The sequence below is a fragment of the Pseudomonas koreensis genome (assembly GCF_012986595.1).
In the GTDB taxonomy this organism is placed as follows: Bacteria; Pseudomonadota; Gammaproteobacteria; order Pseudomonadales; family Pseudomonadaceae; genus Aquipseudomonas; species Aquipseudomonas koreensis.
This window is the reverse complement of the sequence record NZ_JAAQYM010000002.1, coordinates 340768-452923: the sequence shown is the minus strand read 5'-3', so window position 1 is coordinate 452923 and position 112156 is coordinate 340768. Positions and strand designations below refer to the sequence as shown.

The 112156-nt window shown below is 58.8% G+C and carries 109 protein-coding genes, 5 tRNA genes, 3 pseudogenes and 1 riboswitch (2 of these 118 running past the window's edge); of the genes and pseudogenes, 63 read left to right on the top strand and 54 right to left on the bottom strand.

Annotation, left to right across the window (positions count from 1 at the left end):
* Positions 1-113: the start of an alanine transaminase gene (gene alaC / locus HBN98_RS07245; RefSeq protein ID WP_064588850.1), read on the bottom strand. 1105 nt of this gene lie to the left of the window's left edge; only the first 113 of its 1218 coding nucleotides appear in the window; the start codon lies at positions 111-113; the stop codon falls past the left edge of the window.
* Between the two features lie 139 nt (positions 114-252).
* On the opposite strand from alaC, the gene HBN98_RS07240 reads away from it, so the two are divergent.
* The 3 genes from HBN98_RS07240 (at position 253) to HBN98_RS07230 (ending at position 2291) form a co-directional block, all read left to right on the top strand.
* Complete coding sequence (locus tag HBN98_RS07240; RefSeq protein ID WP_083368126.1) at positions 253-915, top strand: LysE family translocator; 663 nt, start codon at positions 253-255, stop codon at positions 913-915.
* Between the two features lie 68 nt (positions 916-983).
* A complete protein-coding gene (locus HBN98_RS07235; RefSeq protein WP_064588846.1) occupies positions 984-1478 on the top strand; it encodes a GyrI-like domain-containing protein in 495 nt (164 codons plus the stop codon).
* A gap of 324 nt (positions 1479-1802) precedes the next feature.
* Complete coding sequence (locus HBN98_RS07230) at positions 1803-2291, top strand: GNAT family N-acetyltransferase (protein WP_064588844.1); 489 nt, start codon at positions 1803-1805, stop codon at positions 2289-2291.
* A 121-nt stretch (positions 2292-2412) separates the two neighbouring features.
* Here the strand turns inward: HBN98_RS07230 and HBN98_RS07225 are convergent, their stop codons facing one another.
* Both HBN98_RS07225 and HBN98_RS07220 read right to left on the bottom strand, forming a co-directional pair.
* On the bottom strand, positions 2413-3018 hold the full coding sequence (locus tag HBN98_RS07225) for a pyridoxamine 5'-phosphate oxidase family protein (protein WP_083368127.1): 606 nt from the start codon (positions 3016-3018) through the stop codon (positions 2413-2415).
* A 19-nt stretch (positions 3019-3037) separates the two neighbouring features.
* Entirely contained in the window at positions 3038-3523 is a 486-nt protein-coding gene (locus HBN98_RS07220) for a GNAT family N-acetyltransferase (protein ID WP_064588840.1), read from the bottom strand.
* A 141-nt stretch (positions 3524-3664) separates the two neighbouring features.
* Here HBN98_RS07220 and HBN98_RS07215 point away from each other — a divergent pair, with 141 nt between their 5' ends.
* Genes HBN98_RS07215 through HBN98_RS07205 form a run of 3 tightly spaced genes read left to right on the top strand, consistent with a single transcriptional unit; the run spans position 3665 to position 5697 of the window.
* Complete coding sequence (locus HBN98_RS07215) at positions 3665-4090, top strand: YybH family protein (RefSeq protein WP_083368128.1); 426 nt, start codon at positions 3665-3667, stop codon at positions 4088-4090.
* Positions 4091-4130: 40 nt separating this feature from the next.
* The gene (locus tag HBN98_RS07210; protein ID WP_064588836.1) at positions 4131-4475 is read left to right on the top strand and encodes a YciI family protein; all 345 of its coding nucleotides are present in this window, start codon (positions 4131-4133) and stop codon (positions 4473-4475) included.
* On the top strand, positions 4468-5697 hold the full coding sequence (locus HBN98_RS07205; RefSeq protein WP_083368129.1) for an RNA polymerase sigma factor: 1230 nt from the start codon (positions 4468-4470) through the stop codon (positions 5695-5697). The genes HBN98_RS07210 and HBN98_RS07205 overlap by 8 nt, the downstream gene beginning before the upstream one ends.
* A gap of 153 nt (positions 5698-5850) precedes the next feature.
* Here the strand turns inward: HBN98_RS07205 and HBN98_RS07200 are convergent, their stop codons facing one another.
* Positions 5851-6705 carry a LysR family transcriptional regulator gene (locus HBN98_RS07200; RefSeq protein ID WP_064588833.1) on the bottom strand — a complete coding sequence of 285 codons (855 nt, stop codon included), beginning with the start codon at positions 6703-6705 and terminating at the stop codon, positions 5851-5853.
* Between the two features lie 89 nt (positions 6706-6794).
* On the opposite strand from HBN98_RS07200, the gene HBN98_RS07195 reads away from it, so the two are divergent.
* Positions 6795-7232, top strand: a complete 438-nt coding sequence (locus HBN98_RS07195; protein ID WP_083368130.1) for a multidrug/biocide efflux PACE transporter — start codon at positions 6795-6797, stop codon at positions 7230-7232.
* 170 nt (positions 7233-7402) lie between these two features.
* On the opposite strand, the gene HBN98_RS07190 is transcribed toward HBN98_RS07195, so the two are convergent.
* Positions 7403-8158: an SDR family NAD(P)-dependent oxidoreductase gene (locus tag HBN98_RS07190; RefSeq protein ID WP_083368131.1), complete on the bottom strand. Its 756-nt coding sequence runs from the start codon at positions 8156-8158 to the stop codon at positions 7403-7405.
* Between the two features lie 120 nt (positions 8159-8278).
* Here HBN98_RS07190 and HBN98_RS07185 point away from each other — a divergent pair, with 120 nt between their 5' ends.
* A complete protein-coding gene (locus HBN98_RS07185; protein WP_083368132.1) occupies positions 8279-9175 on the top strand; it encodes a LysR family transcriptional regulator in 897 nt (298 codons plus the stop codon).
* A 116-nt stretch (positions 9176-9291) separates the two neighbouring features.
* Here HBN98_RS07185 and HBN98_RS07180 read toward each other — a convergent pair whose 3' ends face one another.
* Both HBN98_RS07180 and HBN98_RS07175 read right to left on the bottom strand, forming a co-directional pair.
* Complete coding sequence (locus HBN98_RS07180) at positions 9292-10905, bottom strand: inorganic phosphate transporter (protein ID WP_083368133.1); 1614 nt, start codon at positions 10903-10905, stop codon at positions 9292-9294.
* Positions 10906-11208: 303 nt separating this feature from the next.
* Positions 11209-12231, bottom strand: coding sequence for a transporter (locus tag HBN98_RS07175; protein WP_064588823.1), 1023 nt, complete (start codon positions 12229-12231; stop codon positions 11209-11211).
* A gap of 275 nt (positions 12232-12506) precedes the next feature.
* Here HBN98_RS07175 and HBN98_RS07170 point away from each other — a divergent pair, with 275 nt between their 5' ends.
* Both HBN98_RS07170 and HBN98_RS07165 read left to right on the top strand, forming a co-directional pair.
* Positions 12507-14129 (top strand): methyl-accepting chemotaxis protein, encoded by a 1623-nt coding sequence (locus HBN98_RS07170; RefSeq protein ID WP_083368134.1) that lies wholly within the window; start codon positions 12507-12509, stop codon positions 14127-14129.
* Between the two features lie 109 nt (positions 14130-14238).
* Positions 14239-14685, top strand: coding sequence for a hypothetical protein (locus HBN98_RS07165; protein ID WP_083368135.1), 447 nt, complete (start codon positions 14239-14241; stop codon positions 14683-14685).
* 123 nt (positions 14686-14808) lie between these two features.
* Here HBN98_RS07165 and HBN98_RS07160 read toward each other — a convergent pair whose 3' ends face one another.
* The 3 genes from HBN98_RS07160 to HBN98_RS07150 form a co-directional block, all read right to left on the bottom strand.
* The gene (locus HBN98_RS07160; protein ID WP_083368136.1) at positions 14809-15984 is read right to left on the bottom strand and encodes a GAF domain-containing sensor histidine kinase; all 1176 of its coding nucleotides are present in this window, start codon (positions 15982-15984) and stop codon (positions 14809-14811) included.
* 160 nt (positions 15985-16144) lie between these two features.
* Positions 16145-16450 (bottom strand): PepSY domain-containing protein, encoded by a 306-nt coding sequence (locus tag HBN98_RS07155; protein WP_064588817.1) that lies wholly within the window; start codon positions 16448-16450, stop codon positions 16145-16147.
* 177 nt (positions 16451-16627) lie between these two features.
* Positions 16628-17752 (bottom strand): glycerophosphodiester phosphodiesterase, encoded by a 1125-nt coding sequence (locus HBN98_RS07150; protein ID WP_083368137.1) that lies wholly within the window; start codon positions 17750-17752, stop codon positions 16628-16630.
* A gap of 222 nt (positions 17753-17974) precedes the next feature.
* On the opposite strand from HBN98_RS07150, the gene HBN98_RS07145 reads away from it, so the two are divergent.
* Positions 17975-18301 carry a DUF2025 family protein gene (locus HBN98_RS07145; protein ID WP_064588813.1) on the top strand — a complete coding sequence of 109 codons (327 nt, stop codon included), beginning with the start codon at positions 17975-17977 and terminating at the stop codon, positions 18299-18301.
* A 116-nt stretch (positions 18302-18417) separates the two neighbouring features.
* Here HBN98_RS07145 and HBN98_RS07140 read toward each other — a convergent pair whose 3' ends face one another.
* Both HBN98_RS07140 and HBN98_RS07135 read right to left on the bottom strand, forming a co-directional pair.
* Complete coding sequence (locus tag HBN98_RS07140) at positions 18418-18732, bottom strand: antibiotic biosynthesis monooxygenase family protein (RefSeq protein WP_083368138.1); 315 nt, start codon at positions 18730-18732, stop codon at positions 18418-18420.
* Positions 18729-19436: a CTP synthase C-terminal region-related (seleno)protein gene (locus HBN98_RS07135; protein WP_083368139.1), complete on the bottom strand. Its 708-nt coding sequence runs from the start codon at positions 19434-19436 to the stop codon at positions 18729-18731. The genes HBN98_RS07140 and HBN98_RS07135 overlap by 4 nt, the downstream gene beginning before the upstream one ends.
* A 16-nt stretch (positions 19437-19452) precedes the next feature.
* On the opposite strand from HBN98_RS07135, the gene HBN98_RS07130 reads away from it, so the two are divergent.
* Positions 19453-20394 carry a LysR family transcriptional regulator gene (locus HBN98_RS07130; protein WP_064588807.1) on the top strand — a complete coding sequence of 314 codons (942 nt, stop codon included), beginning with the start codon at positions 19453-19455 and terminating at the stop codon, positions 20392-20394.
* Here the strand turns inward: HBN98_RS07130 and HBN98_RS07125 are convergent, their stop codons facing one another.
* From HBN98_RS07125 to HBN98_RS07110, 5 genes and pseudogenes are all read right to left on the bottom strand, one after another.
* Positions 20395-20928, bottom strand: a complete 534-nt coding sequence (locus tag HBN98_RS07125) for a DUF1003 domain-containing protein (RefSeq protein WP_083368140.1) — start codon at positions 20926-20928, stop codon at positions 20395-20397.
* A 160-nt stretch (positions 20929-21088) separates the two neighbouring features.
* Positions 21089-21526: pseudogene (locus HBN98_RS28195) on the bottom strand (methyl-accepting chemotaxis protein); the annotation flags it as partial.
* Between the two features lie 114 nt (positions 21527-21640).
* Positions 21641-22318: pseudogene (locus HBN98_RS28190) on the bottom strand (PAS domain-containing protein); the annotation flags it as partial.
* Positions 22319-22581: 263 nt separating this feature from the next.
* The gene (locus HBN98_RS07115; RefSeq protein WP_229754997.1) at positions 22582-23691 is read right to left on the bottom strand and encodes a diguanylate cyclase; all 1110 of its coding nucleotides are present in this window, start codon (positions 23689-23691) and stop codon (positions 22582-22584) included.
* A 135-nt stretch (positions 23692-23826) separates the two neighbouring features.
* Positions 23827-24435 (bottom strand): TetR/AcrR family transcriptional regulator, encoded by a 609-nt coding sequence (locus tag HBN98_RS07110; RefSeq protein WP_083368141.1) that lies wholly within the window; start codon positions 24433-24435, stop codon positions 23827-23829.
* A gap of 216 nt (positions 24436-24651) precedes the next feature.
* Here HBN98_RS07110 and HBN98_RS07105 point away from each other — a divergent pair, with 216 nt between their 5' ends.
* Positions 24652-25707 (top strand): MBL fold metallo-hydrolase, encoded by a 1056-nt coding sequence (locus tag HBN98_RS07105; protein WP_083368142.1) that lies wholly within the window; start codon positions 24652-24654, stop codon positions 25705-25707.
* An 11-nt stretch (positions 25708-25718) separates the two neighbouring features.
* Here HBN98_RS07105 and HBN98_RS07100 read toward each other — a convergent pair whose 3' ends face one another.
* The 4 genes from HBN98_RS07100 to HBN98_RS07085 form a co-directional block, all read right to left on the bottom strand.
* Positions 25719-26039, bottom strand: a complete 321-nt coding sequence (locus tag HBN98_RS07100) for a helix-turn-helix domain-containing protein (protein WP_047295878.1) — start codon at positions 26037-26039, stop codon at positions 25719-25721.
* Positions 26026-26394, bottom strand: coding sequence for a type II toxin-antitoxin system RelE/ParE family toxin (locus HBN98_RS07095; protein WP_083368143.1), 369 nt, complete (start codon positions 26392-26394; stop codon positions 26026-26028). The genes HBN98_RS07100 and HBN98_RS07095 overlap by 14 nt, the downstream gene beginning before the upstream one ends.
* Positions 26395-26436: 42 nt before the next feature.
* Positions 26437-26754: a hypothetical protein gene (locus HBN98_RS07090; RefSeq protein WP_083368144.1), complete on the bottom strand. Its 318-nt coding sequence runs from the start codon at positions 26752-26754 to the stop codon at positions 26437-26439.
* 93 nt (positions 26755-26847) lie between these two features.
* Positions 26848-27615, bottom strand: coding sequence for an AraC family transcriptional regulator (locus HBN98_RS07085; protein WP_083368145.1), 768 nt, complete (start codon positions 27613-27615; stop codon positions 26848-26850).
* A gap of 112 nt (positions 27616-27727) precedes the next feature.
* Between HBN98_RS07085 and HBN98_RS07080 the strand changes: the two genes are divergently transcribed.
* Together HBN98_RS07080 and HBN98_RS07075 are read left to right on the top strand one after the other, a co-directional pair.
* Positions 27728-28543, top strand: coding sequence for a sulfite exporter TauE/SafE family protein (locus HBN98_RS07080; protein WP_083368146.1), 816 nt, complete (start codon positions 27728-27730; stop codon positions 28541-28543).
* Positions 28544-28606: 63 nt separating this feature from the next.
* Positions 28607-29743: a hypothetical protein gene (locus HBN98_RS07075; protein WP_083368147.1), complete on the top strand. Its 1137-nt coding sequence runs from the start codon at positions 28607-28609 to the stop codon at positions 29741-29743.
* A gap of 3 nt (positions 29744-29746) precedes the next feature.
* On the opposite strand, the gene HBN98_RS07070 is transcribed toward HBN98_RS07075, so the two are convergent.
* From HBN98_RS07070 to HBN98_RS07050, 5 genes are all read right to left on the bottom strand, one after another.
* Entirely contained in the window at positions 29747-30730 is a 984-nt protein-coding gene (locus HBN98_RS07070; RefSeq protein ID WP_083368148.1) for a hypothetical protein, read from the bottom strand.
* Positions 30731-30982: 252 nt separating this feature from the next.
* Positions 30983-31696 carry an HNH endonuclease gene (locus HBN98_RS07065; protein WP_083368149.1) on the bottom strand — a complete coding sequence of 238 codons (714 nt, stop codon included), beginning with the start codon at positions 31694-31696 and terminating at the stop codon, positions 30983-30985.
* A gap of 113 nt (positions 31697-31809) precedes the next feature.
* The gene (locus HBN98_RS07060) at positions 31810-32343 is read right to left on the bottom strand and encodes a BRO-N domain-containing protein (RefSeq protein ID WP_083368150.1); all 534 of its coding nucleotides are present in this window, start codon (positions 32341-32343) and stop codon (positions 31810-31812) included.
* Between the two features lie 347 nt (positions 32344-32690).
* The gene (locus HBN98_RS07055) at positions 32691-33941 is read right to left on the bottom strand and encodes a ribonucleotide-diphosphate reductase subunit beta (protein ID WP_003227292.1); all 1251 of its coding nucleotides are present in this window, start codon (positions 33939-33941) and stop codon (positions 32691-32693) included.
* 554 nt (positions 33942-34495) lie between these two features.
* Positions 34496-34756 (bottom strand): DUF2790 domain-containing protein, encoded by a 261-nt coding sequence (locus HBN98_RS07050; protein WP_027612631.1) that lies wholly within the window; start codon positions 34754-34756, stop codon positions 34496-34498.
* A gap of 418 nt (positions 34757-35174) precedes the next feature.
* Here HBN98_RS07050 and acs point away from each other — a divergent pair, with 418 nt between their 5' ends.
* The 7 genes from acs (at position 35175) to argR (ending at position 43249) form a co-directional block, all read left to right on the top strand.
* Positions 35175-37130 carry an acetate--CoA ligase gene (gene acs / locus HBN98_RS07045; protein ID WP_047599664.1) on the top strand — a complete coding sequence of 652 codons (1956 nt, stop codon included), beginning with the start codon at positions 35175-35177 and terminating at the stop codon, positions 37128-37130.
* Between the two features lie 724 nt (positions 37131-37854).
* Positions 37855-38631: an ABC transporter substrate-binding protein gene (locus tag HBN98_RS07040; RefSeq protein WP_064588786.1), complete on the top strand. Its 777-nt coding sequence runs from the start codon at positions 37855-37857 to the stop codon at positions 38629-38631.
* 91 nt (positions 38632-38722) lie between these two features.
* Positions 38723-39412, top strand: a complete 690-nt coding sequence (locus HBN98_RS07035) for an ABC transporter permease (RefSeq protein WP_003227287.1) — start codon at positions 38723-38725, stop codon at positions 39410-39412.
* Entirely contained in the window at positions 39409-40107 is a 699-nt protein-coding gene (locus tag HBN98_RS07030) for an ABC transporter permease (protein ID WP_064588785.1), read from the top strand. The genes HBN98_RS07035 and HBN98_RS07030 overlap by 4 nt, the downstream gene beginning before the upstream one ends.
* Position 40108: 1 nt before the next feature.
* Entirely contained in the window at positions 40109-41221 is a 1113-nt protein-coding gene (locus tag HBN98_RS07025) for a M14 family metallopeptidase (RefSeq protein WP_064588784.1), read from the top strand.
* Between the two features lie 27 nt (positions 41222-41248).
* Positions 41249-42013: an ABC transporter ATP-binding protein gene (locus tag HBN98_RS07020; RefSeq protein ID WP_003227281.1), complete on the top strand. Its 765-nt coding sequence runs from the start codon at positions 41249-41251 to the stop codon at positions 42011-42013.
* 243 nt (positions 42014-42256) lie between these two features.
* Positions 42257-43249 carry a transcriptional regulator ArgR gene (gene argR, locus HBN98_RS07015; protein ID WP_083368151.1) on the top strand — a complete coding sequence of 331 codons (993 nt, stop codon included), beginning with the start codon at positions 42257-42259 and terminating at the stop codon, positions 43247-43249.
* Positions 43250-43255: 6 nt separating this feature from the next.
* On the opposite strand, the gene HBN98_RS07010 is transcribed toward argR, so the two are convergent.
* On the bottom strand, positions 43256-48268 hold the full coding sequence (locus tag HBN98_RS07010; protein WP_083368152.1) for a dermonecrotic toxin domain-containing protein: 5013 nt from the start codon (positions 48266-48268) through the stop codon (positions 43256-43258).
* Between the two features lie 309 nt (positions 48269-48577).
* On the opposite strand from HBN98_RS07010, the gene HBN98_RS07005 reads away from it, so the two are divergent.
* From HBN98_RS07005 to astE, 7 genes are all read left to right on the top strand, one after another.
* Positions 48578-49798: an aspartate aminotransferase family protein gene (locus HBN98_RS07005; RefSeq protein ID WP_083368153.1), complete on the top strand. Its 1221-nt coding sequence runs from the start codon at positions 48578-48580 to the stop codon at positions 49796-49798.
* Positions 49799-50003: 205 nt separating this feature from the next.
* The gene (aruF, locus tag HBN98_RS07000; protein ID WP_007951057.1) at positions 50004-51023 is read left to right on the top strand and encodes an arginine/ornithine succinyltransferase subunit alpha; all 1020 of its coding nucleotides are present in this window, start codon (positions 50004-50006) and stop codon (positions 51021-51023) included.
* 51 nt (positions 51024-51074) lie between these two features.
* Positions 51075-52100: an arginine N-succinyltransferase gene (astA, locus tag HBN98_RS06995; RefSeq protein ID WP_027612638.1), complete on the top strand. Its 1026-nt coding sequence runs from the start codon at positions 51075-51077 to the stop codon at positions 52098-52100.
* Positions 52097-53566 carry a succinylglutamate-semialdehyde dehydrogenase gene (astD, locus tag HBN98_RS06990; protein WP_169844046.1) on the top strand — a complete coding sequence of 490 codons (1470 nt, stop codon included), beginning with the start codon at positions 52097-52099 and terminating at the stop codon, positions 53564-53566. The genes astA and astD overlap by 4 nt, the downstream gene beginning before the upstream one ends.
* A 163-nt stretch (positions 53567-53729) precedes the next feature.
* Positions 53730-55076: an N-succinylarginine dihydrolase gene (gene astB / locus HBN98_RS06985; protein ID WP_083368155.1), complete on the top strand. Its 1347-nt coding sequence runs from the start codon at positions 53730-53732 to the stop codon at positions 55074-55076.
* A gap of 57 nt (positions 55077-55133) precedes the next feature.
* On the top strand, positions 55134-55424 hold the full coding sequence (locus HBN98_RS06980; RefSeq protein ID WP_027612641.1) for a hypothetical protein: 291 nt from the start codon (positions 55134-55136) through the stop codon (positions 55422-55424).
* Positions 55425-55436: 12 nt separating this feature from the next.
* Complete coding sequence (astE, locus tag HBN98_RS06975) at positions 55437-56447, top strand: succinylglutamate desuccinylase (RefSeq protein WP_083368156.1); 1011 nt, start codon at positions 55437-55439, stop codon at positions 56445-56447.
* Positions 56448-56568: 121 nt separating this feature from the next.
* Here astE and HBN98_RS06970 read toward each other — a convergent pair whose 3' ends face one another.
* Positions 56569-57078 carry a 6,7-dimethyl-8-ribityllumazine synthase gene (locus HBN98_RS06970; RefSeq protein ID WP_083368157.1) on the bottom strand — a complete coding sequence of 170 codons (510 nt, stop codon included), beginning with the start codon at positions 57076-57078 and terminating at the stop codon, positions 56569-56571.
* 101 nt (positions 57079-57179) lie between these two features.
* Positions 57180-57351: riboswitch (FMN riboswitch) on the bottom strand.
* Positions 57352-57539: 188 nt separating this feature from the next.
* Between HBN98_RS06970 and ltaE the strand changes: the two genes are divergently transcribed.
* The 8 genes from ltaE to HBN98_RS06930 all read left to right on the top strand — a co-directional run bounded on the left by ltaE (position 57540) and on the right by HBN98_RS06930 (position 63651).
* Positions 57540-58544, top strand: coding sequence for a low-specificity L-threonine aldolase (ltaE, locus tag HBN98_RS06965; RefSeq protein ID WP_083368158.1), 1005 nt, complete (start codon positions 57540-57542; stop codon positions 58542-58544).
* A 146-nt stretch (positions 58545-58690) separates the two neighbouring features.
* A complete protein-coding gene (gene alaS, locus HBN98_RS06960) occupies positions 58691-61309 on the top strand; it encodes an alanine--tRNA ligase (protein WP_064588775.1) in 2619 nt (872 codons plus the stop codon).
* A 90-nt stretch (positions 61310-61399) separates the two neighbouring features.
* Complete coding sequence (locus tag HBN98_RS06955) at positions 61400-62641, top strand: aspartate kinase (protein WP_003227260.1); 1242 nt, start codon at positions 61400-61402, stop codon at positions 62639-62641.
* Positions 62642-62828: 187 nt separating this feature from the next.
* A complete protein-coding gene (csrA, locus tag HBN98_RS06950) occupies positions 62829-63017 on the top strand; it encodes a carbon storage regulator CsrA (protein ID WP_002554426.1) in 189 nt (62 codons plus the stop codon).
* Between the two features lie 62 nt (positions 63018-63079).
* Positions 63080-63170 (top strand) — tRNA-Ser (locus HBN98_RS06945).
* 107 nt (positions 63171-63277) lie between these two features.
* Positions 63278-63354: transfer RNA gene (locus HBN98_RS06940), tRNA-Arg, on the top strand.
* Between the two features lie 71 nt (positions 63355-63425).
* Positions 63426-63502: transfer RNA gene (locus tag HBN98_RS06935), tRNA-Arg, on the top strand.
* Positions 63503-63574: 72 nt separating this feature from the next.
* A tRNA-Arg gene (locus tag HBN98_RS06930) sits at positions 63575-63651 on the top strand.
* Positions 63652-63670: 19 nt separating this feature from the next.
* Here the strand turns inward: HBN98_RS06930 and HBN98_RS06925 are convergent.
* A complete protein-coding gene (locus HBN98_RS06925; RefSeq protein ID WP_083368159.1) occupies positions 63671-64189 on the bottom strand; it encodes a cell envelope protein SmpA in 519 nt (172 codons plus the stop codon).
* Positions 64190-64510: 321 nt separating this feature from the next.
* Between HBN98_RS06925 and mgtE the strand changes: the two genes are divergently transcribed.
* The gene (gene mgtE, locus HBN98_RS06920) at positions 64511-65953 is read left to right on the top strand and encodes a magnesium transporter (protein WP_064588773.1); all 1443 of its coding nucleotides are present in this window, start codon (positions 64511-64513) and stop codon (positions 65951-65953) included.
* Between the two features lie 244 nt (positions 65954-66197).
* On the opposite strand, the gene HBN98_RS06915 is transcribed toward mgtE, so the two are convergent.
* On the bottom strand, positions 66198-66524 hold the full coding sequence (locus HBN98_RS06915; RefSeq protein ID WP_003178899.1) for an Arc family DNA-binding protein: 327 nt from the start codon (positions 66522-66524) through the stop codon (positions 66198-66200).
* Between the two features lie 389 nt (positions 66525-66913).
* On the opposite strand from HBN98_RS06915, the gene phnN reads away from it, so the two are divergent.
* Entirely contained in the window at positions 66914-67483 is a 570-nt protein-coding gene (gene phnN, locus HBN98_RS06910) for a phosphonate metabolism protein/1,5-bisphosphokinase (PRPP-forming) PhnN (RefSeq protein ID WP_083368160.1), read from the top strand.
* On the opposite strand, the gene HBN98_RS06905 is transcribed toward phnN, so the two are convergent.
* On the bottom strand, positions 67458-67637 hold the full coding sequence (locus HBN98_RS06905; protein WP_064588771.1) for a PA3371 family protein: 180 nt from the start codon (positions 67635-67637) through the stop codon (positions 67458-67460). The two genes, phnN and HBN98_RS06905, sit on opposite strands and share 26 nt — an antisense overlap.
* A 20-nt stretch (positions 67638-67657) precedes the next feature.
* Positions 67658-67888 (bottom strand): hypothetical protein, encoded by a 231-nt coding sequence (locus HBN98_RS06900; protein ID WP_083368161.1) that lies wholly within the window; start codon positions 67886-67888, stop codon positions 67658-67660.
* Positions 67889-68182: 294 nt separating this feature from the next.
* Between HBN98_RS06900 and HBN98_RS06895 the strand changes: the two genes are divergently transcribed.
* Together HBN98_RS06895 and HBN98_RS06890 are read left to right on the top strand one after the other, a co-directional pair.
* Positions 68183-68259 (top strand) — tRNA-Arg (locus HBN98_RS06895).
* A 166-nt stretch (positions 68260-68425) separates the two neighbouring features.
* Entirely contained in the window at positions 68426-69211 is a 786-nt protein-coding gene (locus HBN98_RS06890) for a hypothetical protein (RefSeq protein WP_083368163.1), read from the top strand.
* On the opposite strand, the gene HBN98_RS06885 is transcribed toward HBN98_RS06890, so the two are convergent.
* Positions 69208-69819, bottom strand: a complete 612-nt coding sequence (locus HBN98_RS06885; RefSeq protein WP_083368164.1) for a recombinase family protein — start codon at positions 69817-69819, stop codon at positions 69208-69210. The two genes, HBN98_RS06890 and HBN98_RS06885, sit on opposite strands and share 4 nt — an antisense overlap.
* Before the next feature lie 177 nt (positions 69820-69996).
* Between HBN98_RS06885 and HBN98_RS06880 the strand changes: the two genes are divergently transcribed.
* Entirely contained in the window at positions 69997-70641 is a 645-nt protein-coding gene (locus HBN98_RS06880) for a hypothetical protein (protein WP_151101522.1), read from the top strand.
* A gap of 131 nt (positions 70642-70772) precedes the next feature.
* On the opposite strand, the gene HBN98_RS06875 is transcribed toward HBN98_RS06880, so the two are convergent.
* The 7 genes from HBN98_RS06875 to HBN98_RS06845 form a co-directional block, all read right to left on the bottom strand.
* Positions 70773-71357 carry a tail assembly protein gene (locus HBN98_RS06875; protein WP_083368166.1) on the bottom strand — a complete coding sequence of 195 codons (585 nt, stop codon included), beginning with the start codon at positions 71355-71357 and terminating at the stop codon, positions 70773-70775.
* Between the two features lie 3 nt (positions 71358-71360).
* Complete coding sequence (locus tag HBN98_RS06870; protein ID WP_083368167.1) at positions 71361-71723, bottom strand: hypothetical protein; 363 nt, start codon at positions 71721-71723, stop codon at positions 71361-71363.
* Positions 71724-71775: 52 nt separating this feature from the next.
* Positions 71776-72609, bottom strand: coding sequence for a hypothetical protein (locus HBN98_RS06865; RefSeq protein ID WP_083368168.1), 834 nt, complete (start codon positions 72607-72609; stop codon positions 71776-71778).
* The gene (locus tag HBN98_RS06860) at positions 72606-72827 is read right to left on the bottom strand and encodes a hypothetical protein (protein WP_083368169.1); all 222 of its coding nucleotides are present in this window, start codon (positions 72825-72827) and stop codon (positions 72606-72608) included. The genes HBN98_RS06865 and HBN98_RS06860 overlap by 4 nt, the downstream gene beginning before the upstream one ends.
* Positions 72814-73245: a hypothetical protein gene (locus HBN98_RS06855; protein WP_083368170.1), complete on the bottom strand. Its 432-nt coding sequence runs from the start codon at positions 73243-73245 to the stop codon at positions 72814-72816. Before HBN98_RS06855 ends, HBN98_RS06860 begins: the two co-directional genes overlap by 14 nt.
* Positions 73242-73658, bottom strand: a complete 417-nt coding sequence (locus HBN98_RS06850; protein ID WP_083368171.1) for a DUF5681 domain-containing protein — start codon at positions 73656-73658, stop codon at positions 73242-73244. The genes HBN98_RS06855 and HBN98_RS06850 overlap by 4 nt, the downstream gene beginning before the upstream one ends.
* A gap of 765 nt (positions 73659-74423) precedes the next feature.
* Positions 74424-74756: a DUF7957 family protein gene (locus HBN98_RS06845; protein ID WP_083368172.1), complete on the bottom strand. Its 333-nt coding sequence runs from the start codon at positions 74754-74756 to the stop codon at positions 74424-74426.
* Between the two features lie 217 nt (positions 74757-74973).
* Here HBN98_RS06845 and HBN98_RS06840 point away from each other — a divergent pair, with 217 nt between their 5' ends.
* On the top strand, positions 74974-76761 hold the full coding sequence (locus HBN98_RS06840) for a hypothetical protein (RefSeq protein WP_151101519.1): 1788 nt from the start codon (positions 74974-74976) through the stop codon (positions 76759-76761).
* Between the two features lie 121 nt (positions 76762-76882).
* Here HBN98_RS06840 and HBN98_RS06835 read toward each other — a convergent pair whose 3' ends face one another.
* Entirely contained in the window at positions 76883-78319 is a 1437-nt protein-coding gene (locus HBN98_RS06835; RefSeq protein ID WP_083368173.1) for a hypothetical protein, read from the bottom strand.
* A 698-nt stretch (positions 78320-79017) separates the two neighbouring features.
* Between HBN98_RS06835 and HBN98_RS06830 the strand changes: the two genes are divergently transcribed.
* The 4 genes from HBN98_RS06830 to HBN98_RS06815 all read left to right on the top strand — a co-directional run bounded on the left by HBN98_RS06830 (position 79018) and on the right by HBN98_RS06815 (position 80100).
* Positions 79018-79245, top strand: a complete 228-nt coding sequence (locus tag HBN98_RS06830) for a hypothetical protein (protein ID WP_083368174.1) — start codon at positions 79018-79020, stop codon at positions 79243-79245.
* Positions 79246-79349: 104 nt separating this feature from the next.
* On the top strand, positions 79350-79535 hold the full coding sequence (locus tag HBN98_RS06825) for a hypothetical protein (protein ID WP_083368175.1): 186 nt from the start codon (positions 79350-79352) through the stop codon (positions 79533-79535).
* Positions 79532-79777: a hypothetical protein gene (locus HBN98_RS06820; protein WP_083368176.1), complete on the top strand. Its 246-nt coding sequence runs from the start codon at positions 79532-79534 to the stop codon at positions 79775-79777. The genes HBN98_RS06825 and HBN98_RS06820 overlap by 4 nt, the downstream gene beginning before the upstream one ends.
* Entirely contained in the window at positions 79774-80100 is a 327-nt protein-coding gene (locus HBN98_RS06815) for a hypothetical protein (protein ID WP_083368177.1), read from the top strand. Before HBN98_RS06820 ends, HBN98_RS06815 begins: the two co-directional genes overlap by 4 nt.
* 58 nt (positions 80101-80158) lie before the next feature.
* Here the strand turns inward: HBN98_RS06815 and HBN98_RS06810 are convergent, their stop codons facing one another.
* The 4 genes from HBN98_RS06810 to HBN98_RS06795 form a co-directional block, all read right to left on the bottom strand.
* Positions 80159-80449 (bottom strand): hypothetical protein, encoded by a 291-nt coding sequence (locus HBN98_RS06810; RefSeq protein WP_162276296.1) that lies wholly within the window; start codon positions 80447-80449, stop codon positions 80159-80161.
* A 200-nt stretch (positions 80450-80649) separates the two neighbouring features.
* Positions 80650-81105 (bottom strand): helix-turn-helix domain-containing protein, encoded by a 456-nt coding sequence (locus tag HBN98_RS06805; RefSeq protein ID WP_229754996.1) that lies wholly within the window; start codon positions 81103-81105, stop codon positions 80650-80652.
* 60 nt (positions 81106-81165) lie between these two features.
* Positions 81166-81402 carry a helix-turn-helix domain-containing protein gene (locus HBN98_RS06800; protein WP_102688154.1) on the bottom strand — a complete coding sequence of 79 codons (237 nt, stop codon included), beginning with the start codon at positions 81400-81402 and terminating at the stop codon, positions 81166-81168.
* A 118-nt stretch (positions 81403-81520) separates the two neighbouring features.
* Positions 81521-81724 carry a helix-turn-helix domain-containing protein gene (locus tag HBN98_RS06795; protein ID WP_083368181.1) on the bottom strand — a complete coding sequence of 68 codons (204 nt, stop codon included), beginning with the start codon at positions 81722-81724 and terminating at the stop codon, positions 81521-81523.
* A gap of 187 nt (positions 81725-81911) precedes the next feature.
* Between HBN98_RS06795 and HBN98_RS06790 the strand changes: the two genes are divergently transcribed.
* A complete protein-coding gene (locus tag HBN98_RS06790; protein WP_083368182.1) occupies positions 81912-82397 on the top strand; it encodes a hypothetical protein in 486 nt (161 codons plus the stop codon).
* On the opposite strand, the pseudogene HBN98_RS06785 reads toward HBN98_RS06790, so the two are convergent.
* Positions 82394-83605, bottom strand: a pseudogene (locus tag HBN98_RS06785) (phage integrase). The gene HBN98_RS06790 and the pseudogene HBN98_RS06785 sit on opposite strands and share 4 nt — an antisense overlap.
* 252 nt (positions 83606-83857) lie before the next feature.
* Positions 83858-85198: a lysozyme inhibitor LprI family protein gene (locus tag HBN98_RS06780; protein WP_229754995.1), complete on the bottom strand. Its 1341-nt coding sequence runs from the start codon at positions 85196-85198 to the stop codon at positions 83858-83860.
* A 234-nt stretch (positions 85199-85432) separates the two neighbouring features.
* Between HBN98_RS06780 and HBN98_RS06775 the strand changes: the two genes are divergently transcribed.
* From HBN98_RS06775 to HBN98_RS06760, 4 genes are all read left to right on the top strand, one after another.
* Positions 85433-87037, top strand: coding sequence for a tetratricopeptide repeat-containing response regulator (locus HBN98_RS06775; protein ID WP_007963067.1), 1605 nt, complete (start codon positions 85433-85435; stop codon positions 87035-87037).
* Positions 87034-87726, top strand: a complete 693-nt coding sequence (locus HBN98_RS06770; RefSeq protein ID WP_083368184.1) for a sensor histidine kinase — start codon at positions 87034-87036, stop codon at positions 87724-87726. Before HBN98_RS06775 ends, HBN98_RS06770 begins: the two co-directional genes overlap by 4 nt.
* A 200-nt stretch (positions 87727-87926) precedes the next feature.
* A complete protein-coding gene (locus tag HBN98_RS06765; protein ID WP_169844045.1) occupies positions 87927-89168 on the top strand; it encodes a glutamine synthetase family protein in 1242 nt (413 codons plus the stop codon).
* Between the two features lie 69 nt (positions 89169-89237).
* Complete coding sequence (locus HBN98_RS06760; RefSeq protein WP_083368186.1) at positions 89238-90620, top strand: MFS transporter; 1383 nt, start codon at positions 89238-89240, stop codon at positions 90618-90620.
* A 192-nt stretch (positions 90621-90812) separates the two neighbouring features.
* On the opposite strand, the gene HBN98_RS06755 is transcribed toward HBN98_RS06760, so the two are convergent.
* The 4 genes from HBN98_RS06755 to flgA form a co-directional block, all read right to left on the bottom strand.
* Complete coding sequence (locus HBN98_RS06755) at positions 90813-91559, bottom strand: flagellar brake protein (protein WP_064588765.1); 747 nt, start codon at positions 91557-91559, stop codon at positions 90813-90815.
* 92 nt (positions 91560-91651) lie between these two features.
* Complete coding sequence (locus HBN98_RS06750) at positions 91652-92119, bottom strand: flagella synthesis protein FlgN (RefSeq protein WP_064588764.1); 468 nt, start codon at positions 92117-92119, stop codon at positions 91652-91654.
* Between the two features lie 48 nt (positions 92120-92167).
* A complete protein-coding gene (flgM, locus tag HBN98_RS06745; RefSeq protein WP_083368187.1) occupies positions 92168-92494 on the bottom strand; it encodes a flagellar biosynthesis anti-sigma factor FlgM in 327 nt (108 codons plus the stop codon).
* Positions 92495-92654: 160 nt separating this feature from the next.
* Complete coding sequence (gene flgA, locus HBN98_RS06740) at positions 92655-93416, bottom strand: flagellar basal body P-ring formation chaperone FlgA (RefSeq protein WP_082920349.1); 762 nt, start codon at positions 93414-93416, stop codon at positions 92655-92657.
* A gap of 82 nt (positions 93417-93498) precedes the next feature.
* Between flgA and HBN98_RS06735 the strand changes: the two genes are divergently transcribed.
* The 7 genes from HBN98_RS06735 (at position 93499) to HBN98_RS06705 (ending at position 102566) form a co-directional block, all read left to right on the top strand.
* A complete protein-coding gene (locus HBN98_RS06735; protein WP_064588761.1) occupies positions 93499-94431 on the top strand; it encodes a chemotaxis protein CheV in 933 nt (310 codons plus the stop codon).
* A gap of 46 nt (positions 94432-94477) precedes the next feature.
* Positions 94478-95305, top strand: a complete 828-nt coding sequence (cheR, locus tag HBN98_RS06730) for a protein-glutamate O-methyltransferase CheR (protein WP_064588760.1) — start codon at positions 94478-94480, stop codon at positions 95303-95305.
* A gap of 349 nt (positions 95306-95654) precedes the next feature.
* Entirely contained in the window at positions 95655-96062 is a 408-nt protein-coding gene (gene flgB, locus HBN98_RS06725) for a flagellar basal body rod protein FlgB (RefSeq protein ID WP_007917581.1), read from the top strand.
* A 3-nt stretch (positions 96063-96065) separates the two neighbouring features.
* Complete coding sequence (gene flgC, locus HBN98_RS06720) at positions 96066-96509, top strand: flagellar basal body rod protein FlgC (protein ID WP_003227217.1); 444 nt, start codon at positions 96066-96068, stop codon at positions 96507-96509.
* 15 nt (positions 96510-96524) lie between these two features.
* The gene (gene flgD / locus HBN98_RS06715; RefSeq protein ID WP_064588759.1) at positions 96525-97250 is read left to right on the top strand and encodes a flagellar hook assembly protein FlgD; all 726 of its coding nucleotides are present in this window, start codon (positions 96525-96527) and stop codon (positions 97248-97250) included.
* A gap of 30 nt (positions 97251-97280) precedes the next feature.
* Positions 97281-98621: a flagellar hook protein FlgE gene (gene flgE / locus HBN98_RS06710; protein ID WP_083368188.1), complete on the top strand. Its 1341-nt coding sequence runs from the start codon at positions 97281-97283 to the stop codon at positions 98619-98621.
* Positions 98622-98915: 294 nt separating this feature from the next.
* Positions 98916-102566, top strand: a complete 3651-nt coding sequence (locus HBN98_RS06705; protein WP_169844039.1) for a beta strand repeat-containing protein — start codon at positions 98916-98918, stop codon at positions 102564-102566.
* A gap of 167 nt (positions 102567-102733) precedes the next feature.
* Here the strand turns inward: HBN98_RS06705 and HBN98_RS06700 are convergent, their stop codons facing one another.
* Positions 102734-105628 (bottom strand): ribonucleoside-diphosphate reductase subunit alpha, encoded by a 2895-nt coding sequence (locus HBN98_RS06700; RefSeq protein ID WP_064588757.1) that lies wholly within the window; start codon positions 105626-105628, stop codon positions 102734-102736.
* Between the two features lie 854 nt (positions 105629-106482).
* Here HBN98_RS06700 and HBN98_RS06695 point away from each other — a divergent pair.
* Together HBN98_RS06695 and HBN98_RS06690 are read left to right on the top strand one after the other, a co-directional pair.
* Entirely contained in the window at positions 106483-107205 is a 723-nt protein-coding gene (locus HBN98_RS06695) for a response regulator (protein WP_064588756.1), read from the top strand.
* Positions 107202-108812, top strand: a complete 1611-nt coding sequence (locus tag HBN98_RS06690) for an ATP-binding protein (protein WP_064588755.1) — start codon at positions 107202-107204, stop codon at positions 108810-108812. Before HBN98_RS06695 ends, HBN98_RS06690 begins: the two co-directional genes overlap by 4 nt.
* A 142-nt stretch (positions 108813-108954) precedes the next feature.
* Here HBN98_RS06690 and HBN98_RS06685 read toward each other — a convergent pair whose 3' ends face one another.
* Entirely contained in the window at positions 108955-109680 is a 726-nt protein-coding gene (locus HBN98_RS06685) for a 4'-phosphopantetheinyl transferase family protein (protein ID WP_083368189.1), read from the bottom strand.
* Between the two features lie 195 nt (positions 109681-109875).
* Positions 109876-110667 carry a dienelactone hydrolase family protein gene (locus HBN98_RS06680; RefSeq protein WP_083368190.1) on the bottom strand — a complete coding sequence of 264 codons (792 nt, stop codon included), beginning with the start codon at positions 110665-110667 and terminating at the stop codon, positions 109876-109878.
* A gap of 221 nt (positions 110668-110888) precedes the next feature.
* Between HBN98_RS06680 and HBN98_RS06675 the strand changes: the two genes are divergently transcribed.
* Together HBN98_RS06675 and HBN98_RS06670 are read left to right on the top strand one after the other, a co-directional pair.
* Positions 110889-111566, top strand: coding sequence for a response regulator transcription factor (locus HBN98_RS06675; protein ID WP_064588752.1), 678 nt, complete (start codon positions 110889-110891; stop codon positions 111564-111566).
* Positions 111563-112156, top strand: the 5' portion of a protein-coding gene (locus HBN98_RS06670) for an ATP-binding protein (RefSeq protein ID WP_064588751.1). 753 nt of this gene lie beyond the right edge of the window; the window shows 594 of its 1347 coding nt (coding positions 1-594); its start codon is at positions 111563-111565; its stop codon lies beyond the right edge, outside the window. The genes HBN98_RS06675 and HBN98_RS06670 overlap by 4 nt, the downstream gene beginning before the upstream one ends.

Sequence of the window (112156 nt, the reverse complement as noted above, 5' to 3'; positions counted from 1 at the left end):
ATGTCTTCACCACGACGCCGTGCGGCCATCTTCAGCTCGGCGGTGATGTTGAAAACGTAAGGGGGGAGTCGATCTATGCGCGCAAAGCGGCGCGGCGAACCTTGTTCGGCCATTGTTGCCTCGGATAACGTAAGCGCCCGGAACCGTCCGAGCGACGCTGGTCACTGCGGTGACCTGTTGGCGAAGATAAGGGCTGTGATGGCAGACTGTCCAGCCTGTGCGTAAACAAATTTTTCCCAAGGAAATCGGTAGATGGAATTCACCAGCGGCTTCTTGCTGAGCCTTTCGCTGTGCCTGGACATCGGCGTGGCCAACATCGCGATGATCACCCTGGCGATGCAGCGCGGTTACTTTCAGGGCTTCGCACTGGGCCTCGGTACCTGCGTCGGTGACCTGATCTACGCGGTGCTGGCGCTGGCCGGGATGACCGTGCTGCTGCAGTACGAAAGCGTGCGCTGGGTGCTGTGGATCGGCGGTTCGGCGCTGTTGATCTATTTCGCGGCAAAGATGATCTATTCGGCGATTCACCACGAGGCGCAACTGGCGGCGACGGCGGAAGTGGGGCAGAACTCGCATCGCAAGGAATTCTTTCGCGGGATCTTCCTCGCCATGTCCTCGCCGAGCGCGATTCTGTGGTTCGCCGCCGTCGGTGGCACCTTGATCGCGCGGTCTGGCGGCGGTGGCCCGGTGAGTTCGGCGCTGTTCCTTGGTGGTTTTCTTTGCGCCGGGCTGCTGTGGTCGGCCGGTCTGTGCTTCGCCGCGAGCCACGGTGGCAAGCTACTGGGGGACAAGCTGCTGCGTTACTCGTACATGGCATCTGCAGCGATCTTCTGCTATTTCGCGGTTTACGTGATCGTATCCGGTTATAACGAGTTCATCGGTTCCGGGGCCGCCGACCAGTTGCACGCGTTGTAACATTGCGAATCGGGTTAGGCTTCTATACTCACCTGCCGAACCCCTTTTTTTGTTCCAGGAGTCGCGTCATGGATGAGCAAAAACGCGTCGAAGTGGCTGAACCTCGCTTCGAACATGGACACTTCCTGCTGATTGCAGGATTTCGTGGTCGATTTACCCAGGACACCGCCAAGGACATTCCCCTGCTGTGGGAACGGTTCTTGCCGCACCTTGGAAAGATACAGGGGCAAAAAAACGAAGTGACCTACGGCGTATGCAGCAATTTCGACGGCCAGGGCGGCTTCGATTACATCGCCGGGGTGGAGATCAGCAAGCTCGATGATCTCGACCAGAAGGTCTATCAGTGGGTCGAAGTGCTGCCTCGCCAGTACGCGGTGTTCGAGCACGAGGGGCCGCTCGATCAATTGCCGCAGACCCTGCAATACATCTACAAGACCTGGCTGCCGAGCTCCCACTATGTCGAGCTCAATGCCCCGGAGCTGGAGCGCTACAGCGCCGATTTCAATCCGCGGCTGCACACCGGCAAACTGGAAATCTGCGTGCCGGTCGATACCAAGGTCTGAGCCGGCAACCATGAGGCGGATCACTGATCCGCCTCACGGTGTTCAACCCCGCTTGCCTTTGCCCAACCGTCGCGCCCGCAACAGGTCGATGCCCAAGGTGATAAAGCCGAACGTACTGATGCCCAACACCATCAACAGGCCGATTTCAACGCTGCTCATAAGCGGTTTCCCCCAAGGGTGATCAGAGACACCCCTCAGAAATAGCCCGCCGCCCGCACGAAGAACAGCGCTTATACGCAGGCTTTACGCCCCTTGCGCTGATCGATATGAACACCTTATTCCTTTATGCTTTGCGCACTTTTCTCCGCTGATTTTCGAGCTGCCATGAACACCGTCATCCGCAATGTCACCGCCGCCGACCTAGATCGCTGCTACACCATCGAAACCGTTGCCTACGAAGGCGACGAAGCCGCCACCCGCGAGAAGATCGCCACGCGCATTGCGACATGGCCTGAGGGCTTCATCGTCGCCGAAGTGGATGGCGTGGTCGCCGGTTTCATCAACTCGGGCGCGGCGTTTGATGTGCAGATGTCGGACGAGGCGTTCAAGGAACTGATCGGCCATGATCCGCAAGGGCCGAACGTGGTGATCATGTCGGTGGTGGTGCACCCGGACTATCAGGGCCAGGGCCTGGCGAAGCGTTTGATGGCCGAGTTCATCGAGCGCATGCGCGGGATGGATAAAGCGACGATTCACCTGATGTGCAAGGAGAAGCACATCCCGCTGTACGCCGGGTTCGGTTTTGCCTACATCAAACCGTCGGAGTCCGACCACGGCGGCATGGCGTGGCACGAGATGATCCTCACGCTCTGAACCTCATTCAATCACCCCTGTAGGAGCTGCCGCAGGCTGCGATCTTTTGATCTTGCTGTTGAGAAGATCAAAATCAAAAGATCGCAGCCTGCGGCAGCTCCTACAAGGGGATTGTGGTGGGTCAGTAGAGGGTATCGCGCACGCGCTTCGGTGCTTCGCGATCGTAGGTCTCGGCATCGAATTGCCCGTCATTCAAGCGCTTGTGAAAGGCACCGGCACTGGGCAGGGCAGAGCGGGGTAAATGCGTTTCCGGGTTCCACGCGTCCGAACGCACAAACGCTTTCGAACAATGGAAAAACGCCGCCTCCACCGCCACCAGCAACACCGTTTTCGCCGGTTTGCCATTCACCGCAAAGCTTTCCAACAGCTCAGGCTCAGCACTGATCTGCGCGGTGCCATTGACCCGCAACGTTTCGCCAATTCCCGGAATGATGAACAACAGCGACACCCGTGGATCGTGCAGCACATTGCGCAGGGTATCGATGCGGTTGTTGCCCGGGCGGTCCGGCAGGGCCAGCGTGTTTTGATCAATGATTCGCACAAACCCCGGCGCATCGCCACGCGGCGAATTGTCGAGGCCGTCGGCGCCCACCGAGCTGACGACCACCAGCGGCGAGACTCGCACCATCGCCTGATAGTCTTCGTTGAGAAAAGTGATCTGCTTGCGTACCGCGCGTTCGTGAGGCAGTCCGTAAATAGCTTCCAGTGCTTCGATTGAATCGATCATCGTGCAATCCCTTGATGACTTAGAAAAACAGGCCCATGCGCCGCTCGTAACCGATCCGCCCCTTGTACGCTTCGCCGCTGTCGACGAAGCCGTATCTGGCGTACAGCGCGATGGCGGCGTCGTTATCCGCGTCCACCGACAGCTCCAGGCCCTTGATTTCCGGCCAGGCTTCACGCGCCACTTCGGGCAGCGCTTGCAGGCAGGCCTTGCCGTAACCCTTGCCCTGCGCCCGGTGATCGACCTGCAACGCGTGCAGGGTGGCGCTGTGTTCATCGGCCCAGGCCGGCAACACCGGCGGGCGCTTGAGCAGCAGGAAGGCCACCGGCACTTGATCGGCCAGCAGCGCGAAACCCTTCACGCCGGGGCCGGGTTTGGACAGCAGCGTGTGCAGCGCGCCGTGTATGTCGCCCGAAAACTTGATCTGCTCGGGATGGATTTCAATCGCCTCGACTTGCTGACGCTGCAAGGCGTTCAGGCTGTCGTACGGCACGAGTTGGGCTGACACGGGAATTTCCTTTTTCCTACAAAGATGAGCCTCGGATTCTAGCGACTTTGTCTTCTGCGGAAATTTTTTGTTTCGTCTGTCGATCCGCAGATTTGCCGAACGACTAAGGGTGTCTTCACAACAACAAGCACGGAGAACACCATGAGCGCACAGACTGATATTCAAACCCTGATCGACACTTATCGTCAGGCCGTCATGACCAAGGACGTCGAGAAAGTCATGGCGCTATACGCCGACGACATCGTCTCGTTCGACGCGATCAAGGCCCTGCAATTCAAGGGCAAAGCGGCCTACCGCGCGCACTGGGTGGAATGCATGCAAATGTGCCCCGGCCCGCACATCTTTGAATTTCACGAAGTCGCCATTGAGAGTGCCGACAACATTGCCTTCGCCCATTGGGTGGCCAATTGCGGCGGTACCAACGAAAAAGGCGAGACGCAGAGCTGCTGGATGCGCGTCACCGCGTGCTACCGGCAGGTTGGTGGCGCGTGGCGGATCGCCCACGAACACTGGTCGGCACCGTTCGATCCGATGAGCGGCGCGACCCTGTTCGATGTGACCCCCTGATCTTCAGCCATAGTTGATCCGTTCGATTCAGGAGAACGCCATGAAGTATTTATGCCTGGTCTACAGCGATGAACGCCTGTTGCACACGCTGCCCGACAGCCCGGAAGACGCCGAATGCTGGGCCTACGCCGAGTCGATTCAGGGCAGCGGGCGGATGGTCGCGGCCGAAGCGCTGGAGTCGGTGCAGACCGCCACCACCGTCCGGATGCGCAACGGCAAGCTGTCGATCACCGACGGCCCGTTCGCCGAAACCAAGGAGCAACTGGCCGGTTTCTACCTGATCGATGCCAAGGATCTCAACGAAGCCATTCAGGTTGCCGGCAACATTCCGGCGGCCCGGGTCGGCTGCGTCGAAGTGCGCCCGGTGCGGCAGTTGAATGTCTGACGTTCGGGCGCGGGTCGAGCAGGTCTATCGCGAAGACTCGCGGCGGATTCTGGCGACGCTGATTCGCCTGCTGGGGGATTTCGATCTCGCCGAAGAAGCCTTGCACGAGGCGTTCTTCGTCGCAGTCGAGCGCTGGCAGCGCGATGGCGTGCCAGATAATCCGCGCGCCTGGCTGGTGTCCACCGGGCGTTTCAAGGCCATCGATGTGTTGCACCGCCGCGCCCGCTTCAAAGCCTCGCAGCCGCTGTTGCTGGCGCAGCTCGAAGAACTGGAACAGACCGACTGGAGTGGTGAAGATGTGGAAGACGACCGCCTGCGGCTGATCTTCACCTGTTGTCACCCGGCGCTGGCGGCGGATGCGCAAGTGCCGCTGACCCTGCGTGAAGTCTGCGACCTCACCACCGAGGAGATCGCCCGCGCGTTTCTCTCGGCACCGGCGGCGATTGCCCAGCGCATCGTGCGCGCCAAGGCCAAGATTCGTGACGCCAAAATCCCTTATCAAGTCCCCAGCCTGAGCGAATTGCCCGAGCGCCTCGACAGCGTGTTGCGGGTGATTTATCTGGTGTTCAACGAAGGCTATTCGGCGTCGATGGGCGCTGAGCTGACGCGCGAAGACCTGACCCGCGAAGCGATTCGGCTGGGTCGGTTGCTGATGGAGCTGCTGCCGGAGCCGGAGGTCATGGGCCTGCTGGCGTTGATGCTGTTGCACGAGTCGCGGCGGTCGGCGCGGAGCTCGCCGAGCGGGGAATTGATTCTGCTGGACGACCAGGATCGGTCGCGCTGGGATGCCGCATTGATCGCCGAAGGGGGGGCGCTGGTAGAGCGAGCGCTGACCACGCGGCGATTCGGGCCGTACTGCCTGCAAGCGGCGATTGCCGCGGTGCATGCCGAAGCACCGTCAGCGGCGCAAACGGATTGGCAGCAGATCGTCGGGCTTTATGACGTGCTGTTGCGCGCCGTGCCCTCGCCGGTGATCGAGCTGAACCGCGCAGTGGCGGTGGCCAAGCGCGATGGGGCGCTGGCCGGGTTGACGCTGATCGAGGAGATACTGGACCGCGGCGAGTTGCAGGATTACCACTTGGCGCATTCGGCGCGGGCGGAGTTTTGTCGGCAGTTGGGAAGGGCGGAGGAGGCGCGGGCGGCGTACCTTCGAGCACTGGAGTTGACCCGGCAAGAGCCGGAGCGGCGCTTTATCCAGGGGCGGCTGAGTGAACTGGATTGATCCGCGATCTTTATTGGCAGCGCCAGCCTCAAATCATCAGGCTTGCTGCTGGTGATCGAAGCGGCTTGAAGATCAAAAGATCGCAGCCTTCGGCAGCTCCTACAGAAGAATGCATTCCTATGCAGGCGCTGCCGAAGCCTGCGATCTTTTGATCTATTCCAGCATCTTGCTCAATAGCCAGCTCCCCGCCGGCCCCGGCGGATAAATCCGCGACCACAACGCATCGACATACACCGGCCGCGGCCAGCCGCGCACCGTCAGTTCCACCAGCGAGCCATTCCCGAAGCGCCCGACCAGCCAGCGCGGCAGCGCCGCCCAGCCGAAACCCATTTCCGCCATTTCCATCAGCATCAGGTAGCTCGGCGCCGACCACACGCGGCCTTTCGCCCGGCTGTCATAGGGATTGACGATGGTCGCCAGACGCAACTCGCGATGCTGCTCCAGTACTGGCGAGTCGACACGTTCGACACCGGCCAGCACGTGATCACGTTTGACGAACAACGCGATGTCGGTGTGCTCGGCAACCGTCGAGGTCACCAGATCCGGCGGGTAGCTGTCCTGCATTTCGGCAAATGCCAGATGTGCACGACCACGCTGAACCAGTTCGATCAGGTCGTCGCACTCGGCGATCAGGCATTCCAGCTCCAGGTCGGGATAACGCTGCTCGAAGTCGACCAGTGCCGCTTCGAAGCGCGCCGACTGGTAAGTGTCGGAAATCGCCACGGTTAGCTTCGGTTCGACGCCTTGGGTCAGTTGCCGGGCGGTCATTTCCAGACGGTTGGTGGCCGCCAGGATCGCCTCGGCCCGTTGCAGCATCACATGGCCGGCCGGGGTCAGCGTGGGCTTGCGGCTGCTGCGGTCGAACAGGATCAGGTCCAGGTCGATTTCCAGACTCGCCACCGCGGCGCTGATGGTTGACTGACTACGCCCTAACTTGCGCGCTGCCGCCGAGAACGAACCTTGCGTGGCCGCTTGGACAAACGCCAGCAGCACTTCCTGCGAAGCCATGAACTATCGCCTTGATCGATGGTTATTGGTTATGAAGTATCGGTATCCGGGTGGATCATGGCAACTCTCTTCACTCAAGGAGTCAGGCCATGACGGCTAACAAATCCATTGTTGAACGCATTTGCCAGGCCATCGGTTTCGAACTGCTGGCGATTCTGATCTGCACCCCGTTGCTGGCGTGGATCATGGACAAACCGCTGTTGGACATGGGCGCCGTGACCGTGCTGATCGCTGTGTTGGCGCTGGCGTGGAACGTGCTGTTCAACGGCTTTTTCGATCGCACGCTCAAGCGCCTGAACGTCGCGCACAACGCCTGGACGCGGGTGGTCCACGCGCTGCTGTTTGAAGGCGGGTTGATCGTGATGGGCGTGCCGCTGATTGCCTGGTGGCTGTCGGTCAGCCTGTGGCAGGCGTTCTTGCTGGACATCGGCGTGCTGCTGTTCTTCCTGCCGTACACCTATGTGTATCACTGGGGGTATGACGTGGTGCGGGAGCGCCTCGTGACCCGCCGGGTCTGCGCGGGATAAGTGCAAACTGTGGCGAATGTAAAACCTGTGGCGAGGGGATTTATCCCCGATGGGGCGCGTAGCGGCCCTTCTTTTGATCCAGAAAAGAGGGGCCTGCTGCGCAGTCCATCGGGGATAAATCCCCTCGCCACAGAGGCTCTCACCAAGAAAGTTTTTAGTGAGTCGGGGATTTAAAGAAACATCCCACCCGACGCCTCGATCCGCTGGCCGTTGATCCACTGCGCCCCCGGCGCCAGCAACATCGACAGTGCACCGCCAATGTCATCCGGCTGACCGGCCCGGCCCAGTGCGGTGTTGCTGGCGACCATCGCGTTCAGTGCCGCGTTGTCGCGCACCGCACCGCCGCCAAAATCGGTCTCGATGGCGCCCGGCGCGAGGATGTTCACGCCGATCTGCCGCGCGCCCAGCTCCTTGGCCTGATACCGGGTCAGCACTTCCATTGCACCTTTCATCGCGGCATAGGCGGCATAACCCGGCAGGCTGAAGCGGGTCAGGCCGCTGGAAATGTTGATGATGCGCCCGCCATCGTTGATCAGCGGCAGCAGTTGCTGGGTCAGGAAGAACGGCCCTTTGAGCTGGATGTTCATCAGCAGGTCGAACTGCTCTGGCGTGGTCTCGGCAAACAGTGCGTGCAGACCGATCCCGGCGTTGTTGATCAGGAAGTCGAAGCGCGGACGCTCAAGTTGCTGCAGTGCCTGTTCAACCCGCGTGGCGAAATCGGCGAAGCTGTCGCTACGGCCCACGTCCAGTTGCAGCATCAGCGCTTTGGCACCGCGTTGTTCCAGTTCAGCCACCAGTGCCTGCGCTTCATCGGCGCGGCTGTTGTAGGTGCCGATGATGTCCACGCCCTCGGCGGCGAGGTGCAGGGCGGCGTTCTTGCCCAGGCCACGGCTGGCGCCGGTGATCAATGCGATTTTGTGGCTCATGTGAAGTCCTCGATTGCGGTGAGTGGGTGATGCGCCAAGTTTATTTATCCGCCATGGGGTGATAAACAGAGTGAAACCGGAATCACTGGTCGGCCGGTTCGAACAATCGAGGGTGAGGTCATGAACAAACTGGAACTGCTGCGCACTTTCGTCCGGGTCAGCGAACTGTCGAGTTTCACCCTCGCCGGCGAGAGCCTGGGACTGCCGCGCTCGACGGTGTCCGAGCATGTGCAGGCGCTGGAAACCCTGCTCGGCACGCGTCTGCTGCAACGCACCACGCGCAAGGTGCAGGCGACCCAGGACGGCCTGGTGCTGTACGAGCGCAGCAAGGACCTGCTGTCGCACATGGACGAGATCGAGGGCTTGTTCCGCCAGGATCCGGCGTCGCTGACCGGGCGGATTCGCGTCGACATGCCGAACATTCTCTCGCGGCGCCTGATCATGCCGCTGCTGCCGGAGTTCATGGCGCGCCATCCGAATCTTGAGCTGGAGATCAGCAGCACCGACCGCCGCGTCGATCTGCTCAGCGAGGGCTTCGATTGCGTGGTGCGCGTTGGCGCGCAGCCGGACCAGTCGGTGGTGGCGCGGCACCTCGGTGACTTCCCGATGATCAACTGCGCCAGCCCCGCGTACCTTGAACGCTATGGCGTGCCGCAGACCCTGGAGGATCTGGCGCAGCACCGGCTTGTGCATTACGTCGGCGTGCTGGGCTCGCGCTCGGAAGGGTTTGTGTATGAACAGGACGGACAGGTGCGGCGCCTGCCGATGGCCGGCAGCGTCACGGTCAACAGCACCGATGCTTACGAGTCGGCGTGCCTGGGGGGCTTCGGTCTGATTCAGGTGCCGCGCACCGGCATGCAGCCGCACCTGGCTAATGGTGAGCTGGTGACAGTGCTGCCGCAATTCACCGCGCCAGCGATGGGGATTTCGATTCTGTATGCCCGGCAACGGCACTTGCCGCTGCGGGTACGGGTGTTCATGGAGTGGTTGGGGGAGGTGATTCGCTCGACGCTCTAGCCAACACCACTTCCCCCTGTAGGAGCTGCGGCACGCAGCGATCTTTTGATTTTGCTTTTAAAAAACAAGATCAAAAGATCGCTGCGTGCCGCAACTCCTACAGGGGATTTGTGGGGTCAGAAGATCTGGGTGAACAGCCAGTACAGGCTACCCGACAGCAGAATCGCCGCCGGCAAGGTCAGCACCCACGCCATCAGCAGATTGCGGATGGTCTTCATCTGCAAGCCGCCGCCATTGGCGACCATGGTCCCGGCCACGCCCGAGGACAACACGTGAGTGGTCGACACCGGCAAACCGAACATGTCCGCCGCGCCGATGGTCAGCATCGCCACGGTTTCCGCCGAGGCGCCCTGGGCGTAGGTCAGGTGGGTCTTGCCGATCTTCTCGCCGACCGTCACCACGATTCGTTTCCAGCCGACCATGGTCCCCAGCCCCAGCGCGATGGCCACGGCGATCTTCACCCACAGTGGAATGAAGCGCGTGGCGTTGTCGATCTGCTGCTTGAACAGTTGCAGTTTGTCAGTGGTGTCGGCGTCGAAATTGCCGACCTTGTTCTTGTCCATCAAGCGAATGCTTTCGCTGGCCAGGTACATGTCGTTACGCACGTTGCCCATCGCTTCGGCCGGGACTTTCGACAGCGAGCCATAGCCCTTGACCTCTTGGCCAATGTGCCCGGTGAGGGCGGCGAGGGCGGGGATCAGTTGCGGCGTGGCTTGTTTGCTGCGCACGTAATCCGACAGCACGGGACGCGGATCGGCCGGGGCCGGCAGCGGGGTATTTTTCACCAGCGCTTGCTGGGTGACCTCGGCCACGGCGGCAAACTGCAACGCCTGATCGGCGGGCATGGTGCGGTTCAACGCGTAGGCCATGGGCAAGGTGCCGACCAGAATCAGCATGATCAGGCCCATGCCTTTCTGTCCGTCGTTGGAGCCGTGGGCGAAGGACACGCCGGTGCAGGTGGCGATCAACAGACCGCGAATCCACCACGGTGGCGGGTTGTTGCCTTCCGGCGCCTTGTACAGCGCGCGATTTTTCACGAAGGCGCGCATGGCCAGCAGCAACAGCGCCGCGCAGCCAAAACCCACCAGCGGCGACAGCAGCAGGGCGTAACCGATCTTGGTTGCCTGCGCCCAATCCACGCCACTGGTGCCGTCGCGCCCGTGCATCAAGGCATTGGCTACGCCGACGCCGATGATCGAACCGATCAAGGTGTGCGACGACGAAGCCGGCAGGCCCAGCCACCAGGTGCCGAGGTTCCACAGGATCGCCGCGATCAGCAGGGCAAAGATCATCGCGAACCCGGCGGTCGAACCGACCTGCAGAATCAGCTCCACCGGCAGCAAGGCGATAATGCCGAACGCCACCGCACCGCTGGACAGCAGCACCCCGAGGAAATTGAAGAAACCCGACCAGACCACCGCCACATTCGGCGGCAGCGAGTGGGTGTAGATCACCGTCGCGACCGCGTTGGCGGTGTCGTGGAAACCGTTGACGAACTCAAAGCCCAGCGCAATCAGCAGCGCCACGCCGAGCAGCAGAAACGGCGTCCAGGTGGTGACGGTGGTGTCCAGCTCATGCATGTCGTGCATCAGGCTGTAGGCAGTGAACAGCATGCCCATCGCGAGCACCGCGAAAAAGATCACGTAGGTGAACGGGCCGGTTTTCTTGTCGAGGGCTGGCCTGCCACTGGGGGCGGACGCCTGGCGGGCGGTCAGGGAGGGAGTAGCCATGTGCGGACAATCCTGAGCGAGGGAAGGAGTGTCGGTCATGATCGTTGCTAAATATTACAGAGAGACTGCGGCAGGTCAGTGTTTGCGGTATTAGTCTGACCATTGATTTAAAGCCGAGAGATTCCCCCTGTGGCGAGGGAGCTTGCTCCCGCTGGGGGGCGAAGCGCCCCCGAAACCCCATTCACATGAATGTATCAGTGAGACCGCGTTGGCTGATTTACGACTGCTGCGCAGCCGAGCGGGAGCAAGCTCCCTCGCCACAGGGGACGGTGTCACCCCGCCGCAGGCTGCGATCTTTTGCTCTTAATAATCGCCGCGTTTGCGAAACGCCCAGCGCCCGGCAATCACGGTAAACGTCGCCACCAGCGCCACCAATATCCAGAACCCCTCCGGATCCGTCGCCAGCGGCACGCCGCCGACGTTCATGCCGAAGAAACCGGCGATGATGTTGATCGGCAGCGCCAGCACCGTGACCACGGTCAAAGTGAACAGCGTGCGGTTGCTTTGTTCGTTGAGGTTGGCGGCGATCTCTTCCTGAAGCAGTTTGATTCGTTCGCCGAGGGCGGTGAGGTCGTTGATGATCAGCGCGAACTCCTCGGTGGACTTGCGCAGCTCCTTGACGTCCTCCTTCTGCAGCCACGGCGGCGGACGGTTGAGCAGGCGCAGCAGCGAACCCGGCTCCAGCGCCAACAGCCGTTGCAGGCGCACCAGCACCCGGCGGTTGGCGCCGAGTTCGGCGCGGTTGGTCGACAGGCGCGAGGAGAGCAATTCATCTTCGACCTGGTCGACGCTCATGCTGGTCTTGCGCACGATCTGCGTCAGCACTTCGCCCTGATCGCGCAGCAGGTGCACCAGCAGTTCCGACGGCGAGCGAAAGCATTCGCCGGCCTTTACCGACGAGCGCAGTTTGTCCACCGAGTGCAGCGGTTGCAGGCGCGCGCTGACGATCAGTTTGCTGCGCACGCAGACCCACAGCGTCGACACGTCCGAGGAGACCATGCTGCTGAGGTTGAACACCACGTCGTTGACCACCGCCAGCAAGGCCGAGTCGACGTGTTCGATGCGCGTCGAGCGCGAACCTTCGTGCAGCGCTTCGAAAAATTCTTCCGGCAATTGCAGATGGCTTTTCATCCAGCGCTCGCACGCGGCGTGCGCCAGGTTCAGGTGCAGCCAGAGGAATTCATCACTGTCGCTGTCGTCTTGCAGGCAGCGCAGGGCGGTTGCCGAATCGATTTCCCGGCCACGCTCACCCGGGCGGAAACGGAAGCCGTAAAGCAAACCGAACAAGTCTGGGTCGCGATGACTGATATCGAGGCTGTGGTTCATGGAGGCTCGCTGCGAGGAGGGCGTCTGGCGCGGAGTTTCAGATTCACCTGAGCCGCATCATCGCAATGTCACATGACGTTTGCGTGACAGCAAAATGACGTCAAATCAGCGACTTACCGGCGGTCGGATTTTCTTCAAGAAGCGCTCTGGTACGCCGATCACGCTTAGGTTACGTTGCGCGCGCTTGGCCATGAGCCAAGGCTCGCCGACACGGATGTCCGGCAAAATCCCACGCCTTATCGGGCGTGCCTCATCCCTGTCCTGAGTATCTTGCGATGCTGCAAAAATCCCTGAGAGCGCAAATTCTCGCCCTGCTGAGCGGCAGCCTGCTGGCGATGCTGTTGATCGCGCTGGCCTGCTTTCATTTCCTGTCCAACGGCGTGCAGAACTACAGCCAGTTGATCGCCGGCCCGTTGCACACCTCGCAACTGATCGACGAGGCCAACCTGCAATTCAAGGTGCAGGTGCAGGAATGGAAAAACGTCCTGCTGCGCGGCAAGCAACCGGCGGACCTGGCCAAGTACTGGAGCCAGTTCGAAGACCGTCAGCGCGATGTACAGAATATTCTCGGCGAACTGGCCGGCCAGAAAGGCCTGGAGCCGGCGCTGAAATCCCGCATCGAACGCCTGCGAGATGAGCACCGACAGCTCGGCGCTGCGTACCAGAAAGGTCGCGACGCCTACGTCGCGGCGGGTGCCGATCCAGCGGCTGGCGACAGCGCCGTCAAAGGCGTGGACCGCGCCACCAGCGATCAGATGAGCGAACTGGTGGCCGAGCTGCGCAAGCAGGGCACCGAACAGTCGGCGCAGATCAGCGCCAGTGCCGACAGCACCGTGTTGCTGGGGATTCTGGTGATGCTCGGTTCCGGTCTTTTGATCGGCCTGTTGAGCCTGTGGCTGGTCAACCGCAACCTGATCGATCCGATCCGCAAGCTGATCGATTACGTCACCCAGTTGAGCCGCGGGCGCCTCGCCGAACGCGTCGCCAACGAGCGTCAGGACGAGCTGGGCAACCTTGCCGCGGCCGCCAATACCCTGCGTGATTTCCTCGCCGAAACCTTCACCCACCTGCAACGCAGTGCCAGTGATCTGGACAATGCCAGCGGTGAGTTGAACGCGATCGCCACGACCATGGCCGGTGGCACCAACGAACAGTTCAACCGCACCGACCAGGTGGCGACGGCGATGAACGAAATGTCCGCCACCGCCCAGGAAGTCGCCCGGCATGCGGCGGACGCGGCGCGTGCGGCCGACGATGCCGACCAGTCCGCCCAGCAGGGTGAAAAGGTCATGCAGGGCACCATCCACACCATCACCCAGATGCGCGGTGAAATCGCCAACACCGCCACGGTCATCCGTCGTCTGGAAGCCGACAGCGGACGGATCGGCAAGGTGCTGGAAGTGATTCGTAGCATCGCCGAGCAGACCAACCTGCTGGCGCTCAACGCGGCGATTGAAGCGGCGCGGGCCGGTGAGGCCGGGCGCGGTTTTGCCGTGGTGGCCGACGAGGTGCGTAACCTCGCGCAGCGCACGGCGGAGTCGATCATCGAGATCAACCAGATCATTCAGAACGTGCAGACCGGTGCCGTGGACGCCGCGCAAGCGATCGAAAGCGGTCAGGCGCGCAGCGATGAAAGCGTTGAGCAAGTGACCCAGGCCGGCGCCATGCTCGAGCGCATCACCCATGCCGTGGAAGCGATTCGCGACATGAACCGCCAGATTGCCACCGCCGCTGAAGAGCAGACCTCGGTGGCCGAAGACATCTCGCGCAACCTGACCGAGATCACCTCGATCGCCAGCACCAACCTCAACAGCGTGCAGCGCACCGAAAGCGCGAGCCAGAACCTGCATGGCCTGTCCGGGCAGCTCAACGAAGTCACCGCGCGCCTGAGCGCCTGATCGAGCCGGGGTGTACCGATTCGGATACCGAGTCGGTACACAGTCGATCTCAAATCGCCGCAACTGCCGCCGATGGCCGGTTATCCATAACCGGCATTGGAGCCATCCCATGGTCAGCATCACCTCTGTTTCGATCAATCAGACCGTCACCACCGCCACCAGCAAGACCAAGATCAGCGACGCGAGTGACGACACCTCAACCACTGCAACCAGCAGCACTGGCGTCAGCGCCGACACCAGTAAAGTCGCCGCTGGCAGCGCCGCCGCAGCGTCGGGCGACAGCAGCTCCGACAGCAGCAGTGAATCGGATTCGGTGAAAGAACTGCGCAAGCAGATTGCCGAACTGCAAAAGCAACTGCAGGAACAGCAACAGGCGCTGCAGGCGGCTCAGGCCAAGCAGGAAGACGCCGACGCCAAGGCTGCCGACGTGGCGTCCGCCGAGTCGCAAATCTCCAGCACCTCGGCTTCGTTGCAGACGGCCACGGCGGCGTTGTTGCAGGCGTTGCAGGATTCCGGGTCGAGCAGCTCGGGCTCGCTGGTCAGCACGTCGGCCTGAACATCAGGTCATTCCCCTGTAGGAGCGAGCCTGCTCGCGAAGGCACACTGTCAGTCGCCTCAGATGTGGCAGACAGACCGCTTTCGCAAGCAGGCTCACTCCTACAGGGAACTGCGCTATGTCTCAGGTGGTGGGCAGGCTGAAGGTAAACAGCGTGCCGCTTTGTGCAGTGGACGCCACATGCAGGCGGCCGCCGTGGGACTGGGCGATCTGGCTGGCAATGTACAGGCCCAGTCCGAGCCCGGCCTGAGGTGCGCTGCCGGTCGGGCGCGAGTAGGGCTGGAACAGATGCGGCAGGACCGCCTCGGGAATGTGCCCCTGATTTTTCACCGCGAGCATCAACGCACCGTGCTCGACCTGCGCGATGACCTCGATGTCCCCTGCCGGGTCGCCGTGGGTCACGGCATTGGCCAGCAGGTTCGACAGCAGCTGGGCAATCCGTCCACGGTCGCAGTGCACACCCTGCAAGTCGCCAATGGACGCACTGATCGTACGTCCGGGATGCACGTTGCGGATCTCCGTCACCACCTGCTGCACCGCTTCGGTCAGGTCTGTGCAGTGCTGAATATCCACCGGGATACCCTTGCCCAAGCGTCCGCGAGCGAAGTCGAGCACATCATCCACCAGCCGTGTCGCCCGTTGCGCGCTGCCGAGGATATGGCGCACACGCGTTTCGATGGCCGGGTCCGGGTGTTTGCGCAGGAGCATTTCGGCGCCGGCGCTGATGGCGAACAACGGGTTGCGCAGATCGTGGCCGAGCACGGCGATGAATTGTTCACGCAGCTCGCTGTTCTCGCGCTCGGTCTGCAGCGCGGTTTCGGTGCGTTGCAGGTCTTCTTCGGTCTCGATTTGCAGCGCGAGCATTCGCGCGAACGATTCCATGGTGCTTTGAATGGTGCTGGTCTTGAGCTGAGCAGGGTTCGGATCGAGCGCGCAGATCGTGCCGAAAAAGCGCCCGTCGGTGCGAAACACCGGGACCGAAATGTAGCTCTCGAATTTGTACAGGCGCGGGGTGTGATGTTCGCGGTAGAGCGGATCTTCGCTGGCCTTGTCGATCACCACCGAGAGGTGCGACTGGCGGATTTCATGGCACAGCGTGGTGACGACATCCAGTTCGCCACCGACCTCCAGGCCGAAATCCAGTTGATCGAGCACTGCGCAGGTGGTCCAAGAGTCCTCGGTCACCCGCGCCACGGCGGCAAAGCGCATGCCGGTCAACTCGCGAATCACCTGAAGAATCGCCGGAACCGCGCTGATCCGTCCGATTGTCGCGATGTCTGCTGCCGCTGTATGCCCCATGTCCATCGCTCTCGGCTGCATCGTTTATCTGATGGACGTCATACTAGCGGTCTGATGGTGGTTTTGGCATCCCTGCAGGCGATATACGCGTGATGGGCCGGCCAACGGACGCAAAAAAGCCGCAGGATCGGTGATCGTGCGGCTTTGCGATGGCGGTGTATCAGGTGTCTTGCTTGTTGCTCAGGACCTTGCCGGTGGTGGCATCGAAGTCCACGTCGAACTCTTTGCCATCGGCGGTCTTCAGCTCGACTTCGTATTCGTAACCGTTGAAGTGGTTGTCCAGGTCGGTGTCGGTGATGGTCGCCCCCGGGTGCAGTTTCAGCGCTTCGGCGTTCATCGACTCCAGCGACTTGATCTTGCCGTCCTTCACCAGTTGCGGGATCTGGTCGACGCGCACGTCAGCCTGGGCCAGGCCAGCGGTCAGGGTCAGAGCAGCGGCGGTAAACAGGGCAGTCAAAGTTTTCATGGGTTCGGTCCTTGGTTTGCTTAAGTGTGTGTTCTGTTGAAGTGGGCTCAGGTTAACCACCACAACTTAATTCACCCTTAAAACCCCTCGGCCCCCAAAACAAAGCGGGCAAGCCGCGCCCTGCACAGATTCTGTGGGAGCGTGGCTTGCCCGCGATCAAGGCGCCGCGGTGAGCGATCAGAAGCCGTTGTTCTTCAACACCTGATCAACACTGGCAGCTGCCGGGCGCTTGTAGAACTTCAACAGTTCGCTGGCGCGGTTGGTGAAGATGCCGTCGACACCGGCCGCCATGACTTTCTCGAAGTCCACCGGCTCATCGACGGTGTAGACGTGCACGAGCATGCCTTGATCGTGGGTGTATTGGTTCATCCACGGTTGCACCAGATCCGAATAGCTCTGGTCGCCGCCCTTGGTCAGCTTGGCCGAAGGGCCGGTACCGATGGCGCCCTGCGCCTTGGCGAAATCAACCCATTGCTTGAATTCGGCTTCGGACTTCGGCTCCTGTTTGCCGTAGAACACGTTCTTGTCCTTCTCGCCGGACTCGGCAAAGGTCACTTTCGATTTCGGCTCGATGCTGCCTTCGCCGACCCACAGCAATAGGATCTTCGGCACTTGCGGCATTTCCTTTTGCAGCAGGACGAGGCTGTTTTTCTCGAAGGTCTGCAGGATCACCTTGCCTTTGCCTTGGCCGACGCCCAGCTCGCTCTTCGCCAGTTTCGAACCGGCCGGGCTCAGCCAGCCGCGATCCTGCAGCTTTTCTTTCAGGTCATGCTCGATCCCGGGGAACAGTTGCGGCTCCTTGGTTTCGATGTACAGGCCTGGCTTGTGTTTCGGGTTGGCTTGGGCGATGTCGATGATTTCGTCCAGGGTCAGGATCTTCAGCCCGGCGTAGGTCGGGCGCGCGCGATCCGGGTAAGCCTTGTTGTACCAGCTGCCGGCGTCGAGGGTTTTCAGTTCGGCCATGGTGAAGGCCGTGGCCGGGCTGTCCTTGCGCTCCGGGAACTTGGTGGCGACGTCGGTGGTGCGTTGCAGGTTGTTGTCGTGCAGGGCGAACAGCACGCCGTCCTTGCTGCGCTGCAAGTCCATTTCCAGGTAATCGGCGCCGAGGTCGCGGGCCAGTTTGTAGGAGGCGGCGGTGGATTCCGGTGCATCGAAGGACGCGCCACGGTGGGCGATCACCGCCGGGTGCGGGATGCCATGGGCCGCGGCCAGTGCGTTGACGTCAGTCGCGGCGGCGTGGGCCTGGCCGAGACCGAGCATCAGGCTCAGCATGAGGGCGCTTTTGGTGAAAGTGGCGGACATGTTCGAGTTCCTTTCGCAGGGCATTTTCAAAGACGTACCTTTTAACAAGTGAATCGATTGCGTGCTATCGCCAGACCGACATAAACGTATTAAAAGCGATTTTTCCTGCACTTTTGTGGCACGGTTTGCAGTACGCTTGCCCGTGGCAGACGCCCCGGCAGAGGGCGCGCCGTATCCTGTGCCCTGCGTGTAAACCATCGATGATTTTTCGTGAGGTTTACCATGCGCATCACTTCCCAACTCATCTGCCAGGCCGCCGACGACCTCAAGGGCTTTGTCGGCCTCAACCGCAAGACCAACCAGTACATCGTGCGTTTCAGCGAGGATTCGTTCGGCATGGACGTGGCCGATGACGGCATCATTCCCACCAGCGAATTTGTCTGGGCGGCGGCCTCTGAGACGACCATGACCTTGAAGCGCGAGCTGATTCAGTTGTTGCTGGATCAGAACATCGATGACCGGATCAACATCACCGAGCCGTTGCGGGTGTACATGAGCAAGGTTGAGGTGCCGGAGATTGTGGCGGTGCGCAGTCTGGTGAAGGGCTGAGGTTTTGTAGTGGCTGTGCCGGCCTCTTCGCGAGCAGGCTCGCTCCCACAGTTGATCGCATTCTCCCTGTGGGAGCGAGCCTGCTCGCGAAAGGGGCAGTTCATGTGCCGCAGGGGTCACTGCCCAAACCGATACTCCCGCTCCACCCGACACACCCGCGTCTGAAATGTCGAATACCACTGCGTCCGCCCACGCGCCTGAATCACCCGGTGCTCGGGATGCTCGCGCCAGGCCAGAATCGCCGCCTCGCTCTCCCAGTAGGAAATTGTGATCCCGACCCCGTCTTCCCCGCGAATCGAATCCACGCCGAGAAACCCCGGCTGCTGCACCACCAGCTCCATCATCCGTTCGGAGGCCGCCGCGTAACCGTTGTCACCCTCGGTGCGGGTCGAGGTGAAAATCACCGCGAAGCAGGTCCCGTTCGGCGTCATGGGGTTTGCTCCGCGCATGCTTCAACGAACGCCCGCACCAGCGGCGCCACCTGACCCTTGAGTGCCGCACGTTCTGGTTGAAACAGCGTTGCGACAAAAAACACGTGGTTGTTCAACTCGATCGCCCGCAAATCACCCGCCGAATCATGACCCACGGCATGGAGCTGATGGCCCAGCAATGCCCGTTCGAACTGCGGATTGACACCGAAACGGCAGCGATAGCCTTCACGAATTTCGGACGTTTCGTACGCCTTGGCGATCAACGAGCCGGCGACCAGATGAATGCTGTCGACGGCTTCCACCAATGAACAGGTCAGCGGCGTAAGCACCGCTCGCGGCGAATCCGGCGACGTCTCGCCGTGCTCAGCATCGGCCCAGCCCAGCACGTTGCGGGAAAATTCCAGCACCGCATGCTGAAAACCACCGCAAGTGCCGAGGAAAGGGCGCTGTTGTTCGCGGGCAAAACGGATTGCTCGCAGTGCGCCGTCTTCGCTTTTATAAGGACTGGCGGGTACGCACCAGAAACCGTCGAACTCGCTGAGTGGGGTGTCGGCGTGAATCTGATCGGTGGGCAGCCATTGGAATTGCACGTCCCGGTTGAGGTGTTCGGCAACCAGACCGAGGGCGACAGGAATGGCTTGGTGAGCGGTGACTTGCGGGTCGTAATCGCCAATCAGGGCGATACGGATGGCGCTGTTTTCCATGGGGGGTTCCCTGCGCTTGTTGATTGATCGCAGCCACTATAGATTGGCGTTCACGCACTCAATATTGGCGTTTCCCCAAGTGATCAATGCAGCGGCGCACTATCGACTCGACTACCCGGATCTGGCGCTGATTCTCGCGCTGGTGCGCGGCGGCTCTCTGGCGCGGGCTTCGCAGTTGCTCAGGGTAGACGTGTCGACGGTGTTTCGCGCCGTACGTCGTCTGGAGTCGGCGCTGGGTCAGCAACTGTTCGAAAAGAGCCGCGCCGGTTACTTGCCGACCACGCTCGCGCAATCCCTGGCCGAGCAGGCCGAGCGCGCCGAACAGGCGCTGGAGGCGGCGCGCATTGGTGTCGAGCAGGGCGGGGAAGTGGTCAGCGGCACGGTGCGTCTGACCTGTACCGATTCGGTGTTGCAAGGCCTGCTGTTGCCGGCGCTGGCGCAGTTCATGCCCAACTACCCGGCGCTGACCCTCGAACTGAGCACTTCCAATGATTTCGCCAACCTCAGCCGGCGCGATGCCGACATCGCCTTGCGCCTGACGCGCACACCGCCGGAGCATCTGGTCGGACGGCAACTGGCGAAGATTTCCTACCGGGTCTGTGCCAGTGCGCGGTATCTGCAAAACGTTGATGCGAGCGATCTGGCGGCATTGACCTGGATCGCCCCGGACGAGTTTCTGCCAGATCACCCGACTGTCGCCTGGCGCCGCCAGCACTGGCCTGGCGTAACCCCGGCCTATCGCTGCAACAGCATGCTGTCGGTGACTGAACTGGTGCGTGGCGGACTCGGCGTGGCGGCGCTGCCGGACTTTCTGATCACCGAAGGTTTGCAGGCCCTCAGCGAACCGCTGCACGGCTACGACACCGCCCTGTGGCTACTGACCCGCCCGGACTGCCGAGCCTTGCGCTCGGTGGTCACGCTGTTCGATGAGCTGGGGCGGGCGCTGCGTCTGCCGTGATCAGGGCTGCCGGGTCTGGCATATGTGTTGATGCAGCTCGCGAGTCAGCCCCTCAATACGTTCGGTCAGGCTCTTGGTCATTTCGGTGAGGCGGGTGTTCTGCTCCAGCAGCTCAAGCAATTGCGCGGTGGTCTGCGCCGCTTGTGCCTGGCGCTCGGTGTTGGCCACCGCCAGCGCTTCACGGTGTTGCGCGTCGGCATCCGACAGCGCCTTGTCCCGCGCGGCCTGACGGGTTTGTGCCAGCAGGATCAACGGTGCGGCGTACGCGGCTTGCAGACTGAACGCGAGGTTGAGCAGGATGAACGGGTAGACGTCGAACTGCGTCACGCCCAACACGTTGAGGCCGATCCACACCGCGACGATCACGGTTTGCGCGCCAAGGAACAGCGGCGTGCCGAAGAACCGCGCGAAGGCCTCGGCACGCAAAGCGAAGGTGTCGTTGCCGAACGTGGTGTTGAGATGGGCGTGGGGGCGGTGGAAGCGCAGGTGATCGACAGGGGCGGCAGCGGGGGCGTCGGTTTTTTCGGTGGTCATGATGGGCTCGGCAGGACTCGGGACTGAAGGTCACTATAGTCCTGCATTGCGGCTCATGGCCCTTTCGCGAGCCGGCTCGCTCCCGCATTGGAATGCGTTTCCCGGTGGGAGCGAACCTGCTCGCGAAGGCCGCAACGCGGTCTTTCGACCTGCAAATCCGTCAGCCCGGCGCCCGCTCATTGGCAAACATGCTCACCGCCTGCACTGCTTCACTGGCGCCATCGCGAATCTGCAGAATCACGCTGCCGGCTTGGTCCGCCAATTCAACGCCTTGCGCCGCTCGGCCGCGGGTGCCTTCCATGCTCTTGATTGCCTGGCGGGTTTCGCTCTGGATCAGGCCGATCATGTTGGAAATCTCCGCCGTCGAGCCGCTGGTGCGCGCCGCCAGTTGCCGCACTTCGTCCGCCACCACGGCAAACCCGCGCCCCTGATCGCCGGCGCGTGCCGCTTCAATCGCCGCATTGAGCGCCAACAGATTGGTCTGGTCGGCAATCGCACGGATGGTGTTGACGATGGCGGTGATCTGCTCCGAGCGTTCGCCGAGTTGCGCGATCAAGGTTGACGACTGCGCGATGTCCTCAGCAATTTCGCGCATTTCGCTGGCCGCTTGCTGGATCACCTGAGTGCCTTGTTCGGCGACTTTCCGGGTTTCCACGGAGATGTGGTAAGCGGCGCTGGCGCTGCGCGCATCGTGCTCGTACTGCTCGACGCGGGCGGTGACGTCCGTGGCGAATTTCACCACTTTGCACAAACGCCCGGCGGCGTCGTACACCGGGTTGTAGTTGGCTTCCAGCCACACACTCTGGCCGCGCTTGTCGACACGTTCGAACTGGCCCTGAAACAGCTCACCCTGATTCAGCCGCCGCCAGAAATCCTCGTAAGCGCTGCTGTTGACCAGCTCCGCACGGCAGAACATGCGGTGATGTTTACCCTTCAGTTCGGCGAGCGTGTAACCCATGCGTGTCAGAAAATTCTGGTTGGCCGTGAGAATACCGCCGTCGAGGTCGAATTCGATCACCGCCATCGCCCGGTCAATCGCCTGCAGCTTTGCGTTGGCTTCGCTTTCCTGCTGGACCTTGCTCGTTACGTCCATGGCAAACTTGACCACTTTCACTACGCGCCCCGACGCATCCTTGATCGGGTTGTAGTTGGCTTCCAGCCAGATCGGCTGGCCCTGGCTGTTAAGCCGCTCGAAGGTGCCGGATTGGAACTGGCCGTTTTTCAGGCGCGTCCAGAGATCGCTGTATTGCGCACTGCGGCCAAACTCCGGGGTGCAGAACAAGCGATGAGGCTGGCCGATCACCTGTTCGGCGCGGTAACCCATGGTTTTGAGGAAGTTGTCATTGGCGGTCAACACCACACCGTTGAGGTCGAACTCGATCACCGCCATGGAGCGGTTGATCGCTTCGAGCAGGCCATTCTGTTCGGTAATGGTGTGTTGAAGGTCGTTGAGGGCGGACTGGTGGCGTTTGAAAAACATAGTGGCAGTACCTGGAAGTAGGGCAAGACGAAGTTTGTGTCCCTGTTTCCGCGCTGGCAGAGCAAATGCCGGGTCGGCATTTGTCTTTGACTGCAAAGTGCCAGCATCCAGGCTGGTAGGCTGATCTTATACAAACTGCTAGGAGTTGTACAAGAAAATGAAGATCGATATGTTTATTGGTTTTTCAAAGACTGACGGGGGTTGGCGTCGTTGGAGCTCGGACGGCTCAGCGCCACGCTGATCGTGTTGCGTCCCGTGTGTTTGGCGGTATACAGCGCTTTGTCAGCATCATCCAGCCAGGCCAGCGCGTCGCTGTAAGAAGGCTGAAACCGGGCCAGTCCGATACTCAGGCTGACCCGCAGTTCTGGCACTTCCGGGTGGCGATATTGATCCAGCGCCTGACGCAATCGTTCCATTTGCAGTTCGGCTTTTTTCAGCGGCTGGTCGGGCAGGATCAGGCAGAACTCATCGCCACCATAGCGCCCGGCTCGTTCGCCTTTGACAAGCATGCCTTTGAGCGTGTGGCTCAGTTGGCTCAGCACGGCGTCGCCAATGATGTGGCCGTAGTTGTCGTTGATGGCCTTGAAGTGATCGATATCGATCAGCGCCAGAATGTCCTGGGTGTGGTTTTGCCGGCACAGTTCGAATCTGGCGTGCAGCAGATCCTTCCAGGCGCCGTGGTTGAGCAGCCCGGTGAGGCTGTCGGTGCGGCTCAGGTCGCGCAGCGTGCGTTTGTGCTGGGCGAGTTTGATCGCCAGTTGATAGCAGACCATGCCCAAGGCCAATGGATACAGGGTCAGCATCGGCAGGCAAGCCCAGATTTCGATCTGGGTCATGGTCAGGCTGAACTTGAAACCGAAGAGCGCCCAGCCCAGCAGCACGCCGGCGAGCTGGGCGAGGACGCCGAGCAGGAACAGGCGTCGGCCACCGGCGGCGACGTTGTTCATGGTCATCATCGACAGGATGGTCACGGTGGTCAGCGGATTGAACTGCAAACACGCGGCCCAGAAGCCGCCGCACAGCGAGTCGTACACCAGGTTGCGACGTTCGGCGTGGTAGGGGAAGGTCGCGTGTGTTGATACCTGATAAGCCAGATGCGGCCAGACAAACCCGTTGAACAGCAGCAGCGCCCAGATCCATGCCGGCATGTTCAACGGATACAGCGCTGCCGCGACGCTGAAAAAGCCGATGCCCAGGCCAATGACCCTGGGTAGATAGATCCGTCTGGCGAATGACAAGCCTTTGCCGCGTGGGTTTTCCATGATGTCCTGCGCCAGATTCATCCTGAAATACTTTGCAGTATCTTTTTCAGGTAGACCGTTCGTCGGTCGATTGTCGGACATTGTCATTTATTCCAACGGGAATAATCAGTGTCCTTTCGAGCCATTTAATCGGGGCGGGCGCCGGAGAGGGGCGATTTAGAGCTGGTAGCGCGCCAGAAACATCTCCATTGCCGATTCGGCCACGGCTTTTTGAGTTTCCGCATCCAGCGGCGGCTGACCCATGGAAATCTGCGGCCAGAAACCGAACGACTTCAACAGCCCTTGTACCTGCTGCGCGGCGAACTCTGCCTCCACGGTTTTCAACCGGCCATCCGCCAGCGCGGCGCGAATCCACACGGTCAGGCCTTCTTCCCGCTCGCCCATGCGCGCCACCATGTCTTGCGCGCGTTCAGGGGAGTGGATAGTGGCAGCAATCGCCACCCGGGCCAGGCCGAGGAAGTTGTCATCGGCCATCATCTGCAGTTTAGCCAACAACATGGGCAGCAGTTGCTCGCGCAGCGGCTGATCGGCGCGATAGGTCACGGTCTGCTCGTCGGTGATCCGCGCCCAGAGTTGGTTGAGAATTTCGGCGAACAATTCTTCCTTGCTGGGAAAGTGGTTGTACACCGTGCGCTTCGACACCCCGGCGGTGGCCGCGATCTTGTCCATGCTGGTGACCTCGAAACCGTTGGCGCGGAATTCGGCAATCGCCGCCTGAATGATGGCTTCGCGTTTGCGGTCGGTGAGGCGCTTTGGAGCTGTCATAAGTTCGCTTTGGCAGAAAAAGGGTGAAGTTACACTTGGCAGTTTACTTGTCATCGCGTTTGATGCAACCTAGAAACTACACCGCCCAGTGTAATGTTGCGTTAATCCTCGCAACCTAAAAACCAGAAAGTTCGGCTGATGCGTGCGTGCCTTGGCCATTTATCGTCCCACCGTGAAAAACCGTGAATTGCGCGGTTTTTCTGGAGTCTATCAGCCATGGCCAATCCAGATTTCTCTGCGGATCAAACTTCCACGCCTGAAGCCTCTCGCCAGGATCAAGGGCTATTCCGTAACCATGCGCCGGTGCAACGCGAAGGCGTGCGCAAGATGCTGCGGATCATGTGGAACATGATCTTCCACAAGCCCCGCAATACTCGACCGGCCGCCGCGATCCCGGTGCAGCCGCTGACCCGTGAAGACCTGCTGGCAGCGCCCAACCACAGCGTCTACCGCCTCGGTCACTCGACCCTGCTGTTGAAGCTGCGCGACAAGTTCTGGATCACCGATCCGGTCTTCGCCGAGCGCGCCTCGCCGGTGCAATGGGCCGGTCCGAAACGCTTTCACCAGCCACCGATCAGCATCGACCAGTTGCCACCGATTGAAGCGGTGATCCTGTCGCACAACCATTACGACCACCTCGATTATGAGGCTGTGCTGAAACTGGCGGCCAAGACCAACTACTTCCTGACCCCGCTGGGCGTCGGCGACACCCTGATCAAATGGGGCATCGACGCCAGCAAGGTCCGCCAGTACGACTGGTGGCAGGGCACCGAAATCGCCGGCATCCGTTTCGTCGCCACCCCGTCGCAGCACTTCTCCGGTCGTGGCCTGTTCGACAGCAACAGCACGCTGTGGGCCTCGTGGGTGATGATCGACGGCGACACGCGAATCTTCTTCAGCGGCGACAGCGGCTACTTCGACGGCTTCAAACGCATCGGCGAACAATACGGCCCGTTCGACCTGACCCTGATGGAAACCGGCGCCTACAACGTCGAATGGCCGCACGTGCACATGCAACCGGAAGAAACCCTGCAAGCCCACCTCGACCTCAAGGGCCGCTGGTTATTCCCGATCCACAACGGCACCTTCGACCTGGCGATGCACGCCTGGCATGAACCGTTTGACCGGATTCTGGCGCTGGCGTGGGAACGCAGTGTTGCCATCACCACGCCGCAGATGGGCGAGGCGTTCAATATTGCTCAACCGCAGCGTGGTGACGCGTGGTGGTTGGCGGTTGAAGGGGAGGGTGAGGGCGTGGTGCAGAACGCCTGACGAATTTCAGGTTAAGCAAACACCACTTCAATTCGGCCCTCTTTCCGTGACCGCGGGGCCGATTTCACTACGATCTGAACGTCTCGTCCAAGATGCGAGAGGCACTCCATCATCTTGGCTTCACTGATGCCGCGAAATTTACCCCGCAGCATTTCGGATAGCTTGGGCTGAGACAATCCAAGAATTTCAGATGCCTGAATTTGAGTGAGATGGCGTGCCTTGATGATCTCGCCGATCTTCGCCGCGAGCTGCGATTTAACCTGCATTTCACTGGCATTGGGTAATTCGAGGTCTTGGTAGACGTTCCCGCTACCTTCTTCAATTTCTATCATTTTCTGACCCTTTCGCGTGATCCTGAGCGGCTCGAAGTCGGTTTCGGATCAGATCAATGTCGGACTGAGCCGTTTTGATTCCGGTCGTCGACTTCTTCTGAAAGCAGTGCAATACATAAATGGCACTGCCGAAACGAACCGTATAAATGGCCCGGTAGGTGTTGGTGTCGAAGTCTTCGATCAGCTCCAGCACTCCTGCGCCTCCAAACCCTTTCAGGGGTTTCGCATCCGGATGCTTCAAGCCACTCTGGGCCAAATCCAATGCGTAACCAAAAACATCCTGTACATCTGTGGGCATCTGCTTGAGATCTTTCTTGCTACTGCAAACCCACAAGAGCGGCTTCCTTGCACTCATGCGAAAATATACCTATTTAGGGATAAAGATCAACTTGCCTGTTTATTTAGCCATGGCGTAATCCCCGCGCCCCACTGACTCCGATGCTGAGTTCATGGCACTCACTGATCGCCCCGGCGCAAACCCCGGAAAGAACACCAACCCCTGTGCCTCAAACCGATACGCCAGCGCCAGCCGCGCCGCATCCGCCACGTCCTGCTGCGCTTCAAACCGCTGAATATCGTCCATCGCCACCTCCGCCTCGCGTGACAGCTGTTCCACGCTCCAGCCCAGCATCGCTCGGGCCTGGACGCAGTGCGTCGGGGTGAACTGGAAAAGGGCAATGCGTTCGAGGATGTGGTTCATCGCAAGAGAGGCCATGATGTGCTCCGGGCTCAAGAGTGCTGATTGAAAATGTACTGTGTTTTTGTACAGTTGTTTTCGGCCAGGATCAAACGCATTTTTTGATTTGCCCTAGTTCGCCGCCTCCAACCAGACGGACGGTGCCTGTCCGAGGATGCGCCGGAACATCGTCGAGAACGCTGCCGGGCTCTCATAACCGAAGTCCAGGGCGATCCGCGTCACCGCTTCACCGGCCGCCAGCCGTGCCAGCGCCAGCACGACACAGGCCTGTTGCCGCCATTGGCTGAAGCTCAATCCGGTCTGTTGGCGAAACAGTCTGTTGAAGGTGCGCAAGCTTATGTGCAACTGCTCGGCCCAGTGTTGCGGTGACTGATGGGCGTTCGGCTGAAGCAGAAAGGTCTGACACAAAGCCAGGAGCTTTCCGTCAGTCGGCAGCGGAATGTGCAAGGGCAGGGGCGCACTGCGCGCCAGTTCATGCAGCAACAGATCGATCAGCACACCGTCGCGGCCGTCGAGGTCATAAGTCAGCGGCGCCTCCACCGCCTCCATCAACAAGTGCCGCATCAACGGCGAAACGCTGATCACCTGGCAACGCTGACCCAAGTCCACCGCCCCCGGCTCGATGTACAAGCTGCGCGTGCTCACCCCCAGCATCAACACCTCGTGCGCCACCCCCGGCGGAATCCACACCGCCCGTTGCGGCGGCACCACCCAATTGCCGTCATGGGTGCGAACCTGCATCACCCCGGTCGCGCCGTACAGCAATTGCGCCCGTCGATGCGTATGAAACGGCAACAGATGACCGTGGGAATAATCCGTACCGATCGCCACAACCGGGCGCGGCGTGTCATCCAGCAGATTGATCGAAACATTGCGCATCGAGCGTTTCCCGGTAGTTGGCGTAAACGCAAACATTATTGGCTGAGTTGCTGAAGCAGGCCAAGTCGCGCCGCACTATCGTCGACCGCTCCCCATCACCGGAAGGCGCGCCATGTTCTATCTCCTGCTGACCCTGTTCGGCTGCCTGACCGGCATCACCGCCGTGCTCTTCGGCTTCGGCGGCGGCTTCGTCGTCGTGCCGCTGCTCTACCGCATGCTCACCGCCAGCCACGGCGCCGACGGTCTCATCGGCCAATCAGCAATGCACATCGCCGTCGCCACCTCGACCTGCGTGATGATCGTCAACGCGCTGATCGCCACCGACAAACACCGCCGCGCCGGCAACCTGATCTGCCATTATCTGTGGCCGCTAGGCGGCTTCATCGGCCTTGGTGCGATCCTCGGCGCGGTCGCGGCGGTGTGGGTCAGCGGCGAGGTCATTCGCTACGCGTTCATTGCCTACCTCGGCGTGACCATCATCGACTGCCTACTCAGACGCGGCTTCCTCAGCCGCAGCGAAGGCATCATCCCGCGCCGACTCGGCAGTACAGAAACGTCCGCCGGCGGTGTAGGCATCGGCGCCATCGCCACGTTTCTCGGTGTAGGAGGAAGCGTCATGACCGTGCCGCTTCTGCGCCGCTGCGGGCTGAGCATGTCCCAGGCCACGTCCATGGCCAATCCGTTGAGCGTGCCGGTGGCAGTGACTGGGACGCTGACCTACATGGCATTGGCCGGATTCAGCGCGACGGATCTGGGTGCGTGGTTTGTCGGGTATGTGGATTTGCTGGCGTTTGTGGTGCTGACATTGGGCTCGTTGGTCGGGATTCGAATGGCCACGCCGTGGATCGGGCGGATACCGGATCGGGTACATGCGTGGGTGTACATCGCGCTGCTGATCGTCGTCATGCTGGGCATGCTGCTCAAGTAGAGCCTCGATTCCTGCGCGCATCCTCTGCATACTCCGCAGCCTCATTCATTCAGGGATCGATCCATGCTCAAGGGACTGCTGCGCCTGGCGCCATACGCTGCGGCGCTGTTCACACTGATTTCCACTGCCCACGCCGAAGATGGCCGGCGCGTGTTCACCGGTACGCTGGGCAAGATGCCGATTGTGCTGGAGCTCAACACCACGCAGCAGGACGAAGTCACCGGCCGCTACTTCTATGAGAAGTATCACCGCGACCTGGAACTCAGCGGCTCGCTGCAGGACAGCACGTTGAACCTCGTTGAAGGCAACAACCGCTATGGCGAAGACAAACCGCTGCCAACCCTGAAGCTGAAAACCACTGCCAACGGTTGGCAGGGCGAATGGCAAAACCCCAAGGGCAAGAAGCTCCCGGTGCAACTGACCGAAGCCAAGCTTCCTGCGCCAACTGCTACCACGCTGCCCTTTATTGCCACGTTGCCGAAAGCCGATCCCTACGAGTATTTGCGCTTACAGGGGCTCAAGCTCAAGCCGGAGAAGAAAGAAAACTTCATGGGCTACGAGCTGCAATGGTGGACGGAGCCTCAGTCGAAGATTTCGTTGTTCAGTGTTGAATCTGGCTATACGAAAGAAGAGCAGGAGCGGATTAACAACCACTTGCTCGGACGGCTATGGACCGAAGTTATCGACTATCACCGTTGCATGATGGATGGCGGGGAATACGCCGAGTTCGATCAAGGAGCTGCCCCGGAGTTTCTCTCACCCGACGTGGTCAGCCTGGACATCTCCACTGGTTACAGCTGCGGCGGCGCCCACCCGGACTTCGGTAGTTCGCCGATCAACCTGGACGTCCACACCGGTGAACTGTTGAAACTAAAAGATGTGCTGTGGATCGGTGAACCGAATAGCGCGGCCACCGAATACGATCAGATGAAAGTCATGGCGCCGTGGCTGGTCAAACAGTTCACCACGCTGTACCCCGAAGAAATGAAGAAGCCTGCCGAAGACGACGGCAGTTGCGATTACACCGATGAAAGTGTCTGGGGTTATTCCAACTGGCACTTCACGCCGAAGGGGATTTACCTGGGGGCTTACTTCGCCCGTTACCAACGTAATTGCGATAACCCCGACTGGTCGGTGCTGCCTTACTCGCTGGTCAACCAGCACCGTGGCGAAGCCAGACTGCAATTGCCCAAAGGCTGACCGTCACGCCAGTCCGGGCGCTTCCCGCACAATGAAGTGATCCAGGTTCTCAATGTTGGCACTGAACACCCCGAACGTCTGTTCGGGGTTCTTCTTGCTCGGCACCTGCTTCAACTCCGGCGTCACGCCATAAAAGAAACAGAACAACTCCTTGTCACTGTCGATCGCGTGCTTGATCTCCTCCAGAAACGCCTTGCGCTTACGGTAGTTGTCGATCAGCTTCTTGCTCAAGTACACGTTCACCGAATACGGCTTCTTCTTCGCCTCATCCGCCTGCTTGAACCAGACCTTCTGCTCGAAATCGATGCGAAAACTCTGGGTGTAATCCTTGATCTCCTTGATCTTGCCCCAGTAAATCAGCCCCTTGTTGTCCGTCAGATACTCGATCTTCTTGAAGAACGAGCCATACGGCGCCGTGTGCTCGCCGATCTTCAACGGCATGCGCTTGAGCAAATCCTTGTCGGCGAAATTAGAGACAAAACACTCCACTGGATGCGCAAACACACTGGTCTTGTCCGGCGCCGTCTCACGCCCCGGCGACTCCTTGGAACTCACCTGCGCCACTCGCACCGGATCATCGCGCAACACATCCGCCGCCCCTGCGGGCGCAGCAGGCTTGCGCACATACTCACGCCGCGTCAGCAACAACTCTGATGGGAAATGTTCCTCACGACCGTCATCCGCCTCGCCATCCGCCGTCTCAACGCCAGATGCCGACGCCTTCAAGCTCACATACGGACAGCCCGCCACATGCTGCGTATTGGGCAGATTCTTGAAGTGCGGCGTGCGCACGTAATTCACATTCTTGGCGTTGAACGTGCCCAACTCATTGGAAGCCTCAAACGTCGAACGACAGGCATCGTTGGGGCACTGGAAGTGTTCCTTCGCCGAGTCAAACGCCACCGTCTCATCGAAATTGAGATCGCGAACGTCATAGATCGACAACTTGTCGTCGAGGCTGAGGCAGTAGGCGAGATCGAATTTCATGGTGGGGCTCGGATCCTTGAGTGGGGGAGGGGTATTAATAGCGGGAGGCGGCGTGGGTTGCACTGATTGTTTTCAGGATGATGCGGAATCTGTGGGGGGGGCAGCCTGCTGGCGATTCCAGGCATCAACCAGATTTCAATCCTCACCCCAACATCGCAGGCCACACATCCCCCTGTGGTGAGGGAGCTTGCTCCCGCTGGGCTGCGAAGCAGCCCCAAGATCAGCCAATACGGTTAGTCAGATAAACCGCGATTATTCCTTTTTGAGTCTTCCAACGTTGTCATACAGCCAAGCAGTGAAAGCCTCTCTGTCGTCCGAATGGTGGCAACGTTGGTGACAGTTGGGACACAACGCCACAACATTAGTCTCAAGGTCAGAACCCTTTTGCGACATGTGCTTGACGTGATGTACTTCTAAAAACGGTTTCCCATCCTTTTCAAATGGCGCTGCTTTGCCACAACCTTCGCACTTTCCATTGGCTTGCTGACGAACCCAGCCCCTCAATTCAGGATCGCGAAAGTAAACCTTTCTAGTGGAAGTCGTTTGGATTGGTGTTTTTATCCCTTTGGGAACGTAATCAAATTGCTTTCGCTCAAATTTAGCCGCGCGTTGCTCGAGCAATGCTTCGTCCGCCGTTGGATCAGAATCTTCAAGTGTCAGAACAGTAGAAGCATCAAGTGCCTTACGGATGCTGCGCGCTACATTTGCGCCAACATTCTTGGCAGGTTTGTAGCCTTCAATACGCGTTCGACCCATTTCTACCAGAACGGTAGAGATGTTCTGCATCCGAAACTCGACTGAGCCTTTAGTCCGACCGGCTAAGGGACCGTCACGTAAGATCCGATTTTCCTCAGTCTTGACGAATTTCCGGCCGCTCTGCTCGCGTGCCAGCATTTTGAGATAGGCGTCGACCGCCGCCTGAATCTCTACGTCACTCCAATCGTTATTACTTTTTTCCGTGTCCATACAATCGCCGAGGGTTGAAAACCCTCGGACGATACTGAGTGGCCATCACTGATGTCTACGAAAATTCCTACAGAAAACAGCGACGGATCCCGCGCGATCCTACAAGCCCATGCCTAGCCCATCGAGTGCTTCGAGGACTGAAACACCTGTGTAACTCTTCGCCACCAGGGTTTCTCTAAAGATGCTCGTCGTGGATTTTGATCGTTCAACAGGTAAGGCATATCCCGAAGCCGAATCCAGCCCTCATCCTGCCAATGCAGCAAACTCAATGACATCTCCGGCCAATCCAATAAGCTCAACATTGGCCGATTCGAATCTCCTGAATCCGCAGCATCCCTCAAGGTTGGCACTACCTCATTGGTCAACCACTCACGCAGCAACCGGTTACCCGGAACGTAGTGATAGACCAACAGCGCGTACACCCCGGACTCACTGAGCATCAGATGCTGTTCTGGTTCTCGAAAGTACTCAATCCACATGACGCGGCGCTGATCGCTATCTAGCTTGTTGACCACCCGATCATTCAGATGGAAACCCATCAAGCGGCCGACATCGCGAGCGGAGAACCAAGGCTGGTTTTCTAATAGAAGGGCATGGAGAGAAAGGTTGTGGCGAGAGAACACTATTACCGGGAGCGGATCAGACATATCTATGACCTCTACGTTAGATTTTGGGAGGGCCTGACCCCAACGTAGAGCGGACTTAAGAAATCCCAACGAGCAGAGCAGTTACCACCGACGAATTACACGTCTGTGTCACTGACCGAGCTTTCTACGTTGGGCGTTTCTTAGGCACCTGCGATAGAGCTTAGTAGTGCTTGTAGCGGGCTTCAATGGGACGCGGCTGTAAGTGCTGTAGGAGATTGAGCGCTGTGACGTAGGCGTAAAAAACGATTACCAATCGTCCATAAAAAAGCCCCGATCAGATCGGGGCTTTTTGCTTTCTCGACTTGGCGACTCAAGCAGCAATCGTCAAATCGTGCCGAGCGAGACCATTAGTCCCAGCTCAACGCACCACCAGTTTGGTATTCGATCACGCGAGTCTCAAAGAAATTCTTCTCTTTCTTCAAGTCCATGATCTCGCTCATCCAAGGGAACGGATTAGTCGTCCCTGGGTACTCTTCCTTCAAACCAATCTGCGACAAACGACGGTTAGCGATGAACTTCAAGTAGTCCTCCATCATCGCCGCGTTCATGCCCAGTACGCCGCGAGGCATGGTGTCACGGGCGTATTCGATTTCCAGTTGCGTACCCTGCAGAATCATCTGGGTCGCTTCTTCCTTCATTTCGGCATCCCACAGGTGTGGGTTTTCGATTTTGATCTGGTTGATCACGTCGATGCCGAAGTTCAGGTGCATGGATTCGTCGCGCAGGATGTATTGGAACTGCTCGGCGACGCCGGTCATTTTGTTGCGGCGGCCCATGGAGAGGATCTGGGTGAAGCCGCAGTAGAAGAAGATGCCTTCCAGCACGCAGTAGTAGGCGATCAGGTTGCGCAGCAGTTCTTTGTCGGTGTCCGGGGTGCCGGTTTCGAACTTCGGATCGGAGATCGAACGGGTGTATTTCAGGCCCCAGGCTGCCTTTTTGGCGACCGATGGGATCTCGTGGTACATGTTGAAGATCTCGCCTTCATCCATGGCCAGCGATTCGATGCAGTACTGGTAGGCGTGGGTGTGGATCGCCTCTTCGAAGGCCTGGCGCAGGATGTACTGGCGGCATTCCGGGTTGGTGATCAGGCGGTACACGGCCAGGACCAGGTTGTTGGCAACCAGGGAGTCGGCGGTGGAGAAGAAGCCGAGGTTGCGCATCACGATGCGGCGCTCGTCGTCGGTCAGGCCTTCCGGGTTTTTCCAGAGGGCGATGTCGGCGGTCATGTTGACTTCTTGCGGCATCCAGTGGTTTGCGCAGCCGTCCAGGTACTTCTGCCAGGCCCAGTCGTACTTGAAGGGTACGAGTTGGTTGAGGTCGGCGCGGCAGTTGATCATGCGCTTTTCGTCAACGGCGACACGGGCGGAGGCGCCTTCGAGTTCGGCGAGGCCTTCGGCGACGTCGAGGGAATCCAGTGCGGCCTTGGCACGGGCCACGGCGGCCGAGTCGTCGGCAGTGACGGCGCGGGCTTCCAGCGCTGCGGCACCGCCGGCGCTGTCGAGGCGGTCCATGTTGGCTTCAGTAGCGTGGCCGGCGTTGGCGCCTTTCACGGTTGCTACTTCACTGTCTTCTTTGTCGAATTCGTCCCAGCTCAGCATGACGTGTCGTCTCCTGCGTGAGGGCCTGTCGCCCCGTGTGAAACCTGATTGGTTGGATGGTTCACACGGTCGTACAGACCGCGTTGGATCTTAAGGAATCGTTTTTTGCAGCAGCTAAGGCAGGCAATAAAACAGAATTTTGTTCGGGGTTCCGAGAGCCTCTGACGGGCGCAGCTCGCGTTGAACGCTGCTGCGGGGCTTCAGATTGGCTATTCATCCCTGTAAGGGAATATTGCTGTCCCGATTAGGGCGGCATTATAGGGAAAAAAAACGGGCTGTGCTGAGGCGAATCCGCGCATGGAGCGGTCGAGGAGGCTGGTTTTTCGATGAGAGTGCGGGTTTACAGGGCTTTGCCGGGGATAGATTTTTTTTCGCAGAAATTTCGTAAATGTGGATTTGCTCAAAAAACGAACAAAAAAACCGGTTTTTCACTACATCTAGTGTTTTGCAAGCATTTTTGACGACTCCAGACACAACTGAGCCCGACCGAAATCGGGCTGGAATCGACCCTCAATGTTGCGCTGAGGGGGCCAATTCGGTGCAGTCTGAACGCATCAATTGGTGCAGCCGTTGCCCATGACGCTGTAACGCAGGATGTGACGCTGACCCTTGGAGTCGTCGTACTCCATTTTTGCCGGTACCACTTCGCAGACATTCGGCACTTCGCTCATCGATACCACTTTGGCGATGTCCAGATGAGTCGAGTAAGTGTATTCCTCGATCACCGGTTGTTGCTGTGCGACATCAGTCGGGACCTCGTCTGCCATGGCGGTTGCGCACAGACTGCTGAGGGCCAGAACCAATAAAGCTTTCATTTCAAATTTACCTTTTTGAGGTCGAGTGGGGTCACGCAACCTTTTTAGGGTTGCGTGTGGAACTTCATCGTTTGCAGTTATTACTTGAGAGCTGGATTAACGGCCTTCGTGGGGGCTGTAACGTTGTTAATCGCGTTTGCCTTGTCGGCGAGGTGAATTTTAGGGAGGTGGGGCGGGGGTAAACAGAGCGGGTTTTGATAAACACCTTTGGCAGATTTGGTAACAATCCCCACAAAACACCGCCCAACCCTTGTAGGAGCTGCCGAAGGCTGCGATCTTTCGCCTTTGATTTTTGCAAAGCAAGATCAAAAGATCGCAGCCTGCGGCAGCTCCTACAACCATCGTCGAATGGTTCTATGGGGCCGGCCCGGCTACAACGGGGTCATACAAAAACAACTATTCCACCGAGGTAAGAAAGATGAGTGCGGCTTCTCTGTATCCCGTTCGTCCCGAGGTTCTGGCCAATACGCTGACTGACGAGGCGACCTACAAAGCCATGTACCAGCAGTCGGTCGTCAACCCTGACGGTTTCTGGCGCGAGCAAGCCAAGCGTCTCGACTGGATCAAGCCTTTCACCACGGTGAAGCAGACTTCCTTCGACGATCACCATGTCGACATCAAATGGTTCGCCGACGGCACCCTGAACGTTTCCTACAACTGCCTCGACCGTCACCTGGCCGAGCGCGGGGATCAGATCGCAATCATCTGGGAAGGCGACGATCCTTCCGAAAGCCGCAACATCACTTACCGCGAACTGCACGAACAAGTCTGCAAACTGGCCAACGCCCTGCGTGGTCAGGACGTGCACCGCGGCGACGTGGTGACTATCTATATGCCGATGATCCCCGAAGCCGTGGTCGCCATGCTGGCCTGCACCCGGATCGGCGCGATTCACTCGGTGGTGTTCGGCGGCTTCTCGCCGGAAGCGCTGGCGGGGCGGATCATCGACTGCAAATCCAAAGTCGTGATCACCGCTGACGAAGGCATCCGTGCCGGCAAGAAGATTTCCCTCAAGGCCAACGTCGACGACGCGCTGACCAACCCGGAAACCAGCAGCATCCAGAAAGTCATCGTGTGCAAGCGCACCGGTGGTGACATCAAGTGGAACCAGCATCGCGACATCTGGTACGAAGACTTGATGAAAGTGGCGGGCACCGTGTGTGCGCCGAAAGAGATGGGCGCTGAAGAGGCGTTGTTCATCCTTTACACCTCCGGCTCCACCGGCAAGCCGAAGGGCGTGCAGCACACCACCGGTGGTTATCTGTTGTATGCGGCGATGACCCATGAGCGTGTGTTCGACTACCGCCCGGGCGAAATCTACTGGTGCACCGCCGACGTCGGCTGGGTCACCGGTCACAGCTACATCGTCTACGGCCCGCTGGCCAATGGCGCGACCACCCTGCTGTTCGAAGGCGTGCCGAACTATCCGGACATCACCCGGGTGGCAAAAATCGTCGACAAGCACAAGGTCAATATCCTTTACACCGCACCGACCGCGATCCGCGCGATGATGGCCTCCGGCACCGCCGCCGTTGAAGGCGCGGATGGCAGCAGCCTGCGTCTGCTCGGTTCGGTGGGCGAGCCGATCAACCCGGAAGCCTGGGACTGGTATTACAAGAATGTCGGCAAGTCGCGTTGCCCGATCGTCGATACCTGGTGGCAGACCGAAACCGGCGGCAACATGATGAGCCCGTTGCCAGGTGCGCATGCGCTGAAGCCGGGTTCGGCGGCGCGTCCGTTCTTCGGTGTGGTGCCGGCGCTGGTCGACAACCTCGGCAACATCATCGAGGGCGAGGCCGAAGGCAATCTGGTGATTCTCGATTCGTGGCCGGGTCAGGCGCGCACCCTGTATGGCGATCACGACCGTTTCGTCGACACCTACTTCAAGACCTTCCGTGGCATGTACTTCACCGGTGACGGTGCGCGCCGTGATGCCGATGGTTACTACTGGATCACCGGGCGTGTGGATGACGTGCTTAACGTGTCCGGGCACCGCATGGGCACCGCCGAGATCGAAAGCGCGATGGTCGCCCACCCGAAAGTCGCCGAAGCGGCGGTGGTCGGTGTGCCGCACGACATCAAGGGGCAGGGCATTTATGTCTACGTCACCCTGAAGAATGGCGAGGAGCCGAGCGAGCAACTGCGCCTGGAACTGAAGAACTGGGTGCGCAAAGAGATCGGCCCGATTGCTTCGCCGGACGTGATCCAGTGGGCGCCGGGGCTGCCGAAGACCCGTTCGGGCAAGATCATGCGGCGGATTCTGCGCAAGATCGCTACGGCGGAATACGACGGGTTGGGGGATATCTCGACCTTGGCGGATCCGGGTGTGGTGCAGCATTTGATTGATACGCACAAGACGATGAATGTGGCTTAAGCCTGTCTGATGCATTGAAGAGCCCTGTCCGGTGATTGCCGGGCGGGGCTTTTTTGTGTCTGGAGGTTTTGTGGTGTCTGGGCTGGCCTCTTCGCGAGCAGGCTCGCTCCCACAGTTTGACCGAGTACCTTCAGACAAGATGCAGACCCCTGTGGGAGCGAGCCTGCTCGCGAAGGCAATTTGTCAGGCGCCCGTCTAGTCCGCTGTCGGAACGCAGACCCCACCAACCAATAATTATCGATTTCCCGCGTAAGACATTTCCCGCTGTTACCGCGCACCTTCCACGTCACCAAATGTGTAACCGCCCGCCCCGCAGCGGGGCGAAGGGAAACGCAATGCCCCGTTTTAGAGCCTCAAAGCCCCGGGGAAAAATAAGACATAACGCTGCGCTTGCCGGATTAGAAGGGTTTGCGAATAATAGGCCCGCAATTTGCAGCATAGATCGGTTCACTGTCTTTCGCTTTTGCATGAATTTGCAAGGCTGTCAATGCGCTCAAGCGGGTTTCTCTGTGCATCTGTAATTAGTTGTCGCATTGAAGAAATATCGGCTTCGGGCCTGTCGTTAGAATGCCGATCACTCGCTCATCGTGGCTGACGTTGAAACCCCCGATGGTTTCAATGGGAAATTTCCCACCGATGCTGCGCCGCTTTCCCGATTCACCCATTCGCATATTGGGCTGTCGCTCACTCTGCCGTTTTTGCCCTTTACCGATGGAGTCCCAAGATGAAGAAACTTGTGCTGCTTGGCGCCCTGGCACTGTCCTCCGTGCTGTCGCTGAATTCCTTCGCTGATGAAAAACCTCTGAAGATCGGTATCGAAGCGGCTTACCCTCCGTTCGCCTCGAAAGCGCCGGATGGCAGCATCGTCGGTTTCGACTACGACATCGGCAACGCCCTGTGCGAGCAGATGCAGGTCAAGTGTGTGTGGGTCGAGCAAGAGTTCGACGGTCTGATCCCGGCACTGAAAGTGCGCAAGATCGACGCGATCCTGTCGTCCATGTCGATCACTGAAGACCGCAAGAAGTCCGTGGACTTCACCAACAAGTACTACAACACCCCGGCACGTCTGGTCATGAAGCAAGGCACCGTTGTCAGCGACAACCTGTCTGAGCTCAAGGGCAAGAACATCGGCGTGCAACGTGGTTCGATCCACGAGCGTTTCGCTCGCGAAGTCCTCGCCCCGCTGGGTGCCGAGATCAAGCCATACGGCTCGCAGAACGAAATCTACCTCGACGTGGCCGCCGGTCGCCTCGACGGTACCGTGGCGGACGCCACCCTGCTGCAGGACGGCTTCCTGAACACTGATTCCGGCAAAGGCTTCGCCTTTGTTGGCCCGCAGTTCACCGACGTCAAATACTTCGGCGACGGCGTCGGCATCGCTGTGCGCAAGGGTGACGCGCTGAAAGACAAGATCAACTCCGCCATCGCGGCCATCCGCGAAAACGGCAAATACAAAGCCATCCAGGACAAATACTTCGCCTTCGATATCTACGGCAAGTAACACGTCTCTGCGACAAGTCAGAAATGGCGCAAGCAACAGGATCTCTGCGGTTTGCGCCATTTTTTCATCCCAACTTTCGAGGACCTGAATCATGTTGAAAGGCTACGGGGCTGTCATCCTCGATGGCGCATGGCTGACGCTTCAGCTCGCCTTGTCGTCCATGGCCCTGGCCATCGTTCTCGGGCTGATCGGGGTCGCGTTGCGCCTGTCGCCGATTCGCTGGCTGGCATGGCTGGGCGATCTGTATTCCACGGTGATCCGCGGGATTCCCGACCTGGTGCTGATCCTGCTGATCTTCTACGGCGGTCAGGACCTGCTCAACCGCGTCGCCCCGATGCTCGGCTATGACGACTACATCGACCTGAATCCGCTGGCCGCCGGTATCGGCACCCTCGGTTTCATCTTTGGTGCGTACCTGTCGGAAACCTTCCGTGGCGCCTTCATGGCCATCCCGAAAGGCCAGGCCGAAGCCGGCATGGCCTACGGCATGAGCAGTTTTCAAGTGTTCTTCCGGGTGATGGTGCCGCAGATGATTCGCCTGGCGATTCCCGGCTTCACCAACAACTGGCTGGTTCTGACCAAGGCCACCGCGCTGATTTCGGTGGTCGGTCTGCAAGACATGATGTTCAAGGCCAAGCAGGCGGCAGATGCCACCCGCGAGCCTTTCACCTTCTTCCTCGCAGTGGCGGCGATGTACCTGGTTATCACCAGTGTCTCGTTGCTGGCGCTGCGTCACCTTGAGAAGCGCTACTCGGTAGGCGTAAGGGCGGCTGATCTATGATCTTCGACTACAACGTCATTTGGGAGGCCATGCCGCTGTACCTCGGCGGCCTGCTGACCACCCTCAAACTGCTCGCGCTTTCGCTGTTGTTCGGTCTGTTGGCGGCATTACCGCTGGGCCTGATGCGCGTCTCCAAGAACCCGATCGTCAACGGCGCTGCGTGGCTGTACACCTACGTGATTCGCGGCACGCCGATGCTGGTTCAACTGTTCCTGATCTACTACGGTCTGGCGCAGTTCGAAGCAGTCCGTGAAAGCTTCTTGTGGCCGTGGCTGTCCAGCGCGACGTTCTGTGCGTGCCTGGCCTTCGCGATCAACACCAGCGCCTACACCGCCGAAATCATCGCCGGCAGCCTCAAGGCCACGCCGAACGGTGAGATCGAAGCCGCCAAGGCCATGGGCATGTCGCGCTTCAAACTGTACAAGCGCATCCTGTTGCCATCGGCCTTGCGCCGGGCGCTGCCGCAGTACAGCAACGAAGTGATCATGATGCTGCAGACCACCAGTCTGGCGTCCATCGTGACCCTGATCGACATCACCGGCGCAGCCCGTACCGTCAACGCGCAGTACTACCTGCCGTTCGAGGCGTACATCACCGCCGGCCTGTTCTACCTGTGCCTGACCTTCATTCTGGTGAAGCTGTTCAAGCTGGCCGAGCGGCGCTGGCTGAGCTACCTCGCGCCACGGAAGCACTGATATGGAACGCATTGATCACGTATTGCCGTGGAGTCACCTGGGCAGCGAGCGCAAGATCTCGGTATTCCGCTTCGGCAGCGGTGAGCGCAAGGCCTACATCCAGGCCAGCCTGCACGCTGACGAACTGCCGGGCATGCGCACCGCCTGGGAGCTGAAAAAGCGCCTGGGCGAGCTCGAAGCCCAAGGTCTGCTCAACGGTGTGATCGAGCTGGTGCCGGTCGCCAACCCGCTGGGCCTCGGCCAATTGTTGCAAGGCAATCACCAGGGGCGTTTCGAGGCGGGCAGCGGCAAGAACTTCAACCGCGATTTCGTCGAGTTGAGCGCGCCGGTTGCGGCGGCATTGGCCGACAGCCTCGGTGACGATCCGCACGCCAACATTCGCCTGATCCGTCAGGCCATGGCTGATCATCTGGCGGCATTGCCCGAAGCGAGCAGCCAGTTGCAAGGCATGCAGCGTGTTTTGCTCAGCCACGCCTGCACCGCCGATGTGGTGCTGGACTTGCACTGCGACGCTGAAGCCGCGCTGCACATGTACGCGCTGCCGCAGCACTGGCCGCAGTGGCGTTCGCTGGCCGCGCACCTGAACGTGAAGGTCGGCTTGCTGGCGGAAGACTCCGGCGGCAGCTCCTTCGATGAGGCGTGTTCGTTGCCGTGGCTGCGTCTGTCGCGGCAGTTCCCCGACGCGCAGATTCCGCTGGCGTGCCTGGCGACCACTGTCGAGCTGGGCGGTCAGGCCAATACTGATCGCGCGGATGCGCTGGCGTGGGCCGAAGGCATTCTGGCGTTCCTCGCCGAGCAGGGCCTGATCACCGGTGAGTGGCCGAAACCGGCGCACGAAGCCTGTGAAGGCATGCCGTTCGAAGGCACGCAATTGCTGTTGGCACCGCATCCCGGTGTGGTGAGCTTTTTGCGTAAACCCGGCGAGTGGGTCGAAGCCGGGGATGAGATTTTCGAAGTGATCGATCCTGTGTCCGATCGGGTCAGCACGGTGTGTGCTGGTACCTCCGGGGTGCTGTTTGCCATTGAACGGCTGCGCTATGCCCAACCCGGTTTCTGGCTGGCCAAGGTGGCGGGGCGCGAAGCGCTGCGTCACGGGCGCTTGCTCAACGACTGACTGACTGTTTTTGTGAGAACCGACCGCATGTACAAACTTGAAGTCCAAGACCTGCATAAACGCTATGGCAGTCACGAAGTGCTCAAGGGCGTGTCCCTGAAAGCGGCAGCCGGCGATGTGATCAGCATCATCGGCTCCAGTGGCTCCGGCAAAAGTACTTTCCTGCGCTGCATCAACCTGCTCGAGCAGCCGCACGCGGGCAAGATCCTGCTCAACAACGAAGAGCTGAAACTGGTGGCGAACAAGGACGGCGCGCTGAAAGCCGCTGATCCGAAACAGCTGCAACGCATGCGTTCGCGCCTGTCGATGGTGTTCCAGCACTTCAACCTGTGGTCGCACATGACCGCGCTGGAAAACATCATGGAGGCGCCAGTCCACGTACTGGGCGTGTCCAAGGCCGAAGCCCGCGAGAAAGCCGAGCACTACCTGAACAAGGTCGGCGTGGCCCATCGTAAAGACGCATTCCCGGGGCACATGTCCGGTGGCGAGCAGCAGCGTGTGGCCATCGCCCGTGCACTGGCGATGGAACCGGAAGTGATGCTGTTCGACGAACCGACCTCGGCCCTCGATCCGGAACTGGTTGGCGACGTGCTGAAGGTGATGCAAGCGCTGGCCCAGGAAGGTCGCACCATGGTCGTGGTCACGCACGAAATGGGCTTTGCCCGTGAAGTGTCGAACCAGTTGGTGTTCCTGCACAAAGGTGTTGTGGAAGAAAGCGGCAACCCGCGCGAAGTGCTGGTCAATCCGCAATCGGAGCGTTTGCAGCAGTTCCTGTCGGGTAGCCTCAAGTAATCGCTGCCGTTATGCACCAAATTAGGTCATGCTTCGCGACCTGAAGACTTGCTCCGATCCCCTGTAGGAGCTGCCGAAGGCTGCGATCTTTTGCCCTTGTTTTTGAAGATCAGAAGATCGCAGCGTCGTTTCACTCGACAGCTCCTACAGTGGGAGCTTCGCAGGTTTCGAGATTTGCGTTCATTTACGGGCTAGCATTGGCCCATGCCTTCATCACCGTTCTTCGTTTCGGATTGCCCGCCCATGACTGCCCATCGAATTGGTTTCCTGATTTGGCCCAGCACTAAAGCTCTGACGCTGGCGCTGGCGGAGGAGGCCTTGCGTGTTGCTCAGCGGGTGCACCCGGAGGTGGTTTACGAGCTGTCGTTCCTGCAGGCCGAAGCCGTGACAGACGCCGCAGCCGACGGTGCCTGGCAACTGCCGGGCGAGGCCTGGACCGGCAAGCTGGAAAATTTCCAGAAACTGTTCCTGCTCGCTGACGAGCCGCCGACCACCCTGGCCCCGGCGCTCAGCAGTGCGCTCAAGCAGCTGGTGCGTGCCGGTTGCGTGATCGGCGGTCTGTCGGCCGGTGTCTATCCATTGGCGCAACTCGGTTTGCTCGATGGTTACCGTGCGGCGGTGCACTGGCGTTGGCAGGATGACTTCGCCGAGCGCTTCCCGAAAGTCATCGCCACCAGTCACCTGTTCGATTGGGACCGCGATCGGTTGACCGCCTGTGGCGGCATGTCGGTGCTCGACCTGCTGTTGGCGGTGCTGGCTCGTGATCACGGTGCGGAACTGGCCGGTGCGGTGTCCGAAGAGCTGGTGGTCGAGCGCATCCGCGAGGGCGGCGAGCGTCAGCGCATTCCGCTGCAGAACCGTCTCGGCTCCAGCCATCCGAAGCTCACCCAGGCGGTGCTGCTGATGGAAGCCAACATCGAAGAACCGCTGACCACCGACGAAATCGCCCAGCATGTGTGCGTGTCCCGTCGGCAACTGGAGCGGATCTTCAAGCAATACCTCAACCGCGTGCCGAGCCAGTATTACCTGGAACTGCGTCTGAACAAGGCCCGGCAGATGTTGATGCAAACCAGCAAGTCGATCATCCAGATCGGCCTGTCCTGCGGTTTCTCTTCGGGTCCGCATTTCTCCAGCGCCTACCGCAACTTCTTCGGCGCCACGCCGCGGGAAGATCGCAACCAGCGGCGCAGCAGCAGTCCGTTCGAGCTGTCGTCGGTGCCCCCCGAGCGCGGCTGAGTCGGGTTACTCGTCCGGGCCTGATTCTCCCGAGGACGACACTTCCAGTTCCGCGTTCTCGATCACGGCATCGATACCAAAATCAACGCTGGTCAGCCTGAAGTAGCTGATCAGCAGTTGCAGGCTCGCTTGCGAAAACGGGTTGCCTTGCAGGTCGATGTTTTCGCTGAACTCCCGTGGCCACTCCAGAATATCGTGGGGCACGTCGACGATTTCGTTGTTGCTCAAATCCACCATCTGCAAGTGCTCGAGCTGGCGTAATCCGGAGGGCAACTCGCTGATGCCGGTGTTGCCGAGCAACAGGCTGGACAGCTGAGACATCTGGCTGACATCGGGGGTACGGGCCAAGGGGTTGTTGCTCAGATCGATGAATTCCAGCTGACTCATTTGTGCCAGTTCCAGCGCAGTGTTATGCGACAGGCTGATCGAGCAATCGGCCAGGTTCAGTGAGCGTAATTTGCCCATGGTGAAAATGGCCGGAGGCAAGTGGTCCAGGTCGAACTGACGCAGGGTCAGAGCCTTCAGATTCGGGAAACTTTCCAGAAAACCCGACACGCCACCGGTAAGGCCGTGGCTGCTTTCCAGGAACATCAGCGATACATGGCTGAAGTCGGCTTTCACCCGGGGCAGTGGGCCGGTCCCCTGTGTGTCCAGAGTCAACTGGAAACCCGGGTGCATCAAGTCACTGAAGTCATCCGACTCGACCTCCCGGCGCCAGCAGCGCAATAACTGCTGCCTGAATTCATCCCGACTCAAATGTTCAATTTGCAGCTCCTGGGCGGTGAACGGTTGCTGGCTGCGCGGGTAAAGCGCCGGGACGTCGGCCGTCCAGGCTGCGAGGTCGCTTTCAAGGGTGGCGAGTTCAGCTTCCAGGCGTGTCAGCTCCTGACGTCCTTCGGCCAGATTGCCCGGCAACAGATAGACAAAATGACTGGCCTCTTCTTGATCCATCAGCGGGTACAGCGCCTGTGCTCGCTGAATGTCGGTACCGGCGGCCGACACACCGAAATCGACTTGCGTGCTGGAAAAGTGTCGTTTGATGCGCTCCATGTCGCTGACGGCGAGCGGATTGCCGCCGGCGTCGATCCCTTCCTGAACCTTTGAGGGCAGTTCGAAGAGTTCGGCGGGCAGGTGTTCGATGGCGTTGTCATTGAGCAGGGCGGTACGCAGATGCGGCCGGGTCAGCAGTCCGGCAGGAAGGCTGGAGAGTCCGGTTTCCGACACATCGATGTAATTCAGGTCCGGCATGTGTTCGACGTTTGGCGCCAGGCCCAGCGGGTTCTTGAACAGATCCAGGGTGGTCAGTCGTGTCAGGTTCGCCAGCACGGCGTGGCTTTCCTGGGTGAGGGTGATGGCGCATTCACTGAGTATCAGCTCCTGGATTTGTGAGGACTGCACAAGGTTTTCCGGCAGACGTCCCAGGTTGAAATTGCGTAAAGCCATGCGCTGCAAGCCGGTGAAACTGCGCAGAAACTCATGGACGCCGCGCGTTGCCGGGTGCCCTTCGAGGGTGAGCTGTCTGACGCAGGTAAATTCGCTGTCGAGCACGGGCAACTCGCCAATGACCGGCTGAATAAAACGGAAGTCAACGAAATACTCCTCGGCGTCCGGAATGGTTTCCTGCAGGCGCCAGAGGTTGATCAGGTCGTGCATGAGGCGCTGGCGGATGGAGCGCTGGACGACGATTTGCTCATGCGTGAGCGCGACCCCGGTGACCGGGAATTGTTGCGGGACCGCGTCGCTCCACGCGCTCAGGGTGCTGTGCAGTTGCGTGTGTTGATTCATCATCCGGGTGAGTTCTGCCCGAGGACCGGAGGGGTGACGTTGCAATCGATCGACGAACGATTCGAGCTGGCCGGGCGATAACTGAGGAAACAGCGCGCCGGCTCGCTGCGTCAGGGTCGGCGTGTTTTGCGGCATGAAATTGTAGCCGTCGGTGCCGCCTAGCAGACGCATGACAGTGGGATCGTAAGCGGGTTTGTAGGTTGGCTTGTTTGCCAGAAGCGGACGCAGGGCATCGCGGCCCAGCGCGTTATCCCTGATCGACAGCCTGAGCTTCTCGCCCTCGCCGATGTGCAGATTCAAGGCTGAGCGCTCGCTGTCAGGCATGGCCCGAAGCAGGCAGTTGTAAAACGATTCGCCACCGCTGAGCTCGGCCCCGGCATCGTCAAAGGCCTGATGGTCGCCCTCGGCGCGCAGCACCAGGGTTTTACGCGTCGGTGCATCGGCGGCACCGATGCTGTCGAGCAGTGCACCGTCGGGGGAATAGTGGCGTACTTCGATTCGCAGTTGCCCAGACCAGCCGGGCAACTGCTCCAGCGTGTGCAGTGCAAGTATTTGCGTGTCGGCGTTGTCGGCGCTCGATTGCAGTTCAAGGCCTTCGTAGGCACGTGTCAGGCGCACCTGCAATCCGGCCTCCGCGGCCTGCTCGGTCAGGCGCGGTGACAGCGTGCCGCGCTTGAGTTGCTGGCGCTCGGTGTCGGTCGCACCGTCTAGCAGAGCCTGGGCAACGCTGCGTGGCAGTGCGTCGGCATCCATGACTTTTTGCGTCAGGGCATCGGCGCCCTGTTCCAGTCGGCGATAGCGCTGATCGAACAGGTGTTGGCGTTGGTCTCGCGCCAATTGTGACAACGCCTGCCTCAGCCGCCGGGTTCGGGCTTCCAGGCGCTGGGCCGGGGCACCGAACGGTTCGCCCATCAAGGCCTTGGCTTCGCTTTCCGGCAACAGTGTCAACAGCGTCTTCAGCAGGTCGCCACCCTCGAGTCGGGTCGCCACCAACTCTAGAACGGGCAGTTCGGGAGCGCTGCTTTGCCAGAGTGTGTTACCCAGCTCGTCGCTCAGGCGCAGGCCTCGGCCTCTGGGCCAGTGGCGGCTCTCCTGCAGCAGTTCGAGCTGGGTCCGAAGGTCGGCTTGCAGGTATTCGTCCGGATGTTCGCTGTTCATCTGGTCGATGAAGGTCTGGATGTCCTGATCAATGTTGAAGCGTTTGAGCGTGTCGTCGAACAGGGGCGGCAGACGCTCCTGGTTGACGTGCGCTTTGCGCAGGGCGTTTTCATCGCTGCCGCTGATCAGCAGCAACCGATCGCGTTGGGTCACAGGCACGCGCTGGACATCTGGCCCGCTACGGCTCAGCAAGGTGGCCTGGTCCCAGCTCAGGGGGGTATCGAGCTCGGTTTTCCACGCTCCGGCGTCGTTGTGTTGCAGGCGCGGCTGATAAGCCTCGGGGCGGCTCGGATGTTCGATACGGTATTGACCGTTGCGGCTGTCCTGAGTGACGGCATAGCACTTGTCATCGAGGGGCAGCAGTGTTTTGCCCTGGTGCTGATGCAGGCCTAGTGCATCCGGTTTGGCCTGGGCAGAAGGCTTGATCGACTGTTCATAAGGCTCGAGATCCGGCAGCCAATAGCGAGTGGCGCCGTCGGGGCGTTTCACCGGATTGAAACGTTCGAAGAATTGGCGGCTGGCGTTTGGCAGGTGCGCGCGCAGCTCGCCGGCAACGATCGTGCCTCCCACGGCGAAGGTGCCCAGTTGTACCGCTGAATCAACCACTGCGACGAAGTGCCCGATGGCTTCCCGGCCTTGGCCTTCAGCCCAGTCGATGACGCCCTCAAAGGTGTCGTCGAGCAATTGGTAGGCGGTGTACGCCAGCATCAGCTCGCCCAGGAACGGTACGAAGGGCAGCGCAATGAACGCGGCGATATTCAGCAGCGTCGAGGCTATTTCAGTGAAGGAATCCCACAGCGCCCAGCGTGCTTGCTGATCGACGGTGGCGGTGGAGACCGCGAGGACTCGCGCATCGTTGAGAATCTTGTCGAGTTTGCGTTGATAGAGGTGAGTCAGCAGGTTGCCTGGAATGACGCTGGCATTGATTCGCAGCGACGGGCGCGGGTTGGACTGTTCCCGCCAGGACGGACGTGAATCCCCCGACTGTGTGGCATGCCAGGTCAGCGGCGCGAGCTGGTTGTTCAGTTGCGCAAAAAACTGTCCGCGGTCGGCATGATCAATGAAGCGACTGAAGAACATCTGATAGTCCGGCTCGCGCAAACGTCGGGTCAGCTCCTCGGCGAACGCAGCAGACGAAGGGTATTCCTTGATCGGGTGGGCCGGGTCATCGGGCAGGTAGGCGACAACTTTGTGCACTTCTGCCGTGCTCTCCAGGTCCGGAGCAAACAACAGCAGGCCGGTGAGGCGGGCATTCAGCAGGCTCAGGTCGTAGCTGCGCAGGTCGGAGCTGGCTCGATCATCGAGCCGGTCGAGAATCTGCCGATGGCTGTCGGCGCTCAGCAGTTTTTGCATCTGCGCCATGTGCAGGGCGGCATCCAGTGCGGCTCGCTGGCTCTCATGGGCTTTTGATCGAAGGAGCGCCGCCGCCACCGGATTGCTGATACCCAGGTTGTCTTCCAGGTACTCGCGGTATTGCCGGCCGATGTCCAGTTCGCGGCACAGTTGGGTAAACCCGGTGATGGGCATCGAGTCGGCAATGTGCGTCAGCGTGCTGAACTGGTCGCTGCAATGCGGTGCGGCTATGTAGCTCGAGTCTGATTCGAAGGCCTGCGGTTGGGTTTCGCAGGTTTCGAAGTTGTGCAGGGCAGCGTCCAGCAACGACACGCTCCAGGTGCGCGCGCCCCCCGACTTCATGCGCAGCCAGGGCAGATGGGTCGGGATGTACAGGCGCAGCCAGATCTGGCGAACGTCGAGCGTCAGGCCGAAGCGGTCCTGGATCGCGGTTTCAAGCAAGGGCGCGGCGAAATCACCGGGGTTCTGCAGCCGGGCCAGGGTCTCATCCAGTCGGTTTTGACGGGTTGCATGTCGGGCGATCAGCTTTTTCATCCTGGCGTGCTGGTCCGCTGTTGCGCCGTTGAGCGAAGCTGGCAGTTGCGGTGCGCTGATCCTCAGCGCCAAGCGTCTGTGGGGCGCGGACTGGCGTAACCAGTCCGGAATGCTATCGATCAGCGGCGAGTAGTGCGTGTCGGGTTTCAGGTCGTGGAACGGGTCGGAGTCGATTGCTTCGTTGTTCATTCAGGAAGTAGCCGTCGAATTGGAAAGTCCCCCTAGGAGAACCCGAGAAAGTCGACCGCGTGCGGTACATATATACCGCACTTGAAAAATCGTCTTGGGTTACAAAGCAGCAGGTCTGACGCAAACCCTTGCCGCCAGTTAAACTGCGCCTTTGCGACGCTATATGTCGCATTGCCGTAAACCCGGGAAAATCCGGGGTTTGCGCTATAAGAAGTTGTCGCTTGGCGACAAGGCCGGGCTGAAAACTGTCCTTACAATCCCCCCATCGCTCGCCAGTTTCAGGCGGGTGGCCCTCATCAGGAGACTCCGATGTCCGTTGAGCACGCTGCGGTAGAACGCGCCGATTTCGACCAGGTAATGGTTCCCAACTACGCGCCTGCCGCTTTCATTCCGGTGCGTGGCGCCGGTTCCCGTGTCTGGGACCAGAGCGGCCGCGAGCTGATCGACTTCGCCGGCGGGATTGCCGTCAACGTATTGGGCCACGCGCATCCGGCGCTGGTTGGTGCACTGACCGAGCAAGCGAACAAGCTGTGGCACGTGTCCAACGTGTTCACCAACGAACCGGCCCTGCGTCTGGCGCACAAGCTGATCGACGCCACGTTCGCCGAGCGGGTGTTCTTCTGCAACTCCGGCGCTGAAGCGAACGAGGCCGCGTTCAAGCTGGCCCGTCGTGTGGCGTTCGATCGTTTCGGCAGCGAAAAATACGAGATCATCGCCGCGCTCAACAGCTTCCACGGCCGTACCCTGTTCACGGTTAACGTCGGTGGCCAGTCGAAGTACTCCGACGGTTTCGGTCCGAAAATCACCGGTATCACCCACGTTCCTTACAACGACCTGGCGGCGCTGAAAGCGGCCGTTTCCGACAAGACCTGTGCGGTCGTGCTGGAACCGATCCAGGGTGAGGGCGGCGTGCTGCCGGCCGAACTGGCTTACCTGCAAGGTGCCCGTGAACTGTGCGACGCGCACAACGCGTTGCTGGTGTTCGACGAAGTGCAAACCGGCATGGGCCGCACTGGCCACCTGTTCGCCTACCAGCATTACGGCGTGACCCCGGACATCCTGACCAGCGCCAAGAGCCTGGGCGGCGGTTTCCCGATCGCGGCCATGCTGACCACCGAAGCACTGGCCAAGCATCTGGTCGTCGGCACCCACGGCACCACTTACGGCGGCAACCCGCTGGCGTGCGCGGTGGCTGGAGCGGTGATCGACGTGATCAACACCCCTGAGGTGCTGAACGGCGTCAACGCCAAGCACGACAAGTTCAAGACCCGCCTGCAGCAGATCGGCGAGAAATTCGGCCTGTTCACTCAGGTGCGCGGTCTCGGTCTGTTGATCGGTTGCGTGCTGAGCGAAGCCTGGAAAGGCAAGGCCAAGGACATCTTCAACGCTGCTGAAAAAGAAGGCCTGATGATTCTGCAGGCTGGCCCGGACGTGATCCGTTTCGCCCCGAGCCTGGTGGTGGAAGATGCCGATATTGATGCCGGTCTGGACCGCTTCGAACGCGCAGCTGCTGCACTGACGCAAGTCTGATAGATCCTTCGACGCCCGAGCTTTTCGGGCGTCGAACCCAATTTTTGATACCGGGCGAGTTCCATTGTGGGAGCGAGCCTGCTCGCGAAGAGGGCGTGTCAGTCAACATTTTTGCTGACAGATAGACCGCTTTCGCGAGCAGGCTCGCTCCCACAGTATCCGGTGTTTTTTTCAGTAAATTTTTATAAGAGAAAGGAGTGACACCATGCTGGTGATGCGCCCTGCGCAAATGGCTGATCTGGGCGAGGTACAGCGTCTGGCTGCGGACAGTCCGATTGGTGTCACTTCCTTGCCGGATGACGTGGAACGTCTGAGCGACAAGATCGCCGCAAGCGAAGCCTCGTTTGCCGCCGAAGTGAGCTTCAATGGCGAGGAGAGCTACTTCTTCGTCCTTGAAGACACCGCCACCGGCAAACTGGTCGGTTGCTCGGCCATCGTTGCCTCGGCCGGTTATTCGGAGCCGTTCTACAGCTTCCGCAACGAGACCTTCGTCCACGCGTCCCGCGAGCTGAAGATCCACAACAAGATCCACGTGCTTTCGCAGTGCCACGACCTGACCGGCAACAGCTTGCTGACCAGTTTCTACGTGCAGCGCGAGTTGGTGGGTTCGCCGTGGTCCGAGCTCAACTCCCGTGGCCGTCTGCTGTTCGTCGCCAGCCACCCGGAGCGTTTCGCTGATTCGGTGGTAACCGAGATCGTCGGCTACAGCGACGAGAATGGCGACTCGCCGTTCTGGGACGCCATCGGCCGCAACTTCTTCGACCTCAACTACGCCGAGGCCGAGCGCCTGTGTGGGCTGAAGAGCCGCACGTTCCTTGCCGAACTGATGCCGCATTACCCGATCTACGTGCCGCTGCTGCCGGATTCCGCTCAAGAAGCGATGGGCCAGGTGCACCCGCGTGCGCAGATCACCTTCGACATCCTGATGCGCGAAGGCTTCGAGACCGATCACTACATCGATATTTTCGACGGCGGCCCGACCCTGCATGCACGTGTTTCGGGGATCCGTTCGATCGCCCAGAGCCGTGTGGTGCCGGTGAAGATCGGCGAGCCGGTCAAAGGCGCCGGGCGCCAGTATCTGGTGGCCAACGCGCAGTTGCAGGACTACCGCGCGGTGTTGCTGGAGCTGGATTACGCGCCGGGTAAACCGGTGACCCTGGATCTGGAAGCAGCCGAAGCCCTGGGCGTCGGCGAAGGTGCCAGCGTGCGCCTGGTGGCGGTTTAACGCCTTAGCGAGTTTCACGGGTGGCGAAGGCGGCCCGTTTGAGGAGATAGCATGATTGTTCGTCCCGTACGCAGCAGCGATTTATCCGCGCTGATCGACCTGGCCCGCAGCACCGGCACCGGCCTGACCACGTTGCCGGCCAACGAAGAACGCCTGACCCATCGGGTCGGCTGGGCCGAGAAGACCTTTCGCGGCGAAGCCGGCCGTGGCGATGCGGACTACCTGTTCGTGCTCGAAGACGACAACGGTCGCGTGGTGGGGATTTCCGCCATTGCCGGCGCGGTCGGTCTGCGTGAGCCGTGGTACAACTTCCGCGTCGGCCTGACCGTCAGCGCCTCGCAGGAGCTGAACATCTATCGCGAGATCCCGACGCTGTTCCTCGCCAACGACCTGACCGGCAACTCCGAGCTGTGCTCGCTGTTCCTGCACGCCGATTACCGCACCGGCCTCAACGGTCGCATGCTGTCCAAGGCGCGGATGCTGTTCATCGCCGAGTTCCCTGAGCTGTTCGGCAACAAGATCATCGCCGAGATGCGCGGTGTGTCCGATGAAGCCGGCCGCTCGCCGTTCTGGGAAAGCCTGGGCCGGCACTTCTTCAAGATGGAATTCAGCCAGGCCGATTACCTGACCGGGGTTGGCAACAAGGCGTTCATCGCCGAACTGATGCCGAAATTCCCGCTGTACACCTGCTTCCTGTCGCCGGATGCGCGCAACGTCATCGGTCAGGTGCACCCGGACACCGAGCCGGCGCTGGCGATGCTCAAGAGCGAAGGTTTCAGCTATCAGGGCTACGTCGACATCTTCGACGCCGGCCCCGCCATCGAATGCGAAACCAGCAAGATCCGCGCGGTGCGTGACAGCGAAGCGCTGGTGCTGGCGATCGGTACGCCGGGCGACGACGCCACGCCGTTCATCATCCATAACCGCAAGCGCGAAGATTGCCGCATCACTGCTGCCCCGGCCCGTCTGGCCGCTGGCACGCTGGTGGTCGATCCACTGACCGCCAAACGTCTTCAACTCAACGCGGGCGATCAAGTGCGCGCCGTGGCGTTGTCTGCTGCTCGGGAGTCGAAATAATGAATTCGCTATACATCGCAGGTGAATGGCTGGCCGGTCAGGGCGAAGCCTTCCAGTCGCTGAACCCGGTGACCCAGCAAGTGCTGTGGTCAGGGGAGGGCGCTACTGCCGCTCAGGTCGAGTCCGCCGTGCAGGCTGCGCGTCAGGCGTTCCCGGGTTGGGCGCGTCGCACGCTGGAAGAGCGCATCAGCGTTCTCGAGGCGTTTGCCGCTGCGTTGAAAAACCACAGCGACGAACTGGCCCGCACCATCGGTGAGGAAACCGGCAAGCCACTGTGGGAAGCCGCGACCGAAGTCACCAGCATGGTCAACAAGATCGCGATTTCGGTGCAGAGCTACCGCGAACGTACCGGCGAGAAGAGCGGCCCGCTGGGCGACGCCACCGCCGTGCTGCGCCACAAACCCCACGGCGTGGTCGCGGTATTCGGTCCTTACAACTTCCCCGGCCACCTGCCGAACGGGCACATCGTGCCGGCGCTGCTGGCCGGTAACAGCGTGCTGTTCAAACCCAGCGAGCTGACGCCGAAAGTCGCCGAGCTGACGGTCAAGTGCTGGATCGAAGCCGGTCTGCCGGCTGGCGTGTTGAACCTGCTGCAAGGCGCGCGCGAAACCGGTATCGCCCTGGCGGCAAACCCGGGCATCGACGGCCTGTTTTTCACCGGTTCGAGCCGCACTGGCAATCACCTGCATCAGCAGTTCGCCGGGCGTCCGGACAAGATCCTCGCGCTGGAAATGGGCGGCAACAACCCGCTGGTGGTCGATCAGGTGGCTGATCTGGACGCCGCGGTGTACACGATCATTCAATCGGCCTTCATCTCCGCCGGTCAGCGCTGCACTTGCGCCCGTCGTCTGCTGGTGCCGCAAGGCGCGTGGGGCGACAGCCTGCTCAAGCGTCTGGTTGAAGTCAGCTCGACCATTGAGGTCGGTGCGTTTGATCAACAGCCGGCGCCGTTCATGGGTTCGGTGATTTCCCTTGGCGCGGCGAAAGCGCTGATGGATGCCCAGGCCGATCTGTTGGCCAATGGCGCCGTGTCGCTGCTGGCGATGACTCAGCCGCAAGCTCAGTCGGCGCTGCTGACTCCGGGCATTGTTGATGTGACCGCAGTGGCTGAGCGCCCGGACGAAGAACTGTTCGGCCCGTTGCTGCAAGTGATCCGCTACGCCGATTTTGCGGCGGCAATCGCTGAAGCCAACGACACCGCTTACGGCTTGGCCGCCGGTCTGCTGTCGGATTCCGAAGCGCGCTACCAGCAGTTCTGGCTGGAAAGCCGCGCCGGGATCGTCAACTGGAACAAACAGCTGACGGGTGCAGCGAGCAGCGCGCCGTTCGGCGGTGTCGGCGCTTCGGGCAACCATCGCGCCAGCGCCTATTACGCGGCGGATTATTGCGCGTACCCGGTGGCCTCGCTGGAAACGCCGAGCCTGGTGTTGCCGGCGGCTCTGACACCTGGCGTGAAGATGGTGTAACGGCCATCGCGAGCAGGCTCACTCCTACAGGAATTGTGTCGCACACAACATCTGTGTTCACCGCTAAACCTGTAGGAGTGAGCCTGCTCGCGATAGCCGCGACGCGGTCTGACTGAATTGTTACTTGAAGCCTATAACAACAGATTCTCGTGGAGCCTCGCTGATGAAATCCTATGAAGTCAATTTTGACGGTCTAGTGGGGCCGACCCATAACTACGGTGGTCTGTCCTACGGCAACGTTGCGTCCCAGAGCAACAGCCAGCAGTCTTCGAACCCGAAGGAAGCGGCGCTGCAAGGTCTGGCGAAGATGAAAGCGCTGATGGAAATGGGCTTTCAGCAAGGCGTGCTGGCGCCACAGGAACGTCCGGACGTGGCCGCTTTGCGCCGTCTGGGTTTCAGCGGCACCGACGCGCAAGTGATCGAGCGCGCCGCCAAGGAAGCGATGCCGTTGCTGGTTGCCAGTTGCTCGGCGTCGAGCATGTGGGTAGCCAACGCTGCCACCGTCAGCCCGAGTGCCGACACCGCTGACGGTCGCGTGCATTTCACCGCCGCCAACCTCAACTGCAAATACCACCGCAGCATCGAGCACCCGACCACCAGCCGCGTGCTCGGCGCGATGTTCGCTGATCAGCAGCACTTCGCTCACCACGCCGCCTTGCCGGCGGTGGCGCAGTTCGGCGACGAAGGCGCGGCCAACCACACGCGTTTCTGCCGTGAGTATGGCGAGGCCGGTGTCGAGTTCTTCGTGTTCGGTCGCAGTGCGTTCGACACCCGTTACCCGGCGCCGCAGAAATACCCGGCGCGCCAGACCCTGGAAGCGTCGCAAGCGGTGGCGCGTCTGCACGGTCTGCGTGACGAGGGCGTGGTTTACGCTCAGCAGAACCCGGCGGTGATCGATCAGGGCGTGTTCCACAACGACGTGATCGCGGTGGGTAACGGCGAGGTGCTGTTCTATCACGAGGACGCGTTCCTCGACACCGAGCAGATGCTCGCCGAGCTGCAGGGCAAGCTGGCCAAGGTCGGCGGCAAGTTCCAGGCGATCTGCGTACCGCGTTCGGCGGTCACCGTCGACGACGCCGTACGTTCCTACCTGTTCAACAGCCAGTTGCTGTCGCGGCCTGACGGGGCGATGCTGTTGATCGTGCCGGAAGAGTGCCGTGGCAACGAGCGTGTGTGGGCTTATCTGCAAAGTCTGACCAGCTCCGGCGGCCTGATCCGCGAAGTGAAAGTCTTCGACCTCAAGCAAAGCATGCAGAACGGCGGTGGCCCGGCGTGCCTGCGACTGCGCGTCGCGCTCAACGAAACCGAGCTGGCGGCGGTCAACCCAGGGGTTATCATGACCGCGCCGTTGTACGGTTCGTTGACCGCATGGGTTGAAAAGCACTACCGCGACCGCCTGAGCGAAAGCGATCTGGCGGACCCGCAGTTGCTGCTTGAATGCCGGACGGCACTGGATGAACTGACGCAAATCCTTAAACTGGGCGCGGTTTATCCATTCCAGATCAATTGATGGCCGGCGCTGCGCCTGAGCGCGCCGCGCGGCTTGTCTCACCAAGAGAGTAAAAACATGAGCGATTCCCTGCAGCTGATCCTTGAAGACACCGACGGCACGCAACTGCAAACCTCGTGCACCCGCGTCGCGGTCATGTGGCAAGGCAAAGAGCTGTGGATCCAGCAGGACGGCCGCGGCCAGCTGCTGATCGGCGTGGACGTCGAGGAGGGTGACGAAGAGTACGCCAACCTGCTGCTGCGCCCATTGGCAACTAATCTGGTAAGCCTGCAACTGGAAATGGAACCGGCTGACGTCGGCGACGACGAAGACCACGTGCACGGCCCGGATTGCAACCACGACCACTAAGGAAACCGCTATATGCTCGCCCTCGGCAAACTGCTTGAACTGACCCTCGCCGGCCGCGAACCGGCGGAGAAGACTCAACTGACTGTCGAAGGCGTGCGCATGCGCTGGTTGAGCGACGGTGCGCTGGAAGTCCGGCCACCCGAAGCGCGTGACAATGGCCTGGACCTGCTGCTGTCGGCAGGTATCCACGGCAATGAAACAGCGCCGATCGAATTGCTGGATCGGCTGCTGCATGACATCGCTCGCGGCGATCTGAAACCGCGTGCACGCATTCTGTTCCTGTTCGGCAACCCGGAAGCGATTCGCAAGGGCGAACGCTTCGTCGAGCAGGACGTCAATCGGCTTTTCAACGGCCGTCATGAACAAACCAGCGGTTCTGAAGCCATACGCGCCTGTGAGCTGGAACGCCTGGCGGCGAGCTTCTTCAGCCTGCCGGACCGTCAGCGCCTGCACTACGACCTGCACACGGCGATTCGTGGCTCGAAGATCGAGCAATTCGCCCTGTATCCGTGGAAGGAAGGTCGCCAGCATTCGCGCCGCGAACTGGCACGCCTGCGTGCTGCCGGTATGGAAGCGGTGCTGCTGCAGAACAAGCCGTCAATCGTGTTCAGCGCCTACACCTACGACAAGCTCGGTGCTGAGGCCTTTACGCTGGAACTGGGCAAGGCGCGGCCGTTCGGGCAGAACGAAGGAGTGGATGTTTCACTTCTGGAAACCCGTCTGAAGCAGATCATCGAAGGCAATGAGCCGGACCTGGCCGAAGAAGGCCTGGACGGTTTGCAGCTGTTCAGCGTCGCGCGGGAGATCATCAAGCACAGCGATGCCTTCCGCCTGAACCTGCCGGCGGACATCGAGAACTTTTCTGAATTGGATGTGGGTTATCTGCTGGCCGAAGATCTGGCCAACACCCGCTGGGTCATCGAGGAAGAGGGCGCGCGGATCATTTTCCCTAATCCTAAGGTCAAGAACGGCTTGCGCGCCGGCATCCTGATCGTGCCTGCCACCGACGAAAATCTCGCCTGAGATCGACACCTATCAATGTAGGAGTGAGCCTGCTCGCGATCGCAATGTGTCAGTCGCCAACGTGGTCGACTGACACTCCGCTATCGCGAGCAGGCTCACTCCCACAGGTTTGGTTTCGTGATCAGACCGCTACCGCGTGCGGCTCGGGGCGGCGCAGTGCGCGAACCTTGCGCAGCGTATCTGCGCAAGTCCGTGCCGCTTCCTGGCCCTTGTGCACAAAGTGCTCGAAGAAGAACTTCTGATGTTCTTCACCGGCGTGGAAGTGATGCGGGGTCAGCGACACCGAGAACACTGGCACTTCGGTTTCCAGTTGCACCTGCATCAGGCCGCTGACCACTGACTGGGCGACGAACTCGTGACGGTAGATGCCGCCGTCCACGACCAAAGCAGCCGCAACGATGCCGGCATAACGGCCGGTCTTGGCCAGCAACTTGGCGTGCAGGGGCATTTCAAAGGCGCCGCCGACTTCGAAGAAATCGATGTCCGATTCCTGATAACCCTGAGCCAGCATTTCGGCGACGAAGCCTTTACGGCTCTGGTCGACGATTTCCTTGTGCCAGCAGGCCTGAATGAACGCTACGCGCTCGCCGTGAGGGTGTTTGGTTTTGCTGTCGATAGCGGTGGGTTGCATGTTCTGACTCCTGTTTGTGTGAAAAACAGGGCGTTATGAATCGAATGGGATTCAAGGGTACGCACGAGCACACAAGCGCGCGGGCGGCCCTCTGGCGTCAATCCCGTTCTCTCTTCATCCGGACTATGACCGTCGGCCCCGGAATCACACCGGGTCTGCTGACCTTGCCGCCGTGCACCGCAAATGCCGTGTCCGTCGCCAAGCGCTCGCGGGCTATGCGCATTGCGCGCAATTACCGCCGGTGGGGAATTACACCCCGCCCTGAGAACGTGTTTGCCGCCCTTTGTCGGGCGGCGCAGCGTTTTTAACACATATTTTCCAGCCCTGCACAGAACCTGTGGGAGCTTGTTCTCAAGAGGTAACCTGACCTTTTCGCGCACAAGGGTTGATTAATCGGCGCGATGACCGCAGTAATTCACCTTCGTAAAGGGATTTCCCCTGCTGACTTTGAGGCCAGGTTCATGAGCGTTATCGATCTTCGCAGCGACACCGTTACCCAACCGACTCCCGCCATGCTCGATGCCATGACTGGCGCTGCCACCGGTGATGACGTGTATGGCGAAGATCCGACGGTCAATCGTCTGGAAGCGGAACTGGCTAAGCGTCTGGGTTTTGCGGCGGCGTTGTTCGTGCCCACCGGCACCATGAGCAACCTGCTGGGCCTGATGGCGCATTGCGAGCGCGGTGACGAATACATCGTCGGCCAGCAGGCGCACACCTACAAGTACGAGGGCGGGGGCGCAGCAGTGCTCGGCTCGATTCAGCCGCAGCCGCTGGAAGTGCAGGCCGATGGCTCGCTGGATCTGGATCAGGTGGCGGCGGCGATCAAGCCGGACGATTTCCACTTCGCCCGTACGCGTCTGCTGGCGCTGGAGAACACCATGCAAGGCAAGGTGCTGCCGCTGGACTACCTGGCCCGGGCACGCCAGTTCACCCGGGACCACGGTCTGGCCCTGCACCTGGACGGCGCGCGCCTGTACAACGCGGCGGTCAAACTGGGCGTGGATGCCCGCGACATCACCCAGCACTTTGATTCGGTCTCGGTGTGCCTGTCCAAAGGGCTTGGCGCGCCAGTCGGTTCGGTGCTGTGTGGCACTGAGCAACTGATCGGCAAGGCCCGTCGTCTGCGCAAAATGGTTGGCGGCGGCATGCGTCAGGCCGGGTTGCTGGCGGCAGCGGGGCTGTACGCGCTGGATCACCATGTCGAGCGCCTGGCGGATGACCATGCCAACGCCCAGTTTCTGGCGGAAGGCTTGCGCGAGGCCGGGTTCAGTGTCGAGCCGGTGCAGACCAACATGGTTTACGTGCAGATGGGCGACAAGGCTGAAGCGCTCAAGGCGTTTGCCGCCGAGCGCGGGATCAAGTTGAGCGCCGCGGCGCGCCTGCGGATGGTCACGCACATGGACGTCAATCGCTCGCAAATCGAGCAAGTGGTGGCGACATTCGTCGAGTTTTCGCGCAAGTGACAGCGTTAGCCGTCCAATTGACCGTTACTATCGTATAAACACGCTGTACCCCGCGCGAAGGGCCGATATAATGCGGCCCTTTGCCGTCGTTTCGTCTGTTGACGTTTCGTACAGGCCTTTGGCCGCAGCCTCCGTGGAAGAACCTAATGAAAAGCGCAGAAATCCGTGAAGCCTTCCTTCGCTTCTTCGAAGAGCAAGGCCACACCCGTGTAGCCTCCAGCTCTTTGATTCCGGGCAACGACCCAACCCTGCTGTTCACCAACGCGGGGATGAACCAGTTCAAGGACTGCTTCCTGGGCCAGGAAAAGCGCGCGTACACCCGCGCAACCAGCAGCCAGAAGTGCGTACGTGCCGGTGGCAAGAACAGCGACCTGGAAAACGTCGGTTATACCGCTCGTCACCACACCTTCTTCGAAATGCTCGGTAACTTCAGCTTCGGTGACTATTTCAAGCACGACGCGATTACCTTTGCCTGGACTTTCCTGACCGGCGTTCTGAAACTGCCGAAGGAAAAACTCTGGGTCACCGTCTACGCGTCCGACGACGAAGCGTATGACATCTGGACCAAGCAAATCGGCGTACCGGTCGAGCGCATGATCCGCATCGGCGACAACAAAGGCGCGCCTTACGCCTCCGACAACTTCTGGACCATGGGCGATACCGGTCCGTGCGGCCCATGCACCGAGATTTTCTACGATCACGGCGACCACATCTGGGGCGGCCCACCGGGTTCGCCGGAAGAAGACGGCGACCGTTACATCGAGATCTGGAACAACGTGTTCATGCAGTTCAACCGCACCGCCGATGGCGTGTTGCATCCGTTGCCAGCGCCGTCGGTGGACACCGGCATGGGCCTGGAGCGGATCAGTGCGGTGATGCAGCACGTCAATTCCAACTACGACATCGACCTGTTCAAGAACCTGCTGAAGGCCTCGGCTGAAGCGATCGGTTGCGAAAACGGCGATCAGTCGTCGCTGAAAGTGGTGTCCGACCACATCCGTTCGTGCGGTTTCCTGATCGCCGACGGCGTGCTGCCGTCCAACGAAGGTCGCGGCTACGTGCTGCGCCGGATCATTCGTCGCGCCTGCCGTCACGGCAACAAACTGGGCGCCACCGGCAGCTTCTTCTACAAGATCGTGGCTGCGCTGGTCGCCGAGATGGGCGAAGCCTTCCCGGAACTGAAGAAGCAGCAGAGCAACATCGAGCGCGTGCTCAAGGCCGAAGAAGAGCAGTTCTCCAAAACCCTGGAGCACGGCCTGAAGATCCTCGAGCAGGATCTGCTGGAACTCAAAGGCACCGTGGTGCCGGGCGACGTGGTGTTCAAGCTCTACGACACCTACGGTTTCCCGATGGACCTGACCGCCGACATCGCGCGTGAGCGCGGCCTGACCGTCGACGAAGTCGGCTTCGAGCGTGAAATGGAAGCCCAGCGTGTTCGTGCGCGTTCGGCCAGCTCGTTCGGTCTGGACTACAACACGCTGGTCAAGGTTGACGTGGCCACCGAGTTCACCGGCTACAAGGACACCAGCGGTTCGGCAAAGATTGTTGCTATCTATAAAGATGGCCAGTCGGTCGACGTCTTGAATGAAGGCGAAGAGGCGGTGATCGTTCTGAATCAGACGCCGTTCTACGCTGAATCCGGCGGCCAGATCGGCGACTGCGGTTTCCTCCAGGCTGGCAGCGCGCGTTTCGACGTTCGCGACACCACCAAGACCGGCGGCGCATTCCTGCACCACGGTGTGCTGGATTCGGGCAGCCTTACCATTGGCGCGCCAGTGGAAACCCACGTCGATGCCGACGTGCGTCACGCGACGTCGTTGAACCACTCGGCGACTCACTTGCTGCACGCTGCGCTGCGTCAGGTCCTGGGCGAGCACGTGCAACAGAAAGGTTCGTTGGTGGATAGCCAGCGTCTGCGCTTCGACTTCAGCCACTTCGAAGCGATCAAGCCAGAGCAAATCAAGGCGCTGGAAGACATCGTCAACGCCGAGATCCGCAAGAACTCCGCGGTTGAAACCGAAGAAACCGACATCGAAACCGCCAAGCAGAAAGGCGCCATGGCGCTGTTCGGCGAGAAGTACGGCGACAATGTGCGCGTGCTGAGCATGGGCGGCGATTTCTCCGTCGAGCTGTGCGGCGGTATCCACGCCAACCGTACCGGCGACATCGGCCTGCTGAAAATCATCAGCGAAGGCGGTGTGGCATCGGGCGTGCGTCGTATCGAGGCAGTCACCGGTGCTGCGGCACTGGCCTACTTGAACGCCGCTGAAGAACAACTCAAGGAAGCGGCCAACCTGGTCAAGGGCAGCCGCGACAACCTGATCGACAAGCTGTCGGCCGTGCTGGAGCGCAACCGCGCGCTGGAAAAGCAGCTCGAGCAGTTGCAAGCCAAGGCTGCCAGCGCCGCGGGCGACGATCTGTCGAACTCGGCAGTCGACGTCAAAGGCGTGAAGGTTCTGGCCGCACGTCTGGATGGTCAGGACGGCAAGGCGCTGCTGGCGCTGGTCGATCAGCTGAAAAACAAACTCGGCCGCGCAGTGATCCTGCTCGGCAGTGTCCATGAGGAAAAGGTCGTACTGGTTGCAGGTGTAACCAAGGACCTGACTGGCCAACTCAAAGCCGGTGATTTGATGAAACAGGCTGCTGCGGCAGTGGGCGGTAAGGGCGGTGGTCGTCCGGACATGGCGCAGGGCGGCGGTGTTGACGCCGGCGCACTGGATGGCGCACTGGCGCTGACCGTTCCATTCGTCGAGCAGGGTTTATAAGACGGCCCGTCGGGTCCGCAGTCTAGTGGCGGGCCCGGCGGCTGTTCGAGTGATTATTGGGCGCCCTTCATGGGCAGAGGCGGCTTTGAAATGGCTTTGATCGTACAGAAATTTGGAGGCACCTCGGTCGGCACTGTCGAGAGAATCGAGCAGGTCGCCGACAAGGTTAAGAAATTCCGCGATGCCGGCGATGACCTGGTGGTTGTGCTGTCTGCAATGAGCGGCGAAACCAACCGTCTGATCGATCTGGCCAAGCAAATCAGTGGCGACGCGCAACCGGTTCCCCGTGAACTGGACGTGATCGTTTCCACCGGTGAGCAGGTGACGATTGCCTTGTTGGCCATGGCGCTGATCAAGCGTGGTGTGCCGGCGGTGTCGTACACCGGTAATCAGGTGCGGATCCTGACGGACAGTGCGCACAATAAAGCGCGTATCTTGCAGATTGATGACCAGAAGATTCGCGGTGATCTGAAAGCAGGTCGCGTGGTGGTGGTCGCCGGTTTCCAGGGCGTCGACGAGCACGGCAACATCACCACCCTCGGTCGTGGCGGTTCCGACACCACGGGCGTGGCACTGGCGGCTGCATTGAAGGCTGATGAGTGTCAGATCTACACCGACGTCGATGGTGTCTACACCACTGACCCGCGTGTGGTGCCGGTCGCTCAGCGTCTGGATAAGATCACCTTCGAAGAGATGCTGGAAATGGCCAGCCTCGGTTCCAAGGTGCTGCAGATCCGTGCGGTGGAATTCGCCGGCAAGTACAACGTTCCGCTGCGCGTACTGCACAGCTTCAAGGAGGGTCCGGGCACCCTCATTACTATTGATGAAGAGGAAACCATGGAACAGCCGATCATTTCCGGCATCGCTTTCAACCGCGATGAAGCCAAGCTGACCATCCGTGGCGTGCCAGACACCCCGGGCGTGGCGTTCAAGATTCTCGGCCCGATCAGTGCCGCGAACATCGAAGTCGACATGATCGTGCAGAACGTCGCGCACGATAACACCACCGACTTCACCTTCACCGTGCACCGCAACGACTACCAGGCTGCACAGACCGTGCTGGAAAACACCGCTCGCGAGATCGGTGCCCGGGAAGTGGTGGGTGACACCAAGATTGCCAAGGTCTCGATCGTCGGCGTCGGCATGCGTTCCCACGCAGGCGTGGCCAGCCGCATGTTCGAATCCCTGGCAAAAGAAAGCATCAACATCCAGATGATCTCGACTTCGGAAATCAAGGTTTCCGTGGTGATCGAAGAGAAGTATCTGGAACTGGCCGTGCGCGCCCTGCACACGGCTTTCGAACTGGACGCGCCTGCCCGTCAGGGCGAGTAATCCGGTCACTTGAAGGGCGCGGTCTGACCGCGCCCTTTATTTTTGAATGGCGCGAGCCCCTGAACTGTTCTTTTGCTCGTGCTGGTCAATACTCAGGCATGTAGGGCTACGATCGCTCCGGTTGTAGGTCGGGTGCCTTTTTTTTGCAGACTGTTGTCCCTGAAATGAAATGCGTGAGGAGAAAGGTATGCTGATTCTGACTCGTCGGTGCGCAGAAAGCCTGATTATCGGTGATGGCGAAATCACCGTGACCGTGCTCGGCGTTAAAGGAAACCAAGTGCGTATCGGCGTCAACGCCCCGAAAGAGGTAGCCGTGCACCGTGAGGAAATTTACCTGCGTATAAAGAAAGAGAAGGACGAAGAACCAAGCCATTAATTTTTATCGATTTTTATGTTTGCAAACGGGGAAGAAGGTGGTTAATATACGCCCCGTGTTGCGGAGAGCTGGCCGAGTGGCCGAAGGCGCTCCCCTGCTAAGGGAGTACACCTCAAAAGGGTGTCGGGGGTTCGAATCCCCCGTTCTCCGCCATTATTTGCTTAGTACGTTGTAATCTGGCTTTTTCTGTAAGTTGTTGAATTTATTAGAAAAAGTGGTTGGCATAGAGATTAGACGGGCTATAATGCGGCGCAACAAATGCACTCGTAGCTCAGCTGGATAGAGTACTCGGCTACGAACCGAGCGGTCACAGGTTCGAATCCTGTCGAGTGCACCATTTAAGAGAAGCTTGCAGCAGTGCAAGTGACTCGGCTTCAACCAGTTGTGGTCTGGGTTAAAAACACAAATGCACTCGTAGCTCAGCTGGATAGAGTACTCGGCTACGAACCGAGCGGTCACAGGTTCGAATCCTGTCGAGTGCACCATTTAAGAGTTAGTTGCAGCAATGCAGGTGACTTGGCTTCATCCAGTTGTGGTCTGGTCTAAAAACACAAAATGCACTCGTAGCTCAGCTGGATAGAGTACTCGGCTACGAACCGAGCGGTCACAGGTTCGAATCCTGTCGAGTGCACCATATACTGAAAAGCCCGCGTTTATCGCGGGCTTTTTTTTGTCTGCGATTTGGCTTTTCCTTTCACGCATCCTTTCTCATCAAAATCGACTTGAGCACTGCGGCCTCGTTTCAGGTCGTACCGATAGCTCGTTGTCGATGCGCGGATATTTACCTTGTCCGGTTTGCCGAGCGCGCTTTCGACATCCTGCTGGCTCATGCCGGCAATCACCCGTTGATTGATGACCGCTGCACGGCGCTGCCTGGCATCGATCAAGTTCCCGCATTTGTCCTCCTTGCGGCCAACTATGCCCGGTTCACGTCCCCTGATTGTCATACCGGATATTTCTTCGTGGTTGTGTTCCGGCATGATCGGCACCACGGATCCGGGTGAGTAAGGCTGAACGTGCTGCACTGAAAGCTGTTCATCATTCGCACAGCTCAGGCTGGTGAAAGTGATGCGGCCGTCGGGCGCCTGGCAGCGGTGCAGGGTGGTAGCGGCCTCGGCGTACGGCAGGCAGAGCAGGGTGGCGAGTACAAAACGGGATGTTCCAGAACGCATTCGACGTCCTCCATGACGGTCTACGCTCAAGGGTAGTCGCTACATTTTTGCTCGCCGGTGTGTTTTCTTTTCAGAATGAGTCGTCGCATTTGCAAGGATCAGGACAGTGCTCAGGTTTGTTTCGCAAGCGCTTGTTTCGGCCGAGATTTTTTAACGTTTAAAACCGTCAGGCGGTGTATCATTGCGCCCGTCAGCCCCGCCGGGGCTTATGGAAAACCTCCATGGACTTACCCAGTAGTTATTCAGTAACCCGTTTCACCAATCATGAATTGACTGATTGATCCTTCCGGCGTGCCCCGCTGCTGGGAGTGGAGTTCGCCTATGTCCGAAATCGAAGTAAAGAAAACACAGGAAAGCCTGCAGGATCGCCTGGCTCAGGTCGTTGAGCTGCTGCAGCGCCAAAAGGTCGTCGAAGACCTGACTCATCGCCAGGAAGGCGCGCATCACGACCGGGTCGAGAACCTGGTTCACCGGCAGAACCTTGTCGAGCTGCAACGCAAACTCGATGATCTGCACTCCGCCGACGTTGCCTACATCCTTGAAGCCCTGCCGCTGGACGACCGTCTGACGCTCTGGCAACTGGTCAAGGCTGATCGCGACGGCGACATTCTTCTGGAAGTATCCGATTCCGTTCGGGAAACGCTGATCGCCGACATGGACGATCACGAGCTCCTGGCTGCCGCCAAGGACATGGATGCCGACGAACTTGCTGACCTGGCCTCCGAGCTGCCGCGAGACGTCGTCCATGAGCTGATGGAGACCCTTGACCAGCAGCAACGCGAGCGCGTGCGTTCGGCCTTGTCCTATGACGAGGAGCAGGTCGGTGCGCTGATGGACTTCGAGATGGTGACCATCCGCGAGGACGTCAGTCTCGAAGTGGTTCTGCGTTATCTGCGTCGTCTCAAAGAGCTGCCGGGCCACACCGACAAGCTGTTCGTGGTCGATTACGACGGCGTGCTCAAGGGCGTGCTGCCGATCAAGCGTTTGCTGGTCAACGATCCGGAAAAACAGGTTTCTGAAGTCATGGCCAGCGATCCGGTGAGTTTTCACCCGGACGAAGACGCCTATGACGCTGCTCAAGCGTTTGAACGTTACGACTTGATCTCGGCCCCGGTGGTCGACAAGAACGGCAAGCTGATCGGCCGTCTGACCATCGACGAAATGGTCGACCTGATTCGTGAGGAGAGCGAAAACGAAGTCCTCAACATGGCCGGTCTGCGTGAAGAGGAGGATATCTTCGCCTCGGTCTGGAAATCCCTGCGCAACCGTTGGGCATGGCTGGCGATCAATTTGATCACCGCATTTGTCGCATCGCGGGTGATCGGTCTGTTCGAAGGCTCGATCGAGAAGCTGGTGGCGCTCGCCGCGCTGATGCCGATTGTGGCGGGTATCGGCGGTAACTCCGGTAACCAGACGATCACCATGATCGTGCGCGCCATGGCGCTCGATCAGGTCAGTACCGGCAACACCTCGCGCCTGATGCGCAAGGAACTGGCGGTGGGGTTGATCAACGGTCTGGTCTGGGGTGGGGTGATCGGCGTGGTCGCTTACTTGCTCTACGGCAGTTGGTCGCTGGGCGTGGTGATGACGGCGGCGATGACCCTCAACCTGTTGCTCGCGGCGTTGATGGGGGTGCTGATTCCGATGACGCTGGCGAAGATGGGGCGCGATCCGGCGATGGGTGCCAGCGTGATGATCACGGCCATGACCGACAGCGGCGGCTTCTTCATCTTCCTGGGGCTGGCGACGATCTTCCTGCTCTAACCGGCTGCAAAGAAAAGGCCCGCCAATATGGCGGGCTTTTTTGTGCCTGTTGATGGGTGATTAGTAACCTGTGGCGAGGGGATTTATCCCCGATGGACTGCGCGGCAGTCCTTCTTTTTAGGGCCGCTTCGCAGCCCATCGGGGATAAATCCCCTCACCACGAATGTATGCCTGACGGCTAACGCGTCAAATCGCAAGCAAAAAAAAGCCAGCACTTATGCTGGCTTGAGATGTTCGGTGTAGCTCAGGACGCGTCTGCGGCCATCTCGGCGTCGTGAGCGATCAGCGACACCAGGGCGTTCTGTTGGCGGTGAGACAGCTGACGGAAGCGTTGCAGCAGCTCACGTTCGTGCAGCGACAGCTCCGGGCTGTCCAGGCGCATGCTCAACTCTTCGCCCAGTGCGCCTTCCTGAATAAGACTCTGCTCAAGGCGCGCAATGATCTCGGAGTTCATGCTGCGATGATGATTGCGAGCCACCTCGGCAATGCGTTCACGCATTCCGTCTGGCAGACGTACGACAAACTTGTCAGCCGTACGGCTGGAATAAATTGCCTGTTTCAATGGGCGCATATATTTAACCGGTTAGTTCAGGGGAGCGGTTCTCGGGATTGGCCGCAGGATGTGTGGTAGGACAAGCATCCGCGCCAAATGGTTCAACCTGAATTGTTATGAGGCCCGCATCATGCCTCAAAATTGCCAGATCATTGGCGTCAATTCTGTGACAAATATTGAGCTGGGTAAAGGCGTAATGCCAGCACCAATTGTCAGAAATGCGGACTGGTTTGAAAACTTGGCCCAGGCCCGCATCAATGTCCGCTTCCTGGTACACATCAGTTGATGTCCGAAGACCTCAGAACGTGCATGCTATGCGGCTTTCAATCCTTGTTCCTTACCTGTACAGGATAGTGGCAATTTGCCGATTTACTAGGGGCAAACACCCGTAGGAGGGCGTTTTCAGGATGGATGGCAGGCTTATTTATCTGATAGGGCCTTCCGGTTCAGGCAAGGACACCCTGATCGAGGCTGCGCGTGCGCCATTGCGCGCGATGAACTGCGAAATCATCCGCCGGGTCATCACCCGTTCAGCGGAATCGGTGGGCGAGGATGCCATCGGTGTCACGCCCGAGGAGTTCGAGCAACGTCAGCGTGCCGGCGATTTTGCCTTGGCCTGGAAGGCCAATGGCCTCGCTTACGGCATCCCCATGGAAATGGACGAGTGGTTGCACGCCGGACGGCATGTGCTGGTGAATGGTTCGCGCGCCAATCTGCGCCAGGCGCTGGAACGCTACCCGACGCTGTTGCCGGTTCTGTTGACGGTCAAGGATGAAGTGTTGCGTGAGCGCCTGCTCAAGCGTGGTCGAGAGACGCCTGAACAGATCGACGCGAGGTTGGCGCGCAACGGAATGTTCAAGGACCGCAGGTCCAGCGATGGTCCCGTGCACCTGATCGACAACTCGGGCGCCCTTACGGACGCCGTCAATCAACTGCTGGCGTTGGTCCGGCTTAACGCAGTACCGGATCGAACTTGATTTTGCGCCCGGCTACCAGCGCCAGCACAAACAACACCGCAAACACGCCGCAGCCAACCAGAGGCAGGGTGACTTCGGTTTCCTCGAACAGCGAAAAATGCACAACGCCACTCAATAAGGCGAGGATCAGAAATCCTGCGGCTGATTTGGACATGCTGTACTCCTGAAGATATTTCAAAAAACCAGACGTTCGCTAGCGCGCGTCGGCAAGGCTTGCTCAGGCTCGCTGACCGCCTGTGCAGCGAAGTCGCTGTGACCGCTCAGCACCGCCCACTGCGGTGCTTTCTGCACTTGCAGGTAATGCGGCATGCGCTGAGCCACCGGTTCAGCACTCTCGGGGGCAAAGTGAAAGCCCACCAAAACCGCCAGAGCGATTGCGTTTGCGAGCAGGAGAGTGCTGTTCATGAGGCGGACTCCGTTTGTTCTGTTATGGGAACAGACAAAGCAGCCGTCGTGCCAACAGTCTAACCGCTGTGAAGTCCTTTAAAAACAAGCATTTGGAAGGGTTTTTCCTAGCCGGCGGGTTGCAATCTGCAATGATGGCTTTTTGGGGGAGTGCAAATTGCACGGTAAATGTTCCCGCAGCATTGCAAGGCGCCTGCCTACACTTAAAAAGCCCACGGACGACATGACAAATCAAGGGCTGGCCGTTAACATGCACGCCGTCCGTCGCGCCGCTTACGGCCGCGACAACTCAGTGTCTCAGTAGCTCAATTGGATAGAGCATCCCCCTCCTAAGGGGAAGGTTGGCAGTTCGAACCTGCCCTGGGACACCATATAATTCAAGGCTATTGGCCGTTTTAGACTATTGCCATTAGTTGTCATGGGTGCAGGATGGGTGCACTAAACACTTTTTCCTCGAAGTGAACCCGAGCTAAAAATGAGCGAGTAGGCTCCCTGGCAGCTATATCGTACGGCTGCTCAATGGATTGAGAGAGCGAGATGCAGGAATTTCTTAGCACCAATTGGCTGTCGATGATTTCTATCGTTATCGGTGTTTTTGTTGCCTACGTTTTTTATCGGTTGCAAAAGAAGGATTCTGCGTCAGCGTCTGCCGAGCGGAAGAAACACGCTAATTCTGAACTCATTGATGTGGTTGAAAGCTACATTATCAATAAGCAGGAAATTTCCAGCAGCGTGATCGACAACCTGATAGATGCATCTGAGCGCTTTCATTCAGTTGTCCTGCGACCGAATTGCACCGCAATCGCATTACTTCAGGACGTGGCGTTAAGGCTGCAGAGAAGTAGGCACCTCGACATACCGCAAAAATCCGAATACTCCGTACAAATCGACTCGCTGATCCGAGAGGTCAAAGTGGAGATGACACCTCTCACGTGGGAAGCGATGACGTCTCAAGCCAAGGCCATTATTGAGGAAGTGATTTGCTTGGTTCCGGAGGAAAGGCGGCCATCCGTTGCGGAGAAACTGGGGATCCTGGCCTCTCTCAGTAAGCTTGTGAGTAGTCACGGCGAGCTTTTTAAGCTTGATAGTGAGAATTCAAGGTTAAGCTGGATTACTGCCGCGCTGGCGGGCGTAACTTCTGCTCTAGCCGCATCAGCTATCGGCAAAAAGATTTTTTCAACGTTCGAGGAGCCTACGTTTTTTATCGTAGCTAAGCCTGGCACTACTATTGTCTGGATTTCGGTAATGCTCGTTCTCGGAGCGATCACCGTTTATTTTCTTCGCGACAAGAGAAAAGCTGACTCGTCAAAGGTTGAAAATTAGAGGTTGTCTCGAATGCGCAAGACTGTGGTGGTGGAGCAGGTTGCGTGCCTTGCCGTTGCTCTGACGCCTAGGCCTGCCTTCAGCAGCTCCTTCACTCGTTTGTGCAAATCCTCATCTACCGGCCTCCCCTGATACTTGCCCTCGGCTTTCGCCTTCTCGATACCTTGGGCCTGGCGTTCGCGGCGCTGCTCGTAATCCTTGCGTGCGATTGCGGCCATCATCTCAACCAGCATCGAATTGATTGCACCCAGCATCCGCCCGGTGAACTCGTCGCCCTTAGTGTCCTGCATCCCCTGGTGACTCGTTGGTAGATCGAGCGCGACGATGCGCAAGCCTTTGGAGTCGATCGCCGACTTCAGCTTCTGCCAGTCCTCCACGGGAAGACGCGAGAGGCGGTCTATCGACTCCACCAACAGGACATCACCCTTTCGCGCATCTTTGAGCAGGCGCAGCAGCTCAGGCCGATCTGCCGAGGCGCCGCTGGCGTTCTCCAGGTAAACACTCGCGATCACTTTGTTGTGGTCAGTGGCGAATTGCTCGAGCGATGACCGGGCGCGGCCGGCGTCCTGCTCTTCGGTGGATGCTCGGAGATATGCGCGGATGAACATAATGTGCTGTCCGTATCAGTTAAGGTGTTCTACTAATACTGTTGCACTTTGAGTGTTACTTATCAAGCGGGGAGGGCGAATAAACCCGAATTCGTGCGTATCAGCTCAGGCATACCCTAGTGGAATTTTCTTGATGTCATTATGATCTCAAGCTTTAGCTTGGTGAAAACTCTGGACATGAAGAACCCGTACGCTGTTGGATTTTACTGCGCATTGGTTGCGCTACTTGTTTTGTCTACTGGCGTGTTTTTCGGAAACTTGAGCGTGGGTGGTGCTGATAAGGCATTCAGCTTTATTAGCTCGTTCTCGTCGTTGGTGCAGGCCATTGCAGCCATCGTTGTCGGCGGAATTGCGTTCCACGGCCTAAGTGCTTGGCGGAACCAAATAATTTACGGAAAGGCTCTGGGCGTAATCTGGGATGCCCAAGTCGCATTACGGCAGATTGAAGCTGCTTGCAATGTCTATTTTGAACGAATAAACGTATTCGATCGAAATAGAATGACTAAGGAAGAAATTAAGGTAGAAATTGCCGGCACGGCGCTAGGTGATGCATTTGATCAATTCAAATATCAATGCATTTTGCTCGACAAGGTCGTGGTCAAGCGAAGCTCTGATTGGCAGGATCACGCCTCCCGTTTAGAAAACTCGATCCATAATCTTGCGATTGAGATTAGTAAGCCTCTTCCTCAATCCAAATGGACCCTGGCTGACATTGGGAAAAGGTCTGACGCGGAGGTTGATAAGCACCTTTCTGAAGCAGACGGATACGTTGAACGAATGAGTACGCTACTCGATAGTCTTGCGGAAAAATATACCGTTTGAAGCGATAGTTGTTTAGCTATCAAAGCCATCGATTAAGCACCCAGCAATCACCAAGGTGGTGGCGGTAGCTGGCACAATCCTGTGCACGATTCATCCTAAATCTCTGAACGGCTGGCTTTATACAAGGTCGGCTAGGCCTTGTCTTCGGCGTGAATCGACGCCGAAATGATGATGCCACCCCACCTGCGCTCGCCGATGCAGATCGGCACAGGGTTGCCGCTTGCGGTTGTGTTCTTAGCACTACCGAAGGCGTAGGACGGAGCATTTTCCGGCGATGAGCTTTGTTTAAGGCCGGTAGCCTGTGGGCTCAGCATCTGGATGACGCCGCCGGCGGCGAGTGCAATCCCTGGTGCTAAGGTCGCGCCGTTCGTTACTGAACTCATGGCGATCAGAACCACGCCAAGTACAGTTTGAAACAGACCTGCACGCTTGCTTCCAGCGATTACCGGGACGATCCGGATCTCCTGAGCGCCGCCCATCTTCAGCTCGCGCTCGCCGATGTTCTTGCGGTTCCGGAACACCGCGAATTCGAGACCTTTTCGTTTGGCATCTGCGAGGTACTTTGCAAACCCTGGGTGATTGACGTCGATCGCTTTCACAGCCTCCCGCGTGTCGCCGGTGGAAAGCTCGTAAATGTGTTCGCGACCAAACAGCTTGCCGGCCGAGCCGCCCAGCAGGATTCGGGTTTTGGTGCCGTAGTTGGTGGCCATAGCCATGGTTCACTCCTTGGTGCCCTGGGCGCTGTTGTTGGGTACTTCAACGCCCAGTCGGATGGCGAGTAACGAGCGCGACATACGCGCTTGGTCGACCGTCACCTGTTCGTGACGCGGGTCGTAGTTCCAGATCCGGTCGTAAATCCCCAGGTATGCCCTGGCACCCCTGAAGGTTCTGCGCAGAAGGTCGGCCGAAACCCGGGCTTCGTCCTCGGTGAAGAACGGCCCGTCAATCGTCACCTTCTGGCCGTCGCGGACGTGCTGGACATCCCACACGACGTAGCCAGAATCAGGGCCTTGTTTCAGCGTGTAGGGTGCAAAGCGGGTTGTCTTGCACGCCTCGGCAAAGCGTTCCTGGTAAGTGGTCAAGGTATTTGCTCCCAGTTGGCGGCCGCACCGTGACGACCGCGAGTCGAACCGCTTACGCGGCTTCGGATTCTTCCTCTGCAGCCTTCGGCTTGCCTCGAGCTGGGATCTTTTCCAGCCAAGCGCGCAACGCCTCTGAGCCGTCACAACCCGATCGCCACTTTTCAAATCGACCTGCATAGCCAGTTGAGTTCGCAACCATTCCACTGAGCGATACGCCGACCTGCGAAGTGGTAGCAAGTACATCGTCGTAGACGGCCAGCATTTGGCGAAGAGCCTCAAGGTCATCAGCGCGGGAGGCGGCAATGCCTGCTCGGGAAAGGCTCGCTGCTGCTTCAGAGTTGAGGCCAGAGAGCATCGGGTTTGCTCTCAACACTGCTTCGACGATATCGGGATGGCCACCTTGACGAGCCTCAGACATGAGGTTGCGGCGCTCTTCTGGACTGAGTTCGCGCACAAGCGCTCTGAGCTCTTGGTCTGCGAGAAAGCCCGCGATGTCACTACTCGCGCGCGGAGTGACAGGGGAGAAGCCTTGGGTGACGGTTTCTGCGAGTGTGCGCATATCCTTTGCAACCGACTGCATAGCTGGAAGGAGCGCGGCTGAAACAGCCTCGATTTTTTCTTTGCTCAATCGCTCGATCGCAGACGCGTTGAAATCTTTGTTTTCCCGGATCGAGACGATCTCTTCGCCGAAGTCTTTGAAAGTTTCCAGCGCGAGTGTTTGAAGTTGGCGAGCGGACTTCATCAAACCGCCGGCTTGCCATACACCTTTGGTCCCGTCCGCACGTTGGATGGAGAAGGTGTGAGACTCAATACGAGAGTGCTCGTATTCGGAGTAGTGGAGGTTGGCCAAGCCGACCTTGAGAACTGAGCGTTTGCCGATTTTCATTGCGTTACCTTTGGATTGTTTGGGGGTGGAGTGGGGCAGACGGAGGACGTAGAGGCGTTGAAAGTTTCGAGGAGAGATACTTCGCCAGTGACAGCGGCGCCGCCGACGGCTTCGGCGCTCAACTCGTCCATCAGCTGGCTAATCTGCCGAACGTTGCTGCTAAACTGGGAGTCGCCGGCGGTCTGCTTCAGGCGGGCGATTTGGTTACGGATGTTCATTACGCGCCTCCACGATCCGCTGGTATTGCTCTGCAGCGTGCTGCTCAAGCGAGACACCTTCAGGAGGCCAGGTAACGATCCAAGCCCCTTCCTCGGGCGCGGCGCGCATATCGAGAATGCCGACTTGAGCTGTCCGGCCGGCGCGCTCAATTTGTCGGGTGTGAAGAATGATGGCTTTCGCCATTTGCTCACCTTGGTCGCTATCCATCTCTGCGAAGGGGAAGAAGAGCGATACGTTCCGCCCCTGAATTCGATAGTCGACTTGGTGCCCAGCGGTTTTCGGGAAGTCTTCTTCCGCTTGGATCTCTCTGGTATTTGCTCGGATCACCGCGAGCACAATCAGCAGCACTGTTTCGTCTGCGGCGCCGATCTTCTGGGCGATCCTTTGCAGTTCTGCTTTCAATGACTTGATGCTCATTGCTGCATTCCCTCCATTTGCGTGCGGAGTTCTTCGACGGCCTTTTGAAGCTCAGCGACCTCTATCACCCGGGCTACGGCGCTCAAGCCTTCGATGAGCGACTTACCCTGGTCGGGCGCGAGTTGTCCGCCGGCAACTGCACGCATGATTGACTTGGCTGCGCTCGGTAGGTCCGTATCGTCGAGTTCGAATTGCACCGGCTCGGAGGTCGGTTTGATTGGCGGGACAAGGCGCTCAAGAATCAGTCGGCAAGCCTGCATATCGCCCTTCTTGGCAGCCGTGAGCACCTTCTTCGTAACTGCGTCCGCACCCTCGGCAAGTCGAGCGCGAAGCTGCTGCGTTTGCCCGGAGCGTCCACCTGGGTTGCCTGACTGCCCGGGCTTCCATTTCCCGCTCTTGTCGCGCTCAGTCATGTGGCGGGCGATTCCATGGCAATGACCGGTTTGTTTTCCGCAAGCGCGATGAGGAGGGCGGATGCCTGGATGCTTCCTTCGCTGGCAGCGTCGCGCAGGCGACCCCACGCCGCGGCTACCTCTGAGCGAGTCGGTTTGTGTTGTCGACCTCGAGCGGTCTTGGCTGTGTTCATGGGATGGCCTCGAGTGGATTTGAATAGCTTCAAACCCACATTAGGCATGATCTGATCTTATATCCAGTGTTTTTTGGGTGCACCTAAGGTGCTACACACAACCGGATTAAACGGGACTGAAATAGTTGGTTTTGCCTGATAGGAAGGGGGGAATTTTGTTGCAGTAAGTCGTAGGTAGGCGAAGTGATACACAGCTGAGATTTCAGCCCAGCCATTTCATCCTGCGGTGCAGGTTGGGGAATTATCCGAGGTGACTTTTGACCTCCTCAATTTGAGGAGCTCTCACCAATGGTGGAAGTTAAGCGATCCAACCCCCATTGGGGGCTGGACCTGGTCTCCCATTTCGGTAGGGCAGGTGTCGCGACACGTTTTGCGAGTTATGAAAACGTGTCGCGTACTGATGGCTGGCTTCTGATCTAGCGCGAGCAGGTTTCCACCGTCAGTGGAAACCTCCCCTCAATCTGCGTGTTCCACCACTGGTGAAATACCCCTGAAGGGTGGGAATTTCGAACGCAGGGAAACTCTTACAGGTTTGCGGCCTGGGCAAAGTGAAAAAATCCCACTTGGTCCGGATCACTCAAATGTGAGCCAGTCATTTCGTAAAGCGAGTCTCTAGCACCTGGCCAGACGCTTCATCGATTCGGCAACTGAAGCCAGCAAAGTTCCCAACCCACAGCGGCTCCTCGTTCGTCACGCCGGTATAGGCATCCACGATCCCCATTCCGATGTCTTGCGCGCGCCATAGAAGGTTTCCGGATCGGTCATAGCAAAAGAGGTTTCGAGCAGGAACATCCTTCTCAAAGGCCATCCAGTCGAATGTCACCATCATTCGCTCCTCTATCAGCACTGCTTCAAGGACCGCGTACTCACCCTCAAAGCTTATTCCATCGCCGAAAATGCGTTTACCGCTGACATTGAGTCGCATCCGGCTTTTCCCCCTCTCTTATAACTTGATGCGGTTCACTCACATCTACCCTGGCCTGATTGCCCTGTTCTAACCTGCTGTCAGGTATTTGTCCAATGATGCTTCGGGCACGGCGATATCTGAATGTTTTGATGCCTACATGGTGTATCCAGAGATGCTACCCTCGTCGGATACACGCTTTTGATGGAATATAAATGAAAAACAAGGGAGGTTGGTTATGAGCGAGCATCCGTCTCAAGAATGGTTCGAGATGGCAGAAGTACGCCGACGGCGTCTATCTGCATCGGTTTGGATTCCGCTTAGACGTAGTGAAACAGTAGTTATTCAAGGTGAAAAGAACACCATCGGTTTGCGGGAAGAAGTGGACTGCGTTGGGAGTGTAGCGGTTGCTCTTGAGCATCGTGCGATAGGCGAAAGATTAAGTTGGAGCGATATTGGACTGATTAGAAATCCAGGCCCGAGTGCCTACAAAAACTTACCGTATAAGCCGGCGGATGTTCATTGGTTTAATGATGATCAGCCCATCGGTGTCGATTTGGTCCTTGTGCACTCACTTAATGGTAACCATGAGCGCGAGTGGTTTATTAACCAGGACTTGATAATGGCGTTACGCCTGCTTAAGGAGGGTGATGTCTGGCTTGCTGTTGACGAGGGGTATGAAGAAGTCATTCGCCGACGTCGAGATGCAGGAGGCAATGTAGTTTCAATCGATATTAAGTCCGAATACTTACGTGATTATTTGTGCGCTAGAGGCATGGCTCTAAGGATCTCTCAATATCGTCAGCGGATGGCTTTACTCGACGATCCCTCTTATCTATCTTGGCCAGAAAATGGGCTTCTTGTCGAAGATGACAAGGGACGCTTTAGTAGTCGGGTGTTTGGAGTCGATTCCCGAGGCTGGATGACGGGGGGGAGCGTAGCCTTAATGCAAGTTTGGCGAACTGACGTTGATGAAGGCGAGGATGTTCCTATTTTTGATGGCGAGAGTGACGAAAATACGGAGTATAAATCGTCAACTTACACACGACCGGATACGCCCTACGCATATCGTACAGAGGGCGAATTGTGGCGAGAGGACTGGATTGAGCCAGCGGATCGCAGTACGCGAATCAGAGACGACGATCCGGTTGAAGATTTGGCATATGTAGTTGATGCAAGCGGCGAGCGCCTCCCTGCTTCGGCACTGGATAATGAGGATGTCGGCAGATGGTTGTGGTTTAAACCTCAAGTTATCGAAGCGTTGCTAGGTTTTCGAGGCAGTTCCCTAAGTTGGTATTCTAAAAATACTGGAGGGGTGAAATGTTCTCCAGATTACGATACGCATTTTGGTATCAATGCTGGTGGTTATATTAATGTGTATGCTTACGATATCGCGAAGCTACCACAGTGGCAGCAACGTGTGTGGTATGGGCACAACGCGGCACCAGATGGGCCGGTCTCCGCTGAATTGATGTCTGCTCAAATGGGAAAAGGGCCTGCTGATACTATAGCGCCTGAAGCCAGATTTGCAGAGCTTCTTGAAGAGTTAGATGTAACTTTCGTTAAAGGATTTGGATCTCCACTGTTCCGCCCCCATGACGTCCAGCAAGATGTGCTTTCTAGAGTTCATAGATTTAGATCGCTTGCTCCATCGGGGATTTTATCTCTGGCAAAGGACGTGGCGCGCTTAACGGCGGATTCATTCGATATACCATTCTTGCGTAGTGTTCTAAAGCTTGGTCCAAAGGAAACATTAGGATCTATCAAGCTACTGCAGGCCGTGCTAAGTAAGGCAATTAATGATGAGGCTGAAGCCAGAAAAATTTTAGGTCCGCTGGTAGGCGTCTATGATTTGCGTCTGGGAGATGCTCATTTGCCTTCAAGCAAAATTGATGACGCTTACGCATTGGTCGGAATTGATCGATCAGCGTCTGCAATAGATCAAGCTGTTGGCTTGCTCGATAAGGTCTGTGTAACATTTGAGGCGATTAATTTAGGCATTCAAAGTGCAAAGGAAGGGCAATAGTTTTGCGCCGTTAAGCTGGGAGGTAGGAAGGCTCATTTATAGAGCCTTCTTTCATCCCTCAATTCTGGCACTAGCTGGTATGACACGTTGCGGTCATTAGGTCTCATGAGTCCGGTCCGTCTCACTCCGTTACGCCAGATTGAATGCTCCTGATTGGAAAATTTAATGAGTAGTAGTCATAATATTCACTGCTCGCGCCCGTAATCTTTAGAATAATTCTGTGAAGAGTTAGCTTTAGTAATTTAGTATCTTTTATGAGAGAGATGTAATCCCCGTCTACTAACTCGTTGCCGTGAGCAGCATCGTTGCGCCGTTGCCATGCGTTAACTTCCGCGTCTCCCATGCTCAAATTTATATGCTCAAAGAATCGCTGAGATCTGACTTTTAGAGATATGGTATTCCCATTGCTAATTTTGTCATGAAAAACTTTTCTGATTTCGGGTGTTAAGTCGCAATCCTTAATGGCCTCGAATATAGCTGTTTTTAAGACGTGGTATTCGCGCTTGGGAATAATTAGGTTATTGAATTTGGCGCCCTCTCCATCGATATATTTTTTTTGAATCGTTTCGATGATTGCGCCAAAATATGCCGCAGCCATGTGTGCTGGTGCTGTCACGGCGTGCCAATAAACCCAATTGAGGGAGCTCAGACTGTAATTGTTGTAATTAGCAAAAAAAGAGGTCGCTACTTTTTCAAGTTTTCCCTTGTCGAGCATATTGCTTCCCACTGGCGTGGAGATTGGTGCTGGAGGCATAACAGCAACGTTAAAGGCCCTACCATCCATAGAGTAGGCGTTTATTGCCTTGAAACTGAGCAGCTCCTGCTTTTCGCTATATTTTGCGCACCCCAAATAAACGATGGGGAATCCAAGTGCAAAGGACAAGCTATCTCGAATTCTCTTCCTGGTCTCCTCATCTGGATCTCCTATATAAAGGATATACCCCGGCTTAACATTTTCTCTTCCGGTTTCAGGCTTAGTGGAGCCTAGTATCGCCCGAAATCCTCCGATGTTGAGATCCAAGCAATTTCTTGAACCGCTTTCATCCGTGGAGGTGGTCGTCAGAGTGACCGCTTCATCGCCGTACCCGAAGGTACGGGTTGATATCTCCTGCATTGAGTCTTTTGCGATGTCTGGCCAGATATAATATCCCTTATCAATATTAGCCACCCAATCAAAAATGTAGCTCACAGTACCGGTTCGAGATGTTACGGTCTCAAAATTATGCAGCGAACAGGTCTGAGTTGTTTCATGCGTACCGTGCTGGTGATTTGAATGGCTCTTCGTATTCCTAATATCTACACCATAAGCGCGAGCTGTTGCCCCTCCTGGACTAATAAATTCCACCGCATCTTCATTCATGCGCACCGTGCCAGGCGGATATTCTTGTTCTCTATTTTTCAGGTGCTGCGCTGATTTTGTCTCCATAAAAAGGCGAAGGTTATGGTCTCTCCAGATTTTTACGCTGCGAATCGGAGCCAAGAGCTTCCCTGGATCGGATATTCTGAAAAAGTTCTTTTCTACATACGACTCTAAGCGTTCCCATTCCCAGAACAGCATAAGAACCTTCCTAAATTTTCGACAGTGACCAAAAGATAGCTCGAATCGTGATTATGGTGTGAACGGATGTGCTCAAAGTTGAGTACATCGAAGATGTGAACAGTTATCGACTAAACCTCGCAAATCGAGATTTTTTCCTGTGGCAGCGAGGCTTCTCAGGGGCTTTGCCTGCATTTGGCGATGTCCTCAAATCTCAGGACATCACTCGGAGCCCGTATGTCGTTCGTCAATTGCGATTACCTTCCAACCCAACCAACACCAAAGTCCTCCCGGACTAGCCCTCCTGATCCTGCGCAGAGCTACGTCGGTCGCCGATGAATTCGAGCAGAAGGCGCTGGATCAGCTCACCCGGGACGCGACCTCAGTGATCGCCGCCGACGCCGACCCGCGCCAGGTGATCAGGCAAATACGTCTGTAACTCCAACCGGTGGTGGAAGTCTGGGTCTCCCACTATTGGTGGTGCGTCGAGGTTTCCGCCATTGGAGTAAACCTCTCCGCCTTTTACGACCTTCTCGCGAAAGTGTCGGCAAACCCGACAGATAACAGCAAAGCGGGAATTCCCACTTTCAGATCTCTAATCCAGATGTGAGCAAAAGTCCGCGCATCTCTGGGGGTGTAATTTTTTTGCACCCTTCCTCTTGCGTGACTGCTAACGATGATTCATTATTGGTCTATCGTGACTGCTAACGGAGGTTGTTGTGAAGCAAGATGAATCGAAAGGCCCGCTATCTGCGGCCGATCGCCAGAGGATCTACAAAGAGCGTCAGCGCGAAGCTGGTTTTAGGCAAACAACCGTATGGATTCACGGTGAAACAGAGGAGGAGGGCAGGCAGGCAGCCCGGGATGGCAAGCCACTCAAGCCGATGGGAACGAAAGACCCAATGAGCTGGGCGGCAGGATGGATCAGCGAGAAGGGTAAGCAGTAACAGTTGAAATGGTGGCTCAAATCTGAGCCATCAGAGAAGAAGTGCCAGGCCGCTGCGTCAACAGCGGCCTGGCGATCACACGACGACTCTTGAAGGTGAACGTCATGCAATTTAAACAGAATACCATCCAAATCCTCGATGCGCGTGGGGAAGTCATAGGCTCGATGAATTTGCCGGCCAGCATCAAACTCACTGATCTGGCCTCGCTGAAAATGCTCGGCGCCGTCAGCGTGAAGGTGGTGCCTTGCATCACCCCGTTCAGTGGGATCATCGCTGGAGGTGTGCAATGAGCCAGGCCAACGCTCGCATCGCCGACGATGCTCTTGAGCTACTTCGTGCCACACACGAACGCATCAGCAATATGCGGGTGCTGTTCAACGCCATCACGAAGGACCTGAAGCACGGAAAGTCGCACGATATCGAGGAGCTGGCCAGCCTCGGCAGTTTCCTTGGCTACGACTGGGCGAATTATGTCGACAGTGAAGTCGAGCAGATGCAGAAGGCGCTCGACGCGGCGGAGGTTGTCCAATGAGCGCCGCCTTCAAATCTCGGGACGATCTGAGTTTTACCCAGCGCGATGATGCCGGTCGGCTCATCAATTGGCCTCGGTACAACTACGGCGTGCCTGGGGACTGGGAGAAGGGTATCGCCTGCTTCGATGTCGAGATTGCCGAGCTGGCTGCTCACGACGAAACAGAGGCGTTCCATGCGATCCAATTCGCGATCGTGGGAATGGGAGGGCGATGTACAAGTCTGGAAACGGGCTTCATCGACCGAGTGGCCCGGGCGGCGGTGATTGGGCTGCGCTCACTGCGGGCTGGTGCTGAACAGTTCGCTCCAACAGACATCGACTGACAAACTACGAAAGCTTCGTAGTATCGACGGCACTACCCTGCAACGGGGTGGTGCCTTCTCATCGCCGGCTGGAATGCGGGTATTCCGGGTAGGGCGGAAAGTTGAGCGCGTAACGATCCGGCTTGGTCATGGTTCGGACAATCAGGCCGCGCTCAATCAGGTCGATCAGAGCCCTGCGACACTTCAATTGTTCAGAAAAGGTGACGGCTCTGGATGGAAGGATCTCTCTCGGCCGGGCACTGCACGCTTGAGGCATCAGATTCCACAGGACCACTCTCGACACAAGCGGCATACCTCTCCACTGCTCACTATCCATCACCGACACTGGCAAGACGAGGTTGTCAGTCATGGCCGCACGCATCGGGTTTCTATTCATCCTGATCCTTTCTGGTCTGCACTAAAAGCTCAGACAGCATGGTAGATATCTATAAGGGTGCGCACTTTCTGCGCACGTAAACGGGTAATTACGGCGCACTTTTTGCGCACGTAGACAGAGGTCACAAATACAACCGGACAGAGCCGTACAAACGGATCGTTCTACGTGCGCATTTATTGCGCCGGTATGTGCGCATTTTCTGCGCTGGAAGAATTCGAAATTGCGAGGCTGCGGATTGTTCGTGGAGGTGCGCGGGTTGGACCTATTTCAAGATCTTTGCCAGGGCATTCGTCGATGGCAAACCAGCTCAGTGCGTAGAGCGCGCAACGCGCGCCATGGCGAGAAAAAATACTACTCCTGGTCTGGATGATCCAGCCGCCGGCCTCGAGTTCTGCCAGAGCCTTCCGAAGGGTATTGTCAGAGGCAATGCCCCACTCCTTTGCCATTGTCCGTGTCGCCGATAGATCGCCGTTGTTGTTGCCGCGGTACTGCATCATGAGTTCATTGAGGACGCACCGAGACCAGGGCCCCATAGCCCTGTAATTGGCAGACTGGCCCATGGCAAGAAACAGCATCGCAAAAGGAGGCGTTTTAGCTTTCTTGGTTCGGACTGTTCTTGAAGATGCCATTCAATGGCTCGCAGGCAGGCGCAAGCGCCTCCGATATGGAGGCGCCGGCTAGTCAATGGTTTACGAGGCTTCGCGCATCAAAATGTATTTGGCAACCCGGTGCGGCGGTCGACCCGGCTCGGTCGACTGGTGCGTCCAGTAGGTGCGGATTTCGTGCCCCTTTTTTCTTAGGCGACGAATAGTGCTCGGCGGCTGAACGATGTCGAGCGTTTGAGCTGCCTCGACGGAGGAAACCGGGCCGTTTCTAAGCGCCTCGATCATCTTGCGGTCTTGCTCGGTTGAAGAATGGCGTGTCATAGTTTGCCCTTCACGTTGGTGCTATCCAGTGTGTTTTTGCTAAGGCGGTGCTCGAACACCGCCTTAGCATCCTTCAGCGCGGTCCTGCGCATTCCTCGCTCCTTATTCTCTTCGCAATTCATCGTGAGCCGGCCTTTGCGGCGCGCTCAATGAATGCTTTCAGTTCCGATGCCAAGGCCAATCGTCGCCGGCCGATCTTAAATGTTTTGATTTCGCCCTGAGCAATCAGCTCGTAGGTGGCCGAACGCGATATGCCCAAAATACGGGCAGACTCTTCGACGCTCACCGACAACGGTGCCATCTGTTGTTGACCTTGTTCCATGGATATCTCCCTAAATTCCGACACCCAAAGGGGGGCCAGATGATGCTAGGTTACAATGCATAATTCTTGCGATGCAAGCAAATGCTAAACATGCACGTATTCGCACGGATTGACAGTGGTTTGCGGGTCGAGCAAGCTGTGCCCATCACGTCAGTTAAATTGACCTTCAGAGAGCAGATGGATTGGTATGGCGACGAAGACAAGTAAGCGGGCTGGTGAGACGAGTACAACCGTTAGCGTCGGTATCAGAATTGATCCGAAGATAAAATTCGCTCTCGACATAATGGGAAGAGTGCAGAAGCGATCACTGACGGCCGTTATCGAGTGGGCGATCGCTCAGGCGATGAGCCAAGCCCACGGGGACTTCGATGGGAATAGTCTCTCCAGCGTGATTGATAAAGTCTGGTCGACCGATGAGTCTGTGCGTTTGGTTAACCTTGCGCTCTACATGCCAGAGGCGCTCACGTACGATGAGCTTCGTATCTGGGAGACAATTAAGGCTAGTGCTTACTTTTGGCAGCACTATCCGGATATGACTTTCTCCACGGAGCCGGATAGGCTGGTAATGTTTCTCGTAACAGACAACTGGGACAAACTCTTAGATCATGTGAGTCTGCACAAATCTAGCCCGACCATCGTTCCTATCACGGATAAAGAGTTGATTCCCTTCTAAATCAGCTCTACTGCTGCGGCTTTCGTCCCAGGCGCCAAGTGGGCATACCTCAGTGTCATCTTTATATCGGCGTGCCCCAGCAGATCCCGTACCGTGTTGAGCGGTACGCCGGCCATCACTAGGCGTGACGCGAAATCGTGACGCATATCGTGCCAGCGGAACCCTTCGATATTGGCTCGCTCTAGCAGCTTGAGCCAGGCGCTTTTAACGTCCTCCAGACGTCCGCCTTCCTGACTCGGGAACACATATCGAGATTTGCCGGCCATCTTCTTCCAGTCTTCCAGCACGCGCACCGTTTCCTTGTTCATCGGGATGTGTCGTGTGTCGCTTGTTTTGGTGGTGGCGCCGGCTGCGGTGATCGTCTTCGTTTGGAAGTTCACTGCGGACCATTTCAAGTCGAACAGCTCACCGCGTCTCATGCCTGTGTTCAGGGACACCAGGACCATAGGCTTCAAGTGGTCCGTAAATCGGACTTCAAGCAGGCTTGGCATCGGTTCCTTACCGCGATCCGCTCGCCACTTGTTCGCACTCTCGCGCTCCGTCCTCGCTTCGTCTTGGCGGGCGTCGAGTGCTTCCCGAAGTCGTTTGGTCTCTTCAGCATCTAAGTAGCGGACCAGTCCCATCGAGTCGACCTTTAAGGCTTTGAGCCTGTCCATCGGGTGGGCATCGATGTACTCCCATTCAACGGCTCTGCTGAATACGCCGCTGATCGAGCCCATTTTCCTGTTGACCGTCGACGGCTTATTGCCTGACTGCATCCATCCCGTACGGATCTGGTCCAGGTCGCGGCCAGTGATCGCATTGAGACGCTGGGGCATGATTGCTTCGAAGTTGTGGTCGAGCGTGTGCAGGGTTTTCTCATGCCCTTTGTGGTGCGTCTTGAACCAAGGCATGTATATGTCATCGATGAACTCGCGTAAGGAGGGGAGGGTAGCGCCTTTACGTCCTTGGGTGACGGCTAGCGGTTACCCCAGGGTTCTTGCCTCTGCGAGATATTGAGTAGCCTCCGCTCGCGCTTGCTCCAACGTGAGTATGCCAATGCGACCCAATGTCTTCTTGCGGCCTCTGGCCCAGGTCACTACATAGGACTTGGCGCCGGCGGCAGTGACGCGCACGAACAGACCGCCGACGGTGGTATCGTGGACCTCATATTCCTGGCCGGTTATCTGCAGGGACGCCAGCAGCTTGGCGGTGAGCTTCTCTTTCAATTTGTTCCCATGGGTGCATGGTGGGTGCAAAAAGAACTATACGGCGTCGTTTTTACGGACACAACCGGACGAAAAACCCAATAAATACGGGGTTTTGCCATTGTTTGCTGGGGTTTGGATAGCCCTCCTAAGGGGAAGGTTGGCAGTTCGAACCTGCCCTGGGACACCATCATTCAGAGCCGCATAACGGCTCGCAAAAAAAGCCCCGCACAGGATGACCTGGCGGGGCTTTTTCGTTCAGTTCACCGCTGGCTAATTTGCCGCGCCACCCTCGGCCTTGCCTATCGAAGTGCTGACTCGGGTGATGTGGCGATGCCCATTGACGGTGTAACTTTGTGCCTGTTCTTCAGATCCCGGCTTACGCAGCGTCAGTTGAGCGAACAGCCCAACTTTTTCATCGTAGCTGCCATACCAATTGATCAGTCTGGCGATAAAGCAGTCATCACCGAGAATTACCGGGAAATCGGCGATGGGTTCAATCGCGTAATAACTTGCGCCGTAGCTGTAATAGTCGTCGTCCCCCGGGCCTGATGGCGGGATTGGGCAGAGGGGGGCCGAGTTCTTCGGCGTCGTAGTGCCTATCTTGGACAAACCTTGAGTGAGCGCCTTTTGTACGGCGGGCTCCAGTTCATAGGCTGTCGGATTGTCCTGATTCGCCTGAGTGCGAGGCACGTTCAGTTCATAAAGATATTGCACCGTTACCGTGGGGACCTGGCGGTTGATCCGTAGCGGATTGAGCAGATAGACCTGATCAACGCCGTAGGCACTGTTTCGATAGGCGGCGTAGAGTTTTCCATGCACCTTGATCCAGTTGACCGCTTGGTTGGCACCGCGATCATTGGTGTAGAAAAGGGTGGTCTCGGCGTTGGCTTCTGGTGCAGCTTCGGCACCTCGTCTGATGAATCGGCTGCCCGTGCCGCGCCAGGTTTCGGTGTACCAGAACAACCCGGTGCCGCCGGAATAGGTTTCAACGATCAGGTCGCGCAGCCCATCGCCATCCAGATCGGTGAGGATATAAGTCGTTTGACCGGTGTCGGCGGCTCCCGTGATGTTGGAAGCAGTTAATGCTTTCCACTCTTCCTGGCTCACCCCGTTGGGGATCGCCTCGGGAAAGTGCGTCTGCTCATCATCATCATCGGGGATGCCGGCAAACGAGGTTTTATCAAGGCTCACCGTGAACGCATCAAGGGTCTTTTCCAGGGCAAACTCAGGATCAACCTTGCTCGCTGCCTCGATACGTTGCTGTAGCTCCACCATCGCCTGTTTGTCTGTTTCGTCGGGCGAGTACGCCAGCGTATCGACCCATTGCGCCTGCAGCGATTCCAGTCGCTCGCGATAGCGCTGATTCAGGCAACTGACCTCCTCAGCGCATTGGTTGCGGGTCTTTAGCCAAAGGCGCTGAGCGCTTTTCAGCTCGGCCTTGGTATCTGACGTGGACTTCATGAGCTTGTTGTATGCCGTAGCCATCTGCGCATCCAGCTCATACAACCCCTTGTCCGCACAAATCGCATTTTCCACGGCACTCGCCGCTTTCGCACAATCCATTCCGGTCGCCATCGCCTGCTGAATGAACAGCAGCGCACAGGCGGACACGATGCAACGTCCCTTGATGTACAGGAGATAAACCTTGTAGTGGAAAGATGAGCCGGCGCGCAGGGTAATCGCTGTGCGAGGAATCTTGAAGTGTCCGCTTCAGGGAACGTCACTTGTGGCCGATAACCCACTCGGTGACTTAAAAGTCGTGTGAAATCGCTTGATAGCATTTGGCCGGCAGCTATCATCTGCGCGCCTGAAATTGCCCCCACTTCAACTGCCTGGAAATCCTCGATGCTGTCGTATCACCAAAAGAGTTTTCTGATCGTCGATGATTTCTCGGATTTCCGCAGTTCCGTGCGTTCGATGCTGCGCGAGCTGGGGGTCAAAGATGTGGACACCGCGGATACCGGCGAGCAGGCGCTGAAGATGTGTGCGCAGAAGTCCTACGATTTCATCCTGCAGGATTTCCACCTCGGCGATGGCAAGAAGAACGGCCAGCAGGTGCTGGAAGACCTGATGTCGGAAAAGCTCATCAGCCATGAGGCGGTGTTTGTCATGGTGACGGCCGAGACCAGTCAGGCGATGGTGCTCAGTGCCCTGGAGCACGAGCCGGATGCGTACCTGACCAAACCGTTCAACCGCTCTGGTCTGGCGCAGCGTCTGGAGCGTCTGGAGCAGCGCAAGACGTTGCTCAAACCGATTCTGCAAGCCCTTGATCGCGGGAAGCCGGTCGAGGTGCTCAATGCCTGCATTGCGCTGTGCAAGCAGGACATCCGTTATTCGCCGCTGTGCCTGCGTTATCGCGCCGATGCGCTGCGCGACATGAATCAGAACGAAGCCCTTGAACGCCTGTACGACAGCATCATCGCTGATCGGCCGTTGCCGTGGGCATTTGCCGGGTTGGGCAAGTTGTTGTTCAAGCGTGGGCAAGTGGCGCAGGCCAAAGGCGTCTATGAGAAAGCGCTGAAGGTGTTCCCGATGATGCCGGCGCTGTATGACGGCATGGCCGATGTGCTGGTGGCCGAGGGCGATACCAAAGGTGCGCAGCGCGTGCTGGAGGAGGCGATTCGTTTGTCGCCGCTGGCGGTGCGCCGGCAAGCGTTGCTCGGCAAACTGGCGATGGCCAACGAGGACTTCGACACCGCGTCCCGGGCCTATCGTCAGGCCGTGGCGCAGGGCGCGCAGTCGCGCTTCAAGGATCCGGAAAGCAATCTTGGCCTGGCCCATGCCTTGATCAGCAAGGGCAGTGAGCGTGGTCTCGACACCCGCACTCGGCTGGAGATCAACACCACCCTCAGCGCCGTCGCCAAAGAGAACCCGTCTGACCCGGGCCTGCAGATTCGCGCGCGCCTGATGAAGGCCACCAGTCTGTTGCTCAACGACGCCGAAACCGCTGACAAGCTCACCGAGCAAGCGCTGATGCGTCTCGACGGCATGGAGCAGTTCATGAGCCCTGAAGCAGCGCTGCTGGTTGCCAAGCAGTTGCAGATGCTCGGGCAGGCCGAGGCGGGCACTTCGATGCTCAAGAGCTGCGCGGAGATCTACGGTGACGATCCGGCAGTGATGAAAGACATCGCCAAGCTCACCGACGACCCGACTATCCTCAGTTCGAGCAACGCTGCCGCCGACCTCAACCGTCAAGGCGTGCGCGTGTACAAGACCGGCAACCTCGTGGAGGCCCGCGAGGTGTTCCGCAAGGCGCTGAAGATGCAACCGAAGAACATCAGTATCGCGCTGAACATGGCCCAGTCGCTGCTGCACGGCACCGACACCAGTGTGCCGTCAGCGGAGCTGGAAGAATGTCGGGCCTGCCTGAAAATGGTTGGCCTGATGCCCGACACCGACGCGCGTTTTGCGCGTTATCAGAAGCTGAAAAGCAAGGCGTTTGGCGAATGAACCAAGACGAGCAGGCGCTGGATTTCTCCACGGTGATTGCCTCCACCGTTCACGACATGAAGAACTCGCTGGCGATGCTGATGCAGGCCCACAGTCAATGGCTGGCGCGTCTGCCTCAAGAGCAGCGCAGCGGGACGGAGCAGGGCGTGATCGACTTCGAGTTCGCCCACCTCAACGGCATGCTGGTGCAGTTGCTGGGGCTGTACAAGCTCGGCGTCAACCAGATGCCGCTGCAACCGGCGTATCACGAACTGGATGATTTCATCGAGGCGCAACTGGCGGCGCATCAAGAAGTGTTCGCCAGTCGCGGGATCATCGCCACCTATGAAGTCGATCCGCTGAGCCCGCTGGGTTTCTTCGATCGCGAGTTGATTGCCTCGGTGCTGGGCAACTGCATCAACAACGCGATTCGCTATGCCCGCGAGTCGCTGCTGATTACCGTCAGCGACGAGGCCGGGCAACTGGTGTTGAGCATCAACGATGACGGCGACGGTTACCCGCCCGAGATGCTCGAACGTCAGGCCGATTACGTGCAGGGCATCAATCACGGCAGTGGCAGCACCGGGTTGGGCCTGTATTTTGCCAACCGCATTGCCGCGTTGCATCAGCGCAATGGCGTGGTCGGGCACACCGAAATCAGCAACGGCGGGCCGTTGGGTGGCGGGGTGTTCAGCCTTTATCTGCCGTGACTCGGGTTTTTGTTTGACGCTGCTTGATATTCCGAACAGCCGGAGCCTATTTTGTACGGGTCGCCGTTCGCGGCTCGCACAATAACAAGGATTGCGTCATGACAACCGATGGTCAGCGTTCACTCGCGCAGCGATTGACCGGCATTGATGAGATTGAATGTGTCACGCCGGATTTGAACGGCGTGCCGCGCGGCAAGGTGATGACCGCCGAGGGGTTCCTCGAAGGGCGGCGGTTGCAGATGGCACGGGGAGTGCTGCTGCAATGCATCATGGGCGGCTATCCGCCGGCGCGGTTTTACGGCAGCGATGACGGCGACCTGGCGCTCGTAGCCGAGCCGAGCATGATTCACCCCCTGCCATGGAGCGACGAGCCGCGTGCCTTGGCCATTTGCGATGCCGACGAGCTGAGCGGCGAAAGCTCTAACCTGTCGACCCGCGGTCAGCTCAAGAACGTCATCGCCCGCTACGCCGCGCGCGGTCTGGCGCCGGTGGTGGCGACCGAGCTGGAATTCTTTGTCTTCGCGCCGAATACCGATCCGACGCAACCGTTCCGTCCGCCAGTCGGCCTCGACGGGCGTCGCGAGGACGGGCAGGCGGCATTCAGCGTCAGTTCCAATAACGGTCTGCGGCCGTTCTTCAGCGAAGTCTATAAATGCATGGCAGCGCTCGGTTTGCCGCGCGATACCTTCATGCACGAGATGGGCGTCAGCCAGTTCGAGATCAACCTGCTGCACGGCGATCCGCTGCTGCTGGCCGACCAGACGTTCCTGTTCAAGCACCTGCTCAAGGAAGTCGCACTCAAGCACGGCCTCAGCGTGGTGTGCATGGCCAAGCCGCTGGCGCACACGCCGGGCAGTTCGATGCACATTCACCAGAGCATCGTCGACATCGCCACCGGCCAGAATGTGTTCAGCGACGACCATGGCCAGCCGACGGCAATGTTTCGCCACTTCATCGGCGGACAGCAGGCGGGCATGGCTGACTTCACTGCGTTGTTTGCGCCGAACGTGAACTCCTATCAGCGTCTGTGCCACCCGTTTGCGTCGCCGAACAATGCGTGCTGGTCCCACGACAACCGCGCCGCAGGGCTGCGAATTCCGGCGAGTTCGCCGGTGGCCCGTCGCGTGGAAAACCGTTTGCCCGGCGCCGATGCCAACCCGTACCTGGCGATTGCCGCGAGCCTGGCCGCCGGCTTGCATGGGATCGAACATGAACTGGAACCGAGCGCGGCGATTCAGGGCGAATTCGAAGTGCCGGACAATCTTTCGCTGCCGTGTACCTTGCATGCCGCCCTCGAGCGTCTGAAACGTAGCCAATTGGCCAGGGAACTGTTCGGACAGGAGTTCATCGAAGGCTACATCGCTTCGAAGACCATGGAGTTGACCAGCTTCTTTGATGAAATCACTCCCTGGGAACGGCGTGTTCTAGCAGCCCAGGCCTGACTAACTGTCGCCGTCGGGCTATCGTTTGGATAGCCCGATACTCACTGCAAGGAGCCGCTCGGAACGCCGATGCGCCAAATCTGGAAATCCTTTCGAGCGCTGTATTTCGCCTCGCTGATGATGTTGATCGGCTCAGGCCTTCTATCTACTTATCTGGCATTGCGCCTGGCCGCTGACCATGTCGATGGACTGTGGGTCGGTGCGCTGATGGCGGCCAACTATTTCGGCCTGGTGCTGGGCGGCAAGATCGGACACCGCTTGATCGCCCGGGTCGGGCATATCCGGGCGTATTCGGCGTGTGCCGGGATCGTTGGGGCGGCGGTGCTCGGGCATGGCCTGGTCGACTGGCTGCCGGCGTGGCTGGTGCTGCGGACCATTGTCGGTCTGGGCATGATGTGCCAATACATGGTGATCGAGAGCTGGCTCAATGAGCAGGCCGACGCCAACCAGCGCGGGCTGGTGTTCAGCGGCTACATGATCGCTTCGTATCTGGGGCTGGTGCTCGGTCAGCTGATTCTGGTCATGCACCCGGGCCTTGGTCTGGAACTGCTGATGCTGGTCGCCCTGTGTTTCGCCCTGTGTCTGGTGCCGGTGGCACTGACCCGGCGGATTCACCCGGCACCGCTGCATCCGGCACCGATGGAGCCACGCTTCTTTATCAAGCGGGTGCCGCAGTCGTTGAGCACGGTGCTCGGTGCCGGTCTGATCATCGGTTCGTTCTACGGTCTGGCGCCGCTGTACGCCTCGCAGCAGGGGCTGTCGACCGAGCAGGTCGGTCTGTTCATGGGTAGCTGCATTTTTGCCGGGCTGCTGGTGCAGTGGCCGTTGGGCTGGTTGTCCGACCGTTATGACCGGGCGCTGCTGATTCGCTGCTTTGCCGGGTTCCTCGCGGTGGCGGCGTTGCCATTGGCGATCCTGCCGCAGGTGCCGCTGGAAGTGCTGTTTGTGGTCGGCTTCCTCTGTTCGCTGGTGCAGTTCTGCCTGTATCCGCTGGCGGTGGCGTTCTCCAACGACCACGTCGAAGGCGATCGCCGGGTGTCGCTGACGGCGATGCTGTTGGTGACCTACGGGGTCGGCGCGAGTATCGGGCCTCTGTTGGCAGGTGTGCTGATGAAGCTGTTCGGTAGCCAGAGCCTGTACGCGTTCTTCAGCTTCTTTGCGCTGGTGCTGGTGTGGCGCATTCGTCCGAAAGCGGTGACCAATCTGCATCAGGTCGATGACGCGCCGCTGCATCACGTGGCAATGCCGGACAGCATGTCCAGCTCGCCGCTGGTGGCCGCCCTCGACCCACGGGTGGATGAGCAGGTGGTGCAGGAACAGATGCAGAATACGGTTACGCCGGAGCCGGAGCCGGAACCAGAGCCCGAAGTGCAGCCTGAGGCAGCGGCGGAAACTGATCCGGCTGATGGGGACGATAAACCGACGCCGGACATCAGTGGTGCCAGGCCCTGACCCGGTGACGCTGTAACCGTGGCGAGGGAGCTTGCTCCCGCTGGACTGCGCAGCAGGCCCATAGGTGAGGGGCGCTTCGCGGCCCAGCGGGAGCAAGCTCCCTCGCCACAAGGGGCTCACCGCTGCCGAATTATTTGCCAATAAAAAAGGGCAGTCCCGCCAAGGACTGCCCTTTTTCTGTGTGCGTTCGACTCAGAGATCGTCTTTATCGAAGCGACGTGCTTCACGCTGCAACTGATAGACGAAGCGCTCGACGTTGCGTGCAGCCTGGCCACTGATGTTGTGGAAGCGCAGGCCGGCGAAGGTGATGTTGAGCTTTTCTTCGAAGTGCAGGTAACGCAGTTCGACCGAAGTCGGCTGGTTGCCGAACAGCGGGGCGGCGATGAGGCGGTCATAGACCTGGCCCAGTTGCAGGCGGTCGGTGATGTCACCTTCAAAGCGCAGCTTGCACCCGGTGGCGGAAATATCCAGCAGTTTGCCGTTGATCGGCGCCTTGAGTTTTTCGCCGCCAAGTTCGACGCTGACCAGATCGGTCAGCTTCAACGCGGCGCGGAAGGCATTGCGGCGCTGGTGGTAAACCACTTCGGTCGGCAGCTCGCCGGTGTAAAAGCGATCACCCGCGGATTCTTCAATGTTCAACGTGCCGGTGCATTCCCAGGCGATGCGCACGCCTTCGTGGAAGCCTTCAACCTTGAACGGTTCGCCCGCCAGCAGGAAGCGCTCGCCATCGCGCGGGATCATTTCATCCAAGGCGATGGTCGCGGTTTCGCGGTCGACCTTGATCAGGTAGCTCTGAAAGCGCTGGCTGCGCTCATGGAACGTGATGATCAGCGGATCGTGGCTTTCTTGCAGCTGGCGCAGGTTGCTGGAGATTTCCAGGGGCGTGGTCAGCACCTTTGGTGGCTGCGGACTATCATCCGCGCTTAGGGCGTTTGGCACGTTTTCTCAATCTCCAGACAAAATTTGACTACGACTAGCCAGCATTTTGCCAGCATGTTTCGCGGGTTGATAGTGCAGGCACATCGAATGGCTCACGCCTGGCTGAGCGTACGCGGCTTGGTGGGTTTGGCGAAAGTGCCAGTAGCGTCATACAGCGCTGGCGGCTCGCCCCCGGTGAGGATTTTCAGCTGATTGGCCGTGGCGGCCTGCTGAATCTGGATCGACTGGCCGTTCTTGACGTTGGCCGCCTGGCACTGGGCAATCAGGTCGGTCAACACATCGCTCTGGGCCAGCAACTGGTCGCCAATGCTTGAGTGGCTGGCCAGTTGCTCCAGGCCCTGACGGTCGAGCGGCAGGTTGAGGCTGGCGAGGATTTCGCTGCGCTTGCGGCCATGCTGTTCAAGCAAAATGATCAATGCCTGCTTGCGCGCCAGAATATCTTCGAGCAAGGGCATGTCGCGACCGTGCAAGGCGAGGGACTCGGTTTGCAGTAACTCCAGCAATTGTTGAGCTGGAGCAAAGTCGTCAGTGATCAGTTGCAATAAATTAGTGTCGTGCATGGCTGGCCTTGGGTTCTAAGCGTCCAAAAGCCTGGCGCCGGCGAAAGCCTAGCGCTGGGCTTCGAAGTTGAGCAGTTTGCTGGCTACACGGTTGCTGTCGACTTTATAGCTGCCATCGGCAATCGCTGCTTTCAACTCGGCCACGCGGGCTTTGTCGACGGCAGGCTGATCACGCAGCTTGTCAGTGACCTTCTGCAACTGTTGAGCCTCATTGCTGAGGTGTACCGATTCCCCGCTTTTTGCGGTACTGGCCGTTTCGGCCGGGGTATTCAGCGGCGCGGAGGTACCGGTTTCGGCGGATTCCTTGGCGTTGCTGGTACGTGTACTGCCCGTAAGTGACGAGGAGCTGTTCAAACGGCTGAAATCGATGACCATGTTAAAAACCTCTGGGAATTTGGACGCTTGCCATGTTCTCGGCCATTCCCTGGAAAACTTTAGGCTCACTTTGCAATGAGCTGCATGTGCCGAAGCGTGTCCTGCTGCGGCACAGTTTAGGGAAGGGGCGGGGCTGGCGCCAGTTTTCTGCGAGTGTGTTTTACATGGCCACTTCCACTTGGCCCGGCGCGATGACCTGCGCCTTGATGACCCGGTTGGAATTGAGGTTTTTCACCCGAATCTGTTCTTTCAGACCCCCATTGGCCAGGGCTTCCCCGGGCATGCGCACGGCGAGCGTACCACTGCGGGCGATGATGACCACTTGATCACCCTTGCGCACCACTTCCGCCTGTTCCAGATGCACCAGGGTAATCACCTGATCGGCGACCGTTGGTCGGGTTAATTTCTGCCCGATGGCGTCATCCACCGACGTCAAAAATCCCTGATTGATCTGACTGACGTCGCGTTCACGCAAGGTCACGTCCTGCGGCTCGATAATACCGGCGCGTTTGAGCGGTCGGGTGGTGGTGACAATCTCGCGAAACAGGCGGACTTGAGCGGGCACGAACACCGTCCACGGCGAGCTTCCCTCGCAGCGGACCTTGACCGTTACCCGGCCCAGCGGACGTGCCGGACTCTCCAGCGACGCTGTCAATTCCTTGTCGCACATTGGCATGCGCATACGCGGGTCGAGCTGGTTGACCTCGATTTCGTAGCGGCCTTCCGTTTGACTGGTAGCCAGATAGTCTTCTACGGTGAACTCAAGAAAGCCCTGAGTGACGCCGATAAGCATGTCAGGCAAGGTAACCGTATCAGCACCGGCAGGGCTGCCAGCGAAAAACAAGCAGACGGCAGACGTCGCGCACAGCGCTTTGCGGGTGCGGGAGGTCAGGCGTCGGAAAAATGTCGTTTGAGCGTTCATACGAGTTAAAAAGCAAGCGCCGTGCCGTTTAGCAATGAATGTGCGTCGCAACAACACTTGGCGTTGGTGTAGGAGTCTGGGCATGGCTGGTGTAATGGATTCGGTGAACCAGCGCACGCAACTGGTAGGGCAGAATCGCCTGGAGCTGTTGTTGTTCCGTCTCGACGGTCAGCAGCTCTACGGAATCAACGTGTTCAAGGTGCGGGAAGTGCTGCAATGCCCGTCGCTGACGTTGATGCCCAAGTCCAGTCCTGTCGTGTGCGGGGTGGCGAATATTCGGGGGGCAACCATTCCGATCCTTGATCTGGCAATGGCGACCGGTTCCGGGGCGTTGAAAGACAAGAAAAATCCGTTCGTGATCATCACGGAGTACAACACCAAGACCCAGGGTTTCCTGGTCCGCTCGGTGGAGCGCATCGTCAACATGAACTGGGAAGAGATCCATCCGCCGCCCAAGGGCACGGGGCGCGATCACTACCTGACCGCTGTGACTCGAGTCGACAATCAGTTAGTCGAAATCATCGACGTCGAGAAGGTGCTGGCGGAAGTGGCGCCGACGCCGGAAGCGATTTCGGTGGGGGTGGTCGATGTCGAGACCCAGAGCAAGGCGTTGTCGCTGCGGGTGCTGACGGTCGATGACTCGTCGGTGGCGCGCAAGCAGGTCACGCGTTGCCTGCAGACGGTCGGTGTCGAGGTAGTGGCGCTGAACGATGGCAGGCAGGCGCTGGATTACCTGCGCAAGCTGGTCGATGAGGGCAAGAAGCCGGAAGAAGAGTTCCTGATGATGATTTCCGACATCGAGATGCCGGAGATGGACGGGTACACCCTGACGGCGGAGATCCGCAGCGACCCTCGCATGCAAAAGCTTCATATCATCCTGCATACTTCGTTGTCGGGGGTATTCAATCAGGCGATGGTCAAGAAAGTCGGTGCCGATGACTTCCTGGCCAAATTCCGTCCTGATGACCTGGCATCCCGGGTAGTCGACCGGATCAAAGCAGCAGATATCAGCTAGGGGCCTTTTGCCCCTGGCGGTCAACACGATTTAAGAGGCGGCATCATTGTCTACGGGTAATTTGGATTTCGAACAGTTCCGGGTCTTCCTGGAAAAAGCCTGTGGCATTTTGCTCGGTGAAAACAAGCAGTACCTGGTCTCGAGCCGTCTCAACAAACTGATGGAGCAGCAAGGCATCAAGTCCCTGGGTGAGCTGGTACAGCGCATCCAGACCCAGCCGCGCAGCGGTTTGCGCGAGCAGGTGGTCGATGCCATGACGACCAACGAAACCCTGTGGTTTCGTGACACCTATCCGTTTGAAGTCTTGAAGAACAAGGTACTGCCCGAAGCGATCAAGGCCAGTCCCAACCAGCGTCTGCGGATCTGGTCGGCGGCGTGCTCATCGGGTCAGGAACCGTATTCGCTGTCGATGTCGATCGATGAGTTCGAGCGCAGTAACCTCGGCCAGTTGAAGATGGGCGTGCAGATCGTTGCCACCGACCTGTCCGGCAGCATGCTGAACAACTGCAAGACCGGCGAATACGACAGCCTGGCGATCGGACGCGGTTTGTCCCCCGATCGTCTGCAGCGTTATTTCGACCCGAAAGGGCCGGGCCGCTGGGTGATCAAGGCGCCGATCAAGAACCGGGTGGAATTTCGTTCGTTCAACCTGCTCGACAGCTACGCGAGCCTGGGCAAGTTCGACATCGTGTTCTGCCGCAACGTGCTGATCTACTTCTCCGCCGAGGTGAAGAAAGACATCCTGTTGCGCATTCACAGCACGCTGAAGCCGGGCGGGTATCTGTTCCTTGGCGCCTCCGAAGCGCTGAACGGTTTGCCGGATCATTACCAGATGGTCCAGTGCAGTCCGGGGATCATTTACCAGGCGAAATGATTGCATCGACAACATGAAAAACGGGAGGCCCGCAAAGGCCTCCCGTTTTTTTATGCCTGATGCTTTGTTTCATGTAGGAGCTGCCGAAGGCTGCGATCTTTTGATCTTGATCTTTAAAGGCAAAATCAAAGATCGCAGCCTTCGGCAGCTCCTACAGATCGAGGCGACGGATGCCGTTGGGAAGGGCAAGCGGCAGAAAAGCGGCAGTTGGCGGAAACCGGTTGCCGCTTTTCTGGCATTGCCGCTTTGCCGACTCCCCGCAAAGCCACGGTTTACTTGGGTTTTTCTGTTTGGCACGACGCTTGCTAAAGCTCAGGTACGAAAAACCGGTCACCCGAAGGTTCCCGACATGAGCATCAGCTTCGATAAAGCGCTCGGCATTCACGAAAAGGCATTGGGCTTCCGCGCTCAGCGTGCCGAAGTGCTGGCCAACAACATCGCCAACGCCGATACCCCGAACTACAAGGCTCGGGATCTGGACTTCTCCAAAGTGCTTGAAGCACAGACACAGAAGAACGCCAACGGCACCATCGCCCTGAACATGACCAACAGCCGTCACATCGAAGCTGAAGGCCTGGGCAATGGCGACGAGTCGCTGATGTATCGCACGCCGATGCAGCCTTCGATCGACCAGAACACCGTTGATGCTCAGCTTGAGCAGTCGAACTACGCGGAAAACGCGGTCGGCTTCCAGGCCAGCTTCACCCTGCTCAACAGCAAATTCAAAGGGCTGGTGTCAGCCCTGCGCGGAGAGTAATCCATGTCCCTGTCCAGCGTTTTCAACATTGCCGGCAGCGGCATGAGCGCACAAACCACGCGTCTGAACACCGTGGCTTCGAACATCGCCAACGCCGAAACCGTCTCGTCGAGCATCGACCAGACCTACCGTGCCCGTCACCCGGTGTTTGCCACCATGTTCCAGGGCGGCCAGAACAGCGGCAGCAACTCGCTGTTCCAGAGCCAGGACGCCGCAGGCCAGGGCGTGCAGGTACTCGGTGTGGTCGAAGACCAGAGCAACCTCGAAGCGCGTTACGAGCCGAACCATCCAGCGGCCGATGCCAAGGGCTACGTCTACTACCCGAACGTCAACGTGGTGGAAGAAATGGCTGACATGATTTCCGCGAGCCGCTCGTTCCAGACCAACGCCGAAATGATGAACACCGCCAAAACCATGATGCAGAAGGTGCTGACCCTCGGTCAGTAATAAGGGGCGACTGCCATGAGCGTTACCGATACCACCAGCAGCCTGAGCATGAATGACATCCTGGCGAACTCGTCGAAAAAGACCGGTTCGACCACCGGTGGCATTGCTTCGGCCACCAACAGCGCCACCGGCGGCCAGGCATTGGGCAAGGATGCGTTCCTGCAATTGCTGGTCACCCAGTTGAAGAACCAGAACCCGCTCGATCCGCAGGACAACAGCGCCTTCGTTGCGCAGTTGGCGCAGTTCAGCAGCCTCGAGGGCATTACCACCCTCAACAGCACCGTCAGCTCGCTGGCCGGCAACTACAACTCGTCGCAGGCGTTGCAGGCGTCGTCGCTGGTGGGCCGCAACGTGATTGTGCAGACCAACTCGGTTCAGCTCGACGATCCGAGCAAAGGCATGACCGGTTCGGTCACCGTTCCATCGTCGATTGCCGGCGGCACCGTCAGCATCACCGACAGCAGCGGCACGGTGGTTCGCACCCTCGATCTGGGCAGCCGCGCCGCAGGCAGCGCGAGCTTCACCTGGGACGGCAAGGACAAGGACGGCAATCTGGTCAAGACCGGTACCTATACCGTCAAGGCCAACGCATCGATCAATGGTACCTCGACCGATATGGCGACCTACCTGCCGGCCACCGTCACCAGCGTGACCATCAGCCAGACCGGTGGCGAGCTGATGCTCAACCTGTCCGGCAAGGGCACCGTCGCCCTGTCCAAAGTACAAACCATTGGTATATAGAGCCGACTAACCGGCACAAAGGAGTGGAATATGTCTTTCAATATCGGCCTTAGCGGTCTCTATGCAGCCAACAAACAACTGGACGTGACCGGTAACAACATCGCCAACGTCGCGACCACCGGTTTCAAATCGTCCCGTGCAGAATTCGAAGACGTCTACTCGGCCACTCGCCTGGGTAGCGGCAGCAAGGTCATCGGTAACGGTGTGCGTCTGGCCAACGTTTCCCAGCAGTTTACCCAAGGTGACATCAGCAACACCGGTAACGTGCTGGACATGGGCATCAACGGCTCGGGTTTCTTCACCATGAGCAATAACGGCGCGATCACCTACACCCGTGCCGGTACGTTCAAGGTCGACGATAAAGGTTACATCACCAACACCGACTACACCTCGCGTCTGCAAGGCTACGGTGTGGATGCCAACGGCAAGGTCATCAACGGCGTGTTGACCGACCTGAAGATCGACACTTCGAACCTGGCGCCGAAGTCGACTTCATTGGTGACTTCGAGCATCAACCTGAACTCGTCGGCGCCGGTGATCACCGATACCGGCGCTAACGCGGTCGTTTTTGACCCGGCAAAACTCGAGACTTACACCAAGCAGTTCAGTACTCCGATCTATGACTCCCAGGGCAACTCGCACGTCATGGATCAGTACGTGGTGAAGACGGGTCAGAACACCTGGAAGGTTTACACCCTGGTTGACGGGCGCAATCCGGATGCAACCGGCAGCGATCCAACCAAGACCCCTCCGGTTGCTTCGACGCTGACGTTCGACAGTTCGGGTAACCTGACTCAGGTCAGTACGCCTAGCACCTTGCCGCCTCCTGCGCCGAACCCGATCATCAGCAGTGACTTGAAGCTGACCGGCTGGGTGCCGGGTAAAGTGATCAATGGCACCTTCACGCCAAACGGTGCGTCTGCCAACACCAATGGCGTGACCATTTCCATGGCCAAGACCACTCAGTTCAACGCTGATACCGCGCGTTCGATCCCGACTCAGGATGGTTACGCCACTGGCCAGATCACCAACCTGACCATCGACGGCACCGGTACGCTGTTCGCCAACTTCAGCAACAACCAGAGCAAGGCCATCGGCCAGGTTGCGCTGGCCAGCTTCACCAACGAACAAGGCCTGCAGGCGGTCGGCGGTACCAGCTGGAAAGAGACTTTCGCCTCGGGTATCCCAGGCTACGATGCGCCGGAAACCGGTACTCTGGGTTCGATCGCATCCAACTCGCTGGAAGAGTCCAACGTTAACCTGACCAACGAGCTGGTGGATCTGATCAAGGGCCAGAGCAACTATCAGGCGAACGCCAAGACCATTTCGACCCAGAGCACCATCATGCAGACCATCATTCAGATGACCTGATGTGATCTGAGAGCTGCACTGAAAACCGACGCCCTTGGGTGTCGGTTTTTTTTTGTCCGTTGTCAGGCATTTTTAAAAACTCCTACCGTTCGTCGGTCTCTGTGGTGCAGTAATTGCACGCTCGCCGAGCAAAGAGGGTGTACGCGTCAAACTTTCAGAGGTCATGAAGACCTCTGGTTGCCGAGCTGTAAAACGTCACATTAATGATCGCGCTCAAAGCCGCTCGGTTTCAAAGAAGCGATTCTGCAGCGTTACGTTGACTATCGATTCATCCAACAAGGCAAGGAAGAAATAATGGCGGTTATAAACGGAACATCGGGTACGGACACACTGGTAGGCACGTCAAGTGCGGATGAGCTGTATGGGTTTGCAGGTAATGACTCGTTGAGTGGTGGTGAGGGCGACGATCTGCTGGACGGCGGTGCCGGTGCTGACATCCTGAATGGCGGAAACGGTATTGATACCGCGTCTTACGCCAACTCGACGGCTGGGGTTACGGTCAATCTGTCTACCGGTACGGGTATCGGTGGAGACGCTCAGGGGGATACGCTGACTTCGATTGAAGCCGTGATCGGATCATCCTTCAATGACTCCCTGACCGCCAACGCTGCCGGCAGCAAGCTGATCGGTGGCACTGGCAACGACGTGTATTTCGTCAACGGTAACGCAGTGAACGTGATCGAAACCGCCGGCGGTGGCGATGACGAAGTGCGCACGGTGCTCACCAACCTGCGTCTGGCCGACAACGTCGAGCGCCTGACTTACGTGGGCAACAGCAACTTCGTCGGTTTTGGTAACGGTCTGGACAACGTCATCACGGGCGGCGCCAACAACGACACTTTGTCGGGCGGCGCAGGCGCTGACCAGTTCATCGGTGGTGCGGGCAGCGATACCGTGAGCTACATCGACAGCCCTGGCTCGATCACGATCAACACCAAGACCGGTGTCCACACCGGGATTGCCGAGGGTGATACGTATGTCGGCATTGAAGTGATTCAAGGCTCGAACTACGACGACATCTTCATCAGTGGCGCCGCTGCCGACACGTTCGATGGTTCGATGGGCAACAACGACACCGTTGATTACTCCGGCTCGGCAAGCGGTGTGACGGCGAGCCTGCTCAGTGGCGCGGTCGGTGTTGGCGGTGACGCGCAGGGCGACCGGCTGTACAACATCGAAACCGTGATCGGCTCGTCCTTTGACGACTCGCTGACCGCAAACCTTGCAGGCAGCAAACTGATTGGTGGCACTGGCAACGACGTGTATTTCGTCAACGGTAACGCAGTGAACGTTATCGAAACCGCCGGCGGTGGCGATGACGAAGTGCGCACGGTGCTCACCAACTTGCGTCTGGCCGACAACGTCGAGCGCCTGACTTACGTGGGCAACAGCAACTTCGTCGGTTTTGGTAACGGTCTGGACAACGTCATCACGGGCGGCGCCAACAACGACACTCTGTCGGGTGGTGCGGGGGCTGACCAGTTCATCGGTGGTGCGGGCACCGATACCGTGAGCTACATCGACAGCCCTGGTTCAATCACGATCAATACCAAAACCGGCGTCCACACCGGGATTGCCGAGGGTGATACGTATGTCGGCATTGAAGTGATTCAAGGCTCGAACTACGACGACATCTTCATCAGCGGCGCCGCTGCCGACACGTTCGATGGTTCGATGGGCAACAACGACACCGTTGATTACTCCGGCTCGGCAAGCGGTGTGACGGTGAGCCTGGTCGGTGGCCTGGCGGGTGTTGGTGGCGATGCGCAGGGTGATCGGCTGTACAACATCGAAACCGTGATCGGTTCATCCTTCGACGATTCGCTGACCGCGAACCTTGCCGGCAGCAAACTGATTGGTGGCACTGGCAACGACGTGTATTTCGTCAACGGTAACGCAGTGAACGTGATCGAAACCGCCGGCGGTGGCGATGATGAAGTGCGCACGGTGCTCACCAATCTGCGTCTGGCCGACAACGTCGAGCGCCTGACTTACGTGGGCAACAGCGTGTTCACCGGTTTCGGCAACGGTCTGGACAACATCATCACGGGCGGCGCCAACAACGACACTTTGTCGGGTGGTGCGGGGGCTGACCAGTTCATCGGTGGTGCGGGCAGCGATACCGTGAGCTACATCGACAGCCCTGGCTCAATCACGATCAACACCAAGACTGGTGTACACACCGGGATTGCTGAGGGCGATACATTCGTTGGCATTGAAGTGATTCAAGGCTCGAACTACGACGACATCTTCATCAGTGGCGCCGCTGCCGACACGTTCGATGGTTCGATGGGCAACAACGACACCGTTGATTACTCCGGCTCTGCAAGCGGTGTGACGGTGAGCCTGGTCGGTGGCCTGGCGGGTGTTGGTGGCGATGCGCAGGGTGATCGGCTGTACAACATCGAAACCGTGATCGGTTCATCCTTCGACGATTCGCTGACCGCGAACCTTGCCGGCAGCAAACTGATTGGTGGCACTGGCAACGACGTGTATTTCGTCAACGGTAACGCAGTGAACGTGATCGAAACCGCCGGCGGTGGCGATGATGAAGTGCGCACGGTGCTCACCAATCTGCGTCTGGCCGACAACGTCGAGCGCCTGACTTACGTGGGCAACAGCGTGTTCACCGGTTTCGGCAACGGTCTGGACAACATCATCACGGGCGGCGCCAACAACGACACTTTGTCGGGCGGCGCAGGCGCTGACCAATTTATTGGTGGCAATGGTTTTGACGTCGCCAGCTATGTGGACAGCCCGACCGGTGTGACGATCAACACCAAGACCGGGGTGAATTCCGGCATCGCCTTTGGTGATACGTATGTCGGTATCGAGCAAATTCGGGGATCGAACAGCGGCGATATCTTCGTTGGTGGGCTGGGTGCGGATAATTTCGATGGGAGCGGCGGCACCGACATCCTCAGCTTTGCGAGTGAGACTTCAGGCATCACGCTGGACTTGAGTCCAACGGTGCTTACCGGTATCGCTGCGGGCGACGCCTACACCTCGATCGAGGCGTTCCAGGGTACAAGTTTTGCCGATACCTTCACCGGCAGTGCCAGAGCAGCCGAGAGCTTCATTGGTGGCGGCGGTGCGGACACCATGACCGGCGTGGGGCGTGGTGATGGCGCCTGGTACGTCAATAGCTCCGATGCCGTGCAGATCAATCTTCTGACAGGTGCCGTCAGCGGCGGCGATGCCCAAGGTGATGTGCTGATCAATATCGATAACCTGATCGGTTCGGCATTCAATGACACCTTGACCGGTAATGCCTACGCCAACATGTTGGAGGGGGGAGACGGTAACGACATCCTGTATGGCGGCGATGGCAATGACACTCTCTACGGTCATAGCTTCACAGATATCAGTGCTCTGTCCGCACCTGGCTCGACGGATAACCAGGCCGACACCATTTATGGCGGTAACGGCGATGATTACATCATGGGTTATGCGCGCGATGTGGGGTCGGTTTTCTATGGTGAAGCCGGTAATGACAACATCACGGTCTTTTCTGGCATTGCCAACGGTGGCGACGGTAACGATACATTGACGGGCTTGGGTCATGGCTACGAACTGCGCGGGGGGGCAGGTGCGGACAAGCTGTACCTGAATGCTTCGGGTGACGCTTATGGTGGCGAGGGCAGCGATGCCTATTTCGTGTCCTCCAAAACCATGGTTGCGATTTCCGATGACGGCACCACGGGCATCGATATCGTCACCCTGAAAAACATCCAGAGTTTCAATGATGTCCGCATCATGACTAACGACCAGGGTGTCTACATCTTCAATGCTGCGGACGTGCAGAGCGGCAACCTGGACTCCGGTCTGTTCTTGAAGGATTGGAACAAGGGGGCCAACACCATTGAAACCTTCTACACCAACAATGGCGACTCTTTCACCATCCCGGTGGTAGGGCAGGCAATGACCGAGTCCGTGATGGGCTGACCAAGGCTGCAATGTTGAAACGGCGAGTCCCGTAATAGGGCCTCGCCGTTTTTTATGCTTGTGGTTTTTTCCACGCAAAAGAAAACCCCCGACAAACCAGAAGTCTGTCGGGGGTTTCTTTTGCCCGGAGAGTATCAGGCGTCTCGCAACGCCTGATACAGCTCAGCTTATTGGCAAGCTTCGCAATCCGGCTCGTCGATCGCGCAAGCCTTTGGCACTGGAGCCGGGCCGGCAGGAGCTGCCAGCACCGAATCGTCGCCGTGGTTGCCGCCGCTGGAAACAGCGTTCAGCTTGCCGGTGTTGATGGTCGACTTCTCGGTGCTGGTCGCGGCCAGGGCACGGAGGTAGTAGGTGGTTTTCAGACCACGGTACCAGGCCATGCGGTAGGTCACGTCGAGCTTCTTGCCCGAGGCGCCGGCGATGTACAGGTTCAGCGACTGGGCCTGGTCGATCCACTTCTGACGACGGCTGGCGGCGTCAACGATCCACTTGGTGTCCACTTCGAACGCGGTCGCGTAGAGCTCTTTGAGTTCTTGCGGGATGCGCTCGATCTGCTGAACCGAACCGTCGTAGTACTTCAGGTCGTTGATCATGACCGAGTCCCACAGACCGCGAGCCTTGAGGTCGCGAACCAGGTACGGGTTGATCACGGTGAATTCGCCCGACAGGTTCGATTTCACATACAGGTTCTGGTAGGTCGGTTCGATCGACTGCGAGACGCCGGTGATGTTGGCGATGGTCGCGGTCGGTGCGATGGCCATGATGTTGGAGTTACGAATGCCTTTCTGTACACGGGCGCGAACCGGTGCCCAGTCCAGGGTTTCGTTCAGGTCAACGTCGATGTACTTCTGGCCGCGAGCCTCGATCAGGATCTGTTGCGAATCCAGCGGCAGGATGCCTTTGGACCACAGCGAACCCTGGAACGTCTCGTACGAGCCGCGCTCGTCGGCCAGGTCGCAGGAGGCCTGGATCGCGTAGTAGCTGACCGCTTCCATCGACTTGTCGGCGAACTCGACGGCAGCGTCGGAACCGTAAGGGATGTGCTGCAGGTACAAAGCGTCCTGGAAGCCCATGATGCCCAGACCGACCGGACGGTGCTTGAAGTTGGAGTTCTTCGCTTGCGGCACCGAGTAGTAGTTGATGTCGATCACGTTATCGAGCATGCGTACAGCGGTGTTCACGGTGCGTTGCAGCTTGGCGGTGTCCAGCTTGCCATCCACGATGTGGTTCGGCAGGTTGATCGAGCCCAGGTTGCAAACGGCGATCTCGTCCTTGTTGGTGTTCAAGGTGATCTCGGTGCACAGGTTCGAGCTGTGGACCACGCCGACGTGCTGCTGCGGGCTGCGCAGGTTGCACGGGTCTTTGAAGGTCAGCCATGGGTGGCCGGTTTCGAACAGCATGGACAGCATTTTGCGCCACAGGTCTTTGGCCTGGATGGTCTTGAACAGCTTGACCTTGCCCGGGTACTCGGTCAGGGCTTCGTAGTACTCGTAGCGCTCTTCGAAGGCTTTACCGGTCAGGTCGTGCAGGTCCGGTACTTCGGATGGCGAGAACAGGGTCCACTTGCCGTCATCGAAGACGCGCTTCATGAACAGGTCAGGGATCCAGTTGGCGGTGTTCATGTCGTGGGTACGACGACGATCATCACCGGTGTTCTTGCGCAGCTCGATGAACTCTTCGATGTCCATGTGCCAGGTTTCCAGGTAGGCACATACAGCGCCTTTGCGCTTGCCACCCTGGTTAACGGCTACGGCGGTGTCGTTCACCACTTTCAGGAACGGAACCACGCCTTGCGACTTGCCGTTGGTGCCCTTGATGTACGAGCCCAGAGCACGCACAGGAGTCCAGTCGTTGCCCAGGCCACCGGCGAATTTGGACAACATGGCGTTGTCGTGGATCGCGTGGTAGATGCCCGACAGGTCGTCCGGAACGGTAGTCAGGTAGCAGCTCGACAGCTGTGGACGCAGGGTACCGGCGTTGAACAGGGTCGGAGTCGATGCCATGTAGTCGAAGGACGACAGCAGGTTGTAGAACTCGATCGCACGGTCTTCTTTCTGCTTCTCTTCGATCGCCAGGCCCATGGCCACGCGCATGAAGAAGATCTGCGGCAGTTCGAAACGCACGCCATCCTTGTGGATGAAGTAACGGTCGTACAGGGTCTGCAGGCCCAGGTAGGTGAATTGCTGATCGCGCTCGTGGTTGATCGCCTTGCCCAGTTTTTCCAGGTCGAAGGAGGCCAGCACAGGGTTCAGCAGTTCGAACTCGATACCTTTGGCGATGTAAGCCGGCAGCGCCTTGGCGTACAGGTCGGCCATCTCGTGGTGCGTGGCGCTTTCGGCCACACCCAGGAAGCCCAGGCCTTCGGCACGCAGGGTGTCCATCAGCAGGCGGGCGGTCACGAACGAGTAGTTCGGCTCACGCTCGACCAGGGTACGCGCGGTCATCACCAGGGCGGTGTTGACGTCGTTCAGGGCCACGCCGTCGTACAGGTTTTTCAGGGTTTCGCGCTGGATCAGCTCGCCGTCGACTTCAGCCAGGCCTTCGCAGGCTTCGGTGACGATGGTGTTCAGGCGGCCCATGTCCAGCGGCGCAAGGCTACCGTCGGCGCGGGTGATGCGGATCGAAGGATGCGCCTGTACCGGCTCTTCGGTGGTGGTGCGGGTGGCGCGTTCTTTCGAACGGGCGTCACGGTAGATCACGTAGTCGCGAGCGACCTTCTGCTCACCGGCACGCATCAGGGCCAGTTCGACCTGGTCCTGGATTTCTTCGATGTGGATGGTGCCGCCCGAAGGCATGCGACGCTTGAAGGTCGCGGTGACTTGTTCGGTCAGGCGGGCAACGGTGTCGTGGATTCGCGACGAAGCGGCAGCGGTGCCGCCTTCAACTGCGAGAAACGCTTTGGTGATAGCGACGGTGATCTTGTCATCGGTGTAAGGAACGACAGTGCCATTACGCTTGATCACGCGCAGTTGACCAGGCGCGGTGGCGGCCAGATCCGAATTCGAATCGGCGGCCTGCGGCAAGGTGCCCTGCGGGTTCTCGCGAGTTGTGTCGGTTTGCATGGGGGGTGATCTCCACATTCTCTATGTTTGTTTGAGCACCATCATGGTGCTCACCGTTCTGGTCCGAAGCACTACAACCGACGGGGGTCGGGCATAACAACTTCGGACCAGTAGGAAAAAGGCTAATGACGCCGCATCCTTGCCGAAGTTTTTGGCTGCGAGCCAGGGCTCGAGCCGGATTCCTTCCAGGGTGACAGTACTGACTGCAACACCCGTACCGTTCCGGTCGTTTCCAACCTGAAAAACGGCGCCATCCGCAAGTGCGGTTTGGGCTTTGAAAAACTTGCTTGGTTCAACCGGAAACTGGCAATAAAGCGCTTGAGTTTCAGGTCCGAAATGTGGTTGGGCGTTTGAGTGGAAAACCCTATATGTAGGGTCTCTCCTTGCGCCGTGCTACAAGATAATGCGTTTCGAGGGGGCTTGCAACGTACTAGCTGTGGATAAACCTGTGCGTAAATTGTGTAAGAAACCAGGAATTCCCGTGTAGGCCGCGAACCTGCTGAGCTAGACCGTTTGTCACTGTTTTTCAGTCGGGAAAAACGCTTCAGCGGATTTTTAAGGGCGCGAACCCTACCACAAAAAACCGCCTTGTCCGAACGCATTTGGCGACTTGTGTTCTGGCTGTACGCCGTTTATACAATCGGGCGGTGTTTACCCATTCTTATCCTCCCCAAAGATGACAAAAAGACCGGAGGATCCGAATCTGCGGGCGACCGCACACCTGTGTAGGAGCTGCCGAAGGCTGCGATCTTTTGATTTTAGAAAGCAAGGTCAAACGATCGTAGCCCGCGGCAGCTCCTACAGGGGCAATGCGTTTCTGCCTTATTAATAACAACAGCAAGCAGAGGTCACTGGTGGAGCAAGAAGCCTGGCAGGTATTGATAGTCGAGGACGACCAGCGTCTGGCCGAACTCACCCGCGAATACCTGCAAGCCAATGGATTGCGCGTGGAGATCGAAGGCAACGGCGCGCTGGCGGCGGCACGGATCATCAAGGAGCAGCCGGACCTGGTGATCCTCGACCTGATGCTGCCCGGTGAAGACGGCCTGAGCATCTGCCGCAAGGTGCGTGACCGTTACGACGGGCCGATCCTGATGCTCACCGCACGCACCGACGATGCCGACCAGATTCAGGGCCTCGACCTCGGTGCCGACGATTACGTGTGCAAGCCGGTGCGGCCACGGCTGTTGCTGGCGCGGATCCAGGCGTTGCTGCGACGCAGTGACACAGCCGAGCCGATCGCGGAAAAAAGCCGTCGCCTGCAATTCGGTCCGCTGGTGGTGGACAACGCCTTGCGCGAAGCCTGGCTCAGCGATAGTGGCATCGAACTGACCAGCGCCGAGTTCGACCTGCTCTGGCTGCTGGTGTCGAATGCCGGGCGGATCCTCTCCCGCGAAGAGATCTTCACCGCGCTGCGCGGCATCGGCTACGACGGCCAGGACCGTTCGATCGATGTACGCATCTCGCGCATCCGCCCGAAAATCGGCGATGACCCCGATCACCCGCGCCTGATCAAGACCATCCGCAGCAAAGGCTATTTGTTCGTCCCCGAAGCCTGCGTGGATCTGGCGCTGTGAACTCGATCTTCCTGCGCATCTACGGCGGTATGTGCGCCGCGCTGATCCTGGTGGCGGTGCTTGGCGTGCTGGCGTTGCACCTGCTCAATCAGGTGCGCAGCGAGCAGTACCGCGAGCGCCTGGCCCACGGCACCTTTTCGCTGATGGCCGACAACCTGCAACCGATGAACGAGACCGAGCGCCATCGGGCGCTGCTGGTGTGGGAGCGGTTGCTGGGGATTCCGCTGGCCTTGAAGAGGTTTTCCGAAACTGGTCTGGATCTGTCCCAGCGCACTCGGGTGCAGCGCGGTCAGGCGCTGGTGGAGCAGACCGGCCCGCACGCAGCGCGGGTTTACAAAATGGTCAGCGATAAAGAACAACTGGTGCTCACCGGCGACGTGCAGCAGATCAGCGAGCAATTGGCGCGGGCGACTATTTACCTGTTGGCCGATGAACTGGTGCGTTTCCCGGTCGGCGAACAGCCCAAGCGGCTGGCGCAGTTAAAGGAAGAAAAGGGCTTCGGCTTTGATTTGCGGCTGGTCACGGTGAACGAGGCCGACATGGACGAAGACCAGAGCCGTCGCGTGTCCGAGGGCGATACGGTCATGGCGCTGGGCAAGGGCGGTGATTCGATCCGGGTGTTCGCCGGCATGGTCGGCACGCCGTGGGTGTTGGAGATCGGCCCGCTGTATCAAATGAATCCGTATCCGCCGCAATGGCTGGTGCTGATCGCCGCTCTCGGCTTGAGCCTGATCGGTCTGATCGTTTATCTGCTGGTGCGTCAGCTTGAGCGGCGCTTGCGTGGACTGGAAGCGGCGGCCACGCGCATTGCCAAGGGCAGCCTGGAAACCCGTGTGCCGGCCCGCGGCGCTGATTCGGTCGGGCGCCTGGCGGCGGCGTTCAACGGCATGGCCGAGCACCTGCAGCAGTTGCTGGCCATCCAGCGCGAACTGGTGCGTGCGGTGTCCCATGAACTGCGCACGCCAGTGGCGCGCCTGCGTTTCGGGCTGGAGATGATCGGCTCGGCCACCACCCCGCAGGCACTGGAAAAGTACCGCGAGGGCATGGATCATGACATCGAGGACCTCGATAAGCTGGTGGATGAAATGCTCACCTACGCGCGGCTGGAGCAGGGCTCGCCCGCGCTGACCTTTCAACGCATCGATCTTGATGCGTTGGTCAATCAGGTGATCGAGGAGCTGGCGCCGTTGCGCGCCGAGGTCACGGTGCAGCGCGGGTTGTGCCTGTCAGCGGCGGACAATGATGGCGCCTGGGTCGAGGCCGAGCCGCGCTTTCTGCACCGCGCGTTGCAGAACCTGGTGAGCAACGCGATGCGCCATGCGCGTTCGAAGGTGACGGTGAGCTATCAGGTCGGGCAATTGCGCTGTCGGGTCGACGTCGAGGATGACGGGCCGGGCGTGCCGGAGTCGGCCTGGGAGCGCATCTTCACGCCGTTCCTGCGCCTGGATGACAGTCGCACCCGGGCGTCGGGCGGGCATGGGCTGGGCCTGTCGATTGTGCGAAGGATCATCCACTGGCATGACGGTCGGGCATTGATCAACAAGAGCAAAAGCCTGGGTGGGGCTTGCTTCAGTCTGAGCTGGCCGAGGAATCAGGAGCGGCGCTGAGTTTTGTGGTGGTTTTGCCGGCCCCATCGCTGGCAAGCCAGCTCCCACAGTGTCTGTGGTGAGTACAGTTTTTAGATACATCCCTGAACCCTGTGGGAGCTGGCTTGCCAGCGATGAGGTCCTCACCGGCGCTGAAAAACCTTCAGGCAGGAATGCTCACCAGACTCAACAACTGCCCATCCAGCACCCCAAATTGCGCCTCCAGCTCGGTGCCATGGCGCCATTCAGCGGACAGATCGGTTAACAGCCGCAGCCGCACCTGACCTTGCTCCGTCCACTCCAGCACTTCGGCGTGCTCGAAGTAAAAGCGCTTTTGCACGATCGGATACAGCGCCTTGAACAGGCTCTCTTTCACCGAAAACGTCAGCGTTACGCACAGTCCCAATTGCTCCGGCGAGCCGGCAGCCATGCGCTGCAATTCCGCTGGCGTCAGGATTTCTCCGGCCAGGCGTTCGGCGCGGTCGCTGTCGAGCAGGTTTTCCAGGTCCATGCCCAAGCCGCGCCAGTGCCGTTTATTGGCGACGATGGCCGCCGCGCGCCCGGTGCTGTGGGTGATCGAGCCGCAGATATGCGGCGGCCACACCGGGGCGCGGTCTTCGCCAATCGCCGGGATCACGCTTGAGCCTTCGAGCTGCTGCAACGCGGCGCGGGCACAGATCCGCCCGGCGAGAAACTCTGCCTGACGCTTGGCAACAGAACGCTGAATGCTCGGCGGCGGCTCGATGGCGCTGCGCTGGAAGTCATCGCCCAGCAGTTGCCCGGGGTCGAAACGGGTGCTCAGCAGGACGCTGTCGGCCAACACGTTAGGCAACGGCCAGTGGGCGTCGAGCGGGGTGCAACAGGCGGGGAGGATCGGGCTGGAATTCATGGCGGGCATTTTGCCGGTTGAAGCCACGACTGGGTAGAGGCTGCGTACTTTTGTGGCGAGGGAGCTTGCTCCCGCTGGGGGGGCAAAGCCGCCCAAAAAACTGTGGATGAGGTCTGTCAGGTAAACCGCATCGGCAGGTTTTTGCGACGGCTTCGCCGCCGAGCGGGAGCAAGCTCCCTCGCCACAGGGGCAATGTCAGCCAAAGATTTTCTGGAAGAACGCTTTCATGTCCGCCCACGATTTTTCATCGGCTGCCTTGTTGTAGCCGATATCCGGGCCACCGTGTTCACCGTGGCTCAAACGATCGGCATCCGGGTTGGTAAAGCCGTGCTTGGCGCCGTCGAGGCTGACGAATGTGTAGTCGGCGCCGGCCTTGTCCATTTCCGCCTTGAACGCGGTGACGTTGTCGGCGGTGACCATGCTGTCCAGCGCGCCGTGCTCGACCAGAACTTTCGCCTTCACACTGCCGGGCGTGGCCGGGGTGGTGGTCGCCAGTGCGCCGTGGAAGCTCACCACGCCCGCCAGCGGTTCGCCTTGACGCGCGGCGTTGAGCACTACGCCACCGCCGAAGCAATAGCCGATGGCGGCGATTTTATTCACGTCGGTCTGCGGCTGTTGCTTCAGCAGATTGAGCCCGGCCTCGAAGCGGTTGCTGGAGGCGGCGGCATCCTGGGTCGCGGCCTGCATGAACGCCATCGCATCTTTCGGGTGCTCGGTGTTCTTGCCTTCGCCGTACATGTCGATCGCCAGCGCGCTGTAACCCAGTTCGGCGAGGTCGCGGGCGCGGCGCTTGGCGTAATCGTTCAGGCCCCACCATTCATGCACCACCACCACGCCCGGGCGCTTGCCCTTGATTGCGTCGTCGTAGGCGTAATAGCCGATCAGCCTGGTGCCGTCGGCGCTCTGGTAGGGAATCTCCTGAGTCTTGATCGCGGCGTTGGCCAGGCTGCTGGCAGCGAGCAGGGCGAGGGCGAGGAACAGGCGCATGGTCGGTCTCCTTATCGAAAGTGGTCAGGACAGCCTAGTCGATTTGATTCAGTGCATGTTCACCGAGTGTTCAGGGCAGGTACAGGGGCGGCTTGCTAACCTTGCAGCCTATCGAACAGCAATGAGAAAGTTGTCGCCTGTGCCGTCGCCTTCGCGAGCAGACTCGCCCTCACAAGTATGCTGTTGACGTTGGAGCTTTTTGATTTGCCCGGGAGAGCGTTATGAAACTGTTGGTCGTCGAAGATGAAGCGCTGTTGCGCCATCACCTGCAAACCCGCCTCACGGAGAGCGGTCATGTGGTCGAGTCCGTGGCCAATGCCGAAGAGGCGCTGTACCAGACCGGACAGTTCAATTTCGATCTGGCGGTGATCGACCTCGGTCTGCCGGGCATGGGCGGCCTGGACCTGATCCGCCAGTTGCGTTCGAGCGGCAAGACGTTTCCGATCCTGATCCTCACCGCGCGCGGCAACTGGCAAGACAAGGTCGAAGGCCTCGCTGCCGGTGCCGACGACTACGTGGTCAAGCCGTTCCAGTTCGAAGAGCTTGAGGCGCGACTCAACGCCTTGCTGCGCCGCTCCAGCGGGTTCACCCAGTCGACCATTGTCGCCGGGCCGTTGCTGCTGGACCTCAATCGCAAGCAGGCGTCGCTGGATGCAGAACCGCTGGCGCTGACCGCCTACGAATACCGCATCCTCGAATACTTGATGCGCCACCATCAGCAAGTGGTGCCCAAGGATCGCCTGATGGAACAGCTCTATCCGGACGACGACGAGCGCGATCCGAACGTGATCGAGGTGCTGGTCGGCCGTCTGCGTCGCAAGCTTGAAAGTCCGGGCGGGTTCAAACCGATCGAAACCGTGCGCGGTCTCGGCTACCTGTTCAATGAGCGCTGCACTTGATTCGTTCTCTTCGCGTTCGTTTGATGCTCGCCGCCACCACGTTGGCGGTGTTGTTCATGCTCGGCTTGCTGCCGGCCATGCAAGGCGCGTTCAGCCTGGCATTGCAGGACTCGATCGAGCAGCGCCTGGCCTCGGATGTGACCACGCTGATCTCGGCGGCACGTATCGAGAACGGTCGCCTGGAGATGCCGGCGCAGTTGCCTGACGAGCGATTCAACCTTACCGACGGGCGTCTGCTGGGCTACATCTATGACCGCGAGGGGCATCTGGTCTGGCGCTCCAAGGGCACAGAAGAAGGGCAGATCAACTACAAGCCGCGTTACGACGGCATGGGCAATGAGTTCGCGCGGATTCGCCAGGCCAGCGGTCAGGAATTTTTTGTCTACGACGTCGAAGTCAAGTTGCTCGGGGGCAAGAGTGCGGCGTTCAGCTTCGTGACCCTGCAACCGGTGCACGAGTACGAATCGACGCTCGAAGGCCTGCGCGACAACCTTTATCTGGGCTTTGGTGCTGCACTGTTTGTCTTGCTTGCGCTGTTGTGGATTGGCCTGACCTGGAGTTTGAAAGCCTTGCGCCGGTTGAGTCAGGAA

Bases quoted from the DNA above. Each gene is read 5' to 3' on its own strand.
- flgB (WP_007917581.1), top strand. From the start codon at position 95,655: ATGAGCATCAGCTTCGATAAAGCGCTCGGCATTCACGAAAAGGCATTG.
- argR (WP_083368151.1), top strand. From the start codon at position 42,257: ATGACTGCCCATCGAATTGGTTTCCTGATTTGGCCCAGCACTAAAGCT.
- HBN98_RS07105 (WP_083368142.1), top strand. From the start codon at position 24,652: ATGGCCAATCCAGATTTCTCTGCGGATCAAACTTCCACGCCTGAAGCC.
- HBN98_RS07175 (WP_064588823.1), bottom strand. From the start codon at position 12,231: ATGAACCACAGCCTCGATATCAGTCATCGCGACCCAGACTTGTTCGGT.
- HBN98_RS07065 (WP_083368149.1), bottom strand. From the start codon at position 31,696: ATGGACACGGAAAAAAGTAATAACGATTGGAGTGACGTAGAGATTCAG.
- HBN98_RS07100 (WP_047295878.1), bottom strand. From the start codon at position 26,039: ATGATAGAAATTGAAGAAGGTAGCGGGAACGTCTACCAAGACCTCGAA.
- astE (WP_083368156.1), top strand. From the start codon at position 55,437: ATGCTCGCCCTCGGCAAACTGCTTGAACTGACCCTCGCCGGCCGCGAA.
- HBN98_RS07110 (WP_083368141.1), bottom strand. From the start codon at position 24,435: ATGACAGCTCCAAAGCGCCTCACCGACCGCAAACGCGAAGCCATCATT.
- HBN98_RS07205 (WP_083368129.1), top strand. From the start codon at position 4,468: ATGTCTGACGTTCGGGCGCGGGTCGAGCAGGTCTATCGCGAAGACTCG.
- HBN98_RS07190 (WP_083368131.1), bottom strand. From the start codon at position 8,158: ATGAGCCACAAAATCGCATTGATCACCGGCGCCAGCCGTGGCCTGGGC.
- HBN98_RS06855 (WP_083368170.1), bottom strand. From the start codon at position 73,245: ATGAGCATCAAGTCATTGAAAGCAGAACTGCAAAGGATCGCCCAGAAG.
- HBN98_RS06880 (WP_151101522.1), top strand. From the start codon at position 69,997: ATGAAGAACCCGTACGCTGTTGGATTTTACTGCGCATTGGTTGCGCTA.
- HBN98_RS06820 (WP_083368176.1), top strand. From the start codon at position 79,532: ATGAGCCAGGCCAACGCTCGCATCGCCGACGATGCTCTTGAGCTACTT.
- HBN98_RS06805 (WP_229754996.1), bottom strand. From the start codon at position 81,105: ATGGCATCTTCAAGAACAGTCCGAACCAAGAAAGCTAAAACGCCTCCT.
- HBN98_RS06675 (WP_064588752.1), top strand. From the start codon at position 110,889: ATGAAACTGTTGGTCGTCGAAGATGAAGCGCTGTTGCGCCATCACCTG.
- HBN98_RS07080 (WP_083368146.1), top strand. From the start codon at position 27,728: ATGTTCTATCTCCTGCTGACCCTGTTCGGCTGCCTGACCGGCATCACC.
- alaS (WP_064588775.1), top strand. From the start codon at position 58,691: ATGAAAAGCGCAGAAATCCGTGAAGCCTTCCTTCGCTTCTTCGAAGAG.
- HBN98_RS07005 (WP_083368153.1), top strand. From the start codon at position 48,578: ATGTCCGTTGAGCACGCTGCGGTAGAACGCGCCGATTTCGACCAGGTA.
- HBN98_RS06750 (WP_064588764.1), bottom strand. From the start codon at position 92,119: ATGCACGACACTAATTTATTGCAACTGATCACTGACGACTTTGCTCCA.
- HBN98_RS07170 (WP_083368134.1), top strand. From the start codon at position 12,507: ATGCTGCAAAAATCCCTGAGAGCGCAAATTCTCGCCCTGCTGAGCGGC.
- HBN98_RS06825 (WP_083368175.1), top strand. From the start codon at position 79,350: ATGCAATTTAAACAGAATACCATCCAAATCCTCGATGCGCGTGGGGAA.
- phnN (WP_083368160.1), top strand. From the start codon at position 66,914: ATGGATGGCAGGCTTATTTATCTGATAGGGCCTTCCGGTTCAGGCAAG.
- HBN98_RS07180 (WP_083368133.1), bottom strand. From the start codon at position 10,905: ATGGCTACTCCCTCCCTGACCGCCCGCCAGGCGTCCGCCCCCAGTGGC.
- HBN98_RS07155 (WP_064588817.1), bottom strand. From the start codon at position 16,450: ATGAAAACTTTGACTGCCCTGTTTACCGCCGCTGCTCTGACCCTGACC.
- HBN98_RS06885 (WP_083368164.1), bottom strand. From the start codon at position 69,819: ATGTTCATCCGCGCATATCTCCGAGCATCCACCGAAGAGCAGGACGCC.
- flgE (WP_083368188.1), top strand. From the start codon at position 97,281: ATGTCTTTCAATATCGGCCTTAGCGGTCTCTATGCAGCCAACAAACAA.
- HBN98_RS07145 (WP_064588813.1), top strand. From the start codon at position 17,975: ATGCGCATCACTTCCCAACTCATCTGCCAGGCCGCCGACGACCTCAAG.
- flgC (WP_003227217.1), top strand. From the start codon at position 96,066: ATGTCCCTGTCCAGCGTTTTCAACATTGCCGGCAGCGGCATGAGCGCA.
- flgD (WP_064588759.1), top strand. From the start codon at position 96,525: ATGAGCGTTACCGATACCACCAGCAGCCTGAGCATGAATGACATCCTG.
- HBN98_RS07200 (WP_064588833.1), bottom strand. From the start codon at position 6,705: ATGGCTTCGCAGGAAGTGCTGCTGGCGTTTGTCCAAGCGGCCACGCAA.
- HBN98_RS06810 (WP_162276296.1), bottom strand. From the start codon at position 80,449: ATGACTGACAACCTCGTCTTGCCAGTGTCGGTGATGGATAGTGAGCAG.
- HBN98_RS07235 (WP_064588846.1), top strand. From the start codon at position 984: ATGGATGAGCAAAAACGCGTCGAAGTGGCTGAACCTCGCTTCGAACAT.
- HBN98_RS06705 (WP_169844039.1), top strand. From the start codon at position 98,916: ATGGCGGTTATAAACGGAACATCGGGTACGGACACACTGGTAGGCACG.
- csrA (WP_002554426.1), top strand. From the start codon at position 62,829: ATGCTGATTCTGACTCGTCGGTGCGCAGAAAGCCTGATTATCGGTGAT.
- HBN98_RS06845 (WP_083368172.1), bottom strand. From the start codon at position 74,756: ATGCGACTCAATGTCAGCGGTAAACGCATTTTCGGCGATGGAATAAGC.
- HBN98_RS06865 (WP_083368168.1), bottom strand. From the start codon at position 72,609: ATGAAAATCGGCAAACGCTCAGTTCTCAAGGTCGGCTTGGCCAACCTC.
- HBN98_RS06765 (WP_169844045.1), top strand. From the start codon at position 87,927: ATGACCGCCGAGGGGTTCCTCGAAGGGCGGCGGTTGCAGATGGCACGG.
- HBN98_RS06905 (WP_064588771.1), bottom strand. From the start codon at position 67,637: ATGTCCAAATCAGCCGCAGGATTTCTGATCCTCGCCTTATTGAGTGGC.
- HBN98_RS07020 (WP_003227281.1), top strand. From the start codon at position 41,249: ATGTACAAACTTGAAGTCCAAGACCTGCATAAACGCTATGGCAGTCAC.
- HBN98_RS07215 (WP_083368128.1), top strand. From the start codon at position 3,665: ATGAGCGCACAGACTGATATTCAAACCCTGATCGACACTTATCGTCAG.
- HBN98_RS06790 (WP_083368182.1), top strand. From the start codon at position 81,912: ATGGCGACGAAGACAAGTAAGCGGGCTGGTGAGACGAGTACAACCGTT.
- HBN98_RS07165 (WP_083368135.1), top strand. From the start codon at position 14,239: ATGGTCAGCATCACCTCTGTTTCGATCAATCAGACCGTCACCACCGCC.
- astB (WP_083368155.1), top strand. From the start codon at position 53,730: ATGAAATCCTATGAAGTCAATTTTGACGGTCTAGTGGGGCCGACCCAT.
- HBN98_RS07060 (WP_083368150.1), bottom strand. From the start codon at position 32,343: ATGTCTGATCCGCTCCCGGTAATAGTGTTCTCTCGCCACAACCTTTCT.
- flgM (WP_083368187.1), bottom strand. From the start codon at position 92,494: ATGGTCATCGATTTCAGCCGTTTGAACAGCTCCTCGTCACTTACGGGC.
- HBN98_RS06760 (WP_083368186.1), top strand. From the start codon at position 89,238: ATGCGCCAAATCTGGAAATCCTTTCGAGCGCTGTATTTCGCCTCGCTG.
- flgA (WP_082920349.1), bottom strand. From the start codon at position 93,416: ATGAACGCTCAAACGACATTTTTCCGACGCCTGACCTCCCGCACCCGC.
- HBN98_RS06955 (WP_003227260.1), top strand. From the start codon at position 61,400: ATGGCTTTGATCGTACAGAAATTTGGAGGCACCTCGGTCGGCACTGTC.
- HBN98_RS07115 (WP_229754997.1), bottom strand. From the start codon at position 23,691: ATGAATCTGGCGCAGGACATCATGGAAAACCCACGCGGCAAAGGCTTG.
- HBN98_RS07070 (WP_083368148.1), bottom strand. From the start codon at position 30,730: ATGAAATTCGATCTCGCCTACTGCCTCAGCCTCGACGACAAGTTGTCG.
- HBN98_RS06800 (WP_102688154.1), bottom strand. From the start codon at position 81,402: ATGACACGCCATTCTTCAACCGAGCAAGACCGCAAGATGATCGAGGCG.
- HBN98_RS06835 (WP_083368173.1), bottom strand. From the start codon at position 78,319: ATGCTGTTCTGGGAATGGGAACGCTTAGAGTCGTATGTAGAAAAGAAC.
- HBN98_RS06680 (WP_083368190.1), bottom strand. From the start codon at position 110,667: ATGCGCCTGTTCCTCGCCCTCGCCCTGCTCGCTGCCAGCAGCCTGGCC.
- HBN98_RS06815 (WP_083368177.1), top strand. From the start codon at position 79,774: ATGAGCGCCGCCTTCAAATCTCGGGACGATCTGAGTTTTACCCAGCGC.
- HBN98_RS06970 (WP_083368157.1), bottom strand. From the start codon at position 57,078: ATGCAACCCACCGCTATCGACAGCAAAACCAAACACCCTCACGGCGAG.
- HBN98_RS07230 (WP_064588844.1), top strand. From the start codon at position 1,803: ATGAACACCGTCATCCGCAATGTCACCGCCGCCGACCTAGATCGCTGC.
- HBN98_RS06735 (WP_064588761.1), top strand. From the start codon at position 93,499: ATGGCTGGTGTAATGGATTCGGTGAACCAGCGCACGCAACTGGTAGGG.
- HBN98_RS07085 (WP_083368145.1), bottom strand. From the start codon at position 27,615: ATGCGCAATGTTTCGATCAATCTGCTGGATGACACGCCGCGCCCGGTT.
- HBN98_RS06685 (WP_083368189.1), bottom strand. From the start codon at position 109,680: ATGAATTCCAGCCCGATCCTCCCCGCCTGTTGCACCCCGCTCGACGCC.
- HBN98_RS06915 (WP_003178899.1), bottom strand. From the start codon at position 66,524: ATGCGCCCATTGAAACAGGCAATTTATTCCAGCCGTACGGCTGACAAG.
- HBN98_RS06890 (WP_083368163.1), top strand. From the start codon at position 68,426: ATGCAGGAATTTCTTAGCACCAATTGGCTGTCGATGATTTCTATCGTT.
- HBN98_RS06775 (WP_007963067.1), top strand. From the start codon at position 85,433: ATGCTGTCGTATCACCAAAAGAGTTTTCTGATCGTCGATGATTTCTCG.
- HBN98_RS07185 (WP_083368132.1), top strand. From the start codon at position 8,279: ATGAACAAACTGGAACTGCTGCGCACTTTCGTCCGGGTCAGCGAACTG.
- HBN98_RS07195 (WP_083368130.1), top strand. From the start codon at position 6,795: ATGACGGCTAACAAATCCATTGTTGAACGCATTTGCCAGGCCATCGGT.
- HBN98_RS06840 (WP_151101519.1), top strand. From the start codon at position 74,974: ATGAGCGAGCATCCGTCTCAAGAATGGTTCGAGATGGCAGAAGTACGC.
- HBN98_RS07055 (WP_003227292.1), bottom strand. From the start codon at position 33,941: ATGCTGAGCTGGGACGAATTCGACAAAGAAGACAGTGAAGTAGCAACC.
- HBN98_RS06980 (WP_027612641.1), top strand. From the start codon at position 55,134: ATGAGCGATTCCCTGCAGCTGATCCTTGAAGACACCGACGGCACGCAA.
- HBN98_RS07040 (WP_064588786.1), top strand. From the start codon at position 37,855: ATGAAGAAACTTGTGCTGCTTGGCGCCCTGGCACTGTCCTCCGTGCTG.
- HBN98_RS06700 (WP_064588757.1), bottom strand. From the start codon at position 105,628: ATGCAAACCGACACAACTCGCGAGAACCCGCAGGGCACCTTGCCGCAG.
- mgtE (WP_064588773.1), top strand. From the start codon at position 64,511: ATGTCCGAAATCGAAGTAAAGAAAACACAGGAAAGCCTGCAGGATCGC.
- HBN98_RS07050 (WP_027612631.1), bottom strand. From the start codon at position 34,756: ATGAAAGCTTTATTGGTTCTGGCCCTCAGCAGTCTGTGCGCAACCGCC.
- HBN98_RS06925 (WP_083368159.1), bottom strand. From the start codon at position 64,189: ATGCGTTCTGGAACATCCCGTTTTGTACTCGCCACCCTGCTCTGCCTG.
- HBN98_RS07030 (WP_064588785.1), top strand. From the start codon at position 39,409: ATGATCTTCGACTACAACGTCATTTGGGAGGCCATGCCGCTGTACCTC.
- HBN98_RS06850 (WP_083368171.1), bottom strand. From the start codon at position 73,658: ATGACTGAGCGCGACAAGAGCGGGAAATGGAAGCCCGGGCAGTCAGGC.
- HBN98_RS07075 (WP_083368147.1), top strand. From the start codon at position 28,607: ATGCTCAAGGGACTGCTGCGCCTGGCGCCATACGCTGCGGCGCTGTTC.
- HBN98_RS06860 (WP_083368169.1), bottom strand. From the start codon at position 72,827: ATGAACATCCGTAACCAAATCGCCCGCCTGAAGCAGACCGCCGGCGAC.
- HBN98_RS06875 (WP_083368166.1), bottom strand. From the start codon at position 71,357: ATGGCTATGGCCACCAACTACGGCACCAAAACCCGAATCCTGCTGGGC.
- HBN98_RS07135 (WP_083368139.1), bottom strand. From the start codon at position 19,436: ATGGAAAACAGCGCCATCCGTATCGCCCTGATTGGCGATTACGACCCG.
- ltaE (WP_083368158.1), top strand. From the start codon at position 57,540: ATGAGCGTTATCGATCTTCGCAGCGACACCGTTACCCAACCGACTCCC.
- astA (WP_027612638.1), top strand. From the start codon at position 51,075: ATGATTGTTCGTCCCGTACGCAGCAGCGATTTATCCGCGCTGATCGAC.
- aruF (WP_007951057.1), top strand. From the start codon at position 50,004: ATGCTGGTGATGCGCCCTGCGCAAATGGCTGATCTGGGCGAGGTACAG.
- HBN98_RS07225 (WP_083368127.1), bottom strand. From the start codon at position 3,018: ATGATCGATTCAATCGAAGCACTGGAAGCTATTTACGGACTGCCTCAC.
- HBN98_RS07090 (WP_083368144.1), bottom strand. From the start codon at position 26,754: ATGGCCTCTCTTGCGATGAACCACATCCTCGAACGCATTGCCCTTTTC.
- HBN98_RS07140 (WP_083368138.1), bottom strand. From the start codon at position 18,732: ATGACGCCGAACGGGACCTGCTTCGCGGTGATTTTCACCTCGACCCGC.
- HBN98_RS07095 (WP_083368143.1), bottom strand. From the start codon at position 26,394: ATGAGTGCAAGGAAGCCGCTCTTGTGGGTTTGCAGTAGCAAGAAAGAT.
- HBN98_RS07150 (WP_083368137.1), bottom strand. From the start codon at position 17,752: ATGTCCGCCACTTTCACCAAAAGCGCCCTCATGCTGAGCCTGATGCTC.
- acs (WP_047599664.1), top strand. From the start codon at position 35,175: ATGAGTGCGGCTTCTCTGTATCCCGTTCGTCCCGAGGTTCTGGCCAAT.
- HBN98_RS07035 (WP_003227287.1), top strand. From the start codon at position 38,723: ATGTTGAAAGGCTACGGGGCTGTCATCCTCGATGGCGCATGGCTGACG.
- HBN98_RS06900 (WP_083368161.1), bottom strand. From the start codon at position 67,888: ATGAACAGCACTCTCCTGCTCGCAAACGCAATCGCTCTGGCGGTTTTG.
- HBN98_RS07010 (WP_083368152.1), bottom strand. From the start codon at position 48,268: ATGAACAACGAAGCAATCGACTCCGACCCGTTCCACGACCTGAAACCC.
- HBN98_RS06795 (WP_083368181.1), bottom strand. From the start codon at position 81,724: ATGGAACAAGGTCAACAACAGATGGCACCGTTGTCGGTGAGCGTCGAA.
- HBN98_RS07025 (WP_064588784.1), top strand. From the start codon at position 40,109: ATGGAACGCATTGATCACGTATTGCCGTGGAGTCACCTGGGCAGCGAG.
- HBN98_RS07125 (WP_083368140.1), bottom strand. From the start codon at position 20,928: ATGACCACCGAAAAAACCGACGCCCCCGCTGCCGCCCCTGTCGATCAC.
- HBN98_RS06770 (WP_083368184.1), top strand. From the start codon at position 87,034: ATGAACCAAGACGAGCAGGCGCTGGATTTCTCCACGGTGATTGCCTCC.
- HBN98_RS07160 (WP_083368136.1), bottom strand. From the start codon at position 15,984: ATGGGGCATACAGCGGCAGCAGACATCGCGACAATCGGACGGATCAGC.
- HBN98_RS07240 (WP_083368126.1), top strand. From the start codon at position 253: ATGGAATTCACCAGCGGCTTCTTGCTGAGCCTTTCGCTGTGCCTGGAC.
- HBN98_RS07210 (WP_064588836.1), top strand. From the start codon at position 4,131: ATGAAGTATTTATGCCTGGTCTACAGCGATGAACGCCTGTTGCACACG.